At 42.5% G+C, this 99,294-nt stretch carries 90 protein-coding genes and 1 tRNA gene (1 of these 91 cut by a window edge); 55 read left to right on the top strand and 36 right to left on the bottom strand.

Annotation, left to right across the window (positions count from 1 at the left end):
• Window positions 1-404, bottom strand: the 5' end (the start) of a protein-coding gene (locus tag ACFOSV_RS03180; protein WP_377903320.1) for a polyprenyl synthetase family protein. Its footprint begins 571 nt before the window's first position; 404 of the gene's 975 nt are visible here — the first part of the coding sequence; its start codon is at window positions 402-404; its stop codon lies beyond the left edge, outside the window.
• A 156-nt stretch (window positions 405-560) separates the two neighbouring features.
• On the opposite strand from ACFOSV_RS03180, the gene ACFOSV_RS03185 reads away from it, so the two are divergent.
• From ACFOSV_RS03185 to ACFOSV_RS03195, 3 genes are all read left to right on the top strand, one after another.
• The gene (locus ACFOSV_RS03185; RefSeq protein WP_377903321.1) at window positions 561-1,040 is read left to right on the top strand and encodes a DUF4199 domain-containing protein; all 480 of its coding nucleotides are present in this window, start codon (window positions 561-563) and stop codon (window positions 1,038-1,040) included.
• 82 nt (window positions 1,041-1,122) lie between these two features.
• Window positions 1,123-2,823, top strand: a complete 1,701-nt coding sequence (locus tag ACFOSV_RS03190; protein ID WP_377903322.1) for a 1-acyl-sn-glycerol-3-phosphate acyltransferase — start codon at window positions 1,123-1,125, stop codon at window positions 2,821-2,823.
• Window positions 2,798-3,862 (top strand): NAD(P)H-dependent glycerol-3-phosphate dehydrogenase, encoded by a 1,065-nt coding sequence (locus ACFOSV_RS03195; RefSeq protein ID WP_377903323.1) that lies wholly within the window; start codon window positions 2,798-2,800, stop codon window positions 3,860-3,862. The genes ACFOSV_RS03190 and ACFOSV_RS03195 overlap by 26 nt, the downstream gene beginning before the upstream one ends.
• Window positions 3,863-3,919: 57 nt before the next feature.
• On the opposite strand, the gene ACFOSV_RS03200 is transcribed toward ACFOSV_RS03195, so the two are convergent.
• Both ACFOSV_RS03200 and fbp read right to left on the bottom strand, forming a co-directional pair.
• Window positions 3,920-5,083: a PQQ-dependent sugar dehydrogenase gene (locus tag ACFOSV_RS03200; RefSeq protein WP_377903324.1), complete on the bottom strand. Its 1,164-nt coding sequence runs from the start codon at window positions 5,081-5,083 to the stop codon at window positions 3,920-3,922.
• A gap of 72 nt (window positions 5,084-5,155) precedes the next feature.
• Entirely contained in the window at window positions 5,156-6,193 is a 1,038-nt protein-coding gene (fbp, locus tag ACFOSV_RS03205; protein WP_377903326.1) for a class 1 fructose-bisphosphatase, read from the bottom strand.
• Between the two features lie 57 nt (window positions 6,194-6,250).
• On the opposite strand from fbp, the gene ACFOSV_RS03210 reads away from it, so the two are divergent.
• Entirely contained in the window at window positions 6,251-7,522 is a 1,272-nt protein-coding gene (locus ACFOSV_RS03210; protein ID WP_377903328.1) for an aspartate kinase, read from the top strand.
• 67 nt (window positions 7,523-7,589) lie between these two features.
• Window positions 7,590-8,705, top strand: coding sequence for a Gfo/Idh/MocA family protein (locus ACFOSV_RS03215; protein ID WP_377903330.1), 1,116 nt, complete (start codon window positions 7,590-7,592; stop codon window positions 8,703-8,705).
• Here ACFOSV_RS03215 and ACFOSV_RS03220 read toward each other — a convergent pair.
• The 3 genes from ACFOSV_RS03220 to ACFOSV_RS03230 are packed head-to-tail and all read right to left on the bottom strand — an operon-like array spanning window position 8,702 to window position 10,563.
• Entirely contained in the window at window positions 8,702-9,208 is a 507-nt protein-coding gene (locus tag ACFOSV_RS03220) for a GNAT family N-acetyltransferase (RefSeq protein ID WP_377903332.1), read from the bottom strand. The genes ACFOSV_RS03215 and ACFOSV_RS03220 overlap by 4 nt on opposite strands.
• 1 nt (window position 9,209) lies before the next feature.
• Window positions 9,210-10,085, bottom strand: a complete 876-nt coding sequence (locus ACFOSV_RS03225; RefSeq protein ID WP_377903334.1) for a fructosamine kinase family protein — start codon at window positions 10,083-10,085, stop codon at window positions 9,210-9,212.
• Window positions 10,078-10,563: a low molecular weight protein-tyrosine-phosphatase gene (locus ACFOSV_RS03230; protein WP_377903336.1), complete on the bottom strand. Its 486-nt coding sequence runs from the start codon at window positions 10,561-10,563 to the stop codon at window positions 10,078-10,080. The genes ACFOSV_RS03225 and ACFOSV_RS03230 overlap by 8 nt, the downstream gene beginning before the upstream one ends.
• Before the next feature lie 44 nt (window positions 10,564-10,607).
• On the opposite strand from ACFOSV_RS03230, the gene ACFOSV_RS03235 reads away from it, so the two are divergent.
• The 5 genes from ACFOSV_RS03235 (at window position 10,608) to panB (ending at window position 14,292) form a co-directional block, all read left to right on the top strand.
• On the top strand, window positions 10,608-10,874 hold the full coding sequence (locus tag ACFOSV_RS03235; RefSeq protein ID WP_377903338.1) for a hypothetical protein: 267 nt from the start codon (window positions 10,608-10,610) through the stop codon (window positions 10,872-10,874).
• Complete coding sequence (locus ACFOSV_RS03240) at window positions 10,819-11,988, top strand: 3-deoxy-D-manno-octulosonic acid transferase (protein WP_377903340.1); 1,170 nt, start codon at window positions 10,819-10,821, stop codon at window positions 11,986-11,988. Before ACFOSV_RS03235 ends, ACFOSV_RS03240 begins: the two co-directional genes overlap by 56 nt.
• On the top strand, window positions 11,985-12,908 hold the full coding sequence (rsgA, locus tag ACFOSV_RS03245; RefSeq protein ID WP_377903342.1) for a ribosome small subunit-dependent GTPase A: 924 nt from the start codon (window positions 11,985-11,987) through the stop codon (window positions 12,906-12,908). Before ACFOSV_RS03240 ends, rsgA begins: the two co-directional genes overlap by 4 nt.
• Before the next feature lie 65 nt (window positions 12,909-12,973).
• Entirely contained in the window at window positions 12,974-13,465 is a 492-nt protein-coding gene (locus tag ACFOSV_RS03250; RefSeq protein ID WP_377903344.1) for a phosphoribosyltransferase family protein, read from the top strand.
• Between the two features lie 5 nt (window positions 13,466-13,470).
• Window positions 13,471-14,292, top strand: a complete 822-nt coding sequence (panB, locus tag ACFOSV_RS03255) for a 3-methyl-2-oxobutanoate hydroxymethyltransferase (protein ID WP_377903346.1) — start codon at window positions 13,471-13,473, stop codon at window positions 14,290-14,292.
• A 70-nt stretch (window positions 14,293-14,362) separates the two neighbouring features.
• On the opposite strand, the gene ACFOSV_RS03260 is transcribed toward panB, so the two are convergent.
• The 6 genes from ACFOSV_RS03260 to ACFOSV_RS03285 all read right to left on the bottom strand — a co-directional run bounded on the left by ACFOSV_RS03260 (window position 14,363) and on the right by ACFOSV_RS03285 (window position 22,009).
• Window positions 14,363-15,451 (bottom strand): hypothetical protein, encoded by a 1,089-nt coding sequence (locus tag ACFOSV_RS03260; protein ID WP_377903348.1) that lies wholly within the window; start codon window positions 15,449-15,451, stop codon window positions 14,363-14,365.
• Between the two features lie 304 nt (window positions 15,452-15,755).
• Window positions 15,756-16,964: a glycoside hydrolase family 57 protein gene (locus ACFOSV_RS03265; protein ID WP_377903350.1), complete on the bottom strand. Its 1,209-nt coding sequence runs from the start codon at window positions 16,962-16,964 to the stop codon at window positions 15,756-15,758.
• Window positions 16,961-18,250, bottom strand: coding sequence for a glycosyltransferase family 4 protein (locus ACFOSV_RS03270; protein WP_377903352.1), 1,290 nt, complete (start codon window positions 18,248-18,250; stop codon window positions 16,961-16,963). The genes ACFOSV_RS03265 and ACFOSV_RS03270 overlap by 4 nt, the downstream gene beginning before the upstream one ends.
• Window positions 18,251-18,260: 10 nt before the next feature.
• Entirely contained in the window at window positions 18,261-20,177 is a 1,917-nt protein-coding gene (locus ACFOSV_RS03275; protein WP_377903354.1) for an amylo-alpha-1,6-glucosidase, read from the bottom strand.
• Between the two features lie 333 nt (window positions 20,178-20,510).
• Window positions 20,511-20,586 (bottom strand) — tRNA-His (locus ACFOSV_RS03280).
• Between the two features lie 79 nt (window positions 20,587-20,665).
• Entirely contained in the window at window positions 20,666-22,009 is a 1,344-nt protein-coding gene (locus ACFOSV_RS03285) for a dihydroorotase (protein ID WP_377903499.1), read from the bottom strand.
• Between the two features lie 46 nt (window positions 22,010-22,055).
• On the opposite strand from ACFOSV_RS03285, the gene ACFOSV_RS03290 reads away from it, so the two are divergent.
• The 3 genes from ACFOSV_RS03290 (at window position 22,056) to ACFOSV_RS03300 (ending at window position 25,785) form a co-directional block, all read left to right on the top strand.
• Complete coding sequence (locus ACFOSV_RS03290) at window positions 22,056-23,429, top strand: DEAD/DEAH box helicase (protein WP_377903356.1); 1,374 nt, start codon at window positions 22,056-22,058, stop codon at window positions 23,427-23,429.
• A 101-nt stretch (window positions 23,430-23,530) separates the two neighbouring features.
• Window positions 23,531-24,643: a DUF4221 family protein gene (locus ACFOSV_RS03295; protein WP_377903358.1), complete on the top strand. Its 1,113-nt coding sequence runs from the start codon at window positions 23,531-23,533 to the stop codon at window positions 24,641-24,643.
• Window positions 24,644-24,645: 2 nt separating this feature from the next.
• Window positions 24,646-25,785: an alpha/beta fold hydrolase gene (locus tag ACFOSV_RS03300; protein WP_377903360.1), complete on the top strand. Its 1,140-nt coding sequence runs from the start codon at window positions 24,646-24,648 to the stop codon at window positions 25,783-25,785.
• A 30-nt stretch (window positions 25,786-25,815) separates the two neighbouring features.
• Here ACFOSV_RS03300 and ACFOSV_RS03305 read toward each other — a convergent pair whose 3' ends face one another.
• Window positions 25,816-27,312, bottom strand: a complete 1,497-nt coding sequence (locus tag ACFOSV_RS03305; protein WP_377903362.1) for a M28 family peptidase — start codon at window positions 27,310-27,312, stop codon at window positions 25,816-25,818.
• Between the two features lie 189 nt (window positions 27,313-27,501).
• Between ACFOSV_RS03305 and gcvP the strand changes: the two genes are divergently transcribed.
• Complete coding sequence (gene gcvP / locus ACFOSV_RS03310; protein WP_377903364.1) at window positions 27,502-30,393, top strand: aminomethyl-transferring glycine dehydrogenase; 2,892 nt, start codon at window positions 27,502-27,504, stop codon at window positions 30,391-30,393.
• A 71-nt stretch (window positions 30,394-30,464) separates the two neighbouring features.
• Here the strand turns inward: gcvP and lipA are convergent, their stop codons facing one another.
• Together lipA and ACFOSV_RS03320 are read right to left on the bottom strand one after the other, a co-directional pair.
• On the bottom strand, window positions 30,465-31,343 hold the full coding sequence (gene lipA / locus ACFOSV_RS03315; protein WP_377903366.1) for a lipoyl synthase: 879 nt from the start codon (window positions 31,341-31,343) through the stop codon (window positions 30,465-30,467).
• A gap of 57 nt (window positions 31,344-31,400) precedes the next feature.
• A complete protein-coding gene (locus ACFOSV_RS03320; protein WP_377903368.1) occupies window positions 31,401-32,129 on the bottom strand; it encodes a hypothetical protein in 729 nt (242 codons plus the stop codon).
• Between the two features lie 69 nt (window positions 32,130-32,198).
• Between ACFOSV_RS03320 and ACFOSV_RS03325 the strand changes: the two genes are divergently transcribed.
• Window positions 32,199-32,603, top strand: a complete 405-nt coding sequence (locus ACFOSV_RS03325) for an OsmC family protein (protein ID WP_377903370.1) — start codon at window positions 32,199-32,201, stop codon at window positions 32,601-32,603.
• Between the two features lie 36 nt (window positions 32,604-32,639).
• A complete protein-coding gene (sdaAA, locus tag ACFOSV_RS03330; RefSeq protein WP_377903372.1) occupies window positions 32,640-33,545 on the top strand; it encodes an L-serine ammonia-lyase, iron-sulfur-dependent, subunit alpha in 906 nt (301 codons plus the stop codon).
• On the opposite strand, the gene ACFOSV_RS03335 is transcribed toward sdaAA, so the two are convergent.
• From ACFOSV_RS03335 to ACFOSV_RS03355, 5 genes are all read right to left on the bottom strand, one after another.
• Window positions 33,534-33,986, bottom strand: coding sequence for a hypothetical protein (locus ACFOSV_RS03335; RefSeq protein ID WP_377903374.1), 453 nt, complete (start codon window positions 33,984-33,986; stop codon window positions 33,534-33,536). The two genes, sdaAA and ACFOSV_RS03335, sit on opposite strands and share 12 nt — an antisense overlap.
• Window positions 33,983-34,918, bottom strand: a complete 936-nt coding sequence (locus ACFOSV_RS03340; protein WP_377903376.1) for a calcium/sodium antiporter — start codon at window positions 34,916-34,918, stop codon at window positions 33,983-33,985. The genes ACFOSV_RS03335 and ACFOSV_RS03340 overlap by 4 nt, the downstream gene beginning before the upstream one ends.
• A gap of 5 nt (window positions 34,919-34,923) precedes the next feature.
• A complete protein-coding gene (gene upp, locus ACFOSV_RS03345; protein WP_377903378.1) occupies window positions 34,924-35,568 on the bottom strand; it encodes a uracil phosphoribosyltransferase in 645 nt (214 codons plus the stop codon).
• A gap of 49 nt (window positions 35,569-35,617) precedes the next feature.
• Complete coding sequence (locus ACFOSV_RS03350) at window positions 35,618-36,910, bottom strand: OmpA family protein (RefSeq protein ID WP_377903380.1); 1,293 nt, start codon at window positions 36,908-36,910, stop codon at window positions 35,618-35,620.
• 115 nt (window positions 36,911-37,025) lie between these two features.
• Window positions 37,026-38,315, bottom strand: a complete 1,290-nt coding sequence (locus tag ACFOSV_RS03355) for an OmpA family protein (RefSeq protein ID WP_377903382.1) — start codon at window positions 38,313-38,315, stop codon at window positions 37,026-37,028.
• 170 nt (window positions 38,316-38,485) lie between these two features.
• Between ACFOSV_RS03355 and ACFOSV_RS03360 the strand changes: the two genes are divergently transcribed.
• The 11 genes from ACFOSV_RS03360 to ACFOSV_RS03410 all read left to right on the top strand — a co-directional run bounded on the left by ACFOSV_RS03360 (window position 38,486) and on the right by ACFOSV_RS03410 (window position 49,666).
• Complete coding sequence (locus ACFOSV_RS03360; protein ID WP_377903384.1) at window positions 38,486-39,394, top strand: M20/M25/M40 family metallo-hydrolase; 909 nt, start codon at window positions 38,486-38,488, stop codon at window positions 39,392-39,394.
• A gap of 5 nt (window positions 39,395-39,399) precedes the next feature.
• The gene (hpt, locus tag ACFOSV_RS03365) at window positions 39,400-39,942 is read left to right on the top strand and encodes a hypoxanthine phosphoribosyltransferase (RefSeq protein WP_377903386.1); all 543 of its coding nucleotides are present in this window, start codon (window positions 39,400-39,402) and stop codon (window positions 39,940-39,942) included.
• An 11-nt stretch (window positions 39,943-39,953) separates the two neighbouring features.
• The gene (locus tag ACFOSV_RS03370) at window positions 39,954-40,526 is read left to right on the top strand and encodes an adenylate kinase (protein ID WP_377903388.1); all 573 of its coding nucleotides are present in this window, start codon (window positions 39,954-39,956) and stop codon (window positions 40,524-40,526) included.
• A 69-nt stretch (window positions 40,527-40,595) separates the two neighbouring features.
• On the top strand, window positions 40,596-41,591 hold the full coding sequence (gene obgE, locus ACFOSV_RS03375) for a GTPase ObgE (RefSeq protein ID WP_377903390.1): 996 nt from the start codon (window positions 40,596-40,598) through the stop codon (window positions 41,589-41,591).
• Between the two features lie 78 nt (window positions 41,592-41,669).
• The gene (locus ACFOSV_RS03380; RefSeq protein ID WP_377903392.1) at window positions 41,670-42,242 is read left to right on the top strand and encodes a nucleotide exchange factor GrpE; all 573 of its coding nucleotides are present in this window, start codon (window positions 41,670-41,672) and stop codon (window positions 42,240-42,242) included.
• A 1-nt stretch (window position 42,243) separates the two neighbouring features.
• A complete protein-coding gene (dnaJ, locus tag ACFOSV_RS03385; RefSeq protein ID WP_377903394.1) occupies window positions 42,244-43,359 on the top strand; it encodes a molecular chaperone DnaJ in 1,116 nt (371 codons plus the stop codon).
• Window positions 43,360-43,438: 79 nt separating this feature from the next.
• Window positions 43,439-44,326 carry a hypothetical protein gene (locus tag ACFOSV_RS03390; protein WP_377903396.1) on the top strand — a complete coding sequence of 296 codons (888 nt, stop codon included), beginning with the start codon at window positions 43,439-43,441 and terminating at the stop codon, window positions 44,324-44,326.
• Window positions 44,327-44,330: 4 nt separating this feature from the next.
• Window positions 44,331-45,227, top strand: coding sequence for an ABC transporter ATP-binding protein (locus tag ACFOSV_RS03395; protein ID WP_377903398.1), 897 nt, complete (start codon window positions 44,331-44,333; stop codon window positions 45,225-45,227).
• Window positions 45,220-46,530 (top strand): ABC transporter permease, encoded by a 1,311-nt coding sequence (locus ACFOSV_RS03400; RefSeq protein ID WP_377903400.1) that lies wholly within the window; start codon window positions 45,220-45,222, stop codon window positions 46,528-46,530. Before ACFOSV_RS03395 ends, ACFOSV_RS03400 begins: the two co-directional genes overlap by 8 nt.
• Before the next feature lie 170 nt (window positions 46,531-46,700).
• Window positions 46,701-47,936, top strand: a complete 1,236-nt coding sequence (locus ACFOSV_RS03405; protein WP_377903402.1) for a sensor histidine kinase — start codon at window positions 46,701-46,703, stop codon at window positions 47,934-47,936.
• 149 nt (window positions 47,937-48,085) lie between these two features.
• The gene (locus ACFOSV_RS03410; RefSeq protein ID WP_377903404.1) at window positions 48,086-49,666 is read left to right on the top strand and encodes a peptide chain release factor 3; all 1,581 of its coding nucleotides are present in this window, start codon (window positions 48,086-48,088) and stop codon (window positions 49,664-49,666) included.
• On the opposite strand, the gene ade is transcribed toward ACFOSV_RS03410, so the two are convergent.
• Complete coding sequence (ade, locus tag ACFOSV_RS03415; RefSeq protein ID WP_377903406.1) at window positions 49,663-51,285, bottom strand: adenine deaminase; 1,623 nt, start codon at window positions 51,283-51,285, stop codon at window positions 49,663-49,665. The two genes, ACFOSV_RS03410 and ade, sit on opposite strands and share 4 nt — an antisense overlap.
• A 98-nt stretch (window positions 51,286-51,383) precedes the next feature.
• On the opposite strand from ade, the gene cmk reads away from it, so the two are divergent.
• The 9 genes from cmk (at window position 51,384) to ACFOSV_RS03460 (ending at window position 59,144) form a co-directional block, all read left to right on the top strand.
• Window positions 51,384-52,112, top strand: a complete 729-nt coding sequence (cmk, locus tag ACFOSV_RS03420; RefSeq protein WP_377903408.1) for a (d)CMP kinase — start codon at window positions 51,384-51,386, stop codon at window positions 52,110-52,112.
• Complete coding sequence (locus ACFOSV_RS03425) at window positions 52,096-52,992, top strand: 4-hydroxy-3-methylbut-2-enyl diphosphate reductase (protein WP_377903410.1); 897 nt, start codon at window positions 52,096-52,098, stop codon at window positions 52,990-52,992. The genes cmk and ACFOSV_RS03425 overlap by 17 nt, the downstream gene beginning before the upstream one ends.
• A gap of 127 nt (window positions 52,993-53,119) precedes the next feature.
• Complete coding sequence (locus ACFOSV_RS03430) at window positions 53,120-54,475, top strand: Na(+)-translocating NADH-quinone reductase subunit A (protein WP_377903412.1); 1,356 nt, start codon at window positions 53,120-53,122, stop codon at window positions 54,473-54,475.
• 5 nt (window positions 54,476-54,480) lie between these two features.
• Entirely contained in the window at window positions 54,481-55,695 is a 1,215-nt protein-coding gene (locus tag ACFOSV_RS03435; protein ID WP_377903414.1) for an NADH:ubiquinone reductase (Na(+)-transporting) subunit B, read from the top strand.
• On the top strand, window positions 55,682-56,449 hold the full coding sequence (gene nqrC / locus ACFOSV_RS03440; protein WP_377903416.1) for an NADH:ubiquinone reductase (Na(+)-transporting) subunit C: 768 nt from the start codon (window positions 55,682-55,684) through the stop codon (window positions 56,447-56,449). The genes ACFOSV_RS03435 and nqrC overlap by 14 nt, the downstream gene beginning before the upstream one ends.
• A 27-nt stretch (window positions 56,450-56,476) precedes the next feature.
• Entirely contained in the window at window positions 56,477-57,160 is a 684-nt protein-coding gene (locus tag ACFOSV_RS03445; protein WP_377903418.1) for an NADH:ubiquinone reductase (Na(+)-transporting) subunit D, read from the top strand.
• A 12-nt stretch (window positions 57,161-57,172) separates the two neighbouring features.
• Window positions 57,173-57,784 carry an NADH:ubiquinone reductase (Na(+)-transporting) subunit E gene (nqrE, locus tag ACFOSV_RS03450; protein WP_377903420.1) on the top strand — a complete coding sequence of 204 codons (612 nt, stop codon included), beginning with the start codon at window positions 57,173-57,175 and terminating at the stop codon, window positions 57,782-57,784.
• A 117-nt stretch (window positions 57,785-57,901) separates the two neighbouring features.
• A complete protein-coding gene (locus tag ACFOSV_RS03455) occupies window positions 57,902-58,522 on the top strand; it encodes a 3-keto-disaccharide hydrolase (RefSeq protein ID WP_377903422.1) in 621 nt (206 codons plus the stop codon).
• A gap of 67 nt (window positions 58,523-58,589) precedes the next feature.
• Window positions 58,590-59,144: a DUF502 domain-containing protein gene (locus tag ACFOSV_RS03460; RefSeq protein ID WP_377903424.1), complete on the top strand. Its 555-nt coding sequence runs from the start codon at window positions 58,590-58,592 to the stop codon at window positions 59,142-59,144.
• Here ACFOSV_RS03460 and ACFOSV_RS03465 read toward each other — a convergent pair.
• The 8 genes from ACFOSV_RS03465 to ACFOSV_RS03500 all read right to left on the bottom strand — a co-directional run bounded on the left by ACFOSV_RS03465 (window position 59,141) and on the right by ACFOSV_RS03500 (window position 69,634).
• Entirely contained in the window at window positions 59,141-60,049 is a 909-nt protein-coding gene (locus tag ACFOSV_RS03465) for a TolB family protein (RefSeq protein WP_377903426.1), read from the bottom strand. The genes ACFOSV_RS03460 and ACFOSV_RS03465 overlap by 4 nt on opposite strands.
• Before the next feature lie 45 nt (window positions 60,050-60,094).
• On the bottom strand, window positions 60,095-61,156 hold the full coding sequence (gene selD, locus ACFOSV_RS03470; RefSeq protein WP_377903428.1) for a selenide, water dikinase SelD: 1,062 nt from the start codon (window positions 61,154-61,156) through the stop codon (window positions 60,095-60,097).
• Window positions 61,134-62,165 carry a tRNA 2-selenouridine(34) synthase MnmH gene (mnmH, locus tag ACFOSV_RS03475; RefSeq protein ID WP_377903430.1) on the bottom strand — a complete coding sequence of 344 codons (1,032 nt, stop codon included), beginning with the start codon at window positions 62,163-62,165 and terminating at the stop codon, window positions 61,134-61,136. The genes selD and mnmH overlap by 23 nt, the downstream gene beginning before the upstream one ends.
• A 63-nt stretch (window positions 62,166-62,228) precedes the next feature.
• Complete coding sequence (gene trxA / locus ACFOSV_RS03480) at window positions 62,229-62,549, bottom strand: thioredoxin (protein ID WP_377903432.1); 321 nt, start codon at window positions 62,547-62,549, stop codon at window positions 62,229-62,231.
• A gap of 111 nt (window positions 62,550-62,660) precedes the next feature.
• Window positions 62,661-66,947, bottom strand: coding sequence for a DNA polymerase III subunit alpha (dnaE, locus tag ACFOSV_RS03485; protein ID WP_377903434.1), 4,287 nt, complete (start codon window positions 66,945-66,947; stop codon window positions 62,661-62,663).
• 301 nt (window positions 66,948-67,248) lie between these two features.
• Window positions 67,249-67,893 carry a 16S rRNA (guanine(527)-N(7))-methyltransferase RsmG gene (rsmG, locus tag ACFOSV_RS03490; protein ID WP_377903436.1) on the bottom strand — a complete coding sequence of 215 codons (645 nt, stop codon included), beginning with the start codon at window positions 67,891-67,893 and terminating at the stop codon, window positions 67,249-67,251.
• Window positions 67,893-68,504, bottom strand: a complete 612-nt coding sequence (locus tag ACFOSV_RS03495) for an RNA polymerase sigma factor (protein WP_377903438.1) — start codon at window positions 68,502-68,504, stop codon at window positions 67,893-67,895. The genes rsmG and ACFOSV_RS03495 overlap by 1 nt, the downstream gene beginning before the upstream one ends.
• Window positions 68,495-69,634 (bottom strand): glycosyltransferase, encoded by a 1,140-nt coding sequence (locus tag ACFOSV_RS03500; protein ID WP_377903440.1) that lies wholly within the window; start codon window positions 69,632-69,634, stop codon window positions 68,495-68,497. The genes ACFOSV_RS03495 and ACFOSV_RS03500 overlap by 10 nt, the downstream gene beginning before the upstream one ends.
• A 93-nt stretch (window positions 69,635-69,727) precedes the next feature.
• Here ACFOSV_RS03500 and tgt point away from each other — a divergent pair, with 93 nt between their 5' ends.
• Genes tgt through ACFOSV_RS03515 form a run of 3 tightly spaced genes read left to right on the top strand, consistent with a single transcriptional unit; the run spans window position 69,728 to window position 72,841 of the window.
• Window positions 69,728-70,858, top strand: coding sequence for a tRNA guanosine(34) transglycosylase Tgt (gene tgt / locus ACFOSV_RS03505; RefSeq protein ID WP_377903442.1), 1,131 nt, complete (start codon window positions 69,728-69,730; stop codon window positions 70,856-70,858).
• Window positions 70,859-71,932 carry an LptF/LptG family permease gene (locus tag ACFOSV_RS03510; protein ID WP_377903444.1) on the top strand — a complete coding sequence of 358 codons (1,074 nt, stop codon included), beginning with the start codon at window positions 70,859-70,861 and terminating at the stop codon, window positions 71,930-71,932.
• Entirely contained in the window at window positions 71,933-72,841 is a 909-nt protein-coding gene (locus tag ACFOSV_RS03515) for a DMT family transporter (RefSeq protein ID WP_377903446.1), read from the top strand.
• Window positions 72,842-72,894: 53 nt separating this feature from the next.
• Here the strand turns inward: ACFOSV_RS03515 and ispE are convergent, their stop codons facing one another.
• Window positions 72,895-73,707 (bottom strand): 4-(cytidine 5'-diphospho)-2-C-methyl-D-erythritol kinase, encoded by an 813-nt coding sequence (gene ispE / locus ACFOSV_RS03520; protein ID WP_377903448.1) that lies wholly within the window; start codon window positions 73,705-73,707, stop codon window positions 72,895-72,897.
• Window positions 73,708-74,233: 526 nt separating this feature from the next.
• Between ispE and ilvD the strand changes: the two genes are divergently transcribed.
• The 10 genes from ilvD to ACFOSV_RS03570 all read left to right on the top strand — a co-directional run bounded on the left by ilvD (window position 74,234) and on the right by ACFOSV_RS03570 (window position 86,728).
• Window positions 74,234-75,913: a dihydroxy-acid dehydratase gene (gene ilvD / locus ACFOSV_RS03525; RefSeq protein ID WP_377903451.1), complete on the top strand. Its 1,680-nt coding sequence runs from the start codon at window positions 74,234-74,236 to the stop codon at window positions 75,911-75,913.
• Between the two features lie 4 nt (window positions 75,914-75,917).
• A complete protein-coding gene (gene ilvB, locus ACFOSV_RS03530; protein WP_377903453.1) occupies window positions 75,918-77,612 on the top strand; it encodes a biosynthetic-type acetolactate synthase large subunit in 1,695 nt (564 codons plus the stop codon).
• 6 nt (window positions 77,613-77,618) lie between these two features.
• The gene (ilvN, locus tag ACFOSV_RS03535; protein WP_377903455.1) at window positions 77,619-78,125 is read left to right on the top strand and encodes an acetolactate synthase small subunit; all 507 of its coding nucleotides are present in this window, start codon (window positions 77,619-77,621) and stop codon (window positions 78,123-78,125) included.
• A gap of 37 nt (window positions 78,126-78,162) precedes the next feature.
• Window positions 78,163-79,206 carry a ketol-acid reductoisomerase gene (gene ilvC, locus ACFOSV_RS03540; RefSeq protein WP_377903457.1) on the top strand — a complete coding sequence of 348 codons (1,044 nt, stop codon included), beginning with the start codon at window positions 78,163-78,165 and terminating at the stop codon, window positions 79,204-79,206.
• A gap of 11 nt (window positions 79,207-79,217) precedes the next feature.
• Window positions 79,218-80,726 (top strand): 2-isopropylmalate synthase, encoded by a 1,509-nt coding sequence (locus ACFOSV_RS03545; protein WP_377903459.1) that lies wholly within the window; start codon window positions 79,218-79,220, stop codon window positions 80,724-80,726.
• Between the two features lie 2 nt (window positions 80,727-80,728).
• Entirely contained in the window at window positions 80,729-82,135 is a 1,407-nt protein-coding gene (gene leuC / locus ACFOSV_RS03550; protein WP_377903461.1) for a 3-isopropylmalate dehydratase large subunit, read from the top strand.
• 26 nt (window positions 82,136-82,161) lie between these two features.
• Window positions 82,162-82,752, top strand: a complete 591-nt coding sequence (leuD, locus tag ACFOSV_RS03555) for a 3-isopropylmalate dehydratase small subunit (RefSeq protein WP_377903463.1) — start codon at window positions 82,162-82,164, stop codon at window positions 82,750-82,752.
• A gap of 34 nt (window positions 82,753-82,786) precedes the next feature.
• Window positions 82,787-84,373 (top strand): alpha-isopropylmalate synthase regulatory domain-containing protein, encoded by a 1,587-nt coding sequence (locus ACFOSV_RS03560; protein WP_377903465.1) that lies wholly within the window; start codon window positions 82,787-82,789, stop codon window positions 84,371-84,373.
• Complete coding sequence (gene leuB / locus ACFOSV_RS03565; RefSeq protein ID WP_377903467.1) at window positions 84,342-85,409, top strand: 3-isopropylmalate dehydrogenase; 1,068 nt, start codon at window positions 84,342-84,344, stop codon at window positions 85,407-85,409. The genes ACFOSV_RS03560 and leuB overlap by 32 nt, the downstream gene beginning before the upstream one ends.
• A 122-nt stretch (window positions 85,410-85,531) precedes the next feature.
• The gene (locus tag ACFOSV_RS03570; protein ID WP_377903469.1) at window positions 85,532-86,728 is read left to right on the top strand and encodes a histidinol-phosphatase; all 1,197 of its coding nucleotides are present in this window, start codon (window positions 85,532-85,534) and stop codon (window positions 86,726-86,728) included.
• 28 nt (window positions 86,729-86,756) lie between these two features.
• Here the strand turns inward: ACFOSV_RS03570 and ACFOSV_RS03575 are convergent, their stop codons facing one another.
• Both ACFOSV_RS03575 and ACFOSV_RS03580 read right to left on the bottom strand, forming a co-directional pair.
• Entirely contained in the window at window positions 86,757-87,953 is a 1,197-nt protein-coding gene (locus tag ACFOSV_RS03575; RefSeq protein WP_377903471.1) for a PQQ-dependent sugar dehydrogenase, read from the bottom strand.
• Between the two features lie 14 nt (window positions 87,954-87,967).
• Window positions 87,968-88,552: a hypothetical protein gene (locus ACFOSV_RS03580; RefSeq protein WP_377903473.1), complete on the bottom strand. Its 585-nt coding sequence runs from the start codon at window positions 88,550-88,552 to the stop codon at window positions 87,968-87,970.
• Between the two features lie 38 nt (window positions 88,553-88,590).
• On the opposite strand from ACFOSV_RS03580, the gene truA reads away from it, so the two are divergent.
• Entirely contained in the window at window positions 88,591-89,442 is an 852-nt protein-coding gene (gene truA, locus ACFOSV_RS03585) for a tRNA pseudouridine(38-40) synthase TruA (protein WP_377903475.1), read from the top strand.
• Window positions 89,443-89,509: 67 nt separating this feature from the next.
• On the opposite strand, the gene ACFOSV_RS03590 is transcribed toward truA, so the two are convergent.
• From ACFOSV_RS03590 to ACFOSV_RS03605, 4 genes are all read right to left on the bottom strand, one after another.
• Window positions 89,510-90,877, bottom strand: a complete 1,368-nt coding sequence (locus ACFOSV_RS03590) for a Gfo/Idh/MocA family oxidoreductase (protein ID WP_377903477.1) — start codon at window positions 90,875-90,877, stop codon at window positions 89,510-89,512.
• A 212-nt stretch (window positions 90,878-91,089) separates the two neighbouring features.
• Window positions 91,090-91,551, bottom strand: a complete 462-nt coding sequence (locus ACFOSV_RS03595; RefSeq protein ID WP_377903479.1) for a hypothetical protein — start codon at window positions 91,549-91,551, stop codon at window positions 91,090-91,092.
• A 276-nt stretch (window positions 91,552-91,827) separates the two neighbouring features.
• On the bottom strand, window positions 91,828-92,898 hold the full coding sequence (locus ACFOSV_RS03600) for an Ldh family oxidoreductase (protein WP_377903481.1): 1,071 nt from the start codon (window positions 92,896-92,898) through the stop codon (window positions 91,828-91,830).
• 54 nt (window positions 92,899-92,952) lie between these two features.
• The gene (locus tag ACFOSV_RS03605; RefSeq protein WP_377903483.1) at window positions 92,953-93,903 is read right to left on the bottom strand and encodes a Ppx/GppA phosphatase family protein; all 951 of its coding nucleotides are present in this window, start codon (window positions 93,901-93,903) and stop codon (window positions 92,953-92,955) included.
• 192 nt (window positions 93,904-94,095) lie between these two features.
• Here ACFOSV_RS03605 and ACFOSV_RS03610 point away from each other — a divergent pair, with 192 nt between their 5' ends.
• From ACFOSV_RS03610 to ACFOSV_RS03630, 5 genes are all read left to right on the top strand, one after another.
• Window positions 94,096-95,679, top strand: coding sequence for an acyl-CoA carboxylase subunit beta (locus ACFOSV_RS03610; protein WP_377903485.1), 1,584 nt, complete (start codon window positions 94,096-94,098; stop codon window positions 95,677-95,679).
• 32 nt (window positions 95,680-95,711) lie between these two features.
• Window positions 95,712-96,776, top strand: a complete 1,065-nt coding sequence (locus ACFOSV_RS03615) for a M20/M25/M40 family metallo-hydrolase (RefSeq protein ID WP_377903487.1) — start codon at window positions 95,712-95,714, stop codon at window positions 96,774-96,776.
• A 16-nt stretch (window positions 96,777-96,792) separates the two neighbouring features.
• A complete protein-coding gene (locus tag ACFOSV_RS03620; protein WP_377903489.1) occupies window positions 96,793-97,557 on the top strand; it encodes an ABC transporter substrate-binding protein in 765 nt (254 codons plus the stop codon).
• A 158-nt stretch (window positions 97,558-97,715) separates the two neighbouring features.
• Window positions 97,716-98,483 carry a 3-keto-disaccharide hydrolase gene (locus ACFOSV_RS03625; RefSeq protein ID WP_377903491.1) on the top strand — a complete coding sequence of 256 codons (768 nt, stop codon included), beginning with the start codon at window positions 97,716-97,718 and terminating at the stop codon, window positions 98,481-98,483.
• Window positions 98,480-99,076 carry a 3-keto-disaccharide hydrolase gene (locus ACFOSV_RS03630; RefSeq protein WP_377903493.1) on the top strand — a complete coding sequence of 199 codons (597 nt, stop codon included), beginning with the start codon at window positions 98,480-98,482 and terminating at the stop codon, window positions 99,074-99,076. The genes ACFOSV_RS03625 and ACFOSV_RS03630 overlap by 4 nt, the downstream gene beginning before the upstream one ends.
• The last annotated feature ends 218 nt before the right edge of the window (window positions 99,077-99,294 follow it).

The following is a 99,294-nucleotide window of genomic DNA, read 5'->3' on the forward strand; positions in this document are numbered from 1 at the left end:
TTGAGCAAGTGAAAGTCGTCATTCTCTACACTGAGGAGAAGGCCCTTAGACAGGAGAAAATCTCCAACCAAAACTGCGATTTTATTTTTCCAGAGTGCATTGACGGAGAAAAACCCGCGACGGTAATTCGCATCATCCACGACGTCATCATGGACCAGTGTGGCAGTGTGAAGTAATTCGATGAGGGCAGCACCTCTGTAAGTGGAGTCATTGATGGTACCGCTCAAACCGGCTGAAAGAAACACAAACATGGGGCGCATCTGCTTGCCCTTGCGCTTCACGATGTAATTCATGATGTGATCCAGCAATTTCACCTTGCTTTTCATCAAGTCACGAAACTTGAGTTCGAACTCAATCATTTCGGCTTGAATGGGAGATTGGATTTGCTTTAAGTCTGTCTTCATCAGGAATTTGCTCGTGTAAAAATAATACCCTTTCGCTAGTGGACAAGAGAAAAGGTTCATTCAAGGTCAAAACCCCTAAAAATGATTATCGTTCTACAAAAATTCTTAATTTGTATAAACGACAGTTTAAGATAAACAAACGAACCCAGAACCAATATGAAAAATAGAGCTATTGAAATTAAATGGGGGGTGATTTTCGCCATTTCCACACTCGCATGGATGGTTTTAGAAAAATCCCTTGGCTGGCATGATGAGCACATTGCAGATCATGCGACGTACACCAATCTTTTCGCCATAGTGGCCATCGCTTTGTATGTCTTTGCCCTACGAGATAAAAAGAAAAATTTCTACCAAGGTCAAATTTCTTATAAGGAAGCCTTTATAAGTGGGGTGATTGTGACCATTGTAGTCACGATCCTGAGTCCCTTGACTCAATATATTATTTCAGAGATCATTACTCCTGATTATTTTTCCAATGTAATTGCCTACGCAGTGGAGTCGGGAAATGCTACACAGGAGCAGGCCGAAAGTACCTTTAACTTACAAAGTTATATCATACAAGCATCGCTAGGGGCTCTGGTTATGGGAATCGTGACTTCTGCCGTAGTAGCATTTTTTGTGAGATCAAAGTCCTAGAACTTGTCTCCATGGCAAGTGGTAAATTGAACAGGAGAATTCAATTTGGTTATCTTTGCTATGTTGATGAAAAGCGACTCTTTTGGAACAAAAATATGTAAAGCATAAGTACGAGCCCATTTTACCCAAGCAGGCCGAATGGCCTGTGGTGAAACTAGCGCGTGAAAGGAAGGAATTCGTCAAGAAGGTGGCTGATGAATCCGAAAAGCGTGTATTGAAAAGTACGGGGGATGATCCTGAGATTCTAAAGGAAGAACTTGAAACCACGCTCTATCGGGAGAAGCTAAGGATCAAACAAAATCCTTGGGCTGTCGATCCGGATGATGAGGCAGATTTTTGGCGAGAGGTGAAATCTTCTTTGCTTCTACTCAGCACAGGTCCCAAGTTGGAACCTGGGAAAAAGTTTGAGGAATATAAAAAAATACTGAACCGAATCAGTAAACGGTATTCTGAAGAGATCGCGAGTAACTTCAAGGCTACGCATTATAAGTTTACGCGGAGCATGGTGACTTACGGGTTTTCCCGTCTGCTTAATGCTGCGCGAGTGAAGGGATTTAAATCCATTTTTTCCAATCAATACACCCTTCAGGACAAAATCCAGATCACTGGCGAAACAGATCAACTTCGCGATTTGGCTACCAAGGGAACGATTGTCATGGTTCCGACCCATTTCAGTAATTTGGATAGCATTCTCATTGGGTGGATTATTTCCGTTTTAGGACTTCCTCCATTCATTTATGGTGCGGGTTTGAACCTTTTCAACATCTCCATTTTCGCCTATTTCATGAATGCTCTGGGGGCCTACAAAGTGGATCGTCGAAAGAAGAATTTGCTTTATTTGGAGACCCTTAAAACGTATTCCAAAGAAGCTATTCAGTTTGGCTGCCATTCTCTCTTTTTCCCAGGAGGAACTCGCTCTCGTAGTGGTAAAATTGAGAAAAGACTTAAGCTTGGACTTCTTAGTACTGCGATTGAAGCTCAGAGAACCAACTACCAAAACGGAAAATTTGATGTTTCAGGAAAGGTTTTTGTCGTTCCGGTGACGATCAATTATCACTTCGTTCTTGAGGCGCCCAGTCTCATTCGAGATCATCTTAGCATCACGGGTCAAGAGAGGTATTACAAAGAAAATGATGAGTTTTCCACTTCATACAAAATTTCTAAGTTCCTTGTAAAGTTCTTTACCAAGGGTTCGGATATATCCGTGTCAATCGGAAGAGCTATGGATGTTCTAGGGAACTTTGTTGATGAAAATGGACGAAGCCTAGATAAGAAAGGAAGAGTCATCCACACTCGTGATTATTTTGTCTCGGATGGTAAAATATCCGAAGATCAGCAGCGGGAAGAGGAATATACCAATCGACTAGGCCTACGGATTGTAGAAGAATTTCATAAGATAAATCGTGTTTTTAGTTCCCATCTGGTAGCATTTACTGCTTTTGAGTTAATCCAAAAGAAGAATAAAAAGCTGGATTTATTTGACTTGATCAGACTTCCAGAAGAGGAGATTCATATACCATATGATGAGTTTAAGTCTGCATGTCAAATGGTTTTGGATGAAATTCTGAATCTAAAGAGCCATGGCATGATCAATACGGCTCCACATATGTCATTGCCCATGGATGAGCTAATCGATGATGGCCTCAAAAATGTGGGTATGTATCATGCCAAAAGACCGCTGCTCAAAGGTCAAGATGACAATTTGATTACTGAAGACATGAGTTTGCTTTATTTTTATCACAATAGACTAACAGGGTATGGACTCGAAAAGCTTTTCAAATAGTGATTCCAAGCCGATCGGAGTTGTCGGGGCTGGGAGTTTTGGGGCTGCTGTAGCCCTGATGCTTGCAAAAAAAGAAAGGGTAATCATCTATGCTCGTAAAGAGTCTACTGTGCATGAGATCAACTCTAGTCATACGCTTAATGGGAAGGAGATTCCTAAAAATATTAGTGCGACCTTGGAGCCAAAGGAACTTTGTGAGGCCTGTGATCTCCTGTTCTTTATGATTCCATCTTATGGTTTTCAGGAGGTTACAAGAAGTTTTGCGCCTTTTTTATTCCCATATCATGTGATCATCCATGGTACCAAAGGACTCTGTCTGAATCTGCCTGCAGGAACAGATTTGAATACAGTCCATAGGATGAAACGATCGCAAATCATGACCATGAGCGAGGTGATACTGGAGGAAACGGTGGTGGTTCGGATCGGATGCTTAGCTGGACCCAATTTATCAAAAGAGCTACGGCAAGGTCAACCTGCAGCTACGGTCGTTGCGAGTAAATTCAACGAGGTGATATTGGAGGGACAGCGACTTTTGCGAAGCGATAAATTCCAAGTTTATGGCAATTCTGATATCATCGGAGTAGAACTTAGCGGGGTCCTCAAAAATATAATTGCTATAGCAGCAGGGGCATTGGCAGGACTCGGTTTGGGAGAGAATGCGAAGGGATTATTAATTTCTCGAGGGATGGTCGAAATGATTCATCTCGGGAATGCCCTAGGAGGGAGTATTAAGTCCGTGATTGGCTTGGCCGGTATTGGTGACTTGGTTACCACTTGTAATTCGGTGCACTCGAGAAATTACACTGTGGGATACAGACTAGCCAAAGGTGAAACCCTTACCGAAATAGTGAACGACATGGAGGAGGTAGCCGAGGGGATTAATACTGTGCAGATTATTAAAGCGTTTCTTGAGTCTTCAGAACTCAGAGCGCCTATCACGGAGAATCTCTATAAAGTACTTTTTGAAGATTTACCCATCGGTGATGCTCTTCAATTTTTAATGAAGTATCCCTTTAGTGTGGATGTCGATTTTGTTTAACAAAAAAAGGCTCTGAATTAATTCAGAGCCTTTTTTGATGTATTTATAAGGGTTGTATTATCTGATTGGAATCAGCTTCACTAATAGTCCGGTACCTTCAGTTACTGCATAGATATAGCCATCTGGGCTTTCAGCTACTTCTCTTACTCGTCCAATATCTTGAAGCATGATCTCTTGGCCAAGAGCCTCAGTACCACTCATGTCCACTCTGTTGATATGCATTTTGGCCAAAGCTCCAATAAGAATATCACCTTTCCAAGCTGGGTATCTATCTGAAGTGACCAAGGTCATACCTGCTGTAGCAATAGATGGCACATAGTAAGTAACCGGCTGTTCCATTCCTTCTTTTTCGGTGATGTCAGTGATCGGTGTGCCATTGTAATTTTGACCGTAAGTGATCACTGGCCAACCGTAATTTTTGCCTTTTTCGATTAGATTCAATTCATCTCCACCCATAGGTCCATGCTCGGTTTCCCACACTCTATCATTGACTGCATCGTACACCATTCCTTGCGGGTTTCTGTTTCCATAGGTCCAAATAGATGGTACTGCACCTTCCACCTCCACGAATGGGTTGTCTGCAGGAATTCTTCCATCATCATGTATCCTATGGATTTTTCCATGAGAATTAGTCAAGTCCTGTGCATTTTCAGGAATATTTCCTTTATCTCCATTTGAGAAATAAAGGTAATTGTCCTTATCAAATACAATTCTACTACCGAAGTGTCTGCCGCCTTTCCATGCCGGTCCAGCTACGATAAGTTCCTCTTGTTGCACCGCAGCGTTGCCTTCTAGTTTAAAGCGCATGATAGTCGTGGCAGCGGTGCTATCAGGCATACCCTTAGCATAGGCGATGTAGATCCACCCGTTATTCGCATAGTCAGGGTGCGGGGTGATATCAAGCAATCCAGCTTGGTTTACCTCCCAAACTTCCGGAAGTCCAGTAACTTTTTGCCCAGTATATTCATCGTCTTGAAAGATCAGAATTTCACCTTTTCGCTCAGTGATCAGCATTTTACCGTCTCCGATCCAAGCTATCCCCCAAGGATTTTCTAGCTCCGTATAGAGTGTATCTACGTTGATCAGTAGTTTTTCTGTCTGGATGGCATAGGTTTCATCAATAGGCTCTACTACGATCCCGGATTTTTGCTCGCAAGCTGTTCCCCAAAATCCTACTCCTAACAATAGGGCAAGGGAGAAATATCGGAAATTAACATTCATATCAATAAGATTAAGTTTGTCAAATTTACCCAACTTTTTTGAAAGCAAATAATTGATTTTGCCGAATGGCAATTAGGAAGGATATGATGGCTCCTCTTGTTTTGTAATTTTTAGATAATCCTCCACCATCCTCTCGGAGCCAATGATCAATGGAGTGCGTTGATGTAGAATGTTTGGGCTCAAGTCAAGAATGGATTTTTGCCCATTGGTGGCTACAGCACCAGCCTGCTCAGCGATAAATGCTAAAGCATTTGCTTCATAGAGTAATCGCAATTTTCCGCTAGGGTTTTTGGTGGTGGCGGGGTAAATATAGATACCTCCTTTGAGTAGATTTCTATGAAAATCAGCTACCAAGGAGCCAATGTATCGTGCTGCGTATCTCTGATCCTTGCAGTGATCCACATAATTTTTGACGCTTTGTTCCCATTCATTTTGAAGGCCTTCATTTATAGAGTAAATCCCTCCTTTTTTAGGGGCTTGGATATTTGGGTGTGAGAGGAAGAATTCACCAAGAGAGTTTTCATATGTAAAACCATTTACTCCAAATCCTGTCGTATACACGAGCATAGTGGATGACCCATAGAGCACATAACCAGCGGCTACTTGGTCTTTACCTGGCTGCATAATATCTTCACTTTGGATTGGCTGACCCAGTGGAGTTTTTCTCCGATAAATCGAAAATATAGTTCCAATACTGATATTTACATCAATATTTGAACTCCCGTCTAAGGGGTCGATAGCCACTACGTATTTACCGGAATTATTTTGGAGGTCGATAACGGCATCTTCTTCCTCAGAAACGATGGCACATACTTCACCACCTTTACTTAAAGCTCGCATGAATCGGATGTTGGCAATGACATCAAGTTTTTGTTGCTCTTCACCTTGCACATTGGTTTGTCCGAAGGCACCACCTATGTTAGCTAGGCCTGCTCGATTGGTTTCGCGGTTTACTATCTTTGCTGCCAGGGCGATATCGCGGAGCAGCTGTGAAAGTTCGCCAGAGGCAAAGGGGAAGTCATTTTGTTTGAGATTGATAAATCGATCAAGAGTAGTGCCGACAGAATAAGCCATTCCTGACTGATCGGGCTGGTAAGGGGAGATTTTCATTTCTTAGAAAAATGCAATTATTGGGTTTATACTTTCGAAAATTAGGGAATATTTTCCATGGCAAAAACACTTGTGTACAAATTTGGAGGGGCATCTGTAAAAGATGCTGATGCAGTTAAAAACTTAGCTGATATTTTGCGTAATCGATTGCGAAAAAATCCGATAATCGTGGTGTCGGCTATGGGGAAAACCACCAATGCCCTTGAGGAAATCTTACTTCATAAATTCGAAGGGAAAGATTATTCTAGGAATATTACAATTCTTGAGAGCTTTCATTTGGAGATTTGTTCCAAGCTTTTTGAGGAGGGGCATGCCGTTTATGCACAAGTGAAAAACCTGATTAGACAGCTAGAGCAGGAGCTTACTAAAGAGCTCAATCGGGAAAATTATGATTGTTTTTACGATCAGGTTATCGGATTTGGGGAGTTGCTATCCTCTAGGATCGTCATGGAGTATCTCTGTGAACAAGGTAGCCCAGTAGTTTGGCAGGATGCCAGAGAGATTATCCGTACCAATAGCGAGTTTCGATTTGCCAAAATTGACTGGGAATTGACCAAAAAAAATGCTCAAACCTACTTAGTTCCTTTATTGGATAGGTTCCCGGTTCTGACGCAGGGTTTCATAGGAGCTGATCCTCAAAATCGAATGACTACGCTAGGCCGAGAAGGCTCGGATTTTTCAGCAGCTATTCTTGGTGTAAGTCTCAATGCGGCTTCGGTAACAATTTGGAAGGATGTTCCTGGTGTACTTAATGCTGATCCCAAGATTTTTCCGAATGCTACACTTTTTGAGGAATTGGATTACAAGCAGGCTGCAGAAATGACTTTTTACGGTGCCTCGGTCATTCATCCCAAGACGATAAAGCCTTTGGCAAATGCAGGAATCCCTCTTTTTGTCCGATCTTTTGTCGAGCCAGAGGCTGCAGGAACCAAAATTCATGGACTCGCTCAGCATCATTCTATTCCCACCTACGTATTAAAAAGAAATCAAATACTGGTCAGCTTTGCGGTGAAGGATTTCACTTTCATTGAAGAAAAACACATTCATCAAGTCTATGAAGTGCTTCAAAGGTTAAAGTTGAAAGTGAATATGCTTCAGACAGCTGCAATCAGTATTTCGATTGTGATAGATTCTGAGTTATTTAAGCTCGAGCAGTTAATTACCGCACTCAAACCCTTTTTTGAAGTACGTTTTAACGAAGACTTGGAGCTACTGACAGTATTGAATGTTCAGGAAATAGACTCAGAGCTGCTGGAAGAATACGAATTGTATTTGGAGCAGCAGACGAGAAACACATTTCAGGCTGTCAGGAAAAAGCGAGCAGAATAGGAGGTTTGAAAGAAAGGGTTTGCGGTATTTTTTTTAACTTCCTAGCGAACTCTAACCTTTTAAAACCATGAACTCACGAAGACAATTTTTAGGTAAAGCCGGTGCAGCTACATTAGGAATAAGTATTTCTGGAATAGAAACTCTCTCTGCCATGAACTCGGCCCCGCAAAAACTCATGGAGGATCGAGTATTGAATGTGGCGATCATGGGGCTTGGATCGTACGGTACTCGTGTGGCGAAGGCTATGGAATCTTGCACGCGAGCCAAGCTTGTAGGTTTGATATCTGGAAGCCCTGAAAAGGTAGTAGCCTGGAGAGAAAAATATAATATCCCTGCTGAAAACTGCTATGACTATGGGAATTTTGATGCAATCAAAAATAATCCAGCCATCGATGCGGTCTATGTTATTACTCCAAATGCATTGCACGCTGAACAATCGATTCGGGTAGCCAAGGCCGGTAAGCATGTGATTTGCGAAAAGCCAATGGCTATCAATGCTAAAGAGGGGAAAGAAATGGTGGATGCATGCCGGGAAGCGGGAGTTCATTTATTGATTGGTTACCGAATGCACTTTGAAGCCAAAACTCTAGAAGTGGTCCGAATGCGGGAGGCTGGTGAGTTTGGAAAACCGTTGTTTTTTCAGGGATTGAGTGGTTTTGTGATAGGAGATCCTACCCAGTGGCGATTGGACCCCAAGCTCTCAGGAGGAGGAGCAATGATGGATATAGGGATTTATTCGATTAATGGAGCGAGATACATGCTTGGTGAGGAGCCGATCTGGGTCACAGCTCAAGAGGTAAAAAACAACCCTGAAAAATTTAGAGATGGAATTGACGAGACAATCACCTTTCAAATGGGCTTTCCGAGTGGAGCTGTAGCGTCTTGTCTATCCACTTACAGCATGAATAACTTGGATAAATTTTATCTGAATGGTACCAAGGGGTTTGCGGAGATGCAACCCTCAACGGGCTACGGTCCCATAGAAGGTAGAACGGACCAAGGTCCTCTCGTCGCTGAACATGTGATGCATCAGACCACCCAAATGGACGAAATGGCGAAATTAATTTTCGAAAATAAAGCTCCAAAAGTTCCCGTAGATGGAGAAGAGGGTCTAAAAGATATGGTGATCATTGATGCCGTTTTTAAAGCCGTCAAAACTGGGGAAAAAGTGAGTTTGGTTTAGGGGATCTTCTCCTCTAAAATAAGCTGCATGAAGATAATGTCTAGCCAGCGGTCAAATTTGTGGCCGACCTCTTTAAATCTTCCGATTTCCTGAAAGCCAAGTTTTTGGTGAAAAAGGTAGCTTCCGTAGTTTGAGCTGTCAATACCTCCAACCATGACATGGATTCCTGCCTTTTTTGCAAGATTAATGAGCTCCTGCAAGAGTGCGGTACCGATTCCCTTTCCGCGATGATTTTGCTCTAGATACACCGAATGCTCTACCGTGAATCTGTAACCAGGTTTGGGTCGAAAAGTGCCATAAGTAGCAAATCCAACCACTTTTTGCTCAGTAAGAGCTACCAAAACCGGAAACCCCTGCTTCACTTTCTCCTCAAACCACAAATTCTGTTCTTGTAGAGTTTTTGGCACAAAGTCATAATTGATAGTGGAGTGGAGGATTTCATGATTATTGATATCAAGAATATCCTTTAAGTCTGATGAATTAGCAGGGCGAATCGTTACCATTTTATTTGACGAAACGTTTGACTATTCGCTCGATTCCGGGTAAGTAAGCAGATCCAAAAAGGTTGAGGTGTACGAGGAGAGGATAGAGGTTATAAATTCCCATTCGGGTTTCAAAACCAGGTTCGAGGGGTAGCACAGACTCGTAAGCTTCATAAAATTTTGAATCAAATCCTCCAAAGAGCCTGCTGAAAGCCAAATCCATTTCCCGATGGCCATAATAAACTGCGGGATCAATCAGGCAGGGTTGGCCGTCCTTGGTGCTGATTACATTTCCAGACCATAAGTCACCATGTACCAAAGCTGGTTTTTCCTTAGGAAAAATACCTTCAATGGATGGGTAGATTGTTTGAAACTCTTTCAAAAAGTCCAATGGAATCAACCGATCAAAATAGGCTTTGCCCAAAAGAGGTTCCAGTCGCTGCTCTATAAAGAAGTCGATCCAGGTATCTTCTTCTCGGTTTCGCTGATGAAGTGTCGCAATGAAATTATCACTTTCCAAACCGAAAGAGCTGGCAGAACTCAAGTGAAGGTGAGCCAATCCGAGCCCCAGATTTTCCCAATAATCCAACTGATAGCGGCCCGAGGGAATAAATTCAGAGAGCAGATAGTTATAATCCCCGATTCGTCCAGCTCCAAAAACCTGAGGTACTTTCAAGAAGGTTGCCTTGCGAAGCATATCTAGTCCCTCGGCCTCTTTTTGGAGGATGTCACGCTCATGATCGAAATTTATTTTGAGAAAAAAATCACCTTCAGACGAACTTAGCCGGATACCTTGGTTGTGATTGCCAGCGGCAATCAGAGATGCAGATCTAAGACTTACAAACGGGCCGATCCACTGATGGAGTACCTGCTCATATATCTCATTCTGATCAAGCATGTTGAGAATGGGTCTCCTTTATTTGAGCCAAAAATCCTTCAATGGACTCATCCAGGATTTGATACACATTTTCAAATCCATCCAGACCTCCGTAGTATGGGTCTGGAACGGAAAGGCTCTCTGGATTGTCCTGAAAGCTGCGCATCAGAAAAATCTCCTTATCGGGAAAGCCAAACTTTTCCTTCATAAGGTTAAGATTCTTTAGGTTTTGCTCATCCATAGCGATGATATAATCAAAGTCGCGGAAATCTCTTCGATTGACCTGACGACCTCTATGTTGGATAGCAATTTTGTGCCTTTTGGCACATGCGATCGTGCGCTCATCTGGAAGCTCACCGATATGATAGTCTGAAGTACCAGCACTATCAGCTGAGAATTTTTTATCAAAACCCTCCTCTTGGATTTTAACTTTAAAAAGCGCCTCAGCAAGAGGAGACCGGCAAATATTTCCTAAACAAACAAATAGAACTTTAATCATGAAATCACAGCACTTACCTTCAATTTTATGAAAATGAAAAGGCTATGAAATTAGTGATTTTTGAATTCAAAATCACTCGATCCTTTCAGATAATGGAATTTTTCTTCGAAAAACTCCCTCTTAATCTTCCGAATACTTTTCTGCTAGAGAAGAATGGCTCAATAATGCTACTTTTGGGAGATGAAAATGCTGTATCGGATTGGAATGTCCTTGGTAAGCTTGCTGCTTCCGGTCTTGGCTCCTTTCAACTCAAAAATGGGAAAATTCATTTCAGGGAGAAAGGACTTGATGAATCGTCTCAGGAGTTTTAAAAAGAAGCATCCCGAGAAGCCAATTTGGTTTCATGTGGCTTCCCTTGGAGAATACGAACAAGCCAAACCCATAATCAATGAGCTCAAGGCTCGGAAACCTAATGCCAAACTTGTGGTGAGTTTTTTTAGTCCCTCTGGATATGAGCCAGCGAGCAAGAAGGATCAGCCCAATGTAGATTTTGTCTCGTATTTGCCTTTGGATCTGAAAGGAGATGCTACCGAATTTGTAAGGGTTCTTGATCCATCTCTGGCGTTTTTTGTAAAGTATGATCTTTGGTATGAGCATATCCAAGCTTTGAAAAATCAAAATGTACCGACCTTTCTGGTCTCGGCACTTTTCAGACCAAAGCAAGCTTATTTCAAGTCAAATGGCTTCTTCCGCAAGATTCTTTTTCAGCTGGATCATATTTTCACCCAAAATGAAGCGAGTTTAAATTTGCTAGCTGGTATCGGATACGAAAATGCAAGTATCACTGGAGATACCCGCTTTGATCGAGTGCATCAAAATGCTACGAATCCACAAAAATTTCCTCAAATAGAGACGTGGATCAGCGATAGAAAGGCAGTGGTTTTGGGATCGGTTTGGGAGGAAGATATGATTCGCTTGATTCCATTGATCAACAGTCATTCTGAATATCGATGGATAATTGCCCCGCATGATTTGAATCAAGAGAAGATGCGGGAATGGGCGAAAAAAATGAAACTCCGTGTCGGCTTTTATACTCAAGCTGGTTGGAATGATTCTCCCAATGTCCTCTTTTTGGACACCATGGGAATGCTATCCTCCGTTTATCAATATGCCCATATCGCCTATGTGGGAGGTGGTTTTGGCAGTGGTCTGCATAATATCTTGGAGCCTATTGGGTTCAAGGTTCCTGTGATATTTGGTAAGGTGAGGCTCGCTACTAAATTTCCAGAGGCAAAGTTAAGCCAAGAAAAAGGCTGCGGGTTTGAAATTGAAACAGCGGAAGATCTAGAGTTGATTTTCAATAAACTTTCGACCGAGGATAGTTATCAAAAGGCCTCCAGGTCAGCGGAAAATTGGCTTCGAGAGAATTTAGGCGCAGCTAAAAAAATATGTGATGAGGTGGATTTAATTTTAGAGAAATCATGAAAGGAAGAGTGATCAAGTCAACGGGGAGTTGGTACGAGGTGGATTTGGGAGATAAACTTATTTCGGCTCGCTTGAAAGGAAAATTTAAACAGGCAGATTTGAAGCTCACGAATCCGATCGCTGTTGGAGATTGGGTAGAATTGATCCCAGAAGAAAATCAGGAAACAGCAGTCATTTCTAAAATCCTACCTCGAGAAAATTATGTGATTCGAAAGTCCACCCGAAAGCAACATTTTTCTCACATCATAGCCAGTAATATTGATCAGGCGATGTTGGTCATTACCATGAAAACCCCAAGGACTTCACTGGGTTTTATTGATCGCTTTTTGGTGAGCATAGAAAGTTTTAGAATCCCGGGGATTCTTGTGGTAAATAAAATGGACCTAATGGATGGGGAGAATGAAGCCGAATGGCTTACGGATATTCATGAGATATATGAGCCATTGGGATATCAGGTAGTCGAAATTTCGGCACTTTTGGAGAAAAATCTTTCAGAGTTTTTTAAACCGCTTCTGGAAAATCATACCACACTGATTGCGGGCCATTCCGGAGTAGGGAAGTCTACTTTGCTCAATGCCTTGATTTCGGAAGCAGGGCAGGCTACTCAGGAAGTTTCTACTTTTACGACTAAGGGACTGCATACCACGACCTTTGCAGAGATGTTTCATTTGGACTATTCTGGAAGTCTGATCGATACGCCGGGTATTAAGGAATTTGGGATTCTGGATATAGAAGAACAGGAGCTGTCACATTATTTTCCCGAGATGAGAGCCTATTTGGGTGAGTGCAAATACAATAATTGTAAGCACATCAATGAGCCAGGCTGTGTCATTTTGGAAAAACTAGAAGAGGGATATATCCATCCATACCGATACCAGAGTTACCTGAATATTTTAAATGAAGAAGATAGCCATCGATAAGAGGAGCCTTATTTTGAAAGCAAGAAGAATTGGCCTAATTTCCCTATTCAAAAGCAAAATGACACATGATTGAAGTTTTGACTCATGCGCAGATTTGTAAAAAAATCACGCGAATGTCCTATGAAATCTACGAGCGGAATGTCAAATCCGATGGAATCGTAATCGCCGGAGTTTCTGGCATGGGCGCAATTTTAGCTTCACTTTTGGTGAAAGAACTCCGTGAGATTTCACCGCTCAGTGTAGATCAAATGGAAATTTTGTTAGATAAATCTGATATCACCACTTCCAAGGTTAAGTTCTCCACCAATCCAGATTTGAAGGGAAAGACAGCTATACTAGTAGACGACGTTTTAAATACTGGAAAAACCTTGGCGTATGCCCTGCACCCCTTTTTAGATACCGAAGTGACCAAAATAGAGATTGCCGTTTTGGTTAATCGCAGTCATGGTAAGTATCCACTCAAGCCGGATTATACAGGATACGAGTTATCCACCACTCTAAATGAGCATATTCTAGTAGATCTTTCTCAGGATCAATATTCTGTACACTTGCGATAAAATTTATGTCAGTCCATTCCTCCGCGAATATCAAGCGAATCACCACTCACATCCTTCAAGAGATGAAAGATCGGGGTGAAAAAATATCCATGTTGACAGCCTATGATTATTCCATGGCAAAAATCGTAGACGCTGCTGGAATCGACATTGTTCTAGTTGGCGATTCTGCATCCAACGTAATGGCTGGACATGAGACCACCTTGCCTATCACCTTGGATCAAATGATATATCACGCTTCGGCAGTTGTGAGGGCAGTGAAGCGATCATTTATTGTCGTGGATATTCCTTTTGGTAATTATCAAGGCAACAGTTCTGAAGCTTTGCGCTCCGCAATCCGGATCATGAAAGAATCCGGCGCACATGCTGTAAAAGTGGAAGGAGGAGCAGAAATAAAAGAATCTGTAATCCGAATTTTAAGTGCTGGAGTACCTGTTATGGGGCACTTGGGCTTGACCCCACAATCTATTTATAAGTTTGGGACGTACACAGTGCGAGCGAAGGAAGAGGCCGAGGCTGCGAAACTTATAGAGGATGCTAAGATTTTGGAGCAATGTGGCTGTTTTGCCATCGTGTTGGAAAAAATTCCTGCTAGTCTGGCTAAGAAAGTGGCAGAGACGGTAAACATTCCTGTCATCGGCATCGGTGCAGGTGGAGGAGTTGACGGGCAGGTATTGGTGATGCATGATATGCTCGGCATCACTCAGGAGTTTAAGCCGAGGTTTTTACGTCAGTATGCCGATTTACAGAAAATAATGACTGATGCTTTCACGGAATATATCAGGGATGTAAAAAGTCAAGACTTCCCGAATGAGTCAGAGAGTTATTGATTTTGTATAAAATAAGAAAAGGAGGCTAGTCCAATTGCGGACTAGCCTCCTTTTTTTTGAGTAGCAACTATTATTTCTCTCTGAGCTCCTTAAAGTTAGTCAGTCCAGTTTGGATCATTTCACTCATAGATCCTTTTACGGCACCGAGATACTTTGCTGGGTCACAATTGGCATAATGGGATGCTAGAGTCAACTCGTCACCTGACACCATGACCAAGGTGGGATATGCACCTTTGCTGAAATTATCTACTTGTGCCGTGGTCACTTCTTTGATTTTTCGATCTTCGAAAACATCCTCAAAATAGACGTCTTTTTTAAGTCCGGTACTGGCATCGAAAGTTGGATTATTGATTTTATCTCCTGCTATGATACGAACTCTAGAAGAGTAGATTTGAGAACCTGTGGCTGCATTTCCGAGAGATTTAGCAAATCCGGTAAGACTTGCACTTTTTTGATCATTGTCATCCACGTTGATTATAGAGGCGAGTCTTAGTCCGATATCAGCTTTGACTGAAGACGAATTGGTCCAATTAGATGAACTCGCATCCAAAGTCACGAATGGAAAAATGAAGGTGGCTTCAGCAACATAAGCATCTTCCAGATCACCAGATAATTTCGAGCTAGTGTCTGTGAAAGTGCCTCTTTCTTTTCCATCTTTTGATACACTCTTTACCCAGTATTCGTAGTTGGTAGGGGTGACCATGACAAAGCCCTTGGCTTGAGCAGTGGAAGAAGCACCACCTTTCATCTTGGTGTATCCAGAGTAATAATCTGTTTTGCCAGCTTCATCAGCCGAAATGATTTCAAATCCATCAGCTTCGAGTTGAGCTACGAGATCTGCATAGGCTTCATCTACAATCTTCTGAAAGTCGGGAACGTCTACCCCGTCTATTTGGACCCCGAGGCTAGTTTTTGTACCTGATACAAAAGAGGTTCTGTTTGCTCGATCATTTTTTGAGCCGGAGGTGGAGGCAGTGGCTTCTTCATAGACCTCAAAGAATGCTCTGAAATTTTGAATGTAAATTCTTTTGGGTGATTTGGATGCTTGATTGCCACGATGCATGGTGTTGATATCATAATTTTTTGCATCAATGTAGTCAGCCGCAGGCTGTAGAATTCCTAGTAGGAAGAAGAATAGGGTTGCGAATAAAGATTTCATAGGTGTAGTACTTTTTGAAAAGTTTAGAATGAATAATGACTAAATCTACACACACTTCGCGGATATTATGCAAATCTACCTTTAGGTAGAATGAGGTTTAAAATTCATAGAAAATTGATTTAAGACATTGAAAATCAGTTATATATTATTCTTCTAAAGAAGAAAATATGCCTTAAGATCACTCTGAATATAGGGCGTTTGCCTTATGAAAAAATTAGGCTATCCTAGTGGCTTTTCTTGCCAAAATTCTTCTGATCACAAAAAAAGCCCTCGATTTTGGTCGAGGGCATTCAGAGATTTGCAATTAAACCTTTTCTTTTTCTTTGGCTTTCTCCTTCACCCTTAGGATAAAATCACTGAGCACATTCATGTAATTGATAAATGCATCGTAAGGTGAGTCATATGGGCTGAAATAGGAGTGGATATCTCCATCAGAAAAGAACTTGGTACACATGTAGTAAAAGTGATCTGAAGTCTGAAGATAAGTCCAGTCACGCTGTATGTCCATATCGTCAATATCACGAACCAAGGCTTCCAACTCATACAAACGATCAAATGCTTCGTCCTGAAGATCGTTTCCAAGCCATGCGGTCAAATCTCGCTCTTCATCAGCCCAAGAAATAGGTACAGGCACATGGATCATATCAACAGGCTTTGAACCTGCAAAAACTTCACTTGGAGTAGAGAAACTAAAATTAGTTCTGGATAAAACTGCTTCAGGAAGACTTCTCATAAATTCGAAAATACCCGTCTCTGCCCACTGGTGTTCGCCAAAGGTTTCATAATCCATAAAGAGATTGAGTACTTGCTCTTGCTTAGGTATCGCATTGATCCAGTTGACGAACTTATCAGTAGTCAACGGATAATCTGCCCAGGTTTTATTTCCAAATCTAAAGGCGATATCGTCTGAGAGCTGGAAATTCTTGAGCAAGACCTTTAGCTTGGGGTTATGGGCATTAGTGTAGACGTAGTTTGGGCTTTTCCATCCAAGGACGTGCTTTGCTCCTTCTGTGAGCACACCTTCATATCCAAGCTCAGCGATCACTTCACCTATATCATCTGAATAGATAAGCTCAGTATTTCTGAATACTTTGGGCTCATAGCCGTCAAAATGCTTTTTAATTTTTTCTTGGTGTCTATTTACACCTCTCTGGAAGGCTTCTTTGCTTTTCAGAGAGGACAAAGTGTGACCATTGGTCTCGCTGAGTAGTTCCACGTGTCCAGTGGCTACTAGCTTTCTGAAGCTTTCCAACACATCCGGAGCGAAGGTCTCCATTTGATCCATAAAGGTTCCGGACATAGAAAAAGTCACTTTAAACTTTCCGTCATATCGATGGATCAGTTCGAGTAAAAGTGCATTCATAGGTAAGTAGCATTTTTGGGCTACCCGGCGAATCACACTTCGATTTAAGAAGTCATCCCAGTAGTAATGATCATCTCCGATGTCAAAAAATCGGTAGGGCTTGATTCGGTACGGCTGGTGTACCTGAAAGTAAAAACAGATGGTTCTCATGATCTTTCTGATAAGGTTTTTTCGTAGGCAACAACGAGCTTTTCAGCTACATGCTCCCATTTTAATCTTTTTAATTCTTGGCTGCCAAGTTCCTTAAACATCTCAGCGATACTTCGGTAATGGAGCAGTGCAAAAATGGCATCTGCCATCGCATCAATGTCCCAGAAATCAATTTTTATGGCATTTACCAACACTTCGGCTACACCAGATTGCTTGGAGATGATGGTAGGGGTGTTGTGTCGGACTGCCTCGAGAGGAGAAATACCAAAGGGTTCAGAAACAGATGGCATCACATAGACATCCGAGATGGCATACATGTGATCTACGTCATCTCCTTTTAAAAATCCCGTAAAATGGAACTTTGATGCAATATTCAATTCGGCTACTCGATCAATCATCCGGTTGAGCAGATCACCAGATCCTGCCATTACAAAGCGAACGTTGGGATCTCTTTCGATCACTTTCTTTGCAGCTTCGACAAAGTATTCTGGGCCTTTTTGAAAAGTAATTCTACCGAGGAAGGTCACGATTTTTTCAGGGACTTTCTTTTGGTACTTAGATTTGATGATGCTTGCGTCAAGCACAGCATTGTGAAGGACACTTACTTTTTCAGCAGGTATCCCATATTTTTTCACAATGGTATTTTTGGTCAAATGACTTACAGCAAGGACATGATCCGCCGCTTCCATTCCTGCTTTCTCGATCTCAAATACTGGTGGGTTTACGCTTTCTCCCGAACGATCAAATTCAGTAGCGTGCACATGGGCAACGAGAGGCTTGCCAGAGATTTCTTTGGCAGCAATGCCTGCTGGAAAAGAAAGCCAATCATGAGCATGAATAATGTCAAAATCGTCTCTATCTCTGGCAATTTGCGCAGCTGTCAGCGCATATCGGGAGACCTCTTCCATGAGGTTTTTACCGTACTTTCCGCTGAAAGCATACTTCGAGGTGAAAATACTTTCGTCAACATCTGTGCGATCATGGATGGCATAATCGGTAAATTTTTGATACTCTTCCGGACCCAGATAAGGGACCAAAAAGCTGCTTACTTCTAGGTAAGTGAGATTTTTCCAGATGGATTTGAATTTCTTTTCCCGATAATCTAAGGTCACATCACTGGCATTGACAAAGTCAGCCAGTGGCTCCTCATCACCCCAAAGCTTAGGAACCACAAAGATGATTTCCTGATTGTGATGGGCAAGTCCCTTGACTAACCCATAACAGGCTGTCCCTAATCCTCCGGAAATATGGGGAGGGAATTCCCACCCAAACATTAACACTCTCATAGAAGTATATTTACACTTTCTTTACCAAATCCATCATTCTCAATAATTCGGCAACGCTCCATGCCTGGGAAATTGAACCCTTGGGTCTGTGTGGAGGATCTCCATCATATATCTCTGCAATGGTGCCGATTCCATATTGAGTCATGATACCATCAAATCCGGCTAAGATTTTTTGTATAAAATTCAAACTGGATTTACCATGAAGTTTGAGGTAGGCTTCTACGAAATGGCCTAAAGGCCAAACCCAAACTGTGCCATTGTGATAGGCTTGATCACGGCTGATCTGATCTCCAAAATAGTATCCCTTGTATCCATGATCATCAGGAGAAAGTGAGCGAAGACCTCTGGTAGTGAGTAGTTTTGATTTCACCACTTCTAATACTTGGTCGCATTGACCTTCATCTAGCATGATGTAGGGTAGTGAGGTGGCAAAAACCATATTTGGTCTCACGGTCCAATCCTTTTCGGTTCCGTTGATTAAGTCTGCCAAAAGGCCTTCTTTCTCTGACCAAAACTCAGCTAAGAAGCTTTCTTTGGCCTGAGCGGCCAAAGCTTCAATCTCCGCATCTCCCGTCAATTCATGGTAAAAGCACAAGGCATTGTACCAAAGGGCTTGAATCTCTACCGGACATCCCATTCTTGGGGTCACGGGACCATCAGGAGTCACAGCGTCCATCCAAGTGAGGGCTATGCCTTCCTGTCCACCCCACACTAGACCATTGTCAAGTACATGGATGTTAAAGTCGGTTCCTTCTCTATACCCGTCAATAATTCCCTTCATTTTACTCAGGTATTTATCCTTGACGGTTTTGGTATCTCCAGTGTAGATAATGTACTGCTGCAAACTCCAAAAATACCAAAGCGGGGCATCGATGGAATTCATATTGGTCATCACTCCACTTCCTACATTCGGAAAAATCGCTCCCTTCAAATCATTGGACATGGTATCCATGATTTTGAGAAAAGTTTCTTTATCTCCATTGACGAGGGTCAGGCCAGGTGCAGCGACAAAGGTGTCTCTACCCCACCATCCAAACCAAGGATATCCAGCAATGATCCGGGTGCCTCCGTCTCTTTCGCGGATAAACTGAGTAGCAGAGTTTTTGAGACAGTTTTCAAAATTATTTCTTGGAGTCCTGCGAGCTATTTCTTTTTCAAAGGCTCTTTGTCTGGTTTTTGGATCTGCTTCTGTCAGTCCTGCTGAAAAAATGACAGACTCTCCCTTTTTAATGGAGAACTCGAAATATCCTGGAACTAAAAGATCCTCTTGGTATTCGTATCCTCGCTCGCGTTCCTGAATATATTCAACATTATGGTACCAGTCAGGCTTTGAGACGAATTCATTTTTCTTCGAAAGCTGTAGATAAAGCGGGTCATATACATCATAGAGCTGGAATTTCGCTCCATTCGGAACCACTTCATACTCTTTATTTACATTGTCATTTGCCTTGGAAAGGCTATGAAAAGATCGAAAGGCTAAGAACGGTGCAATTCTGATTTTTGTAGGAGAATGAGCATCTAGAAGGGTGTATTTGATCATCACCCGGTCTCTATTCGTGTCGAGTATGATTTCTTTTTGAAGCAAAACTCCACCGACTCGATAAGTCAGCCTTGGAATGGGCTCAGAGTCAAAATCCTTCAAATATTTATGACCACGCGGGGAATAGTTTCCAGGATATTTGTTGATTCCGAGATTGAAACTAGCTCCGTGTTGGATGACCGTTTCATGGACAGTGGACAACATGACGTGGTTTTGAGCATCAAGCTGTGGTTGCGGAACCACAAGTAGTCCATGGTATTTTCTTGTATTACAGCCGATTATTGTCGTACTGGTATATGTTCCTGACCTGTTGGTTCGGATTATTTCTCGATCTAAAGAATAATTTAGATTGATTAATTGGGTCTTGTCAAAATGGATGAAGCTCATAAAGAAAAATTCTTATAGAAGCTAAAAATAGAGGATTGGATTCAATAATAAAAAGGCAAAAAAATAAAGGTTATGATATCATAACCTTTTCTTAGTGAATCTTAACTGTGGATCAATTCTTTTTGGATTTCTTCAAAATTCCTGAAAGATTCCTCGAATTTAGTTTGGTAACTCTTCACCATCCGGATGTTTACTGGTTCCAACCTCGGGAACTTCGGCGCGGGTTTAAACAAAAGGAACATAATACATTGGTTTAGTCTGGCTACCATTTCACAAACCTCATGCCAACAAGAGTTTCATAAAAAGGTAAAACCCCTCATTTTGAGGGGTTTTGGGTGAAAGACCGGGTTCGAACCGGCGACCTCCGGTGCCACAAACCGGCGCTCTAACCAGCTGAGCTACAATCACCGTTTATCATTTGATTAAATAAAATTCTCTCAAATGGAGTGCAAAAGTAAACAGAAAGAATATTGACTCCAAACGGTGGATTAAGAATTTCTTGAAAAAGTAATTCGTTCGCCTTTCTTTTCTTCGTTAAACTTCCCATCAGCATAGGCCAAGTGACCAGAAACAATCGTATGAGTGACCTTTGATTTGAATTCATGACCCTCAAATGGAGACCATCCGCATTTTGCCAAAATATTTTCTTTGCTCACCGTCCAAGGTGAATTAAGGTCGACAAGCACTAGATCTGCAAAATACCCTTCCCGAATATAGCCTCGATCATCGATTCGGAATAAGCGCGCAACGCTGTGAGACATTTTTTCGGCGATTCTCTCTAGGCTAATTTTTCCCTTATGGTAAAAGTCCAGCATAGCTACTAGGCTGTGTTGATTCAGTGGACCACCAGAGGGTGCTTTTGTGTAGACTTGAGCCTTTTCCTCAAGTGTGTGAGGTGCATGGTCAGTGGCTATCACGTCAATCTTATCGTCAAGAACTGCTTGGAAAATTGCGTCTCTATCCGTGGCTTTTTTTACAGCAGGATTCCATTTGATCAAATTGCCTTTGGTTAGGTAATCTTCTTCAGAAAACCACATGTGATGGATACAGGCTTCAGCTGTGATTTTTTTCTCTTCCAGTGGAATGCTGTTGTCGAAAAGCTCCAATTCCTTGGCAGTGCTGATATGGAGGATATGCAGTCTAGTTCCATGTTTTTTTGCCATGGCTACTGCTCTACTTGAAGCGTCATAGCAAGCTTCTTCAGATCTGATTTTAGGATGATATTTCACCGGGATATCATCTCCGTAGATTGCCTTGAATTCGGCAAGATTTGATGCAATAATGTGATCATTTTCGCTATGGATTGCGATCAGGGCCTTGCATTCCCGAAAGATTCCTTCCAAAGACTCGATATTGTCCACCACCATATTTCCGGTGGAGGAGCCTTGAAATATTTTTAGCCCGCAGACTTTTCCAAAATCTACTTTTAGTATTTCATCCAAATTGTCATTAGTGGCGCCCATGAAAAAAGAGTAATTGGCCAGGGAAACTTCCTTTGCGCGAGCATATTTCTCCTCCAATAAATCGACCGTCACCGCCTGGGGAACAGTATTTGGCATTTCCATGTATGTGGTGGTGCCACCGGCTATGCCCGATTTGGCCTCTGTGTAGATTTCGCCCTTATGGGTGAGACCGGGTTCTCTAAAATGCACTTGGTCATCAATCACTCCTGGGAAAAGATATTTGCCTTTCGCATCAATGTGTATATCGGCCGATTCACCACCGAGATTTGCTCCGATTTTTTCGATCCGGCCATTCTTGACCAAAACATCCTCCTGACTTATCCGCCCGTCATTGACTATATTTGCGCCTGTGATCAGAATACTTTTCATGGTTACTTTCATTTCGAGTTTAAAATCTGTCCCAAATTAATCAATCATGAGCAATGAATCAGCAGGCTTCGAGGCTTTTAAATTAAACCGTCAGCTACTCAATGCTGTGAGCGAGGCCGGATACACGGAGCCAACGCCTATTCAGGAATTGGCCATCCCGCTTGCCCTTGCTGGGCATGATGTGCTGGGGATTGCTCAGACAGGTACAGGTAAGACGGCAGCCTATATTTTACCCCTTTTGATGAAGGTGAAGTATGCCCAAGGGATGCATCCTAAGGCTTTGGTGCTAGCCCCGACCCGAGAACTTGTGATGCAGATCGAAGAAGTGGCACACCAGATGGCGGCCTATACCGATTTGCGAATCGTGAGTTTGTATGGAGGTCTGGGACCCAAAACACAAATTGAGCAGATCGAAGCTGGGGTGGATATTCTGATTTCGACCACAGGGAGATTTCTTGATCTGTATAGAAAAGGAAAAATTTTCACCAAGGAAATCAAAACCATGATTTTGGATGAAGCGGATAAAATGATGGACATGGGTTTTATGCCACAAATCCGAAATATCCTCGAAATCATTCCGGTCAAACGTCAGAACCTACTTTTCTCGGCTACTTTCAGTTCACGAGTGGATCATTTGGCCGCGGAGTTTCTAGAATTTCCTGAACGGGTGGAAGTCACTCCTTCGGCTACGACGGCAGAGACCATAGCCCAGGTGAAGTATTGCGTACCAAATATGAAGACCAAAATCAGCTTGCTTTCACATTTGATGGCTGAGGAGGAAATTACCCGTGCGATCATATTTACAAGATCTAGAAAAAATGCCGAGGAAGTCTATGCTTATGTCAAAAATAGGGTAGAGGGAGAATCTCGAGTCATTCATGCGAATAAGGGGCAAAATACCCGAATAAATTCCATTGATGATTTTAAGGCTGGAGAGGTGCGAGTCCTTGTGGCGACGGATGTGGCATCCCGTGGTCTAGACGTGTCTATGGTTTCTCACGTGATCAATTTTGATGTTCCACTCATCTATGAGGACTATGTCCATCGAATAGGTCGAACGGGGCGTGCAGAAAATCAAGGAAAGGCGATCACCTTTATCAATCCTGCGGAAGTTTATCACTTCGAGCGTATCGAGGAGATGATCCGTATGGAGGTGGAAGAAAAGAACATCCCGAAGGATGTGGTAATAAGTGAAACGCCATTTGCTGAAAAGCAGGCATATGCCCGAGAGATCGATCGACTTATCCAACGCGACAATCCCGATTACAAAGGTGCTTTTCACGAAAAGAAAGCCAGAAAACAACCAAATAAGTTTACCGAAAAGGCGAAGGAAGAAAAGAAGCGTGGCAATAAGAACTCCAAGGCCAAAAAGAATCGGAATCAGCTGAAAACGAAAAACCAGAAGAATAAAGGCAAATAACGTTTATTCCATTTAATGGATTTAACAAAACTTAAAGTAAGTTAAGCTTTTAGGCCCCATGAATATCGGTAAATTGTTGCCGTTTAAGGAGCTTTTTTGAAATGAAAAAAATAGTCCCCTTCGTAGTAATTTTACTTTTTTTAATCAGTTGCGAATCCTCAGAAGATATAAAAAGTCTTGAGGTGAATAAAACGCGGATTTCTATACCTCTAGGGCCTGAGCAGCTTAATTCTTACCAAGTATGGAGTTCTTATTTTGAAAAGGGGAATAAACTAGTGGCATACAATGATCGGATGCATCATCTTGATTTTTTTGACTTAGATGACCAGAAAGTGATAAGTTCGGTGCCTTTGGAAAAGGAAGGTCCATATGGACTGGGAAGGATAGAGTCTATATATAGACATGCCGCTGACTCTATTTTTTTATATGAGCGTGGGAAGCTTCACATTCTCTCCCTTCTAGGTGAAAAAGTTGAGACTTTTGATCTTTATAAAATTTATGGGAATCTAAATTTAGGTGAGCCAGTGTGTAATTTTTACTTCAAATTAAATTACCGCGAGGAGTCTAAGGAGGTTTTCTTTTTTATGTTAAACCCAACAGATGACATTGAGGAAAAAAGTCAGCACTCTTTGGTCACTTCATTATCATTAGAAAACGAAACTGTAAAAACATTGCCAATCAAACACACCGAACATTTTAAAAATGTGAATGGACATGTCGGGTTTATCACTTATTTGGGGTTTACAGGATTTTTGAACGAAAGGATGATTTATAACTTCCAGTATGAATCGCCCGTATTTGCTTTTTCGCCAATAAGTGGCAAGATCGCCCAAGGTAAGGTTCATGAAGATAAAATGATTAATGAAGTCCTTACGCTGGAAGACCCAGAAGTCTTTGATCGCCATGCTATCGATAACCCACATTTTCTCAGTCCTGTACCAGATCCTTGGAAAGATAAGATTTACAGGTTTATGTGGGGGGCGCCAGACCCGAACCTTGATGAAAATGGTTTTACCGAAAAATCCTCTTCCATTTCTGTATTCGACTCCGACTTAAATCTACTCCAGGAGTTTTCTTTACCTAACTATACATACCAAATCAATAATTGGTTTGTGAATGAAAATGGCTTTTACATGAATGTCGCCCATCCCATGAATGAAACAACTTCTGAGGATTTTTTAGTGTTTGATATATTCAAGTTCAATGTAGATTAAGTATGACCAGCTTGGGTTTTCTTTTTGTCACCCTTTTTATCCAATCCAGTTGGATCGAAGTTCCTTTGGATCATTTTGACTCGAATTCTAGAAAAATTTCAATTGAGTATGTTTTAAATGAGCCTTTTGACTCTCATAGAAAAACCATTTTGATACATGCTGACCCCCTTGATGAATATTTGGGAGTTGGCGACTTGACGGAAGTACAGATACCTGGCTTTAATATAATCCGAATTAGGGGCAGATATTTTTCATCAGATCTGACCAACTTTTTTGATGATAACCCTACTATCACGTGGACGGATAAATATAGATGGCTAAGTCGTAATCAAGTCATTGAAGATATAGAATGGATTCGAAAGGATATTTTAGGAGAACAGCCAAGTATTTTATTGGGATTTGGAAGCGGTGCTGGATTGGTTCATTACTATCTTCACGAATATCCGAATAAGGTTGAAAAAGCTGTGAGCTTAAACCCTTTGCTCTTTGATGTTCCAAAGAATCTGAGCTTTTGGGATCTATTAGAAGGGTTTAATCGGCTTTCAGAAACTCATTCTACAGAGGAGATTGTTCACTTTTCTGTACAATCTTCGGACCCCTATTTTTTTATGGATAAGCCAACGCGGGATAGTGTGGTTGAAAATAGAATAGGAATCTATGAAGAAGCGTTTAGAAAAAAGCCAAAAGTAAAAATAACCCCAAGTCTTGTTGTAAGGTCATTTGAGCATTATATGGATATAGGAATCTACGATTTAGGGCCTATAGGCCATTTCCTGCGACTGCTTTCAAAAGAAATTAGAGATAAATCTTTCGGACAAACCTTCGAAAACTACACAGGGACAAATTACGATTTAGGGAAAAGTTATTTTTCGAAAATGATACTAATTGGAGGAGCATATAACTTACTGCTTGACCCTAAGTCTTTTGACGTAATCGGCGAGTTTTATCCAAATTCCAATGTTTTCCTCCTGAAGGATGGATTTGATTTTTCAATGACAAGAAAGGCAGGGATTTGGAGTGAGCTATTGTCGGTTTTTTGTTCGGGTATAATTCCCGATCAGATACAAATGTATTCCAAACTTCAAGGAATGGATTTACTTTTTCAGGACCGCGATTATAATTCTATCCGCGTTGGCAAATAAAAAAAGCTCCGAGTGATCGGAGCTTTTTGGTTAGCGGTCTGTTCTGGTATTGGTGCCATCCACTGGGGTTCGCTTGTCTCTGTTTGCGAGATCCCAAGCCGTATGGAAGATCAGCTGAGCTCGCTTGGTCATCAGCGGAAACTCAATTTTTTCTACTGTATCCGTGGCTTGATGGTAATCATCGTGAACTCCATTAAAGAAGAAGATCACAGGAATTCCAAATTTTGCAAAATTGTAATGATCCGAGCGATAGTAGAATCGATTAGGATCGTCCTCTGCATCGTATCTGTAGTCCAGAATTAGGTTGGTATAGGTGATGTTATTGTATTCATTGATTTTCTTCAATTGTGAAGAAAGCATCTCCGAACCGATCACGTACACATAGTCTTTGTTTTCGGCTTCTTGATATTCGTAGTCGATACGCCCCACCATATCGATATTGATATTGTTTACCGTATTCTCAATTGGGAAGATTGGATTTTCAGCATAATACTGAGATCCTAAAAGACCTTTCTCTTCTCCAGTCACATTAATGAATAGGATAGATCGACGTGGCTTGAACCCGTCCTTGGCCGCAGTGGCAAACGCCTCGGCAATCTCCATGACAGAAACAGTGCCTGACCCATCATCATCTGCGCCATTGAAAATTTGGCCTTCACTACCCACACCTACGTGGTCATAGTGTGAAGAAATGACTAGCACTTCTTCTTTTTTATCCGTACCCTCGAGGAATGCTAGAATATTGGAAGTCTCTAATCTTTCGTTGTTCTTAATTACTTGAAATGTCACTTTTTGAGAGGAAATGCTTTCTGGGTTACTCTTAGCAGCTTCTTTCAGATCAGGAACTGGCACTCCGAAAAGCTCACTCATTTTGTCTGAGCTGACAGTGAAAATCGGCCTTTGCTGAGTTTCTTTTTCAAAACCAGGACGCCCTCTGCCAGATAGTCTTTGATATCTTGCTGCCAATCGGTCAAAGTTGGCTTGACCTTCCATTGTCACGATGACAATACCAGCTGCTCCAGCATCCATCACCTTGTCCACAAGACCTTGAGTTCTCTCACCAACAGCCCATAAGCCCACTAATTTGCCTTCTACATCGATCTTGGCTAGGTTTTCATCAGAAGCAAGACCCAAGAAAACTAACTCAGTTTTCATCTTTTTGGCCATATCAGCATCACCTTGGAAAACAAAGTCCACGTTTTGCACGAGCTTCTGCTTTCCAATTTGAAGGGTTGGAACTTCATGAGAAACACTGACTAATTCAAAAGTTTGCAAATAGCTACCATCCACAGGGCCGGCTAATCCGATATTTTTATAGAAATCGATAATGTATTCAGCTGCCATGCGCTGTCCCTCAGAGCCGGTGTCTCTACCTTGCATCTCATCAGATGCGATGATAGTCAAATGCTTTTCAAGATCTTGAGCAGTAATGGTGCTACCGTATTTCACTTGAGTGGGGTTTTGAGCCCATAACTGTGCGGATAACCCGAGTAGGGCAAAACCAGTTAATAACAGTCCTTTTTTCATAGTTTCAATTTTTCTGACGCTAAACTAGATAAAAAATGGACACTCGGGTAAACCGTTTATCAGAATTGCGTGTTGGAAGGGTAATTTCTCGGAATTATGGATTTAAAATAATCCTAGAAATCATAACTTTGCACCTTGAAAATCAAACGGATTTACCCAAAACAATAAATAACTTTCCTCAAGTTTCTTATGCAGATCAATCTTTCAAGCGCTCTTCAATTTGAGAGCAGACACAATGGCCCGACAGAAGCGGAAATCGCAGTGATGTTGGAAAAAATCGGTGCCTCATCAATCGAGGAATTAATCAATCAAACCGTCCCAGAAAGCATCCGGCTCACCAAGCCGATGGATCTTCCTCAAGCACAGACGGAATCAGACTTCCTGATCAGCTTTAAGAAGCTTGCGCAAAAAAATAAAGTATTCAAATCCTTCATCGGGATGGGGTATTACGATACTCAAGTGCCGGGAGTGGTTTTGAGAAATGTACTTGAAAATCCAGGATGGTATACCGCATATACTCCCTATCAGGCAGAAATTGCTCAAGGTAGATTGGAGGCTTTGATCAATTTCCAGACTGTGGTGATGGAACTCACCGGAATGGAAATAGCAAACGCATCGCTCCTGGATGAGTCTACAGCTGCTGCTGAGGCCATGACCATGCTTTTTGCGGTAAAACCAAGAGAAAAGAAGACAGCGTCTAAGTTCTTTGTGGATGAGAAAATATTTCCTCAGACCAAAGCTCTACTCGAAACCAGAGCTGAGCCGCTTGAGATTGAACTTGTATACGGAAGTATCGATTCGCTTGATGTGACTGATCCTGAGATTTTTGGGGTACTATTCCAATATCCTAATGTGGATGGTGAAGTGAAGGATTATGCTGCAATCGTGGCAGCTGCAAAAGAGAATAATGTTGCTACTGCTTTCGCGACTGATCTTCTTGCGCTAACTATTCTAACACCTCCGGGAGAAATGGGAGCAGACGTAGTAGTAGGTTCTGCACAAAGATTTGGCGTGCCGATGGGCTATGGTGGACCTCATGCAGGCTTTTTCGCCACATTAGATAAGTATAAAAGACAAATCCCAGGACGAATTATCGGGGTATCTCTGGACAAGGCTGGAAAAAAAGCCTACAGAATGGCTCTTCAGACTAGAGAGCAGCATATCAAAAGAGAAAAAGCAACCTCGAATATTTGTACTGCGCAAGTTCTCCTAGCGGTGATGTCTAGTTTCTACTCAGTATATCACGGTCCAAAGGGATTGAAAAATATTGCACTTCGCACCCATGGATTAGCCAAATTGGCTGCTGCCGGCATAGAAGAACTAGGATTCAACATCGAAACGAAAAACTTCTTCGACACGATCAAGGTCCATGTTGATGATGCTGTGAGTAAAAAAATTGAAGCGGTAGCTTTAAAGGCTGAAATGAATTTCAGATATGCTGATGGAGCGATTTTCATTGCATTTGATGAGGCAAAAAGATTAGCAGATGCACAAGCTGTGGTTGATATTTTTGCAACAGCAGTTAGCAAGACTTCCGCTAACTTGAGCGAGCAAACCGAAAATCTTTCGGTTGAGCTTCCTACTGAATTAATTCGAACTTCAGAGTATTTAACTCACCCGGTATTCAATCAATACCACAGTGAGCACGAGATGCTTCGATATATCAAGCGATTGGAAAGCAAGGATCTTTCTTTGGTGCATTCAATGATTTCTTTGGGCTCATGCACCATGAAGTTGAATGCCACTGCGGAGATGATTCCAGTGACATGGCCGGAATTTGGTCAAATGCATCCTTTTGCGCCAGTAAATCAAACCCTTGGTTACGTTGAGCTATTTGAAAATTTGACACATTGGCTCAATGAGATTACTGGATTTGCTGCTACGTCTCTTCAGCCTAATTCGGGAGCTCAAGGAGAGTTCGCTGGTCTAATGGTTATCCGTCAGTACCATATCGATCGTGGAGAAGGACATAGAAATATTGCCTTGATCCCGACTTCCGCACATGGTACCAACCCAGCTTCTGCAGTAATGGCAGGGATGAAAGTGGTATTGGTGAAATGTGATGAAAAAGGAAATATCGACCTAGCTGATCTCAAAGAAAAGGCTGCTGCTCATGCAAATGATCTTGCTGCACTTATGGTAACATACCCATCTACTCATGGTGTATTTGAGGAGGCAATCAAGGAAATCTGTGCGACAATCCATCAATATGGTGGTCAAGTCTATATGGATGGTGCCAATATGAATGCGCAAGTAGGACTCACTAGCCCAGGAAATATTGGAGCTGACGTTTGTCACTTGAATCTTCACAAGACCTTCTGTATTCCTCACGGTGGTGGCGGACCTGGTATGGGGCCAATTTGTGTGGCTAGCCATCTAGCTCCTTTCCTTCCAGGAAATCCATTGATTCAAACTGGTGGTGAAAAAGCGGTTTCATCTATCTCTGCGGCGCCTTATGGTAGTGCGAGTATTTTGCCAATTTCCTACGCTTACATTGCTTTAATGGGCGCTGAAGGACTGACAAATGCAACCAAACTTGCAATTTTGAATGCGAACTATATCAAGGAAAGACTCCGTGATCACTTCCCTATCCTTTATACTGGATCCAAAGGAAGAGCTGCTCACGAGATGATTGTTGATTGCAGAAACTTCAAAGAAGTAGGTGTGGAAGTGGAAGATATCGCCAAGCGATTGATGGATTATGGGTTCCACGCTCCAACGGTATCTTTCCCAGTAGCTGGTACTTTGATGATCGAGCCAACTGAGTCAGAAACGATAGCGGAATTGGATCGATTCTGTGATGCACTGATTGCTATCCGAGAGGAAATTCAAGAGATCCAAGATGGTAAGGCTGATCGAGATAATAACGTGTTGAAAAACGCTCCTCACACTGCCGCTATGGTATTGCAAGGGGAGTGGGATTTGCCTTATTCAAGAGAGAAGGCTGTGTTCCCTATTGATCATGTTAAAGAAAATAAGTTTTGGCCTACGGTTCGTCGAATTGATTCTGCATTCGGTGACAGAAACTTGATGTGTAGCTGTATTCCAGTTGAGGAATATGCCGAAGAGGAAATGGCCTAAAAAGAAAACTTGAAACAAAAAAGAGTCCCGATTGATAAAATCGGGACTCTTTTTTTATGTTGGTTTTAGACTTAAACGTTTACGTGTCGCTCAGCATGATAAGATGATCGTACCAATGGCCCAGACTCAACATATTTCAACCCTCTTTTCAAGCCCTCCTCACGATAGTGATCGAAAAGATCCGGATGAATAAACTCTGCCACTTCAATATGCATTTTAGTGGGTTGGAGGTATTGCCCTAAGGTCAAAATATCACAGCCATTTGCCACAAGATCGTCCATAGCTTGGTATACTTCTTCTTTGGTTTCCCCAAGACCGAGCATAATGCCAGTTTTGGTTCTTTTGCCAAATTCTTTGGTCAATTTGATTTGCTCTAAGGATCTATCGTATTTGGCCTGTGGCCTCACTCTTCTGTAAAGACTTCCCACGGTTTCCATATTATGAGACACCACCTCTTGTCCCCCCGATATCATTCGATATAACGCATCCCAGTTTCCTTTCACATCTGGGATCAAGGTTTCGATGGTAGTGGTGGGAGATTGTTCTTTGGTTTGAACTACGGTTTGATACCAAATCTCAGCACCTCTATCTTTTAATTCATCCCGATTTACGGAAGTAATCACAGCATGCTTAACTCCCATAAGACGGATGGCTTCAGCCACGCGTCTTGGTTCGTCTGTGTCATACTCAGGTGGTCTACCTGTCGCCACAGCACAGAATGAGCAAGATCGAGTACATACATTTCCTAGGATCATGAAGGTGGCAGTACCTGCTCCCCAACACTCACCCATATTAGGGCAGTTGCCACTCTCACAGATGGTATGAAGCTTATGCTCGTCGACTAGTCGTCTGACTTTAGCATATTCTTTTCCGACAGGAAGTTTTACTCGCAACCAATCGGGCTTCTTTTTTCTGGTTGATTCTTCGGAAATAACCGGAAGTTCTATCATCACAAATCAAATTTTAGTCAAAGGTAAGGCTGGTTTTAACAAAAGCCAATTTTTGGATTACTGTCTGAATCCATAAAAAAATGTAAAATAGACCGATTGAAATATCTGTCTATTTTCAGTAGTTGGGATCAGCGGAATCTCTTTGGTAAAACCCTCCAGCATGTAGCCAAGTTCCAATCCGGTCACATTGCTTTTGAAGACTCCAAATTCGAAAGAAACTGCGGCTTTTGCATTCGCGCCAAAGGCGAATTCAGACTGTCCAAGTCCCTGGAATAGACTTCCCGTTCCCAAAATATTAAACCTACTTTGATGAACTTCAGGGTTGTATTGTTCAGTTACCGTCTCGAGTCTATTGACGGCGTACTCAATATAGTAAGGAGCAATAAGGCCGAAAGTAGGACCAATTGCGCCTAGTACTGAAACTTGTACACCTTGATTTGGGGCTTTTTTGAATACAATTTTTTCACGTCCGTATTGAGGACGTATGGAGTAGAGATAATTAGATTTTCCAAAAATGTAGCTATTTCCCAGAACGGTATTGTAGCGAACCTCTTTTGGGTTTTTCACATTTGAAAGTTCCACAGCCCAAAAGCTGAGTTGGTCATCGGTAATTTTTGTACCGACTTTTACGACAAACCCACCGATCAGTCCACCATTGGTATTTTTATTGACACCAAAAAGAACCTCACGGTCATAGTCATAGTTACCCACATCATCGCGCTGAGCGAATACGTCTGCAAAACTCAAGAGGCAAATCAGGGTGAGAAGATATTTCAGTTGGGACATTCGATAAGGACGAAATATTGGACTATTTTTGATCACAAGTATTTAACTGAATTTTAAAAGTAAGAGTTTATGCCCACTATAAAAAGTTCATATTTAGGGAAATTGCGGACTGAGTCTGAGCACCTTGGAAGCGGGGAGAAAATCCTGACTGACGCTCCAAAAGACAACAATGGAAAAGGGGAGGCTTTTTCCCCTACTGATCTGGTTTCTAGTGCTTTAGCGAGCTGTATGGTGACTATTATGGGAATTGTTGCCAATCGTTCGAATATCGATCTGGAGGGGATGACTTGGGAAGTGACCAAGGTGATGCAAAGTGACCCAAGAAAAATAAAAGAAATTATAATAGACTTTCATTGGGACAATGCGCCAAATGATTCGGTCTTTCTAAAGAAATTGAAAAATGCGGCCAAGACTTGCCCAGTGGCACTAAGTTTGGATCCTCAAATTTCCCAAACACTAACCTTCCATTTCTAACTTTCAGAAGTTGCTTTACCCTAAAACCCAAATATCATGAGTTATCTTTTTACGAGTTTCCGTGGTTGGAAAGACTATATGCAGGAGCATGACATGTCCATCACCGAGTCTGTCATAGAATATGAGATGGACCAGAAGGGTGCCGGTCGAGATGCGATTTTTGATGGTCTTCTACGAGCTTATCTGGTCATGAAAGATGCAGTGAAAACTGGACTTGAAGAGGATATGACTTCACGGTCTGGTATGATTAATAATGGGGCCAAAAAAGTATTTAATCACCCGTTGTCAGTATTGTCTTCTGATTTTCAAAAGCTGATTTCCAGAGCTCTAGCAGCTAAAGAAGTGAATTCGTGCATGGGACGCGTGGTGGCAGCACCCACGGCTGGAGCATCTGGTATTTTACCAGGAACTTTGGTGACACTTCAGGAGATTCATGGCTTGTCTGATGAAAAAATTGTGGAGGGGCTACTCGTAGGAGCGGGTATTGCCTTGATTATAGAGGAAAAAGCCAGCCTCGCAGGTGCAGTTGGAGGTTGTCAAGCCGAAACAGGTTCAGCTGCCGCGATGGCCGCCGGAGCTATTGTTTATTGCCTTGGAGGCGATACCAATCAGATTTTTAATTCGGTAGCCATTACTATTCAATGCATGTTGGGCCTAGTTTGTGATCCAGTAGCAGGTTTGGTCGAAGTTCCCTGTGTAGTGAGAAATGCCAGCGCAGCAGCGATTTCATTTAGTTCTGCCCAGATTGCTCTAGCGAATGTCAGTGCGGTAATACCTGTTGACGAATGTGTAGAAGCCATGGGTGAAATAGGGGCCTCTATGGAGAGTAGGTATAAAGAGACGGCCATGGGAGGTTTGGCCGCTACGTTGACTGGCCAGGAGATTTCAAAACGTGTACTCATTCAGGATATTGAAATACTCCCTGATGAATTAGAGGAATAGATTTGCCAAAAAAGGTATTTGAAGAATACTTTCTATAGTAAAGGAGAAAAAGGTAGCCCAAAGAATGCTGCTCCACAGCATGTGGAAATAAATTTTTGCTCTTTTCGTACCAAAGGAGACTAGAATAAGAGTTCCTCCTATTGGGGTAAGGATCAGAGGAGTAAGGAATGCAATACCGACATGGCCGTATTTGGTCCAAATCTTAACAATATTTCTATTTCGCTTGGTGAATTTCGGTTTGGGAAACTTTAGTGCAAGAAGTTTCTTGAAGTATTCTCCAATGAATGTAAACAGAATGGTACTACTCATCATCCCCGCAACGGTGACCAAGATACATTTCCAAACACCATAGCCAGCGAGGGAGCCTAATATGGGACCAGAAATGAATTTAAACCAGCATAGGAAGTAGATTCCTATGAGGGTAAGTAGGGACTCACTCATAGTAAGTAAATCATATAGGCCGTATAGCCAATCAGAAGGACCAATCCCTCAATTCTTGAAATTTTCCTTTTGATTAGCATCAATGGAAGTAAGATGACTACGAACCCGATCATCCAAAGGTAGTCTTCGCGGATGAATTCGGGTGACACATCGATGGGGTTGATGATTGCTGTAATCCCAATAATTGAAAGGATGTTCATCATGTTGCTTCCCAGAATATTCCCAATTGCCATATCGGTTTTTTTGGCAAGAGCCGCAATAATGGAGGTGATGAGTTCTGGTAGACTAGTGCCTATTGCAATGATGGTGATTCCAATGACCCGCTCAGAAACCCCAAATTTTCGGGAAATCAAAATGGCATTGTTGACAAGCAATTCAGAACCTATATAAAGCCCAACAATTCCTCCAAGTAAAAGAGTTATGGTGATTATCCAATTATGGTCTTTTACCCCTTCAATTTCTTCGACACTTGATTCGTCCATTCCGCCATAGGTTGAGGACTTAAAGAGATACCAGTTCAAAAGAACAAAGCCCGAAAAAAGGATTATTCCCTCCCAGAGGGATATTCTCCCATTATAGCTGAGGCCATAAAATAAAAGAGTGACCAATAAAGTCGCTACATAATCAAATCGCAGGACTGATCTTTTGATAAGAATGGGATAGAAAAGACCACTGATTCCCAGTACGAGTCCAATATTGGCAATGTTCGAACCTACGACATTCCCAATGGAAATATCACTATTTCCCTTTAGTGCTGCATTGACACTTACCAGAAGCTCAGGCGCGGATGTACCGAAAGCTACAATGGTAATTCCAATCAATCCGGAGGACATTCCAAGTTTTAGGGCTATGCCAGTGGCACCGTCCACAAGGATTTTTCCACCATAGAGCAAAATGGCCAAGCCTAGAAATAGCAGAAAATAAGGAAGCATAGAATTTATATTTTGGGACCAAAGGCCAGATCCCCGGCATCACCCAATCCTGGAATAATATAAAATTTATCATTTAGGCCGGTCTCTAAGCTACCAACCCAAAATTTATGTGGTTGTTGAAGATTTTTTTCAATTATTTCGATTCCCTCAGGAGCAGCAAAAATAGAAGCAAAATGGATGGTTTTTGGTTTTCCGAATTTAGTCAACCCATCAATGGCTTTAAGTAATGATTTGCCTGTGGCTAGCATCGGATCACAAATGATCACTTCTTTGTCCTCTAAACTTGGTGAGGCGAGATATCCCATATCCACATCTAAGTCTTCTCCTTCTTTTTCAACTCTGCTAGCTCCGATAAATGCTGACTCTGCGTCTGGGAAAAGCCGCAAAAATCCATCATAAAATGGTAAGCCAGCCCGCAAAATAGTTACCAGTACAATTTTGGATGAGCAAATAGGGATGGTAGTTTTTGCAAGCGGAGTACGTATTTCTTTAGGGGTATATGATAGAGTTTTCGAAATTTCATAAGCCATCATACTCCCAATTTGAAACAGGTTATTTCGAAAAAGGGCAGGATTTCTTTGAACGACTTCATCCCTAAGTTCGGCAATGAAGTTGTTTGCGATAGAATTTTCCTTATTCAGTATGAACATTGTGGGAATTTAAAACTATACCCAGCTATATGAAAGCTGGGTATCGGATTTATTGAATTTTGAAACTTGTTCGTCTCGCCATTTGCCTAGCATCTTCAGAGTTTTTGTCCACGCTTGTGTCTTCTCCATAGCCTTTATAGCTTAGTTGGTTTGCAGATACTCCCGAAGAAATCAACAAATCATAAACGGCCTTAGCTCTTCGCTCTGAAAGCTTGATATTATAATCCTCTGGCCCGATTTCATCTGCAAATCCTTGAATTTCGACTTTGATATCAGGATTTTTCTTCAGGAAGTTACTTACGTAATGTCCGGCTTGTAGAGAGTACTGTTGTGGTTCGGCACTATCAAATGCAAAATACACATTGGTGTACCCGTCATTAATAGTTTTACGAAGGTAGTCTTCTGGGTTTTGGATTTCCTCAATTGGACAGCCATTATTGGCAGAAGGACCTGGTAAAAATGGACATTTATCTAAGTGATCTACGATGCCATCGCCATCTGAATCCATTGTGACACCATGAGAATTGACACGTGCTCCTGCTGGCGTATTAGATTCTTGATCGAGATAATCAGGTACTCCATCTCCATCACTATCCTTAAGCATATCCTTAATGCTCATAATTTGAGAAGCCAATTCTTCCTTAGTTGCATATTGGTCTTCTGGAATGTACCAGTCAGCATGTTTTTCTGATTTGCCAAGATAAATGGCAAGTCCTAGAGTCCCTGTCCACCAAGTCCCAGTAGCGTGTACAAAAGGATTTTGTGTGGGGTCGACTGGCTGAGTAGGAGCATTATACTCGTTTCCGTCAAAAGTATAAGTCTGCCTTCCGTTTACAATTACCGAAACATCACCTGTCAGTGCGATCCTTTCTGATAATTTAAATAAAGCTGTAGCTCCTGTAATAATATTATAGTGGTAATCTTTGCCCTGTCTTAGAATAGTTTCGTCGAAACTCATCATTCCAAATCCTCCTCCCATATGTCCCAAAAGGCCAAGTCTCTGGGAAAATGAATTAAAACTAAGGACATGACCTAGGTTTAGAACACCTTGAAGATTAAACCTCGAATAAGTAGTGGTAAAGACTGGACTTACGCCTTTCGCTTCTGAGAAAGATCCGAAGCCACCATCGGCTTTAAAGCCGAAATTTTCATTAATCATGTAGCGTAGACCTAAATCTACGTGACCAATGTTTAGCATGGGAGAAAGATAGCCTGGTGTGAGCGGGCCCATTGGTTTGTTAAAGCCGGTGCTTATATCAATAGACCACTTATTAAATGACTCTTGCGCATTGACGCATGTAATCGCATAAAATGCGATTAAGGATAAAAGGTGTTTTTTCATTTTCCAAAAGGGTGATTTAGCGTGCAAATATGATCAAATCTCAGGCCAGTACACAAAATAAGACAAAAAAAAAGGCCCAGATAAATCTAGGCCTTTATTAATTATTGTTGTGAAATTAATCTTTCACGATGAAGCTTGCTCTTCTAGCTAGTTGTCTAGCATCTGCAGACTCTTTGTCTACTGAAGTATCTTCGCCATATCCTTTGTAAGATAATCTTGAAGCATCAACACCTGAAGCTACTAGAAGGTCATATGCTGCTTTCGCTCTTCTTTCAGACAACTTCATGTTATAATCTTCCGGTCCGATTTCGTCAGCGAAACCTTGAACCTCTACATTGATACCTGGATTGTTTTTCAAGAAGTTACCTACATACTGTGCTGCAGAAACTGAGTAACCTAGTGGCTTGTCGCTGTCGAATGCATAATATACACTTACGTAACCGTCTGCGATTGCTTTCTTGATGTAATCAACAACTTCTACAACTTTCTCAGAAGGACATCCTTCAAGAGATGCTGGGCCAGGAAGGAATGGACACTTATCCAAGTGATCAGGAATACCATCACCATCAGAGTCCATCGTAACACCATGAGAATCTACTCTTGCACCAGCTGGGGTATTAGGTTCTTGATCCAAATAATCCGGTACACCGTCTCCGTCGGAGTCATTAAGCATATCCTTAATGTTATTGATTTGAGAAGCTAGCTCATCTTTGGTTACATACTTATCAGCAGCAATGAACCAATCTGCGTGCTCCTCTGCTCCTCCTAGGTAGAAGTTAAGTCCGAGAGTCCCAGTCCACCAAGTACCATTGGCTCCGAAGAAACCATTGTCTTGTGAAGGACGAATTACAGATGCTCCATCAAATGATACAGTCTGACGACCATTCAAGATAGTTGAGATGTCACCCACTAACGCAATGTTTTTGCTAAGCTTAATTTGCGGAGTGATACCAAACATGATTTGGTAAACATCATCAGTAAAGTCATTGTAAAGATTTTCTTCAGGATTCACTGTTCCAATACCGCCACCTGCGTGGAAAAGCATTCCAAATGATCTTGAAAAAGATTCGAAATTAAGAACTCGACCCAAGTTAATTACACCTTGTAAATTAAAACGAGTGTACTTAGTGTCGAAAGAAGGGCTCTGAGAGTCTCCTCCAGCTTCTTTGAACGAACCGAAGCCATAATCAAGCTTGGCTCCAAATTTTTCGTTGAACATGTATCTGACACCGAAGTCAACGTGTCCCAAATTTAAAGTTGGGGAAAGGAATCCAGGTGTAAGAGGTGCCATTGGCTTATTAAAACCGCCATTTAGCTCTAATGACCATCTGTCAAATTCTTTTTGGGCATTCGCTCCAAATGAAATGGCAGCTGCCATGATTGTTGAGAGTATTAGTTTTTTCATAACAAAAAATTTTTGTTCAAATTTTAAGCGTTGATTGATGTGAGTACAAATTTATAAACTTTTAACTTAATGCAAATCTAGATGAATAATTTAATTGTCTATTCTTGAGACAAAATTTTTATTCATTTTTTTCTATTTCTGTCCAAAATAATAACACATTTTGTGCCAAAATGAAAATATTATTTGAATTATTAAACTCTAAGGGTGTGTCTGGTTATGAATGGGAAACCAAACAATTGCTACTAGAATACATCGCTAAACGAAAGAAGTCTTGGAATGTTTTGCCAGAAATTTATTCCGGGGAAGAATTTCACGATTGTATTTTGTTAAAATTCGGAAAACCCCGGACTGCCGTATTTGCTCATATTGACACAATTGGTTTTATGGCGCGCTACACGAACGAGCTAGTGGCAGTTGGAGGACCAGATTGTGATTCAGGTACAGTGTTGGCAGGAGAAGATTCCTTAGGTCAAATTTCTTGTAGACTTATTGACAATGACGGGGTGTTGAGCCACGATTTTCAGCGTAAAATTGACCGTGGCACTACTCTTTCTTATGCACAGGACATAAGAATTGATGAAGAATTTATCCAAGCAGCTTATTTAGATAACCGGCTGGGAGTATATAATGCCTTAGAATTATGTGAATCTATCGAGGACGGTTGGGTAGTTTTCTCTACCTATGAGGAGCACGGAGGTGGAAGTATGCCTTTTTTGTTGAAATTCATTCAAGAAACTGCATCTATCAAAAACGCTTTGATTTCAGATATCACTTGGGTCACCGAAGGGGTGGAACACCATAAAGGAGTTACTATTTCCATTCGAGACAAATTTATTCCCAGAAAAATTTTCATTAACAAGATTATTAATTTAGCGGAGCAGAGCGGCATTCCTTTTCAATTGGAAGTGGAAGGATCTGGTGGAAGTGACGGCAGAGAAATCCAGTTCTCTCCTTACGCTATAGACTGGTGCTTCATCGGAGCACCCGAGGATAATGTCCACTCTCCCAATGAAAAGGTTTCTTTGAAGGATCTCGATTCGATGATCCGACTCTATCAATATTTACTACCTAGAATTTAACCTGAATGGGCTCTATACATCTTCACGAAAAGAAATTCAACTTATATATAAAAGAAAAAGAAATACTGGAGCGAGTTAACCAGTTGGCTCAAGCTATTTCAAAGGATTATCGTGGGAAAAATTTAATTTTAATCGGAATAATGAATGGAGCTGTAATTTTTCTTTCTGACTTATGCAGAAAAATTGAATTACCTCTTTCTATTGCTTCTATGAAAGCTTCCTCTTACCAAGGGATGAAGTCATCTGGCACCGTTCAGATCGAATCCCTACTTAATTTGGATTTAAAGGATAAACATCTGCTTTTGGTAGAAGATATTGTGGATACTGGAAAAACATTGTTTGAACTGAAAGATTACCTCTTCAAGGCCAAACCTGCCTCCATTGGTATAGCCACATTGCTATTTAAGCCACAAGCTTTTGAGTATAATTATCATTTAAATTATGTGGGTTTTGAAATTCCCAATAAATTTGTCGTCGGTTATGGGTTGGATTTCGACGAATTGGGGCGAAATCTTCCGGACATCTATCAACTCGATACTACTTACTGAACAAGACAGGAATGTTAAACATTGTATTATTTGGCCCTCCCGGTGCGGGAAAGGGGACGCAGAGCGAAAAGCTTATCAACCATTTTGGATTGACTCACCTCTCTACTGGAGATCTTTTTCGAAAACATCTTGGAGAGGGAACCGAACTAGGTCAACTCGCGAAAAAATACATGAATGAAGGCCGCCTAGTCCCTGACGAAGTAGTGATTAAGATGGTGGAACAAAAAATAAGTGACTCAAAAAACACCAAGGGATTTATTTTTGACGGTTTTCCAAGAACCACAGCCCAGGCTGAAGCGCTTGACCAAATGCTGGAAAAGCACGATCTCGAGATCTCTGGAATGATAGCCCTTGATGTGGATCAGGAAATTTTGAGAGCTCGGATCAAAGAACGTGGCAAAACCTCGAATCGAGTAGATGATCAAGATGACGCCAAAATCACTACCCGAATTAAGGTATATCTTGATGAGACTTTGCCAGTGGCTGATTTTTATCAGAAACAAGGTAAATATCAGAAAATCAATGGGGTGGGTGAAATCGATGAAATTTTCAATTCTATCAAGTCAGTGATCGAATCTTATTGATCCACAAGTTTTTGTTAATTTTGTAATTCCATTAGGCTGAGCTTATTGCTTGGCCTTTTTCTTTTGGCTATGGCAGACTCAAATTTCATTGATTACGTAAAATTTTGCTCTCGATCCGGTTCGGGGGGCGCAGGAGCGGCACATTTTCGCAGAGAAAAGCATGTGCCCAAAGGAGGACCTGATGGGGGAGATGGTGGTCGAGGAGGTCATATCATACTTAGGGGAAATTCTCAGCATTGGACGCTGCTCCATTTAAAGTATAAAAAGCACGTCATTGCGGAATCTGGAAAAGGCGGCGAAGGGGGGAGGCGTACTGGCTCTGATGGGAAAGATGTGATTTTAGATGTTCCTTTGGGGACTATTGCCCGAGATGCCGAAACTATGGAGCTTCGAGCCGAAATCACAGAGGATGGACAAGAAGTCATATTGACCCGCGGAGGACGTGGAGGCTTAGGAAATGACCACTTCAAAACATCCACCAACCAAGCGCCTCATTATGCTCAGCCAGGCGAACCAGGACTGGAAGAGTGGATTATTTTAGAGTTAAAGCTTCTTGCTGATGTTGGTTTGGTCGGATTCCCAAATGCCGGTAAGTCCACACTTCTCTCCTCTATTTCAGCAGCAAAACCCGAAATCGGTGACTATCCCTTTACCACCCTCGTACCAAATTTGGGGGTTGTCAGTTATCGTGGTGACAGGAGTTTTGTCATGGCAGATATCCCAGGGATTATTGAAGGGGCTGCCGAAGGCAAAGGACTAGGGACTCGTTTTTTGAGACATATTGAGCGAAATTCCATCCTTCTCTTTTTGATTCCGGCTGATGCACCAAGTATCGCCGAGCAATACCAGATATTATTAGGTGAGTTGGAGAAACATAATCCAGAACTTTTGGATAAAAAACGAATCCTAGCGGTCTCCAAAGCAGATATGCTAGATGAAGAATTGATGGAGGAAATGCGTAAAGAAATCCCTACAGAAATCCCTTCATTATTTATTTCGGCTGTCAGTCAATACCAATTGGAACCCATGAAAGATTTAATTTGGCAGGCGATTCAAAGTGAATGATGTCACTTTGGCAGAATCACTCCTGTGGCAAACATATTGATGAGCACAGGGGGCTATGCTAATTGAATTGGTGTAATCATGAAAAAAAGTAAAAAAGTGGAAAAAGAAATGCAGGAGCAAGAGCTCCCAAAGGATATAGAAAAGGATCAGGAATTCAACGAAAAAGTTGAATCTGATGTGCAGCAAGAAGAAGAGATTTCCAATGAGGTGAAACTTGAAAAGGAGGTAGCCGAATTGAAAGAAAAATATCTACGACTGTACTCCGATTTTGAAAATTTCAGAAAGCGTACATCCAAAGAGCGTATAGAATTGATTTCTACTGCTTCGGAAGGAGTCTTACAAGACCTGATTCCAGTGGTGGATGACTTTGAGCGAGCATTCAAGGCAAATGAAAAAGAGGAAGACGGGAAAAAAGTTCTAGAAGGGACTCAAATCGTATTTCATAAGTTCGTGAAGGTATTGGGATCAAAAGGGCTCAAGCCTATGGAAGATATGATCGGGAAGCCGTTTGATGCCGAAATTCAGGAGGCGATCACTCAAATTCCTGCTCCAACTGAAGAACTCAAGGGGAATGTGGTGGATGTAATCGAGAAGGGCTACTTGCTAGGAGATAAGGTGGTGCGCTTCGCAAAAGTTGTAACAGGAGCATAAAATGGCGAAAAGAGATTATTACGAGGTATTAGGAATTAGCAAGTCTGCATCAGCAGATGAGATCAAAAAGGCTTATCGAAAGCTCGCGATTAAGTATCACCCAGATAAAAATCCAGACGACACCTCTGCAGAAGAAAAATTCAAGGAGGCGGCCGAAGCTTACGAAGTACTCAGTAATCCTGAAAAGAAACAGCGCTATGACCAATTTGGGCATCAAGGCCTAGGAGACGCTGGAGGATACAGCGGCGGCGGTATGAATATGGAGGATATTTTCTCCCAGTTTGGCGACATCTTTGGTGGCGGAGGAGGATTTGGATCCTTCTTTGGTGGAGGCGGCGGCGGCAGTACTCGTCGTACGAAAAAGGGTACTAATCTTCGAGTCAAGCTGAAGCTAAATTTGCAGGAAATTGCCAATGGTGTTGAAAAGAAGATCAAGGTAAAGCGACATGTCGTTGCAGCTGGAGTCACCTTTAAGAATTGTAGTGCCTGTCAGGGTAGTGGACAGATCAAAAAAGTGGTCAACACTATGCTTGGTCAAATGGTCTCTGCCAGTACTTGTGGTGTCTGTGGAGGAAATGGTCAGATTGTAGACAAGAAGCCAGCAGAGGCGGATGCTAGAGGATTGATCATCAAGGAGGAAGTAATTTCCATCAATATTCCTGGCGGAGTAGCCGATGGTATGCAATTGAGTATGTCTGGAAAGGGGAATGAAACTCCAGGTGGAATTCCTGGCGATTTGCTTATCGTGATCGAGGAACTCGAGGAGAACACTTTCCAAAGAGAGGGCAACAACGTCATTTATGACTTATATATCTCTTTTATAGATGCAGCTTTGGGAGCTTCTGTGGAAGTGCCTACCATTGATGGCAAAGTGAAAATCAAAATCGAATCCGGTACACAAAGCGGTAAGATGCTACGATTGAAAGGCAAAGGGATTAAAGATATCAATGGATATTCTCGAGGAGATCAGTTGATCATGGTCAATGTGTGGACTCCAACTCAATTGAGTCGAGAAGAAAAAGAAACCTTAGAACAACTTCGGAATTCTGAAAATTTCAAACCAGACCCCGGTAAATCAGATAAGACCTTCTTTGATAAAATGAAGGAGTTTTTCTAAACTTACAGAGCCAGAAGAAATTCTGGCTTTTTTTATAGATTTAAAAAACCTTTTCCAAGTCGAGTCGTAACCTATCCGTATGTTGAGAATTTTGTGTCTGCTTTTTCTTGGGTTCGTAGGACTCTCGACACTTTGTACAGCACAGATTGTAAAAGAATACCACGTCACTGAGCGAAAGGGTTTTGATTTAATCAGACTGGATTTCACTACTTATAAGAGTGTGACCCAAGTGAAACGCGTAATGAGTTCTGATCCAGTCACCATTCATGGGCACTTATCACAAACTAATATACTTCCTGATTTTTCTGAAGGCATCGAGAACAACGTCATGAACGTTTCTTTAGTGCACAAAAATATTGAGGCTGACAATCTTGGGAAAAGCATTACTTCAAAGCTTTTTTCAGGAAAGGGTGATGAATTTGATCATTCATGGGATTTAGGTCTCAATTCCAATTTCCTCTACGACATGGAGTTCCTTCTCGGGATGGGTAGATCTAATTTTGACTTGGCTATGCTTCCTGTGAGCAAACTAAAAATCCACAGTGCCAGTGCTGACGTGATGATTCACTACAGTGAGAAGGAGCCAAATCGAGTACAAATGGATACGCTTTTGGTCATGTTGAATATGGGGACTGTCGATATTCCACAGGCCAATTTTACCAATTCTAAGAAGATGATTGTGGAGGTGAACTATGGTAAGATCAACCTTGACTTTGGAGAAGGGATGAATTCTTCTAGTCAGGTCATTGCAGCTGTGGGTGCCGGAAGTATTTACTTGCACCTTCCTTCGGACTCTTATCCTGTGAAGATAAAGATGAAGACTACCCCGATGTGTAGAAAAACAATTCCAAAATTTCTTAAAGCTCAGGATGATGATATCTATATTACGAAAGGATATTCTGCCAATGATCCAAGATTGCTAGAGCTTACCTTGGATGTGGGCGTAGGATCCATCGTCATTGACTGATTTTATGCTAGAGATTTCTAACCTTACAAAAGTTTTTGGAAGTAAAAATGCCCTGATTAATGTAGACCTTTCGGTTCCATCTGGGGTGGTTTTTGGGTTGTTGGGGCCAAATGGTGCTGGGAAAACCACTCTCATTCGAATCATTAATCAAATCATTGAAGCAGATAGCGGGGAAATTTTTTTAGAGGGGAATAAAATTTCTCCTGCCGACATTCGTAAAATCGGTTATTTGCCTGAGGAGCGAGGGCTTTATAAAAAAATGAAGGTCTGGGATCAGCTCATTTATTTTGCGAGACTTAAAGGCCTCAGCCAACAAGAGGCTAATCAGCGCGTCAACAAGTGGCTCAACAAACTTGATATTGGCACTTGGAAGGCCAAAAAAATCGAAGATCTTTCCAAAGGTATGGCTCAAAAGGTACAGTTTATCGCAACTGTGATCCATGAGCCAAAGCTTTTGATTTTGGACGAACCTTTCTCTGGTTTTGATCCAGTCAATGCAGAAATCATAAAAAATGAAATCTTAGGTCTAAAGGACTCAGGTACAACGGTTATCCTGAGTACGCATCGAATGGAATCAGTGGAGCTACTCTGTGACCGAGTGGCCATGATCAATCAATCACGTAAGATCCTTGATGGCACTATTCGTGAAGTAAAAGCCAGTTTTAGGCCTGAAATCTATAAGATCACTTTGTCAGATCTGACTGCTACACTACCCCAATCCTTAGATGCCAAGGAGGTTGAGTTAGGAGAATGGCAATTTTCTGCAAAACTTAATGGAAAATCTCCAAATGAGCTCCTTCGGGAATTGATGGCAATGGGGCAAGTCAAGCAATTTGATGAAGTGACACCGACTATGGAGGAAATATTTATACACCAAGTAAAATCATCCGATCATGAATAAGGTTTGGCTGGTCATCAAAAGGGAATATACTTCTCGGGTTAAGAAAAAGTCTTTTCTCCTTGCTACACTGCTCACACCGCTGATTTTCCCGGCCATGATGGGTTTGTTTGTTTGGCTCGCTGTGGAGGAGCGGGAAAACCAAAAGCTCCGAATCATTGAAGTGGTAGACGAAAACAAGCTTTTTTTCCTAGAAAGCTCAGATCAGCACGCTTTTTCCTTTTCGGATGCGAGTATCGATGAGGGGAAGCAACTAGTCCAAGATGGAGATCGCTATGGCTTTCTTTACATTCCAAAAATTGATCTCAAAAACCCAGAGGGGATCATTTATTACGGTGAGGAAAATCCGAATATGAGCTTTATCTCACGACTGGAAAATAACCTTAGAAAACGGATCGAGGAGCAGCGGCTCTTGGAAAGTGGAATAGATCCAAAAGTGATCAATGAAGTGCGAACGGATGTCTCTATCCGTTCCATCCAACTAGATGCTGAGGGAACTGAGACCGTTAGCGATGCCACGGTAAACTATGCAATTGGCTTTGTCTCTGGTATTTTGATCTACATGTTCATTTTTATTTATGGAAATCAGATCATGCAAGGTGTGATTGAGGAAAAGTCCAACCGGATTATCGAAATTCTTGTTTCCTCCATCAAGCCTTTCCAGCTGATGATGGGTAAAATAATCGGAGTGGCAGGTGTCGGTCTCACCCAATTACTCATTTGGCTCGTGTTGATCGGGGGACTTACCACTCTCGTCACCGGCTATCTAGGCATGCAAATGCCACAAGAGCAAGCCATGGAGCTAGCGAATCCCGAGATGGCACAGGCTATGGAATCCAATAGCAATGTGGCAGAGATTTTACAAGTGATTGCAGGGATAGATTTTATTGCCATTGCGTTAAGCTTCATGTTCTTTTTCCTTGGAGGATATTTACTCTATGGTGCCCTCTTTGCCGCAATCGGCTCTGCGGTTGATGCGCCTTCCGAGGCTCAGCAATTTATGTTTCCCGTGACCATTCCTTTGCTAGTGGCCTATATGGGCCTATTCGTCTTTGTCTTAAATGATCCGAATAGCAGTACCTCCTTTTGGCTATCCATTATTCCGCTTTCCTCTCCCATTGCGATGATGGGACGAGTAAGTTTTGGAGTGCCTTGGTACGAGATGTTGCTTTCTATGGGACTCTTGATTCTTGGTTTCCTAGCTACGACTTGGATCGCAGGGAAAATCTATCGAATTGGGATATTAATGCATGGTACAAAGCCTAGCTACAAATTGCTATGGAAATGGATTCGTTCAAGTGATTAACCTAGATCATGTTCTTTCATCTCTCGGATTTGTCACTCTTTACCTTGGGCTTTGTATCTATTGAAGTTCACCTTTTTGATTTTTTAGGTAATTTGACGGTTAAACTTTTTCTAGGTACTCACATACCACAAGGCCGCAGTGTCAGTTAAAAGGATAGGCAAATCATAGGAATGAAGAATAGATTTCAGGATATCACCACATTGGATCTTTATCAAAATAAAAAGCAAGTCAAATGGCTTGTGATTTTGGTGTCTGTGGTGATCGGAGCTGGATCTATTTGGTACACCAATCGCCTAGTAGACGAGCTTCGGCAGCGTGAACGCAGACAAATCGAATTACTGTCAAGTGCATTGGAATATGCGGCTACGACATTGGAAGGGTTGAATTTTATCAATCAGGAAATCATTCAGCAAAATTATTCCATACCCATTATCATGGTGGATGAGTTTGGAAATCCGATAGAATTCAGAAACATTCAGTTTAAGAAGAATGCAACTAAGCAAGATTCTGTCAATACACTTCAGGCGGAATTGACCGAAATGCGAGAGGAATACGATCCCATATTTCTTCAGGAGGCGGATATTTTGGTGTATTTCAGAAACTCTGAACTACTGATCAATCTGAAATACTACCCCTACGTACAACTCGCTGTGATCTTGATTTTTGGAATTTTGGCTTATACCCTCTTCAATCAAAGTAGAATAGCAGAGCAAAATCGGGTTTGGGCGGGACTGACCAAGGAAACTGCTCATCAACTTGGAACGCCTATCGCATCCTTGATGGCTTGGATTGATTATTTGCGTAATTCCCCAGTATGGGAAGAAAACAAGGAAATCATCCAAGAGATGGATAAGGACGTGGTCAAGCTCCGAATGGTCACGGAGCGATTCAGTTCCATCGGCAGCAAACCTGTCATTAAAGCTGAAAATCTTTACGAGAGTATCGAAGAAACCATTAATTATCTTCGGCCTAGGATCTCAACTAAAGTGGAATTGATCATCAACTCTGATGCAAAAGACCTAGAGGCCATGATGAACAAACCCCTTTTTGAATGGGTGATTGAAAACATCTGTAAAAATGCCGTAGATGCCATGAAAGGCAAAGGCACCATTACCATAAATATTATTCAGGACAGTGATAAGTTTGTCTTAGTGGATATAGAAGATACTGGCAAAGGCATGGAAAAAGCCATGTATAAAAAAGTATTTAATCCGGGATTTTCTACCCGTCAGCGGGGCTGGGGACTTGGGCTAACTCTAGCCAAGCGGATCATTGAAGGATACCATGGAGGTAAAATTTTTGTAAAACATTCTGAGGTCGGTAAGGGGACGACATTCAGAATTTTGCTTCACAGTAGCCTGGAAGGGGCCGAACAGTTCATAACAGATGGCTTGCTGGAATACTGAGGAAGGACCAAAGGCGAGGTACGAGATACGCAATTTTTCAATCTTCCAATTTCCCAATCTTTAAATCCTCAAAGTAGCCTTCCAACGCTCACACTTTCCAACCTTTTCACCTATTTTTCCCTACCTTTGCCCCCTGAAAAATAGTACCCATGAGTCTGACTAAAGAAATCCAGAAACGTAGAACCTTTGCCATCATTGCTCACCCGGATGCTGGGAAAACTACCCTGACTGAAAAGTTGCTACTTTTTGGTGGAGCCATACAAACCGCCGGAGCGGTCAAATCCAATAAGATCGATACCGGCACCAAGTCTGACTGGATGGCGATCGAAAAGCAACGAGGGATCTCGGTGGCTACTTCAGTGATGGGTTTTGAGTACAAAGGGATTAAAATCAATCTGCTCGATACCCCAGGACACCAGGATTTTGCGGAAGATACCTACCGTACACTCACAGCGGTGGATTCAGTGATTATGGTGATCGACTGCGTGAAAGGCGTCGAGATTCAGACTGAGAAACTCATGGAGGTTTGCCGAATGAGAAATACTCCGGTGATCTGTTTTATCAATAAGCTCGACCGGGAAGGACGTGATCCTTATGAACTTTTGGAAGAAGTAGAGCAAAAGCTCAATATCCAATGTCATCCGCTTTCCTGGCCTATCGGTATGGGCAAAACTTTCAAAGGTGTCTACAATCTTTTTGACCACAAACTCAACTTATTCACTCCCTCGCAGCGAAAGCTGAGCGATGTAAGACAGGTATTCGAAAATCTGGATGAGCCAGAACTCGATCAGCTGATCGGACCTAACTTTGCCAACCAACTCCGCGAGGATGTGGAATTGATCGAAGGGGTTTATCCTGAATTTGATAAAGAAGCCTATTTGTCTGGAAAAGTAGCTCCTGTATTTTTTGGATCAGCAGTAAATAACTTCGGGATCAACGAAATGCTCGACACCTTTATTAAAATAGCTCCTGCTCCCAAAAGTCGAAAAACAGATGAACGCGAAGTGACTCCAGATGAATCGAAATTTTCCGGCTTTGTCTTCAAGATCCATGCAAACATGGACCCGAATCACCGAAACAGAATTGCCTTTCTTCGAATCTGCTCCGGAAAATTTGAGAGGAACAAGCCCTATAATCATGTGCATGGGCCGAAGCCATTGCGCTTTTCGAACGTGACCCAATTTATGGCTCAGGACAAGGAGATCATCGATGAAGCTTTCCCTGGAGACATCGTTGGTCTATATGACACCGGAAATCTAAAAATCGGAGATACGCTGACAGAAGGCGAAAACATGGTTTTTACAGGAATCCCAAGTTTCTCTCCTGAGATCTTCCGAGAAGTGGTGAATAAAGACGCCATGAAGACCAAGCAATTGGAGAAAGGTCTGAAGCAGCTGATGGAGGAAGGAGTAGCACAGCTTTTCACTTTTGATATGGGAGCGAGAAAAGTGGTGGGAACCGTGGGGCAGCTGCAGTTTGAAGTAATTCAGTTTCGACTGAAAAATGAATACAACGCAACTGTGGAGTTTCATCCCATGAATCTCTACAAAGCATGCTGGATCACCAGTTCTAATAAAAAAGCACTAGATGAATTTGTTCGCTCCAAGAACCGACACATCGCTCACGATAAGGATGGCAAGCTAGTCTTTATGGCCGAGTCGAAGGCCTGGCTTCAAATGGTGCAGGACAATTATCCGGATATAGAATTTCACTTCACATCGGATCTTTAATTAAACAGACTGGTAAACTCGAAATTCTGTCCGTTAAACAATCCTTTATCACTCAGTTTCAAGTCCGGAATTACCAGCAGGGCCATAAAGCTCAAGGTCATAAAGGGGGAGCCAAGAGTAGAACCCATCTCTTTAGCCATACGATCAATTTTGGTATAGGCTGCAGCAACTTGATAGCCGTCCTCCGCTGACATAATACCTCCCACCGGCAAGGGAAGAACCTCTACTTTCTCTTCCGAAAAAGCCGAAATCCCACCTTTTGCTTCAATAATCAAATTCACCGCTTTGCAAATAGATTGATCATCCACTCCCACTGCGATAATATTATGGGAGTCATGACCCACGGAGGAGGCAATGGCTCCGGATTTCAACCCAAAATTTTTAATAAATGCTACAGCAGGTGGGGCATCTTGGTAACGGTTGACCACGGTGATTTTTAGGATGTCTTTTTCCAGATTGGCTTCTGCAAAGCCATCCCGGATCAAAATTTCTCCCTCAATCTTAGGGGTGATTAATTGCCCATCCAAGGCTTCGATGACACGCACTTTGATGCCTTTGGCTGGAATTTGGAAATCCACAGGGCTTTTAAAGGAAGTTTTGAAATTGTTGATCAGTTTATTTTCAACTCTTGGAATAAGCGTCGTGCTATTTTCGGCCACTTTTCCTCCATTGATATAGGTGGCAAGCACTTCAAACTTTTCCAGATCCTTCACCAAAATAAAGTCCGCCGGATCTCCTTTGCGAAGCTGGCCTACATCCATGGAATAATGGGAAATCGGATTGAGACAGGCGACTTTCAATACATCAAAAAGATCCTTCCCCTTTGCGATAGCCCGAGCCGCTATTTTATTAATATGACTCACAGCTAAACTGTCTGGATGCTTATCATCCGAGCAAAACATAAGCATTTCAGGATAGTCATCGATCAGATCGATCAGTAAGTCAAAGTTTTTGGCTGCCGAACCTTCACGAATGGCGATTTTCATCCCGAGTTTGATTTTGCCTAAAGCCTCGGCATAGGTGAAACACTCATGATCGGTATTGGGGCCAGCATTCACATATTTCTCGGCTAGTTCTCCTTGTAGACCTGGCGCATGACCATCGATGGGTTTGCCGTATTTCTGAGCGATTCGGATTTTTTCTATCACAATAGGATCCTGATTCACCGCTCCGGGCCAGTTCATCATCTCGGCTAGATAGTGAATCTCTGGTCGAGACATCAGCTCTTCGATTCCAGTGGCATCAATTTCTCCACCGGCCGTCTCAAAGGGTGTGGCCGGAACACAAGAGGGCGCTCCAAAGTAAAACTTAAAAGGCACTTGCTTGCCATTTTCTATCATGTAGTCCACACCTTCCATGCCACATACATTGGCGATTTCGTGCGGATCTGAGACGGTGGCCACCGTGCCATGCACCACAGCAAGTCGGGCAAACTCCGAAGGAACTAGCATAGAAGACTCCACGTGCACATGCGCATCGATGAACCCGGGGAGTAAATAGGGAAGGTTTTGGTTTTCCTCAATTCTTGTGATATTCTCTATTTTGCTCCCATTGATTTCAAGAGATACAGAATAGATCGTGCGTCCCTTAAGGTCAACAAGATTTCCTTCTAATATCATGATTGGATGTTGGTTTCAGGGTGGGTAAGATTGCCTCAGAAAAGATCGGCTTTCACAGGCAATTGGATTAAAACTACTATATTTGTCCCGAAATTAAAATGTCTACAAAAGAGACTTTTTGGATGGGAAAAATAGTCATCGCCATTGATGGCCAATCGGGTTGTGGTAAGAGTTCGACAGCAAAAGCGGTCGCCAAAATTCTGGGCTATACCTATCTCGATTCGGGTGCGATGTATCGCGCGGTGGCTTTACACCACTTAAATCACCCCTTTGAGCTTACAGATCAAGGCTCAGTGCAAAAAGCACTGAATCAGGTCAAAATTAGCTTTCAGCAAAACCCAAAAACAGGTAAGCAGGAAACTTATCTGAATGGCCAAAACGTTGAGGATGAGATTCGTGAAATGAAAGTCTCTCAGAATGTGAGTAAGGTGGCTGCTATCCGAGAGATACGAGAAGCCATGGTTGCTCAGCAAAGAGCTCTTGGAGAGGCAAAAGGAGTGGTAATGGATGGTCGTGATATTGGGTCAGTCGTGTTTCCAAATGCTGAGTTGAAAATCTTCATGACCGCCAATCTTCATACTCGTGCAAGAAGAAGATTAGAGGAACTCTCGTCCATGGGAAACGTTACCACATTAGAAGAAATCAAAGAAAATCTAGCAGAAAGAGACCGCTTGGACTCATCGCGTGAGGAAAGCCCATTGAGGAAAATGCCCGATGCGATAGAAGTAGATACGAGTCATCTTCAATTTGAAGATCAAGTGAATCAAGTGGTGCAACTAGCAAGAGAAAAAATAGAAAAGGTAAAAAGCTATGCAAGTAACAATTGATGCCAATTCAGGCTATTGTTTTGGGGTGGAATTTGCCATTAAAATGGCAGAAGATGAGATGGAGCAGGGAGATACGCTTTATTGTCTAGGGGACATTGTACATAATGCGATGGAGGTGAAGCGCTTGGAGGAAAAGGGCCTGATTATCATTGATCGAGAGCAGCTTAGCGAACTTCAGGATTGCAAGGTCTTGATTCGAGCGCATGGCGAGCCACCAGAGACCTACAAAATGGCTTTGAATAATAATATCGAATTAATTGACGCCTCATGCCCAGTGGTACTTAAACTTCAGCACCGGGTAAAGTCAGCCTTTGATAAAATGGAGCGTGAAAATGGCCAAATCGTCATTTATGGCAAAAAAGGCCATGCAGAGGTGATTGGATTGACTGGTCAGACTCAAGAGAAGGCAATCGTGGTAATGAAAGAAGAAGACTTGAATAAAATCGATTATTCAAGGCCTGTAACGCTATTTAGTCAGACCACCAAGAGCACTAAAGGCTTTTATGCCTTGTCAGAAAAAATCGAAAGTCAAATCCGTGAGGCCAAGGGAGAATTGAATCAACTAGATTTTAATTCCAACGATTCCATTTGTCGCCAGGTTTCCAATAGAGAGCCACAACTCTATAAATTTTCTCAGGAAAATGATGTGATCCTATTTGTGTCAGGGAAAAAGAGTTCCAATGGAAAGGCGTTATATCAAGTGTGTCTGAGCCAAAATCCAAGAAGCTACTTTATCGAAAATGAGGATGAAATCTTGCCAGAGTGGCTACACTCTGGGGATAAAGTGGGTATCTGTGGGGCTACTTCTACACCTCGATGGCTCATGGAGCAAGTGAAGCAAAAAGTGGAGATGATGGAAGAAAATCTTCTTCCCGCCTAAGACGCGCCACTCACTTCATCAAATAATCTCAAAAAGTTCAAACATATTATCACATATACCCCTTATTTAAAAAGGTTATTTATTAGATTTGGGGCGTTTTTCAAAGGCTCATAGTTCAAAAACAGATATGTCAAAAGTAGTGAAGCTTAAGAAGGGTTTCGATATAAACCTAGCGGGAAAGCCAAAGCAAGAATTGGGTGATTTCGCAACGGTAGAGACCTTTGCTGTCAAGCCAACGGATTTTATTGGTTTTCAGCGACCAAAGGTTTTGGTCAATGTGGGTGACTCTGTCAAGGCAGGTACTCCGATCCTAATCGACAAAGCAATGGATCAAGTGATCTATGCCTCACCTGTATCAGGGGAAATCATCGACGTCAAACGCGGCGAAAGAAGAAAGCTTCTTGAGATTATCATCAAATCTGATGGTAAAAACTCTTTTGAAGCGGCTTCACCTATCGATGTGGATACGCTTGATCGTGATGCATTAGCAGCAGCATTAGCCGCAAGTGGAACCTGGCCAAATATTATTCAAAGACCTTACGGGATTGTAGCCAACCCTTCAGATACACCAAAAGCGATCTTTGTATCTGGCTTTGATACGCATCCACTAGCACCGGATTATGGTTTTGCCTTGCAAGGGCAGGCCGAAGCCTTCCAAGCTGGAATTGATGCACTAGCCAAGTTGACTTCAGGAAAGGTACACCTCAATTTAGATGGGTCAGCAAATACTCCAGATGTATTTGCAGGAGTGAAAAATGCTGTGGTCAATAAATTCTCAGGACCACATCCAGCAGGCAATGTTGGGGTACAAATCCATCATTTGGATCCTATAAATAAAGGAGACATAGCTTGGACTGTAAATCCAATGGGAGTGGTTCAAATTGGAAAATTTGTCCTTGCAGGAGTTTATGATGCGAGCAAGACTATTGCCATTACAGGTTCTGAGTTAACAAAAACAATGTACGTGAAGACCATCTCAGGTGCTTGTGTTTCTAATTATGTGAAAGGTAACTTGAACTCTGGACATGTGAGAGTGATCTCAGGAAACGTGCTTACTGGAGAAAAAATAGGGATGGAGGGCTTTTTAGGCTTCTATCACAATCAAATAACTGTAATCCCTGAGGGTGATTACTATGAGTTTTTAGGTTGGGCAAAGCCAACAACAAACAAATTGAGCTATCATAGAGCCCTGGGTTTACTATCTTTCTTGACTCCAAAGAAAGAATTTGTGCTCGATACCAACGGAAGAGGTGAGGAAAGAGCATTCGTGCAGACGGGTGTTTTTGAATCTGTGACTCCAATGGATATTTTACCTGTCTATCTTCTAAAGGCTATCATGGCTGAGGATTTTGATGAGATGGAGGAGCTTGGTATTTATGAAATTATCGAAGAGGATTTAGCGCTTTGCGAATTTGTCGATGTTTCAAAACACCCGGTTCAGGAGTTAGTTAGAAAAGGTATAGATCTAATACAATACAGTTAATCCATATGAAGTTTCTAAGAGATTTGATGGACAAGCAGAAGCCCCTTTTCGAAAAAGGAGGTAAGCTTGAACAGTTTTATTACGCATTTGAGGCGGGAGAGACCTTTTTGTTCAGTCCAAACCATACGACTGGAATCAAAGGAGCGCAGGTAAAAGATGCCATTGACCTAAAGCGAATGATGATCACCGTGGTAGTCGCCATGATCCCATGTTTGCTTTTCGGTATTTATAATACAGGTCACCAGCATATGTTAGCCGTAGGCGAGACAACTGGTTTGTGGGAAAATCTTGGGGATAAACTCTGGATTGGACTTCAATTGGTGCTTCCTATTGTAATCGTGGCTTATGCCGCGGGTGGTGCTGTTGAGGCAGCTTTTGCAGTGATTCGTAAGCACCCAATTAATGAAGGCTTCCTTGTAACAGGGATGTTGATTCCTTTGGTAGTGCCAGCTACGACTCCACTTTGGCAAGTAGCCCTTGCTACAGTTTTCGCTGTAGTAATCGCGAAAGAAGTATTTGGAGGTACAGGAATGAACATCTTGAACGTGGCTATGACGGCAAGAGCGTTCCTTTATTTCGCATACCCTGCACAGCTTTCAGGAGACCAAGTTTGGACTTATTTAGGTGATAAAGCCGCAGTGGATGGTTTCTCTGGAGCAACAGCTTTGGCCGTAGCCTACAATGCTGGTGTGGACAGTGTGCCGGTTACTGAGGCACTTGCTAATCACAATACCGTATTAGGTTCTGACATGTTCAGCTTTATGAATATGTTCATTGGGTGGATTCCAGGATCTATCGGTGAGACTTCCACTTTGATGGCGCTTTTAGGAGCTTTGATCTTAGTAGGTACCGGTGTAGCAAGTTGGAAAATTATCGTTTCTGGATTTGCAGGAGCTTACTTGATGGGATTTGTAATGAATCTATTTGCTGTGAATGAATTTATGGCAATGCCTCCTCAGTATCACTGGGTGATGGGAGGAATTGCTTTCGGTATCGTCTTTATGGCTACTGATCCGGTGTCTGCCGCACAGACGGAAGTGGGTAAATGGATTTATGGTTTATTGATAGGTATGCTGACGGTGATCATTCGTGTGACTAACCCAGCTTACCCAGAAGGAATTATGTTGGCGGTGCTATTCATGAACGTGTTTGCTCCGTTGATCGATTATTATGTAGTAAAAGCTAACAAAACAAGGAGGTTACAACGTGCAACAGTCTAACGCCTATATCATTACATTTTCGGTCATTTTGACCGTAGTACTTGGCTTGCTCCTTTCTGGAACGTCTCAAGTATTGGGACCTCTTCAGCGAGAGGCAGAAGCTTTGGATAAGAAAAAGCAAATCCTCGGTGCGGTTATCTCTGGAGAAGAGATCTCAGCTATGACTCCTGAAGAGTTGAACGCCTATTATGGTTCTAGAATATCTTCGGTAGTGGTGGATATCAATGGCAATGAAGTTTCGGAAAGAAATGGAGCTGCTGTTACTGCTGCAACTGTAGATATCGCCAAAAATTACAAAATGCCTAAAGAGGATAGACTTTATCCTGTATTCATTTTCCATGCTGAAGGTGATCAATCGGCAGTAGAGTCTTACATCTTCCCAATCTATGGAGCGGGGCTTTGGGATGCGATCTGGGGATATCTTGCATTGGATACAGATATGAATACGATCGGTGGTATTACTCTAGCGCATGCTGGTGAGACTCCAGGTCTTGGTGCACGAATAACAGAGCCAGGTGTTCAGGCTAGATTTGCTGGCAAAGAGATTTTCAATAATTCGGGTGAATTAGTGGCAGTGGAGATGCAAAAGGGCGAGGGTAAGGACTACTCAAGTAATCCACATCAAGTAGACGGAATGTCTGGAGCCACGATCACGGCTAATGGAGTAAATGCGATGCTAGAAAATTACTTGCAGGCATACAAGCCATTTATTGAATCGAAGAAAACTTCAACGGCGGTAGCAGCCGCTTATTAATCACTAATCAACACAAGACAAATAGATATGAGTGCTGAAACTGTTGAAAAAGCGATAGAGAAAAAGCCCGCTGAGGCTCTCCTTTCGAAAAGACGCAAGAAGTTAATTTCAGATCCGCTAGTTGATGATAACCCAATCACCATTCAGGTTTTGGGGATATGCTCAGCTTTGGCTGTGACGACCCAAATGAAGCCTACCCTCGTGATGGCGATCTCTGTAATCTTTGTAATCGTGATGTCTAACTTGACGATTTCATTGCTCAGAAATACAATCCCAACTCGAGTTCGAATTATCGTACAGCTTGCTGTGGTTGCTACCTTAGTAACATTGGTATCTGAAGTTTTGAGAGCTTTCGCCTACGATATGTATAAGGAGCTTTCAGTCTTCGTTGGATTGATTATCACCAACTGTATTGTAATGGGACGTTTGGAGGCATTTGCACTTGGCAATAAGCCTTATGATTCTATCCTAGATGGTTTTGGATCTGCCTTGGGTTACGCTTGGATTATTCTTGCAGTGGCTTTCTTCAGAGAGCTTTTAGGCTCCGGAGCCGTATTCGGAATTCCTATTTATGAGTATGTTTCTGGTCTATTTGGTCCGGACTTTAAATTGGCTACAAACGGCCTGATGGTTTCTCCAGTTGGAGCATTTATCATCTTAGGCCTGATTATATGGGTACAGCGTACCAAAACCGGTTACGTAGAACACTAAAATAGTAGAGAAATGGATTTATTTAATCTTGGTATTCGGTCGATCTTTATCGACAACATGGTTTTCGCTTACTTTCTTGGCATGTGTTCTTTCCTTGCCGTTTCTAAAAAAGTAAGTACTGCCATTGGTCTTGGTGCAGCTGTTATTTTCGTATTGACTGTAACCGTCCCAGTTAACTGGCTGTTGAATGAATTTGTACTTAAGGAAGGTGCTCTTTCTTGGGTGAACGCAGGTTTAGCAGAAGTTGATTTGACCTTCCTTCGATTCATCATGTTTATTGCGATTATTGCTGCAATGGTACAGTTGGTGGAGATGGTTGTAGAGAAGTTTGCGCCTGCTTTGTACGGTGCGCTGGGTATTTTCCTTCCACTGATCGCTGTAAACTGTGCCATTCTTGGAGGATCACTTTTCATGGCTCAGAGAGATTACACTTTGGCTGAGTCGGCCGTTTATGGTTTCGGTTCGGGTACAGGCTTCTTCCTAGCGATTGTTGCTTTGGCTGCAATTCGTGAGAAGCTGAAGTATTCTAATGTGCCAAATGGTTTGAAAGGATTGGGTATTACCATGCTTTTAACTGGCTTGATGGGTATAGCTTTCATGTCCTTTATGGGAATTGATCTCTAAGAGAATTCAGAAAAAATATGAAAAGCTCCGGAAGAAATTTCGGAGCTTTTTTATTTTCTATCCACTATCTTGCTTGATAACCTTAATGAATTAATCACCCAAACAAACCCTAAACCTATGAAACGATCCATCCTTGTGCTGGCACTTTTCTTTTCTTTCTCCTCTCTTTTTGCCCAAACTGGAGAGTGGGTTGAGCTTTTTAATGGTAAAAACCTCGATGGCTGGAAGCTTTCTGAAAATCCGACCTCATTTCAAGTAGAGGACGGAGTGATCAAAGTTGCAGGGCCTAGAGCGCATGCTTTTTATGTGGGAGAAGTGGGGAATTCCGAATTTAAAAATTTTGAATTGATCGTGGAATTGAAAACTATGCCCAAGGCTAATTCAGGTATTTTCATTCACACAGAATATCAAGAAAATGGTTGGCCAAATAGGGGCTATGAGATTCAGGTGAATCAGTCCCATTCTGACTGGAGGAAGACGGGTTCGGTATATTCTTTTCAAGATGTGCGAGAAACCTTTGTAGAGGACGGAGAATGGTATACAGAGCATGTGATTGTCCAAGGTGATCAAATCACTGTAAAAGTGAATGGTCAGGTGATTAATGAATATGATGAATCAGAAGTTCGAGAGGGAGACTTAGGGTCGAAGAAACTTAGTTCGGGAACCATCGCACTTCAAGCCCATGATCCAGAATCTGTGATTTATTACCGAAGCGTGAAGATTAAACTATTAGAATGATCGTTGGATCTTAAAGAATTAGATGCCTGGCAAAATGTTAGGCATTTTTTTTGACCTATTAGGTCATATGACATTCACCTATCGTAGAATTATTTCTTACTTCCTCAGAGGGCTTCTTTTCCTCACTCCTTTAGCTGTTACCGGCTATGTGATTTATGCCATTTTTGTTTTTCTAGATGGGTTAATTCCAGTCCCAATCCCTGGGATTGGGGTGCTAATGGTATTGGCTTTGATCACATTTGTGGGCTATTTGGCTAGTCTTTTCTTTGCGAAATCTGCTTTTGAATGGTTTGAACGAGGCGTGTTTAAGATTCCTTTAGTCAATCTTATTTACACCAGTATCAAGGATCTGATGGGAGCCTTTGTTGGAGATAAAAAGAAATTCAGTTCGCCTGTGATTGTTCAGATTAATGAGACGCTTTCTCGACCAGGTTTTATTACGCAGGATGATCTATCAGGAATCGGTGAACCCAATCTAGTCGCTGTTTATTTTCCACATAGCTACAATGTTTCAGGGAATGTATACCTGGTTCCTAAAGAAAAGGTGAGGTCACTTACTGGAATAAAAAGTTCAGATGTAATGAAGTTTATGGTTTCTGGAGGAGTTTCAGATTTGGGTTAAATTCCTTTATGATACCTCACAAAGGCAATCCAATCGCCATCCGGTGACCAGGAATGTACATTGATGGTCCCTTGACCTCCATAAAAGACGTCTGTCAGGTTTTTAATTTCTTTTGATTCTACGTTGAGTAACCTCAGCTTTACATCTTTTCCAAAGGGATGTGCTCCCTTTTGATCTTCTAAGTAAGAAATGATGACGGCTGATTTGTTGTCTGGGGAGGGGTGTGGAAACCAGTTGTCCACATCATCGAAAGACAATTGCTCGACTCCTGTCCCATCTGGCTTCATTCGATAGGCTTGCATCCTCCCCGTCCGGTGGGAGTTGAAATAGATCCATTTTCCATCATAAGAATATTCAGGCCCATCGTCCAATCCTTCCGCATCCGTGAGCCGCACTTCTTCCCCGCCGGCGGTTGGAATGGCATAGATATCCCATTGATCATCCCGCATTGCACAGTAGACCAGTGTCTTTCCATCCGGGCTGATTCCATGCCAGTAGCTCGGATAGTTTTCGGTGATCAAGTTTGCTTCCCCGCCAGTCAGTGGCATCACATAAATTCGTGAGCCCATGCCTTTTTCATTTTTACTAAAAACAAGGGTGTTCCCATCGAAACTCAACCCATGATCATTATTGATAGTGGACACTTTCTCAGGAAAGATTTTTCCAAGATTATTGCCTTCGAGATCAATTTTCTCCAAAAATCCGGAGGCATTGATCAGTAAAAATCCTCCATCTCTGGACCAGTTGGGCGCCTCAAAATGTCGCTTCTCTTTTAATACGGTCTTTTCTTCGCCTGTTTTAACATTAAGAATGACCAATTCGCTGATGATATCATCGGGCACCTGTGCCATAGCTTGGGTAAAAGAGATAATTGAAAGAAAATAGAAAAAGAGGATAGTTCGCATTTTTCATCTGTGGTCTGCCTTCTTCAATATACAAGTAGTTGTGAATTAGTTCGTTACTTTCACCACTTTTTCTCCTTGATCCACAAACTTACCGATCTCCCAAATGACTTGATTTTCTTTTTTCATGGTAGCCAAAAACCAATCAATACTCGAAGGATCAACAGACAAAAGTAAGCCACCGCTAGTTTGAGGATCGCAAAGTTTCACCAAGTCCATTCCCACAACGCCCTCAGTTTTTGCGCTGAAGGCATTCCAATTACGATAGGTATTATCGGGAAATATAAACTGGTTGATATAATCTTGGACCCCGGCGATAAGAGGAAGTTTGGGCATAGCAATCTCTGCACTTAAACCTGAGGCCTCGGCCATTTCGATCAGGTGACCAAGAAGGCCAAATCCAGTGACATCGGTAATGGCTCTAACCTCTTCATGGTTGCCGAGAATCTCACCTATGGAGTTGATCCGGCAAGCGGTATCGATAAGGCTTAGATAGTCCGCGTCAGAAATTTTCTCACGCTTCAATGCCGTGGCTAGCACGCCGATTCCTACAGGCTTTGTCAAGAAAATCAAATCACCTGCCTTGGCGCCGGAATTGGTTTTTATCTTATGCGGATGAATAATTCCATTTACTGAGAGTCCAAAAATCGGATCCATTGCTGCAATACTATGTCCGCCAGCCAGTTCGATTCCAGCAGTTTTACAGATGCTTTTGGCACCTTCCATGACTTTGGCGGCTAGCTTGGGGTCCAGCTTTTCCACCGGCCAGCTAAGTATGGCATTTGCAAAAATGGGCTTTCCACCCATGGCATAGACATCAGAAATCGCATTGGCTGCCGCAATTCGGCCAAAATCGAAGGGGTCATCTACAATGGGTGTGAAAAAGTCTACTGTGTTGATTACCGCGATATCCTCAGAAACTTGATAAACAGCTGCATCATCTTTACCGGAATTGCCCACAAGCAGTCTTGGATCAGATTGGGTGAAGGAGCCGCTACTAGATAGGATTTCTTCCAAAATAGCAGGAGCAATTTTACATCCACATCCGGACCCTTCACTCCACTGTGTGAGTTTTGAGGGCGATTTTTCAGGTAATTTGTTGTCGAGCATGGATCAGTTTGGTTAAGCTTTCTTCGAAATTTATTCCTTGGAGATTCAGATCTACAAATTGATCGGTTTGATGATTTGACAAATCAAAATCGTAGGCTTTGTCATAGTACTCTAAAACCAACCCGATCCAAGTTTCTTTGTTTTCACTAATGATGGCTTCAATGGCCTCCTTTGTGCGCTGTCCGCCGAGTTTTTTCCGTAACCGACTCACAGCCGCGATAAGACCTTCTTTATCTAGAGCACCATATTCCTCAGCGATCAGGTCTATTCGCTCCTCCCGACTTTTGGTAATCGATACCAATGGGGCAGAGATCATCTGCTCGTAAAAGTGATCTGGAAGCATTACTTTTCCGATTCGGCGGCTTTCATTTTCTATCCATATGAAGTCTTTTGGATCCAGCCTTCTTAGGGCTTCTGCCAGCAAGTTTTCAAACTGCTCCACACTTGGTTGTGGATTTTGACCGATTCCTCCAAAAGAAGAACCCTTGTGATTCGCCAGTCCTTCCAGATCGATGATTTGCTGTCCCCATTCACGAAGGCCATGTAGCAATCTTGTTTTGCCTGTACCTGTTCTTCCTGCGAGGTTCAAAAATTTCCAATTCTCTCGCACCAGTTCAAAGGTGTAAGTGCGGTAGGTTTTGTAGCCACCGTTCAGTCGAAAAATCTCAAAACCCACCATGCTGAGTAGCCATGAGAGGATTTCACTCCGCATTCCCCCACGCCAACAATAGAGGAGAATTTTCTTTTCTGGGAATTGCTTTAAGGCATTTTTTTGAATTTTATGAAATTTCGGGCCAACCAGTTCAAAGCCTTTCAGCATGGCATCTTCGCTTCCTTTGGACTTATATAAGGTGCCTACAATCACCCTCTCCTTATTGTTGAGGATAGGGATATTTAACGCTTTCGGAATGTGGCTTTGAGCAAACTCTCCCTCACTTCGCGCATCGATTATGGGATATTTTTCCCGAAGGGATAAAAACTCCTCTAAAGCAACTAGTTTTTCAGCCATCGCCACAAGATAAAAAAAAAGCCACGAGAGAAGCTCCCGTGGCATGAAATGAATTGGCTGAAATTACAGCTGAGCTTCAAGTTTTTGAGAAAGTACAGCCTTTGGCACTGCACCAACTTGCTTGTCTACGATCTCGCCACCTTTGAAGAACAAAAGAGTAGGGATGGATCGGATTCCGAAAGCCTGGGCTACGCTTGGGTTAGAATCTACGTCTACTTTTCCTACCACAGCTTTACCTTCGAAATCTCCGGCAAGCTCTTCCACAACCGGACCGATCATTTTACAAGGTCCACACCATTCTGCCCAGAAGTCAACCAAGATTGGCTGATCTGATTTGATGATTTCTTCAAAGTTAGCGTCCGTGATTTCAATTGCTTTTGCCATAATATGTTTGGTTTTAATAAGTTCTGATTTTCGCAAATATAGGAGAGAAAGGATAATAGATGGCAATAAGTTCCAAGCGCTCTAATTTTTTACCTCATTATTTTAAGCTCCTCAAATTATTTTATACTCGATCTCCGGAATTTCATCCAAAATCTTAATGAATTTGGAATTTGCATCCACCGTGATGTTTTTGGAGAAAAGCTGAAGCGTGATATTCTCTTTTCGGTCAATCACATCAAAGTAAAGTTTGGCTTTTCCGCTATTGCCGGTGGTTAATGCATGGAGGTCTTCCATCAGGTCATAGGTCAGGTCGTCGAGATCCACAGAGATTCGTACACCTTTGACCATCTGATCTTTGATCTCACTGAGCAAGCTGATTTTGCTGATCTTAAATTCGTATTCGTTTTCTTTCCAGCGATTTTGCTGCACCCGTCCATGGATGAAAAGAAACCAACCCGTCATGAAGTACTCCTTGTATTTGACATAATCGTCCCCAAAAAGGAAGAAAGTGTGCGAACCAGCGTAGTCTTCCATGGTCAGGGTTCCAAAAGGCTTACCATTTTTTGTAGTTCGATGGGCGAATGAAGCCACAGAACCGGCGAGTCGTAGTTCGCCGCGACTTTTCAAAGTATCTGTATCACTCAAATCAGTGAGTTGCGCATTCGTGAAGTTTTCGATCTCCATTTTGTATTGATCCAGAGGGTGCCCAGAGATGTAAAGTCCGACGACTTCCTTTTCGATATTCAACTGCTGGAGCTGAGAGAAAGGCTCCATGGTAGGAATAGTGGGTAGAGGAACCTCCATCCCGCCAGCTCCTCCACCAAATAGACTCACCTGCGAAGATTCCTCCTCTTGCTGGACTTTTTGAGCGTATTTGGTGGCTTTTTCGATAAGTGTGGCTTCCCCTTCTATGGACTCTAAGTACTGTCTGCGATGGTATTCTGGGAAGCAATCGAAAGCACCAGCCATCGCTAAAGCTTCCATGGTTTTTTTATTGAGTGCTTTGGAATTTACGCGCTTCGCAAAGTCAAATATATTCTTGAAAGGGCCATTTTTTTCTCGCTCCTCGATGATGGAATCTACCGCCCCTGATCCAGCCCCCTTAATAGCGGCCATTCCAAATCGAATTTCTCCAGCTTGATTTACGGTAAAGCCACTTTTGGATTCGTTGACATCAGGCCCGAGTACGGGGATCTGACTTCGCTTACATTCTTCCATAAAGAATGTCACCTGCGTGATGTCATTCATGTTGTTGCTCAAAACCGAAGCAAGGTATTCTGCTGGATAGTGCGCTTTGAGATAGGCAGTCTGGTAGGCTATCCAAGCATAGCAGGTAGAGTGTGACTTATTGAATGCGTAGGAGGCAAAAGCTTCCCAATCCACCCAGATTTTTTCCAGTTTTTTGGGATCGTGACCTTTGGCGGAAGCCTGTTCGATAAATTTCGGTTTCATTTTATCCAAAACATCCTTCTGCTTCTTACCCATTGCCTTTCGCAAAACATCAGCCTCGCCTTTGGTAAACCCTGCTAGTTTTTGCGAAAGCAACATCACCTGCTCCTGGTAGACTGTGATTCCGTAGGTTTCCTCAAGGAATTCCTTCATATCATCCAGATCGTATGTGATCTCCTTCTTCCCGTGTTTTCTATCGATAAACTCCGGGATATAGGCCAGCGGTCCTGGACGATACAGGGCGTTCATGGCAATCAAATCCGCAAAAACAGTAGGCTTCAGCTCTCGCATGTATTTCTGCATACCGGCAGATTCATATTGGAAAATGCCTACTGTTTCACCTCGCTGGAAGAGTTCATAGGTTTTGACATCGTCCATAGGGAATTGATCGGCATCCAATTGAATTCCATGACGCTCTTTTACGATTTTGATCGCATCCTTGATCAGCGTCAGGGTTTTAAGACCCAAAAAGTCCATTTTGAGCAAGCCTGCGGATTCCACTACGGAGTTGTCAAACTGTGTACAGACCATATCCGAATCTTTGGCCAAAGCCACAGGTACAAAATTGGTAATGTCATCAGGTGTGATGATCACTCCGCAGGCATGAATGCCTAGATTTCGAACAGACCCTTCTAGGGTAGTGGCTTGATTTATGGTTTTGGCCGACTCATCCTGACCTCGAGCGACTTTGATAAGTTCTTCCGCTTTTTGGATCAGTTCACCTTGGCCTTTGAGTTTGTCAGAGAGCCCTTTTTTGTCATTCGCTAGCGCAAAGAGGGCTTTTAACTTAATGTCTGGAACCATATTGGCCAATCGCCCGGCCTCTGCAAGCGGGAGATTGAGCACTCTTGCCGTATCACGAATGGCGGATTTGGCGGCCATGGTACCGTACGTTATGATCTGTGCTACCTGATTAGACCCATACTTTTGGATCACATAATCTATTACCCGGCCACGACCTTCATCATCAAAGTCAATATCAATATCGGGCATGGACACACGATCCGGATTCAAGAATCTCTCAAAAAGTAGGTTGTATTCGATGGGGTCTATATTGGTGATTCCTGTACAGTAGGCCACTGCCGAACCTGCCGCAGATCCTCGACCTGGGCCGACGGAAACACCCATCTTTCTGGCCTCGGCAATGAAGTCTTGTACAATCAAGAAATAACCTGGATAGCCGGTTTTTTCTATGGTCGCCAATTCAAAATCTAAACGTTCCTGAATTTCAGGAGTGATTTCCTTGTAGCGCTTTTTGGCACCTTCGTAGGTCAAATGTCTTAGATATGCATTCTCTCCTCGCTTACCTCCATCCTCGGAGTCTTCGGGATGAAGAAACTCCTCCGGGATATCGAATTTTGGGAGTAGGACTTCTCGAGCTAGTTTGTATGCTTCGATTTTATCCACGATCTCCTGAGTACACTCGATGGCCTCAGGGAGGTCAGCGAAGAGTTTTTTCATCTCATCGGGAGTCTTGAGGTAAAACTCGTCATTGGGTAATCCATATCTGAATTCGCGACCCCGCTTGCCGATGTATTTCTTTGGCTTCTCTACAAGCTCTCCATCCTTCACACAAAGCAAAATATCATGTGCTTTCGCATCTTCTTTTTCGTTGTAGTAGGAATTATTTGCTGCGAAATATTTTACATCGTATTTATTCGCGAAGTCCAATAAGACCTCATTGACTTTCTCTTCTTCTGGAATGCCGTGCCGGCAAAGCTCCACATAGAAGTCTTCTCCAAATTGCTCTTTCCACCAGACAAAGGCTTCCTCTGCTTGCGTTTCGCCCACATTCAAAATTAAAAATGGAATCTCTCCCCATAGCCCTCCTGTAGTCGCGATTAGATTTTGTTTATACTGCATCAACAGCTCTTTGTCAATCCTCGGGACATAGTAAAAACCTTCGATGTTGGCGTAAGAGGCTAGTTTTGCAAGATTGTGATAGCCTGCTTTATTTTTCGCAAGAAGTACGGTTTGGTAGCCGTCGTCTTTGTTGGATTTGTTTTTTCGGTCACGGCAAAGGTTAAACTCACAGCCCAAAATGGGTTTGATTTCAGCAGCCATTGCTGACTTTACGAAGTTGAAAGCCCCCATCATATTGCCATGATCAGTCATTGCTACAGCAGGCATCCCGAGCTCCTTTGCACGGCTGATCAACGCAGGAATCTCCGAAGTGGCTTGTAAGACGGAATATTGGGTGTGAACATGAAGATGAGAAAAAGGAATATCCGTGAGGTCCGAAATATCTGCCTTTCCAGCTTGTTTGAGTACATCTTTAGCGGCTGCTTTTTGACTGTCTTTTGCTTGCGCAAAATTGGCTTCGGCTAGTTTCGGTGCTTCGTAAATAACTTCCGATACAGAAACTCCTGTCACTGGAGGCTGAACACCCTGATTGATCAAACCAAAAAAGCAGCGGGCTGTAGCGTCCACATCATATGCCGCATCGTGAGCATCGCCAAATCCTTCCCCAAACAGCTTTTGATGGAGCTCGGTAAGGGTGGGCCATTTGAATTTTCCTCCCCGTCCCCCTGGAAGAGCACAAAATTCTGTGGAAATATCTTTCGTGTCTAACTGCTTAGCAGAAAGGGGCATAGTTGCCTCGGCCCGTAAGTATTCTGAGCCGACCACATTGATATCAAACTCCACATTGTGGCCCACCAAATACTTGGCTTGTTGCACGTCCCCTTCGAAGATGCCGAGGATTTGCTTGAGATCGTGCCCTTCTTTTAGTGCTCGCTTCGTCGAGATACCATGTACTTTTTCCGCATTGTAAGGAATAGTAAATCCATCCGGCCGAATGATGTAATTGTGATTCGAGATAAGATTTCCCTTCGCATCATGCAGCTGCCAAGCTAGCTGAACCAGTCTGGGCCAGTTGTCCACATCGGACATGGGGGCATTGTAATTGCGGGGTAAACCGGTGGTCTCGGTATCAAAAATTAAATACATATAGCTTTAGGATTTGAGCCTTCAAATTAGGGCTTATCTTCTAAAGCTACTAGGTTCACCGGCGCTAATTGTCTGGAAAAAATTTGATCCTTTTTATGAGAATTTATGGTGAGCTCAGGCTCAAAGCTTTGGCAAAATACAGGGCTTTTTGGATGAAGATTTGTTAGTGTGTTTAGCAAGTATTGAATTGGTGGCTTGACGGTCTATTCCAAAACCAATAAATGTAAATTTTTCAATGGATTTGTTTTATTGTCCAGTCAGTTTTTAACTTTCTAAGTTTATGCCTCAGCCTTAAATCTCTCTATCTTTTATCCTCCCAAGGCATATAAATCACCTTTTTGGTCTCAAAAAAATCTTCCTTGAAATAGTCATCCAGATGATACACGACATAGGACTTGTCTAGCTCCTCCATTTCTTCGTCCACTTCGCCACCCTTGAGATACAGGATGCCATTTTGGAATTCATTGAAGTCCTCGCGTTTGATTTTTCCTTTCACCCATGGATAAAAATTGATCATTCGCGTCACAGCCCTACTGATCACGAAGTCATACTTCCTCACAAGTTCCTCTGCACGGGCTTGTTGAGCCTCTACATTGGGAAGTTTTAAGGTTCTGGTTACATCTTTTACCACGGTGATTTTCTTACCAATAGAATCCACCAAGTGGAAGTGAGTATCCGGAAAAAGGATCGCTAGAGGAATTCCTGGGAACCCTCCACCGGTGCCGATATCTAAGATTATTGTGCCTGGCTGAAAGCTGATGACTTTGGCAATACCTAGGGAATGAAGCACGTGTCGGGTGTAAAATTGCTCCATATCCTTTCGGCTGATCACATTGATCTTAGAGTTCCAGTCCTCATACAATTCCTGCAATTGATCAAATTGAATCAATTGCTTTTCAGTCAATTCTGGGAAATAGGACTGAATCAGTTGGGTTCCTGAGTTCATTAGATATGTTTTTCTTTGCCGGAGGCAATCTCAAAAAGAAGTTCTCTAGACCGGTGAAGCTGTGCTTTTACAGTACCAAGAGGTTTCTCAAGTTCTTGGGCGATTTCCTCATACGATAGTTCATCAAAATACCTCAGCTTCACCAGCGTCCTGTATTTCGCAGGTAATTTGTCCACAAAAATTCTCACCATCTCAATTCGTTGCGAGCGGATGAATTCATCTTGAGGATTGTTATCGTCGTCTTCCACATCTATAGTTACCGAGTTCCCTCCATCATCTGTCATGGTGGTATTTAGGCTCATGGTTTTGAGCTTTTTCTTTCGGATAAAATCAATGGTGTTATTGGTGGCGATGCGAAAAAGCCATGTAGAAAAAGTATAATCTTTTTTGAATCGGTGAAGGTTTTTGAAAGCTTTGGCAAAAGCCTCCATCGTCAGATCCTCTGCATCATCAGCATCTCTGATCATCTTAAGAATCATGAAGTAAACGGCTTTTTTATAGCGTTTCATGAGCATTGCGTAGGCCTGCTGGTCCTTTTCAATGACAGCCTGATCAATCAGAGTAAAATCCTGAAGGGCTTTTTTCGAGAAATCACGTTGGTTTACTTCCATTTAATCGTTTTTGCCTGGTGCGAGACTGAACCTAATACCCAAAAGTAACCTAAATACAGAAAATCATGTAACCAGGTCATTTTAGTGGGACTGAAGCCTTGAATTTTCTTTCCTCCAATATGGAACATAAAAGTTAAGAGTAAAGTCCTTGAAAGAATAATACCGAAAACGACGAAAAATTGTTCCCAATTTTGCATTAGTCCAGAATAAATCAGCAATCCTATCCCTCCAATCCAAAATAGCGCATGGGAAAATGCATAAAAACCAATTTTTTGCTTGTCTTCAGCTCGGTAGTATTTCCCTGCGTGTAGATGCCTTTTCTTTTGGGTCAAGTAGGATTTTCGATCTGTTTTGGGTTCAGAGATCATATTTGCCTCTGGATCGATCACTAGTGCACTATTTTTTCCTGTGGCGTATTGATTTACAAATAAGTCATCGTCACCGCCTTCGATATGCCACAGACCTTTAAACGCTTTTACCTCAATGAAAAAGCTCCGTCTATAACAAAGGTTTCTTCCAATACCCATAAATGGCGCTCTCCAAAGCCCAAATGAAAGATAGAAATAAGCTGTAAGTAGTGTCTCAAATTGGATCCAACTATTCAGGAAGCCAGGCTTCTGTTCATAACCCGAGTAACCAATGGCGAAAGTTTTTTTCTTTTCACGCAGTGGAGCAGTCATTAGCTTAATCCAATTTTTACTTTCGGGCACGCAATCGGCATCCGTCAATAGAATTATGTCGTTTCTAGTCACTTTGATTCCCAAGGTCAAGGCGTACTTTTTTGCAGTGACATGGTTCGGGGTGTAAGCCACGGTCACAGTCCTGAGTTTGGGATAGATTACCATCAATTCCTGGAGCAATTCGTGGGTACCATCCGTGGATCTATCATCGATGATGAGCACTTCAAAATTTTCGTAATCCTGCTCAAAAAGGATGGGGATTAGCTTTTCAAGTCGCTGTGCTTCGTTGTGAGCGGCGATAGTGACAGTGACTCCTTCAGTGTTTTGAGAACTGGATTTTGACTCGCTTTTTTTCTTGAAAAAGGCCAGTCGAGAAAAAATAAATAAAAGGTAAATCGCCTGAATGAACAGACCGATTCCGAATACCAACCAAAATAAAAATAGCTCCATAGTGCTCCTTGCCCTGCAAATATAAAATCAATTCAAGCATTGGTTTAAGAATAAGCGTATATTTTTGTACAACCTTTTTTTAGGGCAGTAAAAATGAAATTTACCCTTACCCAAAACGACAGTAAATCCAAGGCACGGGCTGGACTGGTAGAGACTGATCATGGTACGATCGAGACGCCTATCTTCATGCCGGTGGGTACCGCAGGTACTGTGAAAGCCGTTCATCAGCGTGAATTGGATACTGATATTCAAGCTCAGATTATCCTTGGCAATACCTATCACCTTTATCTCCGACCAGGATTGGAGATTTTGGAAAAAGCCGGTGGTCTCCACAAATTCAATGGCTGGGAAAAACCGATTTTGACCGATAGTGGAGGTTATCAGGTTTTTTCTCTTGCTGGGACTCGAAAGATTAAGGAAGACGGGGTAATGTTTAAGTCTCATATTGATGGGTCTAAGCATCATTTCACGCCTGAAAATGTGATGGATATCCAGCGAAGTATTGGAGCTGATATCATCATGGCCTTTGACGAGTGTACACCGTATCCATGTGAGTTTAGCTACGCCAGAAATTCGATGGAAATGACCCATCGCTGGTTGAAGCGCTGCATAGACAGGTTTGATTCGACTGAAGGAAAATACGGATATAGCCAAACCTTATTTCCGATTGTTCAAGGGAGCGTTTATCCAGATTTGCGCAAGCAGTCAGCCGAGTTTATTGCCTCATGTGATCGAGAAGGCAATGCCATTGGAGGACTGTCTGTGGGTGAGCCAGCAGAGATGATGTATGAGATGACTGAACAGGTTGCGGATATTTTGCCTTCGGATAAGCCGCGATACCTGATGGGTGTAGGTACGCCCGCCAATATTCTCGAATGCATCGCACTTGGAGTGGATATGTTTGACTGCGTGATGCCTACGCGCAATGCGAGGAATGGAATGCTCTTCACCTCGGAGGGCATTATTAATATCCGGAATGAAAAATGGAAGGATGATTTTTCACCAATCGATCCAGCTATTGCCGGCTATGTAAGCACATTTTATTCCAGAGCCTATGTTCGCCACTTGACGATCAGCAAGGAGATTCTTGCGGCGCAGATCGCCAGTGTTCATAATCTGAGTTTTTATCTTTGGCTAGTAAAGGAGGCGCGAAAACACATCATTGCAGGTGATTTTTCCGTCTGGAAAGATCAAATGGTCAAAAAAGTAAGTACTCGATTGTAAATGAAGCTACTGGACAAACTCATCATTAAGGATTTTCTAAAAACCTACTTTTTTGTGGTGGTGATGTTGGTGCTTATTGTTTTGGTGCTTGACTTTACCGAGAAAAATGATGCATACATCCGTAATTCGGTTCCAACAGCGGAAGTATTGAAATACATGGGTAATTACGGATTGTATCTCAACAATTTACTTACACCCATTACTGTATTTATATCTGTTATTTTCATCACTTCCAAAATGGCAGGTCGTACCGAAATCATCGCGATTCTGAGCAGCGGGATCAGCTTTATGAGGTTATTGCGTCCGTTTATTTTTGCGGCGATCATGATCGGAGCTGCGAGCTTTCTGCTCAATGGCTGGGTGCTACCACAGGCTACTGGGGGAGTGACTCGATTTAAAGCAGTGTATTTAGACAAGGGAAAGACTGACTCTGAAACCAATGTGCATATCAAGGTTGGGGAAAATTCATACGCTTACCTCAATCGCTTTTACAAAAACAACAATCTAGGCTATACTTTCACTCTAGAAACAATCGAGGACGGGAAACTTTTAGAAAAACTTTCATCAGATCGCATCGAATGGGATACTGCCAAAAACGTTTGGACACTCAAAAACTGGCGCTTGAGGCAGCTGAAAGAAGACGGTGAAATTTATACCGTCGGAGAAGAGATGGATACTACATTGTCGATTTCTCCAGATGATTTTGAGCTCCCAGTTAATCATCATGAGACCTTGAAGCTTCCGGAGTTATCTCGTCAAATCAAGGTTTTGGAAGCTAGGGGAGCAGACAACGTCAGCTTTTATAAAATCGAGCATTATGTTCGTTTTATGTCTCCCTTCGCAGCCATAATTCTGACTTTTATTGGAGTGATCATGTCGGCTAGGAAGACTCGTGGAGGTTCGGGATTTCAGATTGCTATGGGCTTTTTGCTCGCTTTCGTATATATCATTCTTTTCATCCTGTCAAGGACTTTTGCCGAAAACGGTGCAGAGTATCCGATTTTCGCGGTTTGGCTTCCAAATATCATTTTTGCCCTCACAGGTTTGGTCTTGTATAAAACTGTTCCACGATAGATGACAGCATCCATTAAAGACTACTTGATGCTTCATTTCATCGTGTTGATTTGGGGTTTCACTGCCATTTTGGGATTGTTGATAAGTCTTCCGGCCATCGAATTGGTTTTTTATCGGACTTTGATTGCATCCCTTGGAATTGCTGGCCTTTTTCTATTAAAAAAGAGGTCGCTTCTAATACCATTACCAGAGATGATCCGTGTGGTATCCATAGGTTTTGTAATTGCGATTCATTGGATTTTGTTCTTTTGGTCAGCACAGGTGTCAACCGCCTCAGTTTGTCTGGCAGGAATGGCTACCACTTCACTTTGGACTGCATTTGTCGAGCCCATATTCAACCGAACCAAAATCAAATGGTATGAAGTTGCCTTGGGTTTGATGGTGATTTCTGGATTGCTGGTGATATTCAGTTTTGAGGGAGGCTATTGGCTAGGTTTAAGTATGGCTTTGGGTTCTGCTTTTTTGGCTGCAGTTTTTTCTGTTCTCAATGGGCGCTTGGCGCATAAGCATTCTCCTTATCAAATTACTTTTTATGAAATGGCCGGAGCCTGCATTGCCTCGGCTGTTTTCATGCCATTTTACTCTTATTTTTTAGCGGAAGATGGGCTGAAAATGAATTGGGAAGGATATGACTGGTTTTGGCTGTTTATTTTAGGAGGGATCTGTACTGTATATGCTTTCTCCGTTTCGGTAGAACTCATGAAGCGATTGTCGGTTTTTTCCATCAATCTCACGATCAATTTGGAACCAGTTTATGGGATTGTTTTGGCGGTATTGATTTTCGGTGAAAGTGAAAAAATGACCCCTCAGTTTTACCTTGGAACGGCTATTATTCTGGTTTCGGTGTTGGCCTATCCAGTCTTGAATTATTGGAATAAAAGAAGGAAACCAGTCAGGCCTCTGGGTTGATGAATTTTTTAAGCATCCTAGATTGCGGGACAAAAATTTTCACTGAATAGGAGTTAGTCCATTTGACATTCAAACACGAATAGTTTTCTATCCCATTTCAAATTCTCTGGCTTTTTCTCAAATATTCCAAAAACGCTGGACCCTGAACCGGACATGGCGGCATAAAATGCCCCAGCATCATAGAGTTGGTATTTGATTTGTTCGATTTCTGGATGATTGGGAAATATGCTTGCTTCGAAATCATTTACAAGCCTGTCTTTCCAAAGACCTCTATCGGCTAAAGTCTCGGGTAAGTCATACATGGGCTGGCGTGGAGTGACCCCAGCATATGCTTCTTTGGTACCGATATGGATCCCAGGATTGATCAAAACTAAATGGCTACCTTTTAGATCCACATCTATTTCCTCCAAAATTTCTCCTCTCCCGCGAGCAATTTTGGGTGTGTTTTCGATGAAAAAAGCACAGTCGCTACCCAACTGAGCGGCATATTCTTCTAGAAAAAAATCATCGAGATGCAGTTCAAAAAGACTATTCATTAGTTTAAGCGCAAAAGCAGCATCCGCTGACCCTCCTCCCAATCCAGCACCCATGGGAATATTTTTATGCAAATGAATTGAGGGAAAAGGAATCTGAGGGAAATCTTTTTTCAACAAATAATAGGCTTTACAAACCAAATTATCTTCAGGCATACCGGGGATTTGGAGCCCGGAACTATTCCACTCAAGCTTTTTATTCGAAGGGATCATTTCCAGCGCATCTAAAAGGGGCACAGGGATCATACAGCTCTCAATATCATGGTAGCCATCTTTTCGCTTAGAAAGAATACTAAGTCCTAGGTTTATCTTGGCGTTTGGGAAGGTGATCATTTCAGTGGTTTTACCTTTTTCAAAATTAGTAATAAAGCAGCCCTTTGGTAATTGGTGAGAATTTTACAATTCCGTAATTCTTCACCAATTAATTGAATGAAGTTATATGAATGTTGATTTTTTTTGAAGAAACGGAAAAAAATATTGATCCTGTTTGAATTTTATTGAAATCAGTACAAAATTTTGAAAAGAGAATTATCTAACAAATCATACTTGGTCTACACTACTATATCATGATTCGTAAGGAATAAAATTTTGCTAAAATTAATTTAATCAATCGTAAAAATTTGTATTTATCGATTTATGTAAAATTAAATATTGTATCTCTCAGATAGTAGTTTTAAGTTTAGGGCATCAATTGAAAGTTGAGAAGCCCAAAACCTATAAAACAATGTATCCAAACGTCATTCTTGTTGACCTGATTATCCTCTTTGGACTTTAATCCGAGGCACAAGAAGACTATATAACAATACTAAATCTTAAGTGCCTCAGATTGAATGAGGCACTTTTTTTTATACCCAGACCTATGAATCTCAAAAAATACAGTTGGGAAATAAGCGATAACGATGAGCATCCAGCGGGCAAGGCCATGCTTTATGCCACTGGCTTATCGGATAAAAAAATGAAGCAACCCTTTGTTGGTGTTGCCAGCTGCGGGTACGAAAGTAATCCCTGCAATATGCACCTCAATGACTTTGCCGGTCTGATCAAGGAGTCGTCTCAAGATTCGGGTCTGACCGGTTTAGTTTTTAATACCATAGGTATTTCCGACGGTACTTCTATGGGGACCATGGGAATGCGTTACTCCTTGGTTTCGAGAGAGATTATTGCAGACTCGATTGAGTCATTCATTCTTGGTCATTCCTTCGATGCTTGCATCGCGGTGGCTGGTTGTGATAAAAATATGCCAGGAGCTATTATGGGGATGTTGCGCATCGATCGCCCCTCTATTATGGTTTACGGTGGCACGATTGCCTCCGGAGAATATAAAGGTGAAAAACTCAATATCGTGTCGGCTTTTGAGGCCTTCGGAAAACGGGTTAATGGAAATATATCGGATGAGGATTACGATGGAGTGATTCGAAATGCATGTCCAGGCGCGGGAGCTTGTGGAGGAATGTACACAGCCAACACCATGTCGTCCGCCGCGGAGGCCATGGGAATTTCCCTCCCTTATTCTGCATCCTACCCTGCCAATTCTCCTGAAAAATTACAAGAATGCCGGGAGGTAAGTAAATACATGCGCATTCTTCTCGAAAAGGATATTAAGCCTAGTGACATCATTACGCGCAAGAGCTTGGAAAATGCGGTTCGCGTGATTGTGGCTTTGGGAGGAAGTACTAATGCAGTTCTTCACATTTTGGCCATCGCCAGAACAGCAAACATTGACTTTACTTTAGAAGATTTTAAGGCCATCAATGCAACGACTCCGTTGTTGGGGGATTTCAAACCATCGGGGAAATTTCTTATGGAGGATCTCCATGAGCAGGGTGGGTTGCCGGCGTTTATGAAGTATTTTTTAGACAAAGGATTTTTGCACGGAGACTGCCTCACAGTGACTGGCAAGACCTTGGCAGAAAACTTAGCCGAAATCACTCCCATTACTCCATCAGTGGTGAATATCATTCATCCGATTGAGAGTCCATTAAAGCCGGAAGGCCACTTGTGTATTTTGTCAGGAAACGTTGCGCCCGAGGGAGCTGTTGCCAAAATCACAGGTAAAGAGGGGAGATCATTTAGTGGCAAAGCTATAGTTTTTGATTCTGAGCAAGAAGCGAACGATGCCATTCGAGAGCATAAAGTGAAACCGGGCCACGTAGTAGTAATTCGAAATGTCGGTCCAAAAGGAGCTCCTGGAATGCCAGAAATGTTGAAACCCACTTCGATGATCATAGGCGCAGGTCTCGGGTCTGATGTTGCATTGATTACTGATGGTAGATTTTCAGGTGGAACCCATGGCTTCGTAGTGGGCCATGTCACTCCTGAAGCATTTAATGGAGGCCCCATTGGCCTTTTGAAGGATGGAGATGAGATCACCATCGATGCGGATAAGCTTGAAGTATCCACCAATGTGACTGAATCCGAATTTGCCGACAGGCGAAAATCATGGAAGCAGAAAAGCACAGCTGGACTTCAAGGCACCCTTAAAAAATACAATAAACTAGTCTCCACAGCCTCTGAAGGTTGTGTGACCGATAAATTCTAGAGCCATGAAAGATTCCATGATCCGAGGCGCAGATATTGTTGTTCGATCACTGATCGAAGAAAATGCCGAAATTATCTTCGGGTATCCAGGTGGAGCAATTATGCCTGTGTATGACGCGCTATATGATTATCATGATCGACTGAAACATGTACTCACTCGACATGAGCAGGGGGCGATTCATGCGGCTCAGGGGTATGCTCGTGTTTCTGGGAAAGTGGGAGTTTGCTTGGCGACTTCAGGGCCAGGTGCCACTAATCTAATTACGGGTCTGGCCGATGCTCAAATCGACAGTACTCCATTGGTCTGCATCACTGGACAAGTAGCCTCTCACTTGCTCGGTACAGATGCATTTCAGGAAACAGATGTAGTCGGAATCTCCATGCCTGGGACCAAGTGGAATATACAGGTGAGAAGAGTAGAGGATATTGCACCGGCGATCGCAAAGGCTTTTTATATCGCTAGATCGGGTAGACCAGGTCCGGTTTTGATAGATATTACAAAGGATGCTCAAGTGGCTTTTGGCGATTGGTCTTATCAGAAATGTGAAGGTTTCAGGTCCTACAGACCACAGATTCCTGTAAGTCCTTCAGCAGTCCGTGAGGCGGCTTTCCTTATCAATACAGCAGAGCGACCTTATTTGCTTTTCGGGCAAGGGGTAGTTTTGGGTAGTGCAGAGAATGAACTGAAAGACTTTTTGGAAAAGACTGGTATTCCGGCAGCATCTACTTTGCTTGGGTCTGGGGCATTGCCAGAAGATCATCCAAATTATGTTGGAAAACTCGGTATGCATGGGAATTATGCACCCAACCTTTTGACGAATCAATGCGATGTATTGATCGCTGTAGGGATGCGCTTTGATGATCGGGTGACTGGTGATCTCAAACGTTATGCAAAACAGGCTAAGATAATTCATCTGGAACTCGATCCAGCTGAAATCAATAAGGTGGTGAGATGTGAGATTCCTGTCATTGGCAATGCCAAAGAAAGCCTCAAAATGCTCAAAGAGGCTTGTTCGGCTCAAAGTCACCCCGAGTGGATCGCAAAATTCAGAGCCTTGGAAGAGGAAGAAAAAGCTCAGGTCATTTTACCAGATCTCACCCCAACCAAAGCGGGGCTGACCATGGGTGAAGTGATTCATAATATCAATAGCTACAAAGCTGATGATGCGGTACTCGTAACTGACGTAGGACAGCATCAGATGGTGGCTTGGCGTTATTTTAATTATAAAAAGACTAGAACTCAAGTCACTTCTGGAGGACTTGGTACCATGGGATTTGCACTTCCAGCAGCACTTGGAGCACAACTTCATGACTATTCCCGGCAGGTCATCTGTGTGGTGGGAGATGGAGGCATTCAAATGACTATTCAAGAACTGGGCACCATCATGCAGACCAAAGCTCCAGTAAAAATCGTGCTCTTGAATAATAACTTCCTGGGTATGGTTAGGCAATGGCAGCAAATGTTCTTTGACAAGCGCTATTCCTTTACCGAATTGGATAATCCTGATTTTATAAAAATAGCAGAGGCCTATTCGATCAAAGCTCAGAAAGTTTCTGAGCGTAAAGATCTGCAAGAAGCCATTGAGGATATGCTTATCCATGATGGCCCATTTTTCTTAGAAGTGGTAGTAGAAAAAGAAGATAATGTGTTCCCGATGATTGCGACGGGCTGTTCAGTGGAGGAAGTAAGATTAAGCTAAAATTCTATGAAGAGGTATACCATATTTGTGATCACTGAAAATTTCATTGGAATCCTGAATCGGATTACGATCATTTTCACCCGAAGGGGAATCAATATCGATGCCTTGACTGCATCGGAAAGTAGCTTCCAAGGCGTACATCGGATCACTATTGAAGTCACAGCCACGGAAGACACAGTGATTCACTTGACCAAGCAGATTGAAAAAATTATCGACGTGATCAATGCCTTTTATCATGAGGATGATGGGGTGGTCTATCAAGAGATTGCTTTGTATAAAATCCCTGTTTCTAGACTAGATGCAGGCTTAGAAAAAATCATTCGTCAGCATCATGCTAAAATCATCGCTGCAGAACCTGAATTTGTGGTTTTGGAGCTTTCGGGCCATAAAGAGCAAACACAAGATTTGCTTGAGATTCTTCAGAGTTATGGCTTATTGGAGTTTGCGAGATCAGGCCGTGTGGCTGTCGCTCGAAGGATGTTGACCTTAGAAAAAATATTAACTCAGTACTAAAATAGAAAAGTATAGACCTATTTAATCGACGAAAAAGATGAAATTAAAATTCGGCTCAGTAGAAGAAAATGTAGTAACACGAGAGGAGTTTCCTCTAGAGAAAGCCCGCGAGGTGCTCAAAGACGAAGTAATTGCTGTTTTGGGATATGGTGTGCAAGGCCCAGGCCAGGCTCTCAACCTAAAAGATAATGGTTTTAATGTGATCGTAGGCCAAAGAAAAGGATCCAAAACTTGGGACAAGGCCATCGCGGATGGATGGGTTCCTGGAGAGACCCTTTTCGAATTAGAGGAGGCATGCCAGCGAGGTACTATTTTGCAATTCTTACTTTCAGATGCAGGGCAGATTGCCCTTTGGCCGATGGTCAAGAAACACCTCACCCCAGGGAAAGCACTTTATTTCTCTCACGGCTTTGGAATTACTTACAAAGAAAAGACAGGTATTATTCCTCCAGCAGATGTGGATGTGATTTTGGTGGCTCCAAAAGGATCTGGGACCTCACTTCGCAGAATGTTCGTTGAGGGCCGCGGACTAAACTCCTCCTATGCCATTTTCCAAGATGGTACAGGCAAAGCCAAAGATCGAGTAATCGCTTTGGGAATCGGAGTGGGCTCAGGTTATCTCTTCGAGACTGATTTTTATCGTGAGGTAACCTCCGATTTGACAGGAGAAAGAGGAACACTTATGGGAGCGATCCAAGGGATTTTTGCTGCGCAATATGAAGTACTTCGAGCGAATGGGCACTCTCCTTCAGAAGCATTCAACGAAACTGTGGAGGAATTGACACAATCTTTGATGCCTTTGGTAGCAGAGAATGGTATGGACTGGATGTACGCCAATTGCTCCACTACAGCACAAAGAGGTGCTTTGGATTGGTGGAAGCCTTTCCGAGATGCATCGAAACCAGTTTTTGAGGCGCTTTATGAATCTGTAAAGTCAGGGAAAGAAGCTCAAAAATCGATCGATTCGAATTCAAAAGCCGATTATCGAGAAAAGCTTGAGGCTGAATTGAAGGAATTGCGTGAATCAGAAATGTGGCAGGCAGGTGCTGTCGTCAGACAATTGAGGCCAGAAAACAATTAAATACTAAAATCATGAGTGATAAGCTATGGATATTTGATACGACACTTCGGGATGGCGAGCAAGTTCCGGGTTGTCAGCTGAATACGAGGGAAAAGATAATCGTGGCCAAGGCCCTTGAGGATCTTGGTGTGGATATCATTGAAGCGGGTTTCCCCATTTCTAGTCCAGGGGATTTTAATTCCGTAGTGGAGATTTCCAAAGCGGTAACTAACCCGATTATTTGTGCACTTTCCAGAGCAGTGGAGAAGGACATAGAGGTGGCCGCGGAGTCACTCAAGTATGCTAAAAAAGGCAGAATTCATACCGGAATTGGTGTTTCTCCTTATCACATTCAATATAAACTACGTTCTACTCCGGATGAGATTATCCGAAGGGGAGTTGCTGCGGTGAAATTCGCGCGTCGCTTCGTGGGCGATGTGGAATTTTACGCCGAAGATGCTGGAAGAGCGGAGCCTGATTTTCTCGCCAAAATCATCGAAGAGGTGATCAAAGCAGGGGCGACCGTTGTCAATATTCCAGACACGACAGGATATTGTCTTCCCGAGCAGTACGGAGGATATATTTCCCTTTTGAAAAACCGTGTACCGAACATCGATCAAGCGATCATTGCTACGCATTGCCATAATGATTTGGGAATGGCCACTGCCAATACCATCGCCGGTGTCCAACAAGGTGCCAGACAAGTGGAGGTGACTATCAATGGAATCGGTGAGCGAGCTGGAAATACTTCCATGGAGGAAGTAGTCATGGCGATCAAGTGTCACAAGTCTATTCCAGTGGATATTTCGATTGATACCCCAAAGATTTATGGCACAAGTCGTCTTGTTTCTAAGCTGATGAATATGCCCGTGCAGCCTAATAAGGCAATTGTGGGAAGAAATGCATTTGCACACTCATCGGGGATTCATCAGGATGGAGTACTTAAGCATCGCGAAAATTATGAGATCATCGATCCCAAAGATGTAGGGGTTGCAGAGTCCACCATTGTTTTGACAGCAAGGTCTGGCCGTGCGGCATTGAAGCATCATTTGGATGCTTTGGGAGTTGAGCTAGAAGGGGATGCACTTCGCGAAGTATATGAGGAGTTTTTACTCCTTGCGGACAAAAAGCGCGATATCGGCAGAAAGGATTTGATGGGTCTTGTTGGCAAGTTTGTAACTGACTCCAGCTTTATCGAATTAGAGAAGGTGTCCTATTCTTCCAATGGGACGGTTTCTGCAGACGTCACTTTGAAAGTGGGAGAGGAGACCCATTCCGCCCATGCAGAGGGAAATGGACCTGTGGATGCTGTGCTCAAGGCGATTGAAAAGTCAGTGGAGCCTCAGGTAGACTTAGAAGAATTCCTAATTCAGGCTATCACTCATGGCAGTGATGATGTGGCCAAGGTTCACATGAAAGTGATCAAAAATGACAAGCCTTACTTTGGTTTTGCCTCAAATTCAGATATCGTTTTGGCATCAGCACAAGCTTTTGTCGATGCATTAAATAAAATCCCGGTCAAAGAATATGCGACCGTTTAATTATGGAAAAGACTACTTTATTCGATAAAATCTGGGATGCTCACGTGGTGAAATCAGTCCCTGCTGGGCCGGATGTTTTCTTTATTGACAAACATTTTATCCACGAAGTAACCTCTCCGGTGGCATTTCTAAACCTCGAGACTAGAGGTATCGGAGTGAGATACCCAGAGCGAACCATCGCCACACCAGATCACAATGTGCCCACAATCAATCAGGAGCAAACCATCAAAGATCAGCTCTCGAGAATGCAGGTGCAAAAGCTAAGAGATAATTGCGCCAAATACGGAATTGAACTTCATGACCTAGGTTCGGCGCACCATGGAATTGTCCATGTGATTGGACCTGAGTTGGGAATTACTCAGCCTGGGATGACCATCGTTTGTGGGGATAGCCATACATCTACGCATGGGGCATTTGGTGCTATTGCCTTTGGTATTGGTACCTCGGAAGTGGAAATGGTCCTTGCTACTCAGTGCATCATGCAGTCTAAGGCCAAAAAGATGAGAATTACGGTCGATGGAGTGCTAGGAAAAGGTGTCACTTCAAAAGATATTATTCTGTACATCATCGCAAAAATCACTGCGGCTGGCGCTACTGGATACTTTGTGGAATATGCTGGTTCTGCGATCCAAAGCCTATCTATGGAGGCGCGAATGACCATTTGCAATATGTCAATTGAGATGGGAGCTCGTGGTGGATTAATTGCACCTGACGAAACCACCTTTGCTTATTTGAAAGGCAAGCGATATGCCCCTAAGGGTGAAGAATGGGACAAAGCTGTAGCGCATTGGAAAACACTAAAGACGGACGAAGGTGCTGAGTTTGATAAGGAATATCATTTTGACGCAGAGGATATCGAGCCAATGATCACTTACGGCACTAATCCTGGAATGGGGATCAAGGTGAAAGGAAATATTCCAACTACCGTTGGCATGGAGGGAAGTAATAAGACTTCCTATTTAAAATCCTTGGCCTATATGGGCTTCGAAGCTGGTGAACCTATCAGTGGGAAGCAAGTAGACTACGTATTTGTCGGGTCCTGTACGAATGGACGGATCGAAGATATTCGCGCTGTAGCCCAATTTGTCAAAGGCCATAAAAAAGCTGATAATATCACTGCTTGGATCGTTCCTGGATCTCGTGAGGTGGAAAAGTTGGCCCATGAGGAAGGTCTGGTGAAAATACTCGAAGAGGCAGGGTTTGAATTACGTCAACCGGGATGCTCGGCTTGCTTAGCAATGAATGATGACAAGATTCCAGCAGGAAAGTATGCTGTTTCTACTTCGAATAGAAACTTTGAAGGTCGCCAAGGGCCTGGAGCTCGGACCATGCTCGCATCTCCTCTGACTGTGGCTGCTGTGGCTGTTGCTGGTAAGATCGTGGACCCTCGAGATGTCTTCGAAAATTAACTTTCAATCTTTCAATTTGAAAAAAAATGGCTTACGATAAATTTACCTTACTCCAAAGCACAGCAGTTCCGCTTCCTACCGAGAATGTGGATACAGATCAGATTATTCCAGCAAGATTTCTGAAAGCAACCGAACGAAAAGGCTTTGGAGATAATCTTTTTCGGGATTGGAGATACGATGTAGAGGGGAATCCCAAAAAAGACTTTGTATTAAATGACGATACCTACTCAGGTAAAATTCTAGTTGCGGGTAAAAACTTTGGATCAGGATCTAGCCGAGAGCATGCAGTTTGGGCACTTTATGATTATGGTTTTAGAGCCGTGGTCTCGAGTTTTTTTGCAGATATCTTCAAAAATAATTGCCTGAATATCGGGGTGCTTCCAGTTACTGTTTCTGCCCCTTTTGCGGATAAATTACTGGATGCGATTACTCAAAACCCAGCCACCGAAATCGAAATTAATTTGGATGCGCAGCGAATCACATTGGTTTCAACAGGAGAATCTGAGTCGTTTGATATCAACGTATACAAAAAAGAAAACATGAAGCATGGTTTCGACGATATCGACTATTTGCTCAATATGTCTTCTGAAATCGACGCATTCGAAGCTAAGAGATAGAAAGAGGCAAGTCGCCAAGTATAATTGTTAGAATATGGAGTCCAAAAGACGGATAGAAATAATGGATACTACCTTGAGGGATGGCGAGCAGACCTCAGGTGTTTCCTTTTTGCCTTCGGAAAAACTCCAGATCGCGAAGCTTTTGCTCGAAGAGCTCAAAGTGGACCGAATTGAAGTGGCTTCTGCACGTGTCTCTGAAGGTGAACTAGAAGGGGTAAGAAAAATCACAAGTTGGGCATCCGAAAAAGGCTACCTGAATCGAGTAGAAGTATTGGGCTTTGTGGATACTCCTGCTTCTGTTGATTGGCTTTTGGATGCTGGTGCCAAAGTCATGAATCTTCTCACAAAAGGCTCACTGAATCATCTAGTTCATCAATTAAAGAAAACTCCTCAAGCGCATTTTGAAGATATTGCCAAATGCATCGCTTATGCTGAGAGCAAAGGAATCACGGTCAATGTTTACTTAGAAGACTGGTCAAGTGGGATGCGGAATTCCCAGGATTATACCTTGGACTTGATCGAGTTTCTTACCGGCCAGCCCGTTAAGCGAATTATGCTTCCTGATACTTTGGGGCTGCTTTCTCCAGATGAAACACATGCATTTTTTGAATTGATTACCAAACAATTTCCAAATACCCATTTTGATTTTCATGCCCATAATGATTATGATCTTTCCGTGGCTAATGTCATGGAGGCCATTCTCTATGGAGCATCTGGAATTCATACTACGATCAATGGTTTAGGAGAGCGAGCAGGGAATGCACCTTTGGAGTCTGTGATCGCTGTGATCAAAGATTTTACGGATTTTGAGATCAATATTCAGGAGAAAAAAATCTTTAGAGTAAGCAAATTAGTAGAGCAATTTTCTGGTCAGCATATTCCTGCAAATAAGCCCGTGGTAGGTGAAAATGTCTTTACTCAGACCGCAGGTATTCATGCCGATGGTGATAATAAAAAGAACTTATATTTCAATGATCTTATGCCTGAGCGATTTGGCAGAAAGCGTAAGTATGCTTTAGGTAAAACGTCAGGCAAAGCCAATATTCTGAAGAATTTGGAAGAGCTTGGGATTTCTTTGGAGAAGGAAGAACTGGTCCGTGTGACCCAAAGGATTATTGAGCTAGGAGATAAAAAGGAGCGAGTGACCACGGAGGATTTACCCTACATTATTTCCGATGTTTTACAGGATAATTCCATTACCAAAAGCATCCATATTGAAGGATATCACATGACCCATTCTCAGGGTTTGAAGCCTTCGGTACAGCTTCGCCTTAATATCAATGGAGAATCTTTTGATGCCGCCTCTTCAGGTGATGGTCAATACGATTCCTTTATGAAGGCAGTAAAAAAAATCTACAAATCCCGTAAAAAAGATCTGCCAAAACTAGTGGATTATCATGTTTCTATTCCCCCAGGGGGCAAAACCGACGCTTTTGTGGAGACAGTGATCACTTGGGATTTTGGGAAAATATTTAAGACCAAAGGGCTAGATCCCGATCAAACGGTCTCTGCAATGATGGCTACTGAAAAAATGCTCAACATTGTGGAAACTCTCAATCAAAAACCAATCAAAGAAGAATCTCAATCTTATGGAAATGAATATCGCGCTACTGCCGGGTGACGGCATAGGCCCTGAAGTAATTGCACAAGCAGTAAAAGTAGTGGAGGCCATCGGTCAAAAGTTTGGCCATCAGATTTCCTTCAGAGAAGGTGTTGTCGGAGCGGCGGCTATTGATGCCACAGGCGATCCGTATCCAGACAGTACGCATGAGATTGCTGCTTCTTCAGACGCTATTCTTTTTGGAGCCATCGGCGATCCTAAATACGATAATGATCCCAAAGCCAAGGTCCGTCCAGAGCAAGGGCTTTTGCGCATGCGGCAGAAATTAGGTCTTTTTGCGAATGTTCGCCCGACTTTCACCTTTCCATCCTTGATTCACAAATCGCCGCTCAAGCTCGATCGGGTGGAGGGAGTAGACTTTGTGTTTTTCAGAGAGCTCACCGGAGGGATTTATTTTGGTGAACCAAGAGGGAGAAATGAGCAAGGAACCAAAGCCTTTGATACCAATGTGTACAGCAAGGAAGAGATTACTCGACTGGCGCGGATGGGTTTTGAAGCTGCGCAAAAGCGTAGAAAACTATTGACCTGTGTAGACAAAGCCAATGTGCTCGCTACCTCCAGACTATGGCGTGAGACGGTGCAGGAATTGGCTCCTGAGTATCCGGATGTCAAAGTGGAATACGAATTCGTCGACGCTGTAGCCATGCGACTCATCCAGTGGCCAAAGGCATACGATGTCTTGATTACGGAAAATCTTTTTGGGGATATTTTGACGGATGAGGCTTCTGTGATTTCAGGCTCGATGGGTTTGATGCCTTCCGCATCGCTCGGTTCTGCTGTGAAATTGTTTGAGCCTATTCATGGATCCTACCCACAGGCTGGAGGAAAAGACATCGCCAATCCACTAGCGACAGTACTTTCAGCGGCCATGATGTTTGAGTATGCCTTTGACCTAAAGGAAGAAGCAGAATTGATCTCCCACGTAGTGAATGAATCCCTTGCCGAGGGAGTGGTAACCGAAGATATCGCAGATGGAGGCAAAGCGTATAAAACCAGCGAAGTTGGAGACTGGCTAGCTGCAAGGATTTTAGCTTAATTCTTCGAGTAACGAGATCAAAAAACCACCTTAGAAATGAGGTGGTTTTTTTGTAAAAGGGAATATCGATAAATTATGCCCTCTGGCTTGTCTATAATTCCTGTAATATTCTTTAAAATCCTATGAAAAGCTCTCCATTAATTTTTCTCTTTCTCCTAGTCTTAAATTTCGCTTGTACCACCAAAGAAGAACCTACAAAGCAATGGTACAAAGGCAATCTCCATACGCATTCCTATTGGTCTGATGGGGATGATTATCCGGAGATGATTATGGACTGGTACAAGTCTCGGGGTTATGATTTTATAGGGCTCTCTGATCACAATACACTACAAGAAGACGAGAAATGGAAATTGATTCCAAAGTCCCCTTCCCAAGAGCAGGCATTTCAAAAGTATTTGGACAAGTTTGGAGATCATGTCGTTTATCGAGAGGACTCGGCGGGTAGGATAGAGGTAAAATTGAAGACACTAAAGGAGTATGGGCCACTTTTCGAGGAGGAAGAGGAGTTTTTGATTATTCCATCTCTTGAGCTTACTGAAAGTTTTCAGCAGAAGCCAATCCATATGAATGTGACGAATATTCAAAAGCTGATTCCGGCTGAAGGGGGTACTTCCATAACCGAAATCATGCAAAATGGACTTGATCGGGTCAAGGCTCAGCGAGACTCTACAGGAATACCTATGTTTTTGCATATCAACCATCCCAACTTCATCTGGGCGATCACGCCTGAAGACATCATGACCTTGAAGGGAGAAAGATTTTTTGAAGTGTATAACGGGCACCCATTGGTCAACAACTACGGAGATTCACTTCGCCCAAGTATGGAGGTTCTTTGGGATTTGGTTCAGGTATCCTACTTGCAGGCCAATAAACCCCTTCTTTATGGTTTGGCAGTGGATGACGCTCATAATTACCATGTCTTCGATCAGACGGTGAGTAATCCAGGTCGCGGCTGGGTTATGGTCTTGGCTGATGAGTTGAGTCCTTCGGCCTTGATCCAAGCGATGGAAAAAGGAGATTTTTATTCGTCAACCGGGGTGACACTGGAAACTATAGAATTTGATGGGCAGGAGCTTTCTGTACAGGTAAACCCCGAGCCAAACGTGAGCTATAAAATTCAGTTTCTAGGAACCAAAAGATCTAAACCTGAAGCTAGTGGAGTCTTACTGGCTGAGGTGGATGGAACTTCAGGCAGTTATTCTCTCGAAGAAGATGATTTATATGTTCGTGCCAAGATAGTCTCGTCCAAATTGCAGGAGAATCCATTCCAAGTCGGAGACGTAGAAGTGGCTTGGACGCAACCAGTAGTCGGGAATTGACAAATAAAGCCACTTAAAGAGGATGGGTTTACTTTTTCTTGACTCTTACTAACATGCCATTATCTCGGGTCAAATCATTTCTTTCAACAAGCAGCAAAATGTTGCCATCACTTTCTTGAAATAAAGAGCGAATCCTACCTTCGATTTTTAGCCCATAAGTTTCATCCGTGTCTGGATTGTATTTCAACAATCTTCTAAATGCCAAAGAGGTAACCAGAAAATGATCATTCCAATCCGATATTGAACTGTTTTTTACCAATATCGCATTTGAAGGAGCAATGGCTCTACCTCCATCCGAAGTGGGGACAGTCCAGTAATGCATAGGTAAAACCGAGATTTTTGAGGCTGAATCTTCTGAAATTAGAGATACGGTCTGTCCATCATAGTGTATTCCGTAAGTGAATATTGGCCAGCCATAATTTTTACCGGGTAATATTTGATTCAATTCGTCTCCGCCTTTAGGGCCATGCTCTATCCCATAAAGGATTTGGGTACTAGGTTCCAAAATTAAACTTTGAACATCTCTATGTCCATAACTGTAAATTGAAGTAGGGTTTTGGGATTGCCCCTCAATGAATGGATTGTCAATGGGTATTGATCCGTCTTGGTTTAATCGATGAATTTTACCCCAATCTTCATTTAGATCTTGGGAAACCATTATCGGTTTTTCCTTAGTCGTGTAATTGGAAGCACCAATGTTGAGGAAAAAGTGAGAATCATCTTGCCATACGATTCTCATTCCATTGCCATAATATCCTATAGTTCTTGTTTGAAATATGTTTTCGAAATCTAGAATCTCATCGTTTATTAATTTGAACCTTGCCACTTTTCCTCGTTCATCCTTACCAAAATAGGCTACATAAATCCAAGGGACTTGAGGATAGTTAGGATGTAAACTTAAATCCATTAACCCGCCATGCACAATCATAGGAAGCCCGGGATCTTTGAAAGTTAGGACTTCCGGAGCACCACTTATTTCCTTGAGGGTTTCATTTTTGAATCTGAAGATTTTACCCACTCTATCTGATATCAAAAAATCATTTTCAGAAAGAAAAACCAGTCCATAGGGAACAGCGAATCCAGAAATTAAAGTGTCTATTGAAAATTGATCGTCGCTGATTGGGTAAGGAGAGTCCAATGAATAAATCAAAGTGTCTCTCTTATCGCATCCAATTGTAATTAGAATTAGGATGAGAAAGGAAATATTAAGAATAGAATTTTTCATAAATAAGAAGGATTTTATTCCCTCGCTGGACTGATCATGATGTGAGCCCGATGAGTCCCTGGATCCATGATCCAAGGTAAGCCTGGTCCCGGTGCCTTGGTGGGTAGTCCCGTGGATTCCGATGTAGCCCATGGAATATACACCACAGAACGTGTATAGTGATCTTTTACTTCTCCGGTATTCCAGCTTACATTTTCTAAATCGGCTGTGGTCACGTAGAGTACTGAGCCATTATCTGGAAGCTTCAATTTCCCTGCTTTTGCCTCAGCCTCCCGGGTGTCAAATATCTCCTGAAAGCCCTTGCCTTCTTTTTTTAGCGCTCTCCCTCTAGCCATAAAGGGTTCTGCACTCACATGATAGCAAGCCACGCTAAAGCCTTTTCCATTCGGATCATTTGCGATGCAAATCAACTCATTCGATCCTTGTCTCAGCGTGGTAAATTCTCCAGAGGAGGTATAGCCATACACTTTGGCGCCAGCCCGCTGGTCTTCCGGCGCAGCCAAAAGCGCGGTTTTAATTTGGATTTCTTTGGAGGGGATAGTTTGAGCAGTAAGTGAAAAGCTCAAAATTGTAAGAAAGGTGATACAAATGAGTCTCATAGCTGTAGGATTGATGTCTGAGGTAAGTTACAAAAAAAATGATTCCCTTAATCCTATCTATTCTTCGCCACTCCAAAGGCATGTATTACCTTCGGCCCATGCAATCTCGGCCCTATTCCTATCTTTTTTCAATCAGTTACTTTGGAGCGCGCTACAAAGGCTGGGCTCCGCAGCCCAATCAGCCTACTGTGCAGCGGAGAATCGAGCGTGTGATTGGACATGTCCTAGGGCATACTGATTTTTCATTGATTGGTGCCAGCCGAACTGATTCTGGGGTGTCCTGCAAGCAAGGATATTTCCAGCTCTTTTTGAAGGAAGGAGTAAATTTCAAAAATCTTCTGGAGGAATTAAACACATTTCTTCCAGAGGATATTCGCATTCTTGACGCCAAAGAAGTTCCTTTCAATTTCAATTTGATCGGATCTGTGGGAGAAAAGACCTATCGATACTATTTCTCAAAAGACCCGAAATTTCATCCCTTTGCTTCGGCATTGGTGACTATGGTCAACTTTGATTTAGATCAGGAAAATATGTCCAAAGCGGCTCAATTATTTGTTGGAGAGCATGATTTTTGGACGTTTTGTAAGCCTTCACCTCAAAAAACCAAATACACTCGAGAAGTGCTTAGTGCAGCAGTCCACAGGTCAAATGAGACCTTTGGGCCCTTTCCGCCAGATGATGTTTTTTACTTTGAAGTGACAGGAAAAGGTTTTCTTCACCATCAGGTTCGCAAAATGATGACCGCGATTTGGGAAGTAGGTTCTGGAAATTGGCAGCTCAATGACATCACTGAACGACTCGAACAACCACGAGAAGAGTGGGAGCAAATTCCTCCAGCACCAGCCAATGGTTTGATCCTTTGGGAAACAGTTTTGAAGTCAGAGGGCTGATTTAGAATTATAAAGTCAGAAGGTTGAATTATGATAGTTTCAGGCTTCTGACTTTGAATTTAATCGATCATACATCGTTGGGTTCTGGATGCACATAACCCTCGCGATACGGTCTACGAAGCCTAGCAGTGGCTTCAGGATCGCCAATTACCGTCATGGTTTTAGGGTCATACCGAAGCGCTCTACCTCCCAAGTCCATAGAAATATTTGCCAAAATGCAAGAGGCTGTAGAGATATGACCCTCTTCTACATCTGCTATAGGTAGAGTGTCATTTTCTATTGATGCGAGCCAATCTTTCATGTGTAATCGAGTAGCAGGTGCAGCGTTCAGTTCGATCCGCTCTTCAGTGAGGTCCTCAGGATATTTTTCTTTTTCAAAAAAGCAATCAAAATGAATTGGCTCATCTTCGTCGCCATAGGGCGTGTAGTCTGCTTGCATGGTACTACCTGCAAGCATTCCCTTTTCTCCAAAAATCTTAAATGCCCAAGGATAATCTGGATCTACAGGATTGCCCCAAGTACGGTGCTGCCAAACGACGTTTAGCTCTGGATATTCAAAGATGGCAGACTGAGTATCTGAGATATTAGATTTGCCTTCCTTCTGAACATAGATCCCACCTGTGGAGGTGATTTGTGTAGGCCAGCCAAGCTTGAGCATCCAGCGTACGGTATCTAGCATATGCACACACATATCGCCAGTGATGCCATTGCCGTATTCTATGAATGTTCTCCACCAGCGAATATGTGGAAGGCCATCATAGGGACGCAGTGGAGCAGGACCAGTCCATAGGTCGTAATTAAAGAATTCAGGAACAGGTTCCACCGGTGGATTGCCATTGGCTCGCATATGGAAATAGCAACAGACCTCTACATGGCTGATTTTACCAAGTTTACCCGTATCGATGATTTGCTTTTTAGCATCAATGAGGTGAGGTGTGCTTTTTCGCTGAGTGCCTATCTGTACCTTTTTATTGTATTTTCTGGCTGCCGCCAAAATGGCTTCGCCTTCAATTACATCCACGGAAATTGGTTTCTGAAGGTATACGTGAGCCCCCGCCCGCAAAGAGTCGATGGCTTGCAAGGCATGCCAATGATCTGGAGAGCCAATCAAAACATATTCTGGCTTTTCCTGAGCTAATAGCTCTTTATAGTCTTCGTATAATGGAGGTACTTTTCCCGATTTTTGACGCTCGGAAACAAGCTTTCCGGCCGCTTCCAAAATATTTCGATCAGGATCACAAAGTCCAACTACTTCCACATCTGCTACTTGGATCAGTCGAAATAAATCTGACTTGCCATACCAACCGGTACCGATCAAAGCCACTCGCAGAGGGCCTTCTTGGTCTTTGAAATCCATTCCTAAGAGTCCAAAACTGGCGAGGGTAGCTAAGGCAGAAGAGCCTTTGAGAAAATCACGTCTATTTAATTTAGGCATAGGTCAATGGGTTGAGGTTAAAGACCTCTTAATTTACAAAAAGCAAGCACTTAGACAAATAAGCATTTGAGGAATGGGCTGGGCTTTTGGGTTGGTTCTCAAGATCCAAACAGCATGGTGGTTCCTTGTTTTAGACGTATGGCTTGTTGAACTTTATTTAATTAAGGCCAGAATGATCTGTATAAAGCAAATAATTACTGATTTGTACCGGATTATATGGCCTTATAATCCAATTGGCGACCCTCATTTTTAGCCTTGCTATCCATCCCTGCACCTAAGGCTAACCCTATACTCATCCCTATAGGTATCCCGATCCCTAAAAATGCCATATTACCTATTGCTGCTCCAAAGGCAACTCCTAAGGGAAGCCCAAAAGCTGCCATTCCTATACTCATCCAAAGGGTTTGATAGTAGGCTGGAGGTACTATTTTTAGGTCTTTTTCGAGGAGTTTTAGTATGGCGCTTCTTGCAGTATCAATGCTCTTTTTTAGCTCCTGATCGGGTCCTTTGAAGTCGTTTACCCCAGCAATCATTTCATTGATGGCATGAGTCTGTGGATCCGGAATTTTCTTTTTTTCGATTGCAATAATGAGATTCGATAGATTTATGGCGGATTTAGCCACTTTCGGATTTGAATCGAAAACAGGCCTTGGTTGTAAAGGAGAAATAGACATCGGTGCAAATAGGTTTAAAAGTATAAGTTAGACTTTTTGGGAAACATTTTTTCAAAACAAGATAAGGTATTGTACGAAGGGGAATTATTCCTTGGAAAAAGTGGCCTCTCGATATTCTTTGACTTTGAAAGAGTGGATAAGGCTTGAAATTGAAAGTAAATAATCATGTAATCCAAAGAATTGAATCGTCGGAAATCCCTCCTAAATAAGGATTGCTTATGTTTTTTCAGAAAAAATTAAAAACTCCTGAATGGAAATTTTGAAGAATGGTTGGCTTTAAAACTTCACACCAAACTTCTCGCCTAGTTCAGTCAGGTCTTTCACGACAGGATCCAAAAGCGGAATACCTTCTTTTATACGAATAGCTTCAAGTTCTCTCTCAGGATCGCCAGGGATCAAAACTTTGTCATTGCCTGGGGTAGGCTTGGCATTGCGAAAGCGAGTAATCCAATTGTCCATATGAGACTTAAATTCATCAGCAGGGCGGAAGGCATCCACACGCATCGCACCAAAGAAATGCCCGATGCCTTCTCCGACTGGATTGGGGTCTGGATCTAAGAATGCTACAAAAGGAGGTACCCAAGGACCATAATTCGCTCCGGAAAGTACAGCTGACAAAATATCTACTACAGACCCTAGTGCATATCCTTTGTGTGAACCGTGCTCTCGATCACCGCCCAGCGGCAGCAAAGCTCCTCCATCCTTCACTCCATTAGCGGAAGTAGTGGGAAGTCCTGTTTTGTCTTGAACCCAGCCAGTAGGCGTATCCATTCCCTTCCGCTGTAATATTTCGAGTTTTCCGTTTGCAGCAGTGGTTGTGGCCATATCTGCGACGAATGGTGGTTGATTTTTTGCAGGAATGGCAACAGAAATTGGATTGGTGCCGAGTAGTCTTTCTTGGGAAAAAGTAGGTGCCACCAATGGACTCGCATTGGTGAGCGAGATCCCGATCATGTCCTTTTCTAAAGCCATCATAGAATGATAACCAGCAATACCATAATGATTGGAGTTTTTTACAGAAACCCAACCGGTACCCACTTTTTCGGCTTTTTCCATTGCTACTTTCATCGCAAAAGGAGCAACCACCAATCCAAGCCCCCCATCTCCGTCGACCACAGCGGTGGAGGGTGTTTCATAAGTGATTTTGATATTTGGTGTTGGATTAATTCTACCTTTTTGCCAGAGGCGAACATAGCCCGAAAGTCTAGCAACACCATGACTGTCTACACCTCTAAGGTCTGCAGAGAGCAGCACGTCGGAAGCGGTTTTGGCTTGGTCAGGCGGACAACCAATTTTGCACAAAAGTTGGAAAGTGAAATCGTGTAGTTTTTCGTAAGCGTAGGTCATTTTAATTTTCTTGATTCAGTTCTAGACTAAATGATGCTCAAGAAAGCCAATTGCTTACCATGACTTTTCTTCGAGGCTTCGATGGGCGAGAGTAGCAATTGCCCCCTCTTTTAGCGCATAGTGCGAACAAGTAATGGAATTCACCGGCACATATCGCAGGATAAATTCAATCAGGCAAGAAGCGACCACGATCATATCTACCCGCATTGGGATCATCCCTGGGATTACAAGTCTTTCTTCTCGGGTTTTACTGATTAAGCTTTTGTGGATCTGATGATAATCAGAAGTCGGAAGTTCAAATACATGTCGTCCAGTTAGTTTGCATTGAAGCATGGACTCAAAATAAATATCCGTAAGGGTGTCAAATGTACCTGAGGCTCCGACTAAACCGGTTGGTTTATAAATGTCAAGTGCTGCGATCAATGGAGCAAGTTTCTTTTCCAAATAACCCGACATTTGATCTATTTCGCTTTGCAAAATAGGGTCATGGTGATGAAACAGCTCAACAAGTCTTTGGCCTCCTATTTCAAAGCTCTGTTTCCAAACGGCTTCCTTTGCAGATCCAATAATAAACTCAACGGACCCACCGCCTATGTCCATCATCAATTCGCAATGCCCATTTAGAGAACCAGAGAGCTTAATTCCTTCATAAATGAGCTGAGCCTCCTTTTCACCTGAAATCACATTAATTTCGATCCCGAGTTTATCTTTTACCTCCTTGACGAACTCAGCGCCATTTTCTGCATTTCTCACTGCACTCGTCGCAAAGGCAAAAATTTCAGTAATTCCCTCTCCGTCTATGACCGCTTTGAAATGAGTCAATGTGTTGTGTGCTCGCGCTATGGCACTTTCTTCAAGCCGGTCTTGGTTAATTCCCCCTTGACCTATTTTCACAGGAACTTTCTCCTTATATATGGTATGGAAATCCCCTTCCTCAATCTCCACTATGAGAAGATGAAAGGTATTTGTCCCCATATCTATCACTGCCGCCTTGCGAGTACTCATCAGCTCCTATTTTTTAGATGGGCGAATATAGAAAGTAATTTGAAAAAGTAGGAAGGGAATTCCGGATAAAGCATTCTCACTCACGATTAGAATTTTCGGTTCTCGCACAGTAAGTGCTCCATAGGAATAATATTTTTTTTAGAGGATTTAAACCCTGTTATATTTGGGCAAACCAAAATGACCACCGAGCGGATGAAAGACCCAAAAAATGCTCCGAATAAGTTGCTTACAAAACTGGAAAAGAATGAATTACTCCAGAAAAAGAATGAAGAAGCATTACTAGGAGGAGGCCAAAAAAGGATTGAAGCACAACATAAAAAAGGAAAACTCACTGCCAGAGAGCGTCTGGATTTTTTTCTTGATCCCGGGACATTTCAGGAGATCGATAAGTTTGTAATGCATCGAACCAAGGATTTTGGACTGGATAAAGAGCATTATCTTGGAGACGGAGTGATCACTGGATATGGTCAGGTGAATGGGCGTTTAGTCTATGTTTTCTCTCAGGATTTTACGGTTTTTGGCGGGTCTCTTTCGGAGACCCATGCAGAGAAAATCTGCAAAATCATGGATATGGCCATGAAAAATGGAGCGCCAGTTGTGGGCTTAAATGATTCTGGTGGAGCCAGGATTCAGGAAGGAGTGAATTCTTTGGGAGGTTATGCAGATATTTTCTATAGAAATACGCTTGCCTCGGGGGTGGTTCCTCAAATTTCTGCAATCATGGGGCCTTGTGCCGGAGGAGCAGTTTATTCTCCTGCCATTACAGATTTCATTTTGATGGTGGAGAATACGTCTTACATGTTTGTGACGGGACCCAATGTGGTAAAAACCGTAACCCAAGAAACTGTAACAGCCGAAGAGCTTGGTGGAGCTTCTGCCCACAGCACCAAGAGCGGAGTCACGCATTTTGCCTGTGCAAATGAAATTGCATGCCTTGATCATATCAAACAGCTCTTGAGCTATTTGCCACAAAACTGTGAGGAGACAGCCCCTGTGTATCCTTATGAAAAACAAGAGGATGAGTCCAGACCAGTTTTGGATGAATTGATCCCAGATAATCCCAATCACCCTTACGATATCCGAGAGGCCATAGCTGGAATAGTGGATTCAGAATCATTTTTGGAAGTGCATGAAAACTATGCAGATAATATCGTTGTAGGCTTCGCTAGAATAGCTGGCCGAAGTATTGGAATCGTTGGAAATCAACCTCAATCTATGGCTGGGGTTTTGGACAATCATGCATCCACTAAGGCGGCTAGATTTGTGAGAACCTGTGATAGCTATAATGTGCCTTTACTTGTACTTGTCGATGTACCCGGATTTCTTCCAGGTACAGATCAAGAATGGAACGGGATAATCACCAATGGAGCAAAATTGCTTTACGCCTTTTCCGAAGCCACAGTACCACGAGTCACCGTGATCACAAGAAAAGCCTATGGGGGAGCGTATGATGTAATGAATTCCAAGCACATCGGAGCTGATTTGAACTTTGCTTGGCCCACTGCCGAAATTGCAGTCATGGGTGCAAAGGGTGCCGCGGAAATTATTTTCAAAAAAGAAATAGCAGAGGCAGAAGACCCAGAGACAAAGCTTCAGGAAAAGGTAGATGAATACACTGCGAAGTTTGCAAATCCTTATCGTGCGGCGCATCGAGGATTTATCGACGAGGTGATTTTACCTTCTCAAACTCGCGAAAAACTCATTTCAGCTTTTGCCATGTTGGAAAACAAAGTGGATAAAATCCCGAGAAAGAAACATGGAAATATTCCGCTTTAAAAGAATCAATGATCACTTATCAATACTAAAAAATGGAGCCTAAATCCTTTTTATATAAATATCTAAATAACGCTTCTCCCACAGGTTTCGAAGCCTCTGGTCAGCAAATTTGGCTTGATTATGTTCGGCCTTTTGCAGACGAAACTTTCACGGATAACTACGGGACTGCTGTGGCTATAATCAATCCAAAAGCCGAGTATCGAATGGTGATCGAGGCACATGCGGATGAAATTAGCTGGTTTGTAAACTATATCAATTCAGATGGCTACATCTACGTCCGAAGAAATGGGGGTTCGGATCATATGATCGCCCCATCCATGCGAGTAAATATTCATACGGATGGTGGAATTGTCCCAGGGGTTTTCGGCTGGCCAGCGATTCATGTCCGGAAAGATGGTAAGGAAGATGCACCGACCCTTGACAATATTTTTATTGACGTGGGAGCGCGATCTGCTGAGGAAGTTGGTAAAATGGGAATTCACGTGGGATGCGTGATTACCTTCAAAGACGAGCTCATGGAGTTGAATGGTAAATTTTATTCAGGTCGCGCCTTAGATAATAGAATCGGCGGATATATGATTGCCCAAGTTGCCAGGAAACTGAAAGAAGAGGGTGTGAAATTGCCTTTTGGGTTGTATGTGGTAAATGCCGTGCAAGAAGAGATTGGGCTCAGAGGAGCTCAGATGATTGCTGAAAATATTAAGCCCAATGTGGCAGTGATTACCGATGTATGTCATGATACAACAGCACCGATGTATAACAAAATCACTAGTGGAGAGCAAGTGGCTGGGAAAGGCCCTGTCTTGACTTATGGCGCGTCGGTACATAAGAAACTATTGGATCTGATTATCGCTACGGCCAAAAAGAAAGATATTTCATTCCAACGCTCGGCAGCTTCACGTGTGACTGGTACGGATACCGATGCATTTGCCTATTCAAACGAAGGGGTGCCTTCTGCTTTGATTTCCCTTCCTTTAAAATATATGCACACCACCGTGGAGACGGCTAGCATTGCAGATATAGAAGAGGTGATTCGATTGATATTTGAGTTTGTCAAAGATTTTGACCCGAGCTACGACTTTAAATATATCAGCTAGAAGAAGGTTTTTTGGGATGATGGAGGTACGCGACCAATTGAATAGACTAGTGCGAATTCCGGAAATTCCCAAGCGAGTAATCTCTTTGGTGCCTTCTCAAACCGAGCTTTTGGTGAGTCTGGGCCTGGAGGATAGATTGGTAGGAGTGACCAAATTTTGCGTTCATCCAAGCGAGATTCGAAAACAGAAAGCGATCATCGGTGGGACGAAAACTTACCGAATGGAGAAGATCGCTGAGCTTGAGCCAGATCTCATCATAGGTAATAAGGAAGAGAATGATCAAGAGGGGATTAACTTTTTAGCCGAGCGTTATCCTGTATGGCTAAGCGATATCTATACTCTTGAGGATAACTATAGCATGATCTCCACGATGGGAAAGATTTTCAAAGTGGAGAAAATTGCCGATGATCTCAATACCAAAATCAAAGCAAGCTTTGATACTTTGAAAGTAGAAAAAGGTAAAGCCGTCTATTTGATATGGAATGATCCGATGATGGCCGCTGGCAAGAAAACCTTTATCGATCATATGCTGGAAAAGGCTGGTTTTGAGAATGTGGTAAAAACTATTCGCTACCCCGAATTGAATTCAGCAGAACTTCTCAAGTTGAACCCTGATTATCTTTTGCTCAGCTCAGAACCATTTCCCTTCAAACAAAAGCATATGGATTATTTCAAGGAGCTGCTTCCGAATAGTAAAATAAGGTTGGTGGATGGGGAATTATTTTCTTGGTATGGAAGTCGATTGGTTTTTGCGAGTGAATATTTTCAGAGCTTAGGCTAAGCTACTTTGATTTTAGTCGAAAAGATTTGCAATTGCTCCCGACTTTTATAAAAAAATCAATTAACTTTTCAATCTTATATGGGACATTGAATAGAGGTAGGATTTATCAAAAGTGCCCTCTAAGTCCAAAACATCAATTTTAATAAACCAAAAGGAATATGAATAAGATCAAACTATTGAGTTTTGCCAGTCTCTTTCTGGTATGGTCCTGCGGAACTTCCGATAAAGTGGAGGATTCATTAGAGGCCGAAGTAGCTGAAGTCGAAGACGCGGTCATGGATAATACACTGAGCGATGATGAAAGGGGAGAAGGCTGGATGCTGCTGTTTGATGGAGAATCCATGGATGGATGGCGTGCTTTCAACGGAGAGAGTCTGCCAGATAGCTGGGTGATTGAAGATGGTGCAATGAAGGCTTTGGGCACAGGTGGCGATATCGGTGGAGATATTGTTTTTGGTCCAATGGAGTTTGAAGAGTTTGAGCTGGAGTTTACATGGAAAATTGAAGAGGGAGGAAATAGCGGGGTGATGTATCATGTCGTAGAGGATCCTAAATATAAAGCACCGTATGAAACCGGGCCGGAGTATCAAGTAATTGATCAGCTTGGGTTTCCTGATCCGTTAGAGGCCTGGCAATCCATTGGAGCGGACTATGCTATGTATGAGCCAGACTACGAAGGGGCAGTAAAGCCAGCCGGCGAGTGGAATGTTTCTCGAATTGTATTTTCTACTGAGGGATCAAGCTATTGGCTTAATGGAAAGAAAACGGTAGAATTCATGCCGTATTCAGAGGATTGGGAGACAAGAAAAAATTCTGGAAAATGGGATGCATTCCCAGACTATGCTATTGCTAAATCTGGTTTGATTGCTCTTCAAGATCACGGGGCTGAAGCTTGGTTTAAAAACATCAAAATCCGAAAGCTATGAGAAAGTATTTGATTTTGGTCCTTGGATTATTGATCTCATCCGTTGGGTTTGCTCAAAAAAAGGTAAGCTTGTTTAACGGTAAAAACCTAGATGGATGGGAAGTGTATGGTACCGAGAAATGGTATGTGGAATCTGGGTTGTTGGTTTCTGAAAGTGGTCCAGATAAGGAATATGGCTATTTGGGTACCGAAGAAGAGTTTAAAGACTTTGAACTTACCCTTGAGTTTAAGCAAGAGGCAAACGGAAATAGCGGTGTGTTTATCCGATCTACAGTTGATGGCACTAAGGTTTCGGGCTGGCAGGTGGAGGTAGCACCTCCAGGAAGCAATACAGGGGGTATATATGAGTCTTATGGAAGGGGGTGGCTGATTCAGCCAGATCCTGAAAAAGATAAAGCATTGAAATTTGGGGAATGGAATAAAATGAGAATCCTCGTAAAAGGCGATAGAGTGACCAGCTATTTAAATGGCGTGGAGATGGTAGATTATTCTGATGAGAAGATTGGAGATGGAGTAGGAAGCGTTTTACTTCAAATTCATGATGGAGGTGGAATAAAAGTTTATTGGAGAAAAATTGAAATCCGAAAGCTCTAGTAGGGGCTTAGGTTCTAGAATTAAATCTCTCCTTTCCGAAAGGAGAGATTTTTTTTGCTTTATCATCAGGGTGTTAGCATGATTCTTTAATTTATTCTTCAATTTCCATTGAAGTGGCAAAAAATAGTGAGATATTTGCGATCCCAAACGGGGGTAGAGAGTGATGAGAGAGAGGATAGCAGGAATATTTTTAAAAAATATTTTTGAAATGAGAGTTG

The sequence above is a fragment of the Algoriphagus namhaensis genome (assembly GCF_042649705.1).
Lineage (GTDB): Bacteria > Bacteroidota > Bacteroidia > Cytophagales > Cyclobacteriaceae > Algoriphagus > Algoriphagus namhaensis.

Excerpts from the sequence above, each read along its gene's own strand:
- ACFOSV_RS03185 (WP_377903321.1), top strand. The coding sequence starts at position 561 with ATGAAAAATAGAGCTATTGAAATTAAATGGGGGGTGATTTTCGCCATT.
- ACFOSV_RS03195 (WP_377903323.1), top strand. The coding sequence starts at position 2,798 with ATGGACTCGAAAAGCTTTTCAAATAGTGATTCCAAGCCGATCGGAGTT.
- ACFOSV_RS03200 (WP_377903324.1), bottom strand. The coding sequence starts at position 5,083 with ATGAATGTTAATTTCCGATATTTCTCCCTTGCCCTATTGTTAGGAGTA.
- fbp (WP_377903326.1), bottom strand. The coding sequence starts at position 6,193 with ATGAAAATCTCCCCTTACCAGCCCGATCAGTCAGGAATGGCTTATTCT.
- ACFOSV_RS03210 (WP_377903328.1), top strand. The coding sequence starts at position 6,251 with ATGGCAAAAACACTTGTGTACAAATTTGGAGGGGCATCTGTAAAAGAT.
- ACFOSV_RS03215 (WP_377903330.1), top strand. The coding sequence starts at position 7,590 with ATGAACTCACGAAGACAATTTTTAGGTAAAGCCGGTGCAGCTACATTA.
- ACFOSV_RS03220 (WP_377903332.1), bottom strand. The coding sequence starts at position 9,208 with ATGGTAACGATTCGCCCTGCTAATTCATCAGACTTAAAGGATATTCTT.
- ACFOSV_RS03225 (WP_377903334.1), bottom strand. The coding sequence starts at position 10,085 with ATGCTTGATCAGAATGAGATATATGAGCAGGTACTCCATCAGTGGATC.
- ACFOSV_RS03230 (WP_377903336.1), bottom strand. The coding sequence starts at position 10,563 with ATGATTAAAGTTCTATTTGTTTGTTTAGGAAATATTTGCCGGTCTCCT.
- ACFOSV_RS03235 (WP_377903338.1), top strand. The coding sequence starts at position 10,608 with ATGAAATTAGTGATTTTTGAATTCAAAATCACTCGATCCTTTCAGATA.
- ACFOSV_RS03240 (WP_377903340.1), top strand. The coding sequence starts at position 10,819 with ATGGGAAAATTCATTTCAGGGAGAAAGGACTTGATGAATCGTCTCAGG.
- rsgA (WP_377903342.1), top strand. The coding sequence starts at position 11,985 with ATGAAAGGAAGAGTGATCAAGTCAACGGGGAGTTGGTACGAGGTGGAT.
- ACFOSV_RS03250 (WP_377903344.1), top strand. The coding sequence starts at position 12,974 with ATGATTGAAGTTTTGACTCATGCGCAGATTTGTAAAAAAATCACGCGA.
- panB (WP_377903346.1), top strand. The coding sequence starts at position 13,471 with ATGTCAGTCCATTCCTCCGCGAATATCAAGCGAATCACCACTCACATC.
- ACFOSV_RS03260 (WP_377903348.1), bottom strand. The coding sequence starts at position 15,451 with ATGAAATCTTTATTCGCAACCCTATTCTTCTTCCTACTAGGAATTCTA.
- ACFOSV_RS03265 (WP_377903350.1), bottom strand. The coding sequence starts at position 16,964 with ATGAGAACCATCTGTTTTTACTTTCAGGTACACCAGCCGTACCGAATC.
- ACFOSV_RS03270 (WP_377903352.1), bottom strand. The coding sequence starts at position 18,250 with ATGAGAGTGTTAATGTTTGGGTGGGAATTCCCTCCCCATATTTCCGGA.
- ACFOSV_RS03275 (WP_377903354.1), bottom strand. The coding sequence starts at position 20,177 with ATGAGCTTCATCCATTTTGACAAGACCCAATTAATCAATCTAAATTAT.
- ACFOSV_RS03285 (WP_377903499.1), bottom strand. The coding sequence starts at position 22,009 with ATGAAAAGTATTCTGATCACAGGCGCAAATATAGTCAATGACGGGCGG.
- ACFOSV_RS03290 (WP_377903356.1), top strand. The coding sequence starts at position 22,056 with ATGAGCAATGAATCAGCAGGCTTCGAGGCTTTTAAATTAAACCGTCAG.
- ACFOSV_RS03295 (WP_377903358.1), top strand. The coding sequence starts at position 23,531 with ATGAAAAAAATAGTCCCCTTCGTAGTAATTTTACTTTTTTTAATCAGT.
- ACFOSV_RS03300 (WP_377903360.1), top strand. The coding sequence starts at position 24,646 with ATGACCAGCTTGGGTTTTCTTTTTGTCACCCTTTTTATCCAATCCAGT.
- ACFOSV_RS03305 (WP_377903362.1), bottom strand. The coding sequence starts at position 27,312 with ATGAAAAAAGGACTGTTATTAACTGGTTTTGCCCTACTCGGGTTATCC.
- gcvP (WP_377903364.1), top strand. The coding sequence starts at position 27,502 with ATGCAGATCAATCTTTCAAGCGCTCTTCAATTTGAGAGCAGACACAAT.
- lipA (WP_377903366.1), bottom strand. The coding sequence starts at position 31,343 with ATGATAGAACTTCCGGTTATTTCCGAAGAATCAACCAGAAAAAAGAAG.
- ACFOSV_RS03320 (WP_377903368.1), bottom strand. The coding sequence starts at position 32,129 with ATGTCCCAACTGAAATATCTTCTCACCCTGATTTGCCTCTTGAGTTTT.
- ACFOSV_RS03325 (WP_377903370.1), top strand. The coding sequence starts at position 32,199 with ATGCCCACTATAAAAAGTTCATATTTAGGGAAATTGCGGACTGAGTCT.
- sdaAA (WP_377903372.1), top strand. The coding sequence starts at position 32,640 with ATGAGTTATCTTTTTACGAGTTTCCGTGGTTGGAAAGACTATATGCAG.
- ACFOSV_RS03335 (WP_377903374.1), bottom strand. The coding sequence starts at position 33,986 with ATGAGTGAGTCCCTACTTACCCTCATAGGAATCTACTTCCTATGCTGG.
- ACFOSV_RS03340 (WP_377903376.1), bottom strand. The coding sequence starts at position 34,918 with ATGCTTCCTTATTTTCTGCTATTTCTAGGCTTGGCCATTTTGCTCTAT.
- upp (WP_377903378.1), bottom strand. The coding sequence starts at position 35,568 with ATGTTCATACTGAATAAGGAAAATTCTATCGCAAACAACTTCATTGCC.
- ACFOSV_RS03350 (WP_377903380.1), bottom strand. The coding sequence starts at position 36,910 with ATGAAAAAACACCTTTTATCCTTAATCGCATTTTATGCGATTACATGC.
- ACFOSV_RS03355 (WP_377903382.1), bottom strand. The coding sequence starts at position 38,315 with ATGAAAAAACTAATACTCTCAACAATCATGGCAGCTGCCATTTCATTT.
- ACFOSV_RS03360 (WP_377903384.1), top strand. The coding sequence starts at position 38,486 with ATGAAAATATTATTTGAATTATTAAACTCTAAGGGTGTGTCTGGTTAT.
- hpt (WP_377903386.1), top strand. The coding sequence starts at position 39,400 with ATGGGCTCTATACATCTTCACGAAAAGAAATTCAACTTATATATAAAA.
- ACFOSV_RS03370 (WP_377903388.1), top strand. The coding sequence starts at position 39,954 with ATGTTAAACATTGTATTATTTGGCCCTCCCGGTGCGGGAAAGGGGACG.
- obgE (WP_377903390.1), top strand. The coding sequence starts at position 40,596 with ATGGCAGACTCAAATTTCATTGATTACGTAAAATTTTGCTCTCGATCC.
- ACFOSV_RS03380 (WP_377903392.1), top strand. The coding sequence starts at position 41,670 with ATGAAAAAAAGTAAAAAAGTGGAAAAAGAAATGCAGGAGCAAGAGCTC.
- dnaJ (WP_377903394.1), top strand. The coding sequence starts at position 42,244 with ATGGCGAAAAGAGATTATTACGAGGTATTAGGAATTAGCAAGTCTGCA.
- ACFOSV_RS03390 (WP_377903396.1), top strand. The coding sequence starts at position 43,439 with ATGTTGAGAATTTTGTGTCTGCTTTTTCTTGGGTTCGTAGGACTCTCG.
- ACFOSV_RS03395 (WP_377903398.1), top strand. The coding sequence starts at position 44,331 with ATGCTAGAGATTTCTAACCTTACAAAAGTTTTTGGAAGTAAAAATGCC.
- ACFOSV_RS03400 (WP_377903400.1), top strand. The coding sequence starts at position 45,220 with ATGAATAAGGTTTGGCTGGTCATCAAAAGGGAATATACTTCTCGGGTT.
- ACFOSV_RS03405 (WP_377903402.1), top strand. The coding sequence starts at position 46,701 with ATGAAGAATAGATTTCAGGATATCACCACATTGGATCTTTATCAAAAT.
- ACFOSV_RS03410 (WP_377903404.1), top strand. The coding sequence starts at position 48,086 with ATGAGTCTGACTAAAGAAATCCAGAAACGTAGAACCTTTGCCATCATT.
- ade (WP_377903406.1), bottom strand. The coding sequence starts at position 51,285 with ATGATATTAGAAGGAAATCTTGTTGACCTTAAGGGACGCACGATCTAT.
- cmk (WP_377903408.1), top strand. The coding sequence starts at position 51,384 with ATGTCTACAAAAGAGACTTTTTGGATGGGAAAAATAGTCATCGCCATT.
- ACFOSV_RS03425 (WP_377903410.1), top strand. The coding sequence starts at position 52,096 with ATGCAAGTAACAATTGATGCCAATTCAGGCTATTGTTTTGGGGTGGAA.
- ACFOSV_RS03430 (WP_377903412.1), top strand. The coding sequence starts at position 53,120 with ATGTCAAAAGTAGTGAAGCTTAAGAAGGGTTTCGATATAAACCTAGCG.
- ACFOSV_RS03435 (WP_377903414.1), top strand. The coding sequence starts at position 54,481 with ATGAAGTTTCTAAGAGATTTGATGGACAAGCAGAAGCCCCTTTTCGAA.
- ACFOSV_RS03445 (WP_377903418.1), top strand. The coding sequence starts at position 56,477 with ATGAGTGCTGAAACTGTTGAAAAAGCGATAGAGAAAAAGCCCGCTGAG.
- nqrE (WP_377903420.1), top strand. The coding sequence starts at position 57,173 with ATGGATTTATTTAATCTTGGTATTCGGTCGATCTTTATCGACAACATG.
- ACFOSV_RS03455 (WP_377903422.1), top strand. The coding sequence starts at position 57,902 with ATGAAACGATCCATCCTTGTGCTGGCACTTTTCTTTTCTTTCTCCTCT.
- ACFOSV_RS03460 (WP_377903424.1), top strand. The coding sequence starts at position 58,590 with ATGACATTCACCTATCGTAGAATTATTTCTTACTTCCTCAGAGGGCTT.
- ACFOSV_RS03465 (WP_377903426.1), bottom strand. The coding sequence starts at position 60,049 with ATGCGAACTATCCTCTTTTTCTATTTTCTTTCAATTATCTCTTTTACC.
- selD (WP_377903428.1), bottom strand. The coding sequence starts at position 61,156 with ATGCTCGACAACAAATTACCTGAAAAATCGCCCTCAAAACTCACACAG.
- mnmH (WP_377903430.1), bottom strand. The coding sequence starts at position 62,165 with ATGGCTGAAAAACTAGTTGCTTTAGAGGAGTTTTTATCCCTTCGGGAA.
- trxA (WP_377903432.1), bottom strand. The coding sequence starts at position 62,549 with ATGGCAAAAGCAATTGAAATCACGGACGCTAACTTTGAAGAAATCATC.
- dnaE (WP_377903434.1), bottom strand. The coding sequence starts at position 66,947 with ATGTATTTAATTTTTGATACCGAGACCACCGGTTTACCCCGCAATTAC.
- rsmG (WP_377903436.1), bottom strand. The coding sequence starts at position 67,893 with ATGAACTCAGGAACCCAACTGATTCAGTCCTATTTCCCAGAATTGACT.
- ACFOSV_RS03495 (WP_377903438.1), bottom strand. The coding sequence starts at position 68,504 with ATGGAAGTAAACCAACGTGATTTCTCGAAAAAAGCCCTTCAGGATTTT.
- ACFOSV_RS03500 (WP_377903440.1), bottom strand. The coding sequence starts at position 69,634 with ATGGAGCTATTTTTATTTTGGTTGGTATTCGGAATCGGTCTGTTCATT.
- tgt (WP_377903442.1), top strand. The coding sequence starts at position 69,728 with ATGAAATTTACCCTTACCCAAAACGACAGTAAATCCAAGGCACGGGCT.
- ACFOSV_RS03510 (WP_377903444.1), top strand. The coding sequence starts at position 70,859 with ATGAAGCTACTGGACAAACTCATCATTAAGGATTTTCTAAAAACCTAC.
- ACFOSV_RS03515 (WP_377903446.1), top strand. The coding sequence starts at position 71,933 with ATGACAGCATCCATTAAAGACTACTTGATGCTTCATTTCATCGTGTTG.
- ispE (WP_377903448.1), bottom strand. The coding sequence starts at position 73,707 with ATGATCACCTTCCCAAACGCCAAGATAAACCTAGGACTTAGTATTCTT.
- ilvD (WP_377903451.1), top strand. The coding sequence starts at position 74,234 with ATGAATCTCAAAAAATACAGTTGGGAAATAAGCGATAACGATGAGCAT.
- ilvB (WP_377903453.1), top strand. The coding sequence starts at position 75,918 with ATGAAAGATTCCATGATCCGAGGCGCAGATATTGTTGTTCGATCACTG.
- ilvN (WP_377903455.1), top strand. The coding sequence starts at position 77,619 with ATGAAGAGGTATACCATATTTGTGATCACTGAAAATTTCATTGGAATC.
- ilvC (WP_377903457.1), top strand. The coding sequence starts at position 78,163 with ATGAAATTAAAATTCGGCTCAGTAGAAGAAAATGTAGTAACACGAGAG.
- ACFOSV_RS03545 (WP_377903459.1), top strand. The coding sequence starts at position 79,218 with ATGAGTGATAAGCTATGGATATTTGATACGACACTTCGGGATGGCGAG.
- leuC (WP_377903461.1), top strand. The coding sequence starts at position 80,729 with ATGGAAAAGACTACTTTATTCGATAAAATCTGGGATGCTCACGTGGTG.
- leuD (WP_377903463.1), top strand. The coding sequence starts at position 82,162 with ATGGCTTACGATAAATTTACCTTACTCCAAAGCACAGCAGTTCCGCTT.
- ACFOSV_RS03560 (WP_377903465.1), top strand. The coding sequence starts at position 82,787 with ATGGAGTCCAAAAGACGGATAGAAATAATGGATACTACCTTGAGGGAT.
- leuB (WP_377903467.1), top strand. The coding sequence starts at position 84,342 with ATGGAAATGAATATCGCGCTACTGCCGGGTGACGGCATAGGCCCTGAA.
- ACFOSV_RS03570 (WP_377903469.1), top strand. The coding sequence starts at position 85,532 with ATGAAAAGCTCTCCATTAATTTTTCTCTTTCTCCTAGTCTTAAATTTC.
- ACFOSV_RS03575 (WP_377903471.1), bottom strand. The coding sequence starts at position 87,953 with ATGAAAAATTCTATTCTTAATATTTCCTTTCTCATCCTAATTCTAATT.
- ACFOSV_RS03580 (WP_377903473.1), bottom strand. The coding sequence starts at position 88,552 with ATGAGACTCATTTGTATCACCTTTCTTACAATTTTGAGCTTTTCACTT.
- truA (WP_377903475.1), top strand. The coding sequence starts at position 88,591 with ATGATTCCCTTAATCCTATCTATTCTTCGCCACTCCAAAGGCATGTAT.
- ACFOSV_RS03590 (WP_377903477.1), bottom strand. The coding sequence starts at position 90,877 with ATGCCTAAATTAAATAGACGTGATTTTCTCAAAGGCTCTTCTGCCTTA.
- ACFOSV_RS03595 (WP_377903479.1), bottom strand. The coding sequence starts at position 91,551 with ATGTCTATTTCTCCTTTACAACCAAGGCCTGTTTTCGATTCAAATCCG.
- ACFOSV_RS03600 (WP_377903481.1), bottom strand. The coding sequence starts at position 92,898 with ATGACCTACGCTTACGAAAAACTACACGATTTCACTTTCCAACTTTTG.
- ACFOSV_RS03605 (WP_377903483.1), bottom strand. The coding sequence starts at position 93,903 with ATGAGTACTCGCAAGGCGGCAGTGATAGATATGGGGACAAATACCTTT.
- ACFOSV_RS03610 (WP_377903485.1), top strand. The coding sequence starts at position 94,096 with ATGAAAGACCCAAAAAATGCTCCGAATAAGTTGCTTACAAAACTGGAA.
- ACFOSV_RS03615 (WP_377903487.1), top strand. The coding sequence starts at position 95,712 with ATGGAGCCTAAATCCTTTTTATATAAATATCTAAATAACGCTTCTCCC.
- ACFOSV_RS03620 (WP_377903489.1), top strand. The coding sequence starts at position 96,793 with ATGATGGAGGTACGCGACCAATTGAATAGACTAGTGCGAATTCCGGAA.
- ACFOSV_RS03625 (WP_377903491.1), top strand. The coding sequence starts at position 97,716 with ATGAATAAGATCAAACTATTGAGTTTTGCCAGTCTCTTTCTGGTATGG.
- ACFOSV_RS03630 (WP_377903493.1), top strand. The coding sequence starts at position 98,480 with ATGAGAAAGTATTTGATTTTGGTCCTTGGATTATTGATCTCATCCGTT.